The 115343-nt window shown below is 44.4% G+C and carries 113 protein-coding genes, 1 tRNA gene, 1 other RNA gene and 1 pseudogene (2 of these 116 only partly in view); 95 read left to right on the forward strand and 21 right to left on the reverse strand.

The features are described 5' to 3' along the window. Positions 1–114 carry the start of a YdcF family protein gene (locus ACQ4XT_RS09175; RefSeq protein ID WP_446853424.1) on the reverse strand. It extends 480 nt beyond the left edge of the window, so 114 of the gene's 594 nt are visible here — the first part of the coding sequence; the start codon lies at positions 112–114; its stop codon lies off the left edge, out of view. Positions 115–307: 193 nt separating this feature from the next. On the opposite strand from ACQ4XT_RS09175, the gene ACQ4XT_RS09180 reads away from it, so the two are divergent. Further along, complete coding sequence (locus ACQ4XT_RS09180; protein WP_446853425.1) at positions 308–517, forward strand: YkvS family protein; 210 nt, start codon at positions 308–310, stop codon at positions 515–517. Between the two features lie 177 nt (positions 518–694). Further along, a complete protein-coding gene (locus tag ACQ4XT_RS09185) occupies positions 695–955 on the forward strand; it encodes a hypothetical protein (RefSeq protein WP_446853426.1) in 261 nt (86 codons plus the stop codon). 37 nt (positions 956–992) lie between these two features. Here ACQ4XT_RS09185 and ACQ4XT_RS09190 read toward each other — a convergent pair whose 3' ends face one another. Beyond that, complete coding sequence (locus ACQ4XT_RS09190; RefSeq protein WP_446853427.1) at positions 993–2030, reverse strand: LCP family protein; 1038 nt, start codon at positions 2028–2030, stop codon at positions 993–995. A 229-nt stretch (positions 2031–2259) separates the two neighbouring features. On the opposite strand from ACQ4XT_RS09190, the gene ACQ4XT_RS09195 reads away from it, so the two are divergent. Continuing rightward, positions 2260–5382: a DUF8508 domain-containing protein gene (locus tag ACQ4XT_RS09195; protein ID WP_446853428.1), complete on the forward strand. Its 3123-nt coding sequence runs from the start codon at positions 2260–2262 to the stop codon at positions 5380–5382. A 35-nt stretch (positions 5383–5417) separates the two neighbouring features. Here ACQ4XT_RS09195 and ACQ4XT_RS09200 read toward each other — a convergent pair whose 3' ends face one another. Then, complete coding sequence (locus ACQ4XT_RS09200) at positions 5418–6872, reverse strand: APC family permease (protein ID WP_446853429.1); 1455 nt, start codon at positions 6870–6872, stop codon at positions 5418–5420. Positions 6873–7247: 375 nt separating this feature from the next. On the opposite strand from ACQ4XT_RS09200, the gene ACQ4XT_RS09205 reads away from it, so the two are divergent. Further along, a complete protein-coding gene (locus ACQ4XT_RS09205) occupies positions 7248–8291 on the forward strand; it encodes a glycosyltransferase family 4 protein (protein WP_226592086.1) in 1044 nt (347 codons plus the stop codon). A gap of 34 nt (positions 8292–8325) precedes the next feature. On the opposite strand, the gene ACQ4XT_RS09210 is transcribed toward ACQ4XT_RS09205, so the two are convergent. Both ACQ4XT_RS09210 and ACQ4XT_RS09215 read right to left on the reverse strand, forming a co-directional pair. Then, positions 8326–9339 carry an LCP family protein gene (locus ACQ4XT_RS09210; protein WP_446853430.1) on the reverse strand — a complete coding sequence of 338 codons (1014 nt, stop codon included), beginning with the start codon at positions 9337–9339 and terminating at the stop codon, positions 8326–8328. 16 nt (positions 9340–9355) lie between these two features. Then, the gene (locus tag ACQ4XT_RS09215; RefSeq protein ID WP_446853431.1) at positions 9356–9997 is read right to left on the reverse strand and encodes a YigZ family protein; all 642 of its coding nucleotides are present in this window, start codon (positions 9995–9997) and stop codon (positions 9356–9358) included. Between the two features lie 161 nt (positions 9998–10158). Here ACQ4XT_RS09215 and ACQ4XT_RS09220 point away from each other — a divergent pair, with 161 nt between their 5' ends. From ACQ4XT_RS09220 to ACQ4XT_RS09385, 34 genes are all read left to right on the forward strand, one after another. Beyond that, complete coding sequence (locus ACQ4XT_RS09220) at positions 10159–11298, forward strand: sensor histidine kinase (protein WP_446853432.1); 1140 nt, start codon at positions 10159–10161, stop codon at positions 11296–11298. 165 nt (positions 11299–11463) lie between these two features. Beyond that, entirely contained in the window at positions 11464–12141 is a 678-nt protein-coding gene (locus ACQ4XT_RS09225; RefSeq protein WP_446853433.1) for a response regulator, read from the forward strand. Positions 12142–12455: 314 nt separating this feature from the next. Continuing rightward, positions 12456–13301 (forward strand): fatty acid kinase binding subunit FakB, encoded by an 846-nt coding sequence (gene fakB / locus ACQ4XT_RS09230; protein WP_446853434.1) that lies wholly within the window; start codon positions 12456–12458, stop codon positions 13299–13301. A gap of 62 nt (positions 13302–13363) precedes the next feature. Further along, positions 13364–14779, forward strand: a complete 1416-nt coding sequence (locus tag ACQ4XT_RS09235; RefSeq protein WP_446853435.1) for an ATP-dependent helicase ComFA — start codon at positions 13364–13366, stop codon at positions 14777–14779. A gap of 101 nt (positions 14780–14880) precedes the next feature. Further along, positions 14881–15441: a ComF family protein gene (locus ACQ4XT_RS09240; RefSeq protein ID WP_446853436.1), complete on the forward strand. Its 561-nt coding sequence runs from the start codon at positions 14881–14883 to the stop codon at positions 15439–15441. A 76-nt stretch (positions 15442–15517) separates the two neighbouring features. Then, complete coding sequence (locus ACQ4XT_RS09245; RefSeq protein WP_446853437.1) at positions 15518–15931, forward strand: TIGR03826 family flagellar region protein; 414 nt, start codon at positions 15518–15520, stop codon at positions 15929–15931. Positions 15932–15945: 14 nt separating this feature from the next. Beyond that, positions 15946–16278 carry a flagellar biosynthesis anti-sigma factor FlgM gene (gene flgM / locus ACQ4XT_RS09250; RefSeq protein WP_446853438.1) on the forward strand — a complete coding sequence of 111 codons (333 nt, stop codon included), beginning with the start codon at positions 15946–15948 and terminating at the stop codon, positions 16276–16278. A gap of 18 nt (positions 16279–16296) precedes the next feature. Continuing rightward, positions 16297–16788 (forward strand): flagellar protein FlgN, encoded by a 492-nt coding sequence (locus tag ACQ4XT_RS09255; RefSeq protein WP_446853439.1) that lies wholly within the window; start codon positions 16297–16299, stop codon positions 16786–16788. An 18-nt stretch (positions 16789–16806) separates the two neighbouring features. Further along, positions 16807–18348: a flagellar hook-associated protein FlgK gene (flgK, locus tag ACQ4XT_RS09260; RefSeq protein WP_446853440.1), complete on the forward strand. Its 1542-nt coding sequence runs from the start codon at positions 16807–16809 to the stop codon at positions 18346–18348. 11 nt (positions 18349–18359) lie between these two features. Then, positions 18360–19241, forward strand: coding sequence for a flagellar hook-associated protein FlgL (gene flgL / locus ACQ4XT_RS09265; protein ID WP_446853441.1), 882 nt, complete (start codon positions 18360–18362; stop codon positions 19239–19241). A 77-nt stretch (positions 19242–19318) separates the two neighbouring features. After that, positions 19319–19870, forward strand: coding sequence for a DUF6470 family protein (locus ACQ4XT_RS09270; RefSeq protein WP_446853442.1), 552 nt, complete (start codon positions 19319–19321; stop codon positions 19868–19870). 2 nt (positions 19871–19872) lie between these two features. After that, positions 19873–20319 (forward strand): flagellar assembly protein FliW, encoded by a 447-nt coding sequence (gene fliW / locus ACQ4XT_RS09275; RefSeq protein ID WP_446853443.1) that lies wholly within the window; start codon positions 19873–19875, stop codon positions 20317–20319. Continuing rightward, positions 20306–20533 (forward strand): carbon storage regulator CsrA, encoded by a 228-nt coding sequence (csrA, locus tag ACQ4XT_RS09280; RefSeq protein ID WP_446853444.1) that lies wholly within the window; start codon positions 20306–20308, stop codon positions 20531–20533. The genes fliW and csrA overlap by 14 nt, the downstream gene beginning before the upstream one ends. Before the next feature lie 125 nt (positions 20534–20658). After that, positions 20659–22014, forward strand: coding sequence for a flagellin N-terminal helical domain-containing protein (locus tag ACQ4XT_RS09285; protein WP_446853445.1), 1356 nt, complete (start codon positions 20659–20661; stop codon positions 22012–22014). 209 nt (positions 22015–22223) lie between these two features. After that, the gene (locus ACQ4XT_RS09290) at positions 22224–22454 is read left to right on the forward strand and encodes a flagellin (RefSeq protein ID WP_446855639.1); all 231 of its coding nucleotides are present in this window, start codon (positions 22224–22226) and stop codon (positions 22452–22454) included. 225 nt (positions 22455–22679) lie between these two features. Beyond that, positions 22680–23048, forward strand: coding sequence for a flagellar protein FlaG (gene flaG / locus ACQ4XT_RS09295; protein WP_446853446.1), 369 nt, complete (start codon positions 22680–22682; stop codon positions 23046–23048). Positions 23049–23060: 12 nt separating this feature from the next. Then, the gene (locus tag ACQ4XT_RS09300; RefSeq protein WP_446853447.1) at positions 23061–24602 is read left to right on the forward strand and encodes a flagellar hook-associated protein 2; all 1542 of its coding nucleotides are present in this window, start codon (positions 23061–23063) and stop codon (positions 24600–24602) included. A 22-nt stretch (positions 24603–24624) separates the two neighbouring features. Further along, positions 24625–25014 (forward strand): flagellar export chaperone FliS, encoded by a 390-nt coding sequence (gene fliS, locus ACQ4XT_RS09305; protein WP_446853448.1) that lies wholly within the window; start codon positions 24625–24627, stop codon positions 25012–25014. Continuing rightward, positions 25014–25364 carry a flagellar protein FliT gene (gene fliT / locus ACQ4XT_RS09310; protein WP_446853449.1) on the forward strand — a complete coding sequence of 117 codons (351 nt, stop codon included), beginning with the start codon at positions 25014–25016 and terminating at the stop codon, positions 25362–25364. Before fliS ends, fliT begins: the two co-directional genes overlap by 1 nt. Positions 25365–25377: 13 nt before the next feature. Then, positions 25378–25761, forward strand: a complete 384-nt coding sequence (locus tag ACQ4XT_RS09315) for a DUF8042 domain-containing protein (protein WP_446853450.1) — start codon at positions 25378–25380, stop codon at positions 25759–25761. Between the two features lie 31 nt (positions 25762–25792). Continuing rightward, complete coding sequence (locus ACQ4XT_RS09320; RefSeq protein WP_446853451.1) at positions 25793–26011, forward strand: hypothetical protein; 219 nt, start codon at positions 25793–25795, stop codon at positions 26009–26011. Between the two features lie 246 nt (positions 26012–26257). Beyond that, positions 26258–26818, forward strand: a complete 561-nt coding sequence (gene hpf / locus ACQ4XT_RS09325; RefSeq protein WP_146816972.1) for a ribosome hibernation-promoting factor, HPF/YfiA family — start codon at positions 26258–26260, stop codon at positions 26816–26818. Between the two features lie 192 nt (positions 26819–27010). Continuing rightward, positions 27011–27193, forward strand: coding sequence for a hypothetical protein (locus ACQ4XT_RS09330; RefSeq protein WP_446853452.1), 183 nt, complete (start codon positions 27011–27013; stop codon positions 27191–27193). Positions 27194–27314: 121 nt separating this feature from the next. Next, positions 27315–29828 (forward strand): preprotein translocase subunit SecA, encoded by a 2514-nt coding sequence (gene secA, locus ACQ4XT_RS09335; RefSeq protein WP_446853453.1) that lies wholly within the window; start codon positions 27315–27317, stop codon positions 29826–29828. Positions 29829–29896: 68 nt separating this feature from the next. Continuing rightward, positions 29897–31001, forward strand: a protein-coding gene (gene prfB / locus ACQ4XT_RS09340; RefSeq protein ID WP_446853454.1) for a peptide chain release factor 2 whose coding sequence is annotated in 2 segments (ribosomal slippage) — positions 29897–29968 and positions 29970–31001 — 1104 coding nt in all. Because the reading frame shifts where the segments join, the coding sequence is not laid out codon by codon here. 100 nt (positions 31002–31101) lie between these two features. Continuing rightward, positions 31102–31983, forward strand: a complete 882-nt coding sequence (gene galU / locus ACQ4XT_RS09345) for a UTP--glucose-1-phosphate uridylyltransferase GalU (RefSeq protein WP_146816962.1) — start codon at positions 31102–31104, stop codon at positions 31981–31983. Between the two features lie 225 nt (positions 31984–32208). Continuing rightward, positions 32209–33048: a YitT family protein gene (locus ACQ4XT_RS09350; protein ID WP_446855641.1), complete on the forward strand. Its 840-nt coding sequence runs from the start codon at positions 32209–32211 to the stop codon at positions 33046–33048. 51 nt (positions 33049–33099) lie between these two features. Then, positions 33100–33510 carry a c-type cytochrome gene (locus ACQ4XT_RS09355; protein ID WP_446853455.1) on the forward strand — a complete coding sequence of 137 codons (411 nt, stop codon included), beginning with the start codon at positions 33100–33102 and terminating at the stop codon, positions 33508–33510. Between the two features lie 231 nt (positions 33511–33741). Next, positions 33742–34428, forward strand: a complete 687-nt coding sequence (gene ftsE / locus ACQ4XT_RS09360; protein WP_446853456.1) for a cell division ATP-binding protein FtsE — start codon at positions 33742–33744, stop codon at positions 34426–34428. A gap of 328 nt (positions 34429–34756) precedes the next feature. Next, positions 34757–36256, forward strand: coding sequence for a S41 family peptidase (locus tag ACQ4XT_RS09365; RefSeq protein WP_446853457.1), 1500 nt, complete (start codon positions 34757–34759; stop codon positions 36254–36256). 107 nt (positions 36257–36363) lie between these two features. Continuing rightward, positions 36364–37554, forward strand: coding sequence for a PDZ domain-containing protein (locus ACQ4XT_RS09370; protein ID WP_446853458.1), 1191 nt, complete (start codon positions 36364–36366; stop codon positions 37552–37554). Positions 37555–37633: 79 nt separating this feature from the next. Then, a complete protein-coding gene (locus ACQ4XT_RS09375; RefSeq protein ID WP_446853459.1) occupies positions 37634–38290 on the forward strand; it encodes an AraC family transcriptional regulator in 657 nt (218 codons plus the stop codon). 274 nt (positions 38291–38564) lie between these two features. Continuing rightward, on the forward strand, positions 38565–39404 hold the full coding sequence (locus ACQ4XT_RS09380; protein WP_146816949.1) for an ABC transporter ATP-binding protein: 840 nt from the start codon (positions 38565–38567) through the stop codon (positions 39402–39404). Positions 39405–39557: 153 nt separating this feature from the next. Then, complete coding sequence (locus ACQ4XT_RS09385; protein WP_446853460.1) at positions 39558–41630, forward strand: sensor domain-containing protein; 2073 nt, start codon at positions 39558–39560, stop codon at positions 41628–41630. Between the two features lie 31 nt (positions 41631–41661). Here the strand turns inward: ACQ4XT_RS09385 and ACQ4XT_RS09390 are convergent, their stop codons facing one another. Beyond that, positions 41662–42312 (reverse strand): haloacid dehalogenase type II, encoded by a 651-nt coding sequence (locus ACQ4XT_RS09390; protein ID WP_446853461.1) that lies wholly within the window; start codon positions 42310–42312, stop codon positions 41662–41664. Between the two features lie 77 nt (positions 42313–42389). Here ACQ4XT_RS09390 and ACQ4XT_RS09395 point away from each other — a divergent pair, with 77 nt between their 5' ends. Both ACQ4XT_RS09395 and ACQ4XT_RS09400 read left to right on the forward strand, forming a co-directional pair. Beyond that, a complete protein-coding gene (locus tag ACQ4XT_RS09395) occupies positions 42390–42950 on the forward strand; it encodes a zinc dependent phospholipase C family protein (RefSeq protein ID WP_446853462.1) in 561 nt (186 codons plus the stop codon). Between the two features lie 103 nt (positions 42951–43053). Next, positions 43054–43941, forward strand: coding sequence for a COX15/CtaA family protein (locus ACQ4XT_RS09400; RefSeq protein ID WP_446853463.1), 888 nt, complete (start codon positions 43054–43056; stop codon positions 43939–43941). A 148-nt stretch (positions 43942–44089) separates the two neighbouring features. On the opposite strand, the gene ACQ4XT_RS09405 is transcribed toward ACQ4XT_RS09400, so the two are convergent. Continuing rightward, a complete protein-coding gene (locus tag ACQ4XT_RS09405) occupies positions 44090–47293 on the reverse strand; it encodes a DEAD/DEAH box helicase (RefSeq protein ID WP_446853464.1) in 3204 nt (1067 codons plus the stop codon). A gap of 317 nt (positions 47294–47610) precedes the next feature. Between ACQ4XT_RS09405 and ACQ4XT_RS09410 the strand changes: the two genes are divergently transcribed. The 35 genes from ACQ4XT_RS09410 (at position 47611) to ACQ4XT_RS09580 (ending at position 84179) form a co-directional block, all read left to right on the forward strand. After that, complete coding sequence (locus ACQ4XT_RS09410) at positions 47611–49200, forward strand: peptide chain release factor 3 (protein ID WP_446853465.1); 1590 nt, start codon at positions 47611–47613, stop codon at positions 49198–49200. A 215-nt stretch (positions 49201–49415) separates the two neighbouring features. Further along, a complete protein-coding gene (uvrB, locus tag ACQ4XT_RS09415; RefSeq protein WP_446853466.1) occupies positions 49416–51395 on the forward strand; it encodes an excinuclease ABC subunit UvrB in 1980 nt (659 codons plus the stop codon). A gap of 7 nt (positions 51396–51402) precedes the next feature. Beyond that, the gene (gene uvrA / locus ACQ4XT_RS09420) at positions 51403–54279 is read left to right on the forward strand and encodes an excinuclease ABC subunit UvrA (protein WP_446853467.1); all 2877 of its coding nucleotides are present in this window, start codon (positions 51403–51405) and stop codon (positions 54277–54279) included. Positions 54280–54345: 66 nt separating this feature from the next. Continuing rightward, entirely contained in the window at positions 54346–54717 is a 372-nt protein-coding gene (locus tag ACQ4XT_RS09425) for a YojF family protein (RefSeq protein ID WP_446853468.1), read from the forward strand. Further along, complete coding sequence (gene bshB2, locus ACQ4XT_RS09430) at positions 54710–55366, forward strand: bacillithiol biosynthesis deacetylase BshB2 (protein ID WP_446853469.1); 657 nt, start codon at positions 54710–54712, stop codon at positions 55364–55366. Before ACQ4XT_RS09425 ends, bshB2 begins: the two co-directional genes overlap by 8 nt. A gap of 101 nt (positions 55367–55467) precedes the next feature. Next, positions 55468–56499 (forward strand): DUF4097 family beta strand repeat-containing protein, encoded by a 1032-nt coding sequence (locus ACQ4XT_RS09435; protein WP_446853470.1) that lies wholly within the window; start codon positions 55468–55470, stop codon positions 56497–56499. A gap of 34 nt (positions 56500–56533) precedes the next feature. Then, positions 56534–56887, forward strand: coding sequence for a phage holin family protein (locus ACQ4XT_RS09440; RefSeq protein ID WP_446853471.1), 354 nt, complete (start codon positions 56534–56536; stop codon positions 56885–56887). Between the two features lie 743 nt (positions 56888–57630). Next, complete coding sequence (gene hprK, locus ACQ4XT_RS09445; protein WP_226592797.1) at positions 57631–58563, forward strand: HPr(Ser) kinase/phosphatase; 933 nt, start codon at positions 57631–57633, stop codon at positions 58561–58563. Positions 58564–58578: 15 nt separating this feature from the next. Beyond that, positions 58579–59412, forward strand: coding sequence for a prolipoprotein diacylglyceryl transferase (gene lgt / locus ACQ4XT_RS09450; protein WP_446853472.1), 834 nt, complete (start codon positions 58579–58581; stop codon positions 59410–59412). Between the two features lie 13 nt (positions 59413–59425). Further along, on the forward strand, positions 59426–60382 hold the full coding sequence (locus ACQ4XT_RS09455; protein WP_446853473.1) for a nucleoside recognition domain-containing protein: 957 nt from the start codon (positions 59426–59428) through the stop codon (positions 60380–60382). Further along, positions 60357–60995, forward strand: coding sequence for a pyrophosphatase PpaX (gene ppaX / locus ACQ4XT_RS09460; protein ID WP_446853474.1), 639 nt, complete (start codon positions 60357–60359; stop codon positions 60993–60995). Before ACQ4XT_RS09455 ends, ppaX begins: the two co-directional genes overlap by 26 nt. A 4-nt stretch (positions 60996–60999) precedes the next feature. Next, positions 61000–61521 carry an acyltransferase gene (locus ACQ4XT_RS09465; RefSeq protein ID WP_446853475.1) on the forward strand — a complete coding sequence of 174 codons (522 nt, stop codon included), beginning with the start codon at positions 61000–61002 and terminating at the stop codon, positions 61519–61521. After that, positions 61518–62078, forward strand: a complete 561-nt coding sequence (locus ACQ4XT_RS09470) for a glycerol-3-phosphate responsive antiterminator (RefSeq protein ID WP_446853476.1) — start codon at positions 61518–61520, stop codon at positions 62076–62078. Before ACQ4XT_RS09465 ends, ACQ4XT_RS09470 begins: the two co-directional genes overlap by 4 nt. A 104-nt stretch (positions 62079–62182) precedes the next feature. Beyond that, positions 62183–63001 (forward strand): MIP/aquaporin family protein, encoded by an 819-nt coding sequence (locus tag ACQ4XT_RS09475; RefSeq protein WP_446853477.1) that lies wholly within the window; start codon positions 62183–62185, stop codon positions 62999–63001. After that, a complete protein-coding gene (gene glpK / locus ACQ4XT_RS09480) occupies positions 62998–64497 on the forward strand; it encodes a glycerol kinase GlpK (protein ID WP_446853478.1) in 1500 nt (499 codons plus the stop codon). The genes ACQ4XT_RS09475 and glpK overlap by 4 nt, the downstream gene beginning before the upstream one ends. Before the next feature lie 232 nt (positions 64498–64729). Next, the gene (locus ACQ4XT_RS09485; RefSeq protein ID WP_446853479.1) at positions 64730–66397 is read left to right on the forward strand and encodes a glycerol-3-phosphate dehydrogenase/oxidase; all 1668 of its coding nucleotides are present in this window, start codon (positions 64730–64732) and stop codon (positions 66395–66397) included. 111 nt (positions 66398–66508) lie between these two features. Further along, complete coding sequence (locus tag ACQ4XT_RS09490; RefSeq protein ID WP_446853480.1) at positions 66509–67327, forward strand: hypothetical protein; 819 nt, start codon at positions 66509–66511, stop codon at positions 67325–67327. A gap of 372 nt (positions 67328–67699) precedes the next feature. Next, positions 67700–68092 (forward strand): MerR family transcriptional regulator, encoded by a 393-nt coding sequence (locus ACQ4XT_RS09495; RefSeq protein WP_446853481.1) that lies wholly within the window; start codon positions 67700–67702, stop codon positions 68090–68092. Then, the gene (locus tag ACQ4XT_RS09500) at positions 68089–69606 is read left to right on the forward strand and encodes a class I adenylate-forming enzyme family protein (protein WP_446853482.1); all 1518 of its coding nucleotides are present in this window, start codon (positions 68089–68091) and stop codon (positions 69604–69606) included. The genes ACQ4XT_RS09495 and ACQ4XT_RS09500 overlap by 4 nt, the downstream gene beginning before the upstream one ends. A 12-nt stretch (positions 69607–69618) precedes the next feature. Further along, positions 69619–71280 carry an acyl-CoA dehydrogenase family protein gene (locus ACQ4XT_RS09505; protein ID WP_446853483.1) on the forward strand — a complete coding sequence of 554 codons (1662 nt, stop codon included), beginning with the start codon at positions 69619–69621 and terminating at the stop codon, positions 71278–71280. 239 nt (positions 71281–71519) lie between these two features. Continuing rightward, positions 71520–72689 (forward strand): ATP phosphoribosyltransferase regulatory subunit, encoded by a 1170-nt coding sequence (locus ACQ4XT_RS09510; protein WP_446853484.1) that lies wholly within the window; start codon positions 71520–71522, stop codon positions 72687–72689. Further along, positions 72682–73317 carry an ATP phosphoribosyltransferase gene (hisG, locus tag ACQ4XT_RS09515; RefSeq protein WP_446853485.1) on the forward strand — a complete coding sequence of 212 codons (636 nt, stop codon included), beginning with the start codon at positions 72682–72684 and terminating at the stop codon, positions 73315–73317. The genes ACQ4XT_RS09510 and hisG overlap by 8 nt, the downstream gene beginning before the upstream one ends. Then, positions 73317–74591: a histidinol dehydrogenase gene (gene hisD, locus ACQ4XT_RS09520; RefSeq protein ID WP_446853486.1), complete on the forward strand. Its 1275-nt coding sequence runs from the start codon at positions 73317–73319 to the stop codon at positions 74589–74591. Before hisG ends, hisD begins: the two co-directional genes overlap by 1 nt. Continuing rightward, positions 74588–75181 carry an imidazoleglycerol-phosphate dehydratase HisB gene (gene hisB, locus ACQ4XT_RS09525; RefSeq protein ID WP_446853487.1) on the forward strand — a complete coding sequence of 198 codons (594 nt, stop codon included), beginning with the start codon at positions 74588–74590 and terminating at the stop codon, positions 75179–75181. The genes hisD and hisB overlap by 4 nt, the downstream gene beginning before the upstream one ends. Beyond that, positions 75181–75810 carry an imidazole glycerol phosphate synthase subunit HisH gene (gene hisH, locus ACQ4XT_RS09530; protein WP_446853488.1) on the forward strand — a complete coding sequence of 210 codons (630 nt, stop codon included), beginning with the start codon at positions 75181–75183 and terminating at the stop codon, positions 75808–75810. The genes hisB and hisH overlap by 1 nt, the downstream gene beginning before the upstream one ends. A 12-nt stretch (positions 75811–75822) precedes the next feature. Continuing rightward, the gene (hisA, locus tag ACQ4XT_RS09535; RefSeq protein WP_446853489.1) at positions 75823–76554 is read left to right on the forward strand and encodes a 1-(5-phosphoribosyl)-5-[(5-phosphoribosylamino)methylideneamino]imidazole-4-carboxamide isomerase; all 732 of its coding nucleotides are present in this window, start codon (positions 75823–75825) and stop codon (positions 76552–76554) included. After that, positions 76555–77313: an imidazole glycerol phosphate synthase subunit HisF gene (hisF, locus tag ACQ4XT_RS09540; protein ID WP_446853490.1), complete on the forward strand. Its 759-nt coding sequence runs from the start codon at positions 76555–76557 to the stop codon at positions 77311–77313. Further along, complete coding sequence (gene hisIE / locus ACQ4XT_RS09545; RefSeq protein WP_446853491.1) at positions 77310–77933, forward strand: bifunctional phosphoribosyl-AMP cyclohydrolase/phosphoribosyl-ATP diphosphatase HisIE; 624 nt, start codon at positions 77310–77312, stop codon at positions 77931–77933. The genes hisF and hisIE overlap by 4 nt, the downstream gene beginning before the upstream one ends. Before the next feature lie 89 nt (positions 77934–78022). Beyond that, positions 78023–79039, forward strand: a complete 1017-nt coding sequence (locus ACQ4XT_RS09550) for a tetratricopeptide repeat protein (RefSeq protein ID WP_446853492.1) — start codon at positions 78023–78025, stop codon at positions 79037–79039. A 117-nt stretch (positions 79040–79156) separates the two neighbouring features. After that, positions 79157–80107: a thioredoxin-disulfide reductase gene (trxB, locus tag ACQ4XT_RS09555; RefSeq protein ID WP_446853493.1), complete on the forward strand. Its 951-nt coding sequence runs from the start codon at positions 79157–79159 to the stop codon at positions 80105–80107. A 371-nt stretch (positions 80108–80478) separates the two neighbouring features. Next, positions 80479–80946: an 8-oxo-dGTP diphosphatase gene (locus tag ACQ4XT_RS09560; protein WP_446853494.1), complete on the forward strand. Its 468-nt coding sequence runs from the start codon at positions 80479–80481 to the stop codon at positions 80944–80946. A gap of 16 nt (positions 80947–80962) precedes the next feature. Beyond that, positions 80963–81847, forward strand: coding sequence for an RNase adapter RapZ (rapZ, locus tag ACQ4XT_RS09565; protein ID WP_446853495.1), 885 nt, complete (start codon positions 80963–80965; stop codon positions 81845–81847). A 3-nt stretch (positions 81848–81850) separates the two neighbouring features. Next, a complete protein-coding gene (gene mgfK / locus ACQ4XT_RS09570) occupies positions 81851–82804 on the forward strand; it encodes a gluconeogenesis morphogenetic factor MgfK (RefSeq protein WP_446853496.1) in 954 nt (317 codons plus the stop codon). 33 nt (positions 82805–82837) lie between these two features. After that, positions 82838–83794: a DNA-binding protein WhiA gene (gene whiA / locus ACQ4XT_RS09575; RefSeq protein ID WP_446853497.1), complete on the forward strand. Its 957-nt coding sequence runs from the start codon at positions 82838–82840 to the stop codon at positions 83792–83794. A gap of 130 nt (positions 83795–83924) precedes the next feature. Next, positions 83925–84179 carry an HPr family phosphocarrier protein gene (locus ACQ4XT_RS09580; protein ID WP_160913262.1) on the forward strand — a complete coding sequence of 85 codons (255 nt, stop codon included), beginning with the start codon at positions 83925–83927 and terminating at the stop codon, positions 84177–84179. A 97-nt stretch (positions 84180–84276) separates the two neighbouring features. On the opposite strand, the gene clpP is transcribed toward ACQ4XT_RS09580, so the two are convergent. Continuing rightward, positions 84277–84864: an ATP-dependent Clp endopeptidase proteolytic subunit ClpP gene (clpP, locus tag ACQ4XT_RS09585; RefSeq protein WP_089651364.1), complete on the reverse strand. Its 588-nt coding sequence runs from the start codon at positions 84862–84864 to the stop codon at positions 84277–84279. 619 nt (positions 84865–85483) lie between these two features. Between clpP and ACQ4XT_RS09590 the strand changes: the two genes are divergently transcribed. From ACQ4XT_RS09590 to ACQ4XT_RS09640, 11 genes are all read left to right on the forward strand, one after another. Beyond that, positions 85484–85559, forward strand: a tRNA-Arg gene (locus ACQ4XT_RS09590). 259 nt (positions 85560–85818) lie between these two features. Beyond that, a complete protein-coding gene (locus ACQ4XT_RS09595) occupies positions 85819–86043 on the forward strand; it encodes a ubiquinone biosynthesis protein COQ4 (RefSeq protein ID WP_226591952.1) in 225 nt (74 codons plus the stop codon). Between the two features lie 97 nt (positions 86044–86140). Next, positions 86141–86362 (forward strand): glutaredoxin family protein, encoded by a 222-nt coding sequence (locus tag ACQ4XT_RS09600; protein WP_446853498.1) that lies wholly within the window; start codon positions 86141–86143, stop codon positions 86360–86362. Positions 86363–86513: 151 nt separating this feature from the next. Next, entirely contained in the window at positions 86514–87542 is a 1029-nt protein-coding gene (locus tag ACQ4XT_RS09605; protein ID WP_446853499.1) for a sugar-binding transcriptional regulator, read from the forward strand. Between the two features lie 38 nt (positions 87543–87580). Beyond that, complete coding sequence (gene gap, locus ACQ4XT_RS09610; RefSeq protein ID WP_089651368.1) at positions 87581–88588, forward strand: type I glyceraldehyde-3-phosphate dehydrogenase; 1008 nt, start codon at positions 87581–87583, stop codon at positions 88586–88588. A 179-nt stretch (positions 88589–88767) separates the two neighbouring features. Continuing rightward, positions 88768–89949: a phosphoglycerate kinase gene (locus ACQ4XT_RS09615; protein ID WP_446853500.1), complete on the forward strand. Its 1182-nt coding sequence runs from the start codon at positions 88768–88770 to the stop codon at positions 89947–89949. 19 nt (positions 89950–89968) lie between these two features. Beyond that, the gene (tpiA, locus tag ACQ4XT_RS09620; protein ID WP_446853501.1) at positions 89969–90730 is read left to right on the forward strand and encodes a triose-phosphate isomerase; all 762 of its coding nucleotides are present in this window, start codon (positions 89969–89971) and stop codon (positions 90728–90730) included. Continuing rightward, positions 90723–92261, forward strand: coding sequence for a 2,3-bisphosphoglycerate-independent phosphoglycerate mutase (gene gpmI, locus ACQ4XT_RS09625; protein WP_446853502.1), 1539 nt, complete (start codon positions 90723–90725; stop codon positions 92259–92261). The genes tpiA and gpmI overlap by 8 nt, the downstream gene beginning before the upstream one ends. A gap of 13 nt (positions 92262–92274) precedes the next feature. Then, the gene (gene eno / locus ACQ4XT_RS09630; protein WP_226591942.1) at positions 92275–93561 is read left to right on the forward strand and encodes a phosphopyruvate hydratase; all 1287 of its coding nucleotides are present in this window, start codon (positions 92275–92277) and stop codon (positions 93559–93561) included. Between the two features lie 90 nt (positions 93562–93651). Then, a complete protein-coding gene (locus tag ACQ4XT_RS09635; protein WP_446853503.1) occupies positions 93652–94233 on the forward strand; it encodes a YdcF family protein in 582 nt (193 codons plus the stop codon). A gap of 10 nt (positions 94234–94243) precedes the next feature. After that, positions 94244–94825: a nitroreductase family protein gene (locus tag ACQ4XT_RS09640; RefSeq protein ID WP_446853504.1), complete on the forward strand. Its 582-nt coding sequence runs from the start codon at positions 94244–94246 to the stop codon at positions 94823–94825. An 18-nt stretch (positions 94826–94843) separates the two neighbouring features. On the opposite strand, the gene ytzI is transcribed toward ACQ4XT_RS09640, so the two are convergent. The 6 genes from ytzI to ACQ4XT_RS09670 form a co-directional block, all read right to left on the reverse strand. Next, positions 94844–95005 carry a YtzI protein gene (gene ytzI, locus ACQ4XT_RS09645; RefSeq protein WP_146816828.1) on the reverse strand — a complete coding sequence of 54 codons (162 nt, stop codon included), beginning with the start codon at positions 95003–95005 and terminating at the stop codon, positions 94844–94846. Positions 95006–95087: 82 nt separating this feature from the next. Then, positions 95088–96806 (reverse strand): phosphoenolpyruvate--protein phosphotransferase, encoded by a 1719-nt coding sequence (gene ptsP, locus ACQ4XT_RS09650; RefSeq protein WP_446853505.1) that lies wholly within the window; start codon positions 96804–96806, stop codon positions 95088–95090. A 4-nt stretch (positions 96807–96810) separates the two neighbouring features. Beyond that, the gene (locus tag ACQ4XT_RS09655; RefSeq protein WP_226591933.1) at positions 96811–97077 is read right to left on the reverse strand and encodes a phosphocarrier protein HPr; all 267 of its coding nucleotides are present in this window, start codon (positions 97075–97077) and stop codon (positions 96811–96813) included. 54 nt (positions 97078–97131) lie between these two features. Then, positions 97132–99030: a PTS fructose transporter subunit IIABC gene (locus ACQ4XT_RS09660; protein ID WP_446853506.1), complete on the reverse strand. Its 1899-nt coding sequence runs from the start codon at positions 99028–99030 to the stop codon at positions 97132–97134. Between the two features lie 15 nt (positions 99031–99045). Continuing rightward, positions 99046–99960 carry a 1-phosphofructokinase gene (gene pfkB / locus ACQ4XT_RS09665; RefSeq protein WP_446853507.1) on the reverse strand — a complete coding sequence of 305 codons (915 nt, stop codon included), beginning with the start codon at positions 99958–99960 and terminating at the stop codon, positions 99046–99048. After that, positions 99957–100706: a DeoR/GlpR family DNA-binding transcription regulator gene (locus ACQ4XT_RS09670; protein ID WP_446853508.1), complete on the reverse strand. Its 750-nt coding sequence runs from the start codon at positions 100704–100706 to the stop codon at positions 99957–99959. The genes pfkB and ACQ4XT_RS09670 overlap by 4 nt, the downstream gene beginning before the upstream one ends. A gap of 351 nt (positions 100707–101057) precedes the next feature. Here ACQ4XT_RS09670 and secG point away from each other — a divergent pair, with 351 nt between their 5' ends. The 3 genes from secG (at position 101058) to rnr (ending at position 105212) form a co-directional block, all read left to right on the forward strand. Next, positions 101058–101291, forward strand: coding sequence for a preprotein translocase subunit SecG (gene secG, locus ACQ4XT_RS09675; protein ID WP_089651380.1), 234 nt, complete (start codon positions 101058–101060; stop codon positions 101289–101291). A gap of 848 nt (positions 101292–102139) precedes the next feature. Further along, positions 102140–102883 (forward strand): alpha/beta hydrolase, encoded by a 744-nt coding sequence (locus ACQ4XT_RS09680; protein WP_446853509.1) that lies wholly within the window; start codon positions 102140–102142, stop codon positions 102881–102883. 40 nt (positions 102884–102923) lie between these two features. Further along, positions 102924–105212 (forward strand): ribonuclease R, encoded by a 2289-nt coding sequence (rnr, locus tag ACQ4XT_RS09685; protein WP_446853510.1) that lies wholly within the window; start codon positions 102924–102926, stop codon positions 105210–105212. Positions 105213–105255: 43 nt separating this feature from the next. Here rnr and ACQ4XT_RS09690 read toward each other — a convergent pair whose 3' ends face one another. Both ACQ4XT_RS09690 and ACQ4XT_RS09695 read right to left on the reverse strand, forming a co-directional pair. Beyond that, the gene (locus ACQ4XT_RS09690; protein WP_446853511.1) at positions 105256–105675 is read right to left on the reverse strand and encodes a Thoeris anti-defense Tad2 family protein; all 420 of its coding nucleotides are present in this window, start codon (positions 105673–105675) and stop codon (positions 105256–105258) included. A gap of 94 nt (positions 105676–105769) precedes the next feature. Next, positions 105770–106636: a GNAT family N-acetyltransferase gene (locus ACQ4XT_RS09695; RefSeq protein WP_446853512.1), complete on the reverse strand. Its 867-nt coding sequence runs from the start codon at positions 106634–106636 to the stop codon at positions 105770–105772. Positions 106637–106794: 158 nt separating this feature from the next. Between ACQ4XT_RS09695 and smpB the strand changes: the two genes are divergently transcribed. The 3 genes from smpB (at position 106795) to ACQ4XT_RS09710 (ending at position 108401) form a co-directional block, all read left to right on the forward strand. After that, positions 106795–107259: an SsrA-binding protein SmpB gene (gene smpB, locus ACQ4XT_RS09700; protein WP_089651385.1), complete on the forward strand. Its 465-nt coding sequence runs from the start codon at positions 106795–106797 to the stop codon at positions 107257–107259. A gap of 97 nt (positions 107260–107356) precedes the next feature. Beyond that, positions 107357–107719: a transfer-messenger RNA gene (ssrA, locus tag ACQ4XT_RS09705) on the forward strand. 256 nt (positions 107720–107975) lie between these two features. Beyond that, on the forward strand, positions 107976–108401 hold the full coding sequence (locus ACQ4XT_RS09710) for a universal stress protein (RefSeq protein ID WP_446853513.1): 426 nt from the start codon (positions 107976–107978) through the stop codon (positions 108399–108401). A gap of 159 nt (positions 108402–108560) precedes the next feature. Here the strand turns inward: ACQ4XT_RS09710 and ACQ4XT_RS09715 are convergent, their stop codons facing one another. Then, positions 108561–109502 carry an arginine deiminase family protein gene (locus ACQ4XT_RS09715; protein ID WP_446855643.1) on the reverse strand — a complete coding sequence of 314 codons (942 nt, stop codon included), beginning with the start codon at positions 109500–109502 and terminating at the stop codon, positions 108561–108563. A 118-nt stretch (positions 109503–109620) separates the two neighbouring features. Here ACQ4XT_RS09715 and ACQ4XT_RS09720 point away from each other — a divergent pair, with 118 nt between their 5' ends. Beyond that, positions 109621–110943, forward strand: a complete 1323-nt coding sequence (locus ACQ4XT_RS09720) for an amino acid permease (RefSeq protein WP_446853514.1) — start codon at positions 109621–109623, stop codon at positions 110941–110943. Here the strand turns inward: ACQ4XT_RS09720 and ACQ4XT_RS09725 are convergent. The 3 genes from ACQ4XT_RS09725 to ACQ4XT_RS09735 all read right to left on the reverse strand — a co-directional run bounded on the left by ACQ4XT_RS09725 (position 110932) and on the right by ACQ4XT_RS09735 (position 113208). Then, on the reverse strand, positions 110932–111687 hold the full coding sequence (locus tag ACQ4XT_RS09725; protein ID WP_446853515.1) for a YqcI/YcgG family protein: 756 nt from the start codon (positions 111685–111687) through the stop codon (positions 110932–110934). The two genes, ACQ4XT_RS09720 and ACQ4XT_RS09725, sit on opposite strands and share 12 nt — an antisense overlap. Positions 111688–111749: 62 nt before the next feature. Then, the gene (locus ACQ4XT_RS09730; RefSeq protein ID WP_446853516.1) at positions 111750–112367 is read right to left on the reverse strand and encodes a LysE family translocator; all 618 of its coding nucleotides are present in this window, start codon (positions 112365–112367) and stop codon (positions 111750–111752) included. A 214-nt stretch (positions 112368–112581) separates the two neighbouring features. After that, positions 112582–113208 (reverse strand): spore coat protein, encoded by a 627-nt coding sequence (locus ACQ4XT_RS09735; RefSeq protein ID WP_446853517.1) that lies wholly within the window; start codon positions 113206–113208, stop codon positions 112582–112584. Positions 113209–113762: 554 nt separating this feature from the next. Between ACQ4XT_RS09735 and ACQ4XT_RS09740 the strand changes: the two are divergent. After that, a pseudogene (locus ACQ4XT_RS09740) lies at positions 113763–114109 on the forward strand (YpjP family protein). 29 nt (positions 114110–114138) lie between these two features. Here ACQ4XT_RS09740 and ACQ4XT_RS09745 read toward each other — a convergent pair. Beyond that, positions 114139–114510 (reverse strand): winged helix-turn-helix transcriptional regulator, encoded by a 372-nt coding sequence (locus ACQ4XT_RS09745; protein ID WP_446853518.1) that lies wholly within the window; start codon positions 114508–114510, stop codon positions 114139–114141. 152 nt (positions 114511–114662) lie between these two features. Between ACQ4XT_RS09745 and ACQ4XT_RS09750 the strand changes: the two genes are divergently transcribed. After that, positions 114663–115343 carry the 5' portion of a zinc-binding dehydrogenase gene (locus ACQ4XT_RS09750; RefSeq protein WP_446853519.1) on the forward strand. The gene runs 300 nt beyond the window's last position, so the window shows 681 of its 981 coding nt (coding positions 1–681); the start codon lies at positions 114663–114665; its stop codon lies off the right edge, out of view.

The following is a 115343-nucleotide window of genomic DNA, read 5'->3' on the forward strand; positions in this document are numbered from 1 at the left end:
AAGAAATTCTGGTCCCAGCAGAAGAGGTGTCATCACTGCTGCTGATAGGAATAGAATGAATATTAGGAAGGACGTAAGGATGATCTTTTTCGTTTTCTTTATATGAGATGCCATAAAAAACCCCCAATTTTTGTATAACTCCATAATCTTGTATATATCTCTGGAGAAATTTATTAAACCTATTATTGTTTTACTTGTATAATCTTGTCGAATTTAGTAACATATATTGTAAAAGTTTTGTTTGAATTGTTTGTTAATTTATTGTAAAGTTTATTCAAAATACGAGGAAGAGAAAGGGTAGAGAGATATGATACAACCTGATGATCGCATTGCCACTCCAGGGCAAGTCGTAACTTTTGAGAGAAATGACATCATTTTCAAAGGAAGAGTCATTCCGAGTCAATGTCAGCAATCCGTTATTGTAGATTTGACGATTATGGATAACTTAGATGAAATCGATTTCGAGTATGATCGAACGGTTGTGGCTCATACCAATTATCGTATTATAGAAGAATAGCACAAATACCCTTTCCTATAAATGGGAAGGGTATTATTTTTGGGTAATTTTTTTGGTTAAATATTCCTCTATAATTAATAATTACTAGTCCCATATGCTGTTTCGGGCATACGGATTTACAGATATATTAGTAGAAGGAAAAGAAATTGCGTACGATTGATGAGAGGGTGTAGTCATTTGCCGCAATTAACCAAACTATTATTAGAGCATAAAGAATTGACATTAAGTGCACGTTACAGTGTGCGTATCGATCGAACGATTGTGATTGAACCTTTGAGACAGTTGACGGAAGATACGTTTAGAAATGTACTGAACCAGCAGAAAAGTGTACATAAGATTGCCATTATGAACGCAGATAGTGCATCTATAGAAAAGTATGAAGGACCATTTCGATTCTGCCGGATGAATGGCATCCTCATTTTTAAACCAATGGCATGAAAAAAGGACTTCCTCTAATGGAAGTCCTTTTTTTGACTCAATTGAAAGAGTCATCATAGGTATCGTTCTCAGCTTCAGGAACGGGTAGATCTAATGATTTCTTCAACTCGCGTTTCGTTTCTTCAAGACTTTCTTCATCGGGGACAAAATAATACAATCCGTCATTCAGACGTTTATTTTCACCGTCTATTTCCGAAGTCTCAACGGAAGTACGATCGGAAGAGAAGGCTTTTCTTAAACTGAGCATCTCACCTGGGGTTAGGTTTGTGCTTACGTTTTCCCCTATGACATCTTTCATTTCGCCTACTTTAAATAGCGTGCCTGGAGATAAAGCTTCATTAATACCGGCCTTGATAAACTGTCTTTGCCTTTCATCTCTCGTATAGGATACGGCTACATCCCGCTTTCTCATCCTTACAAAGGCGAGTGCTTCCTCCCCGTCCATTTTCATTGGACCTTCTTCAAATTCGATCTTTTTATAGTAATCTATACTGCTTCGCTCCCAGAAACCTTCTTTGACATCTACCGTCACTCCACCGAGGAGGTCGACAATTTCAATGAAACCCTCAAAGTTGACGGTGGCATATTTATCAATAGGGATCTCTAACAAATCCTCAACGGTTTCTACGGTCAATTTTTCTGCACCGTATCCTGTCACTTCACCTAATGTGTAAGCCGCGTTGATTTTGTGAGAACCGGCATATTTTTGGCGTACTTTTGAAGCAGGGATATCAACGAGCGTGTCCCTCGGGATGCTCGTCATCGTCATTTTATTTGTGTCAGGATCAAGGGTTAATACAATTTGGGTATCTGCGCGACCGGCTTTTCCATCTGTGGAATAATCCTCTACGCCCATCAAAAGGATGGATATCGGATCTTCCTGGGCATCGACCGCTTCTTCTCGTAGATCTGATTTATCTCCTCGATCCAGACCTTCATAGGCAGCGGTGTACACTTGGGTCACGTAGTAAAAGCCTCCGCCAGCCATTAAGGTTATTAAAAACAATAGAGCCGCAATCAGACGTATCTTCTTCTTCTTTTTACGTCTGCGCACTCGTATGATTCTTTTCGTCAAAATAGAACACCTCAATTTCTAACCTCTCGCTTATCTATTTTACCACAGTTGGAAACATCCGATAGATACGCATCTTTTGTCGGATAATTTGTAAAACAGCTGTTATAAATAGTCGTTTTTTCACGTGTCATTGGGAACATTTACATTTTTTTACGGAAAACAAATATAAAATCTATTCTGAATTTTATATACTAGACCTGATTGATATTAAAGACAAAGGGGATGCCTTGTGAAAAAATTATTTCATTTGTTGTTAATCGTATCATTAGTTTTCAGCTATGCTGTTATACCTACTTCTTCAGCTAAAGCTGAAGGAATGGACGACCTGATTATTTCTGAATATGTGGAAGGTTCGGGTTTTAACAAAGCCTTGGAGATTTACAATGGTACCGGGGAAGAGGTTGATCTATCCGCGTACACATTGGAGTTGTATTCCAATGGTAGTGTGGAACCTTCTCGAACGGAATCTCTTACTGGGACACTGGCTTCAGGAGATGTGTATGTAGTGTCTGATAGTCAGGCTGGCGGAGAAATTCAGTCTGTTACAGACCTGACCAGCAGTGTGACAAGCTTTAATGGGGATGATGTCTTAGTTTTAAAAAATGATAATGACGTCACTGACAGCATTGGACAGGTGGGCGGTAGTGATACTTTTGGTAAAGATGTCACCCTCGTAAGGCAGTCGGAAGTGATGACTGGCGACCAGGACCCTACGGATGCCTTTCAGGTTAGTGAAGAATGGGATACGTACGCTAAAGATACATTCGATTATCTTGGAAGCTACGAAGTAACTGAGGAAGAAGAAGTCGAGTTACAGACGATAGCAGAAGCGCGTGCTATGGAGACCAGAGCAACTGTACGCGTGGAAGGAATCGCAACCGCAGCTTTTGAAGCAGGTGGACAGACGAACCTTTACATACAAGATGAAACAGCTGGCATCATCGTCCGTGCCCCCGGCCTCAATATCGAGGTGGGTGACCGTGTAGTAGCTCAAGGCGAAAACAGCGATTATTATGGAATGGCTCAAATTCAAACTTCTTCCGGACATGTGGAAGTTGTAGAAAGTTCAGCAGGAGTTCCTGATGCTCAAGAAGTCAACAGCTCTGCTTTCGCCGGCTCCGATGGAGAATCAATCGAAGGAGAGTTTGTACAGGTAAATCATGTAGAAGTCATCGACAAAAATGAATTTGGTGATTTTACTGTTCAAGATGAACAAGGGACTTTCGTGGTTCAACCTCAAAACGAAGACTTGCTAAGCGTTGGGGATACGTTTGAACAATTAAAAGGCGTGGTGGACTACAACTACGGGGAGTATAAGCTGCTTCCTCGTTCACCATCTGATTTGATTGAAAAAGTATTTGCTGTAACCGCCAATCCTGATTCAGGATCAGTCGTGCAGGGAACAGAAGTTACGTTGAATACGGCAGAACCAGACGCCACTATTCATTATACATTAGATGGCTCTGAGCCGACTGCCGAAAGTACGGAGTATGAATCACCGATTTTGATTTCGGAAGATACCGTCGTTCATGCTGTGGTTGTCCGTGCAAACGGCGAAACGAGTGAGGTCGCTTCCTTTGAATACGAAGCATTAAAAGCATTGGATGACATTGAGATCCATGATCTTCAGGGAGCCGCTCACACGTCTCCATATGAAGGACAAAACGTTGAAGGTGTTGAAGGAGTAGTTACGAAGCTTGATGGAAACAACGGGTTCTATGTTCAATCATTGAATCCTGATGAAGATCTGGCTACATCCGAAGGAATTTATGTGTATAAGCGTTCCTCTGGAGTAGAGACCGGTGATGTCGTATCTGTGAACGGAAAAGTGAACGAATGGCGTGAAGATGGTTATTCTGATGCAGCCGATCTATTAACGACACAAATCAGCGCCAGTGAGGTTACGGTTCTCTCTTCTGGTCAGTCTTTACCTGATCCTGTTGTCATTGGTGTGGACCGTGAACAACCGACAAAAGTGATTGAAGATGATGGACTGGAATCCTTCGATCCAACTCAGGATGGTCTTGATTTTTATGAAAGTCTTGAAGGGATGCTTATTGAGCTGCCAGAACCTAAGGTCACGGGCCCTGTTAAATATGATGAGCTGCCTGTTTATGTAGAAACAAGTAAGGATCAGGATTTCACAAGAGCCGGAGGTTTGTTGATTTCACCGGAAGACTATAATCCTGAACGGATGCTTGTTGACGTAGATGGATTGGATGTACAGGCGAAGACGGGAGATTATTTCGAACAATCGATTACGGGTGTTGTCAGTTATGACTACAGCAATTACAAAATCCGTGTCACTGGTGACCTTCCTGAACTTCAAGATGGGGGCACAGAGAGGCAGTCCACGAAGCGTAAAAACTGGAAGCGGAAATTGACAGTAGCTACTTATAACATGGAAAACTTCCATGCAGGTACTGATCCTGAAAAGGTCCAGCGAATTGCCGAGTCAATGGTTGAAAACTTGAATACTCCAGACGTTGTAGGGCTTGTAGAAGTTCAAGACAACACGGGTCCGACAGATGATGGAACGGTCGAAGCGGATGAGAGCTATCAAACATTGATTGATGCGATTGTAGAAGCGGGCGGTCCGGAATATGAATTCACAGACATTGCACCACTTGATAAGACAGATGGTGGGCAGCCAGGCGGAAACATCCGCGTCGGTTTCATTTATAATCCTGATCGTGTCACGTTGACAGAAAAGCCGACTGGAGATGCTACAACGGCTGTGGATGTGAATGAAGACGGATTGACGATGAACCCTGGACGCATTGATCCGACGAACGAAGCCTTTGACGATTCCAGAAAATCGCTGGCTGCCGAATTCGAGTTCAACGGTGAGAAAGTGGTTGTCGTTGCGAACCACTTCAACTCCAAGGGCGGCGATGATGGGTTGTTCGGTGCCAATCAACCGGTCGTCCTTGGAAGTGAAGTGCAGCGTTTGAAGCAAGCAGAAGTAATCAATGATTTTGTAGAAAAAGTAGAAGAACGTATGGATCATTCAAACGTTGTGGTTCTAGGTGACCTGAATGACTTCGAATTTTCAGCACCTGTTGAGACCCTGAAAGGGGACGACCTCACGAATATGATGGAAAAGCTTCCGGAAGAAGAACGGTACACGTACATCTACCAAGGAAATTCTCAAGTGCTGGATCATATCCTTGTCAGTAATCACCTGGCCAAGCGTACGAAAGTGGAAACCGTCAACATTAATGCTGACTTTTCTGAAGCGGATGGTCGTGCGAGTGACCATGATCCTGTTCTTGCACAAATTCATTTGAAAAAGTCGAAGCCTTTTCTTCCTTTTTGGTTAAAAATATACTTGTATCATAAGTATAATTAACTAAAAATTCCCCGCTATTTCCAGCGGGGAATTTTTTAAATCTCTTCTTTTTCTAATATCAGATAGTTCATTTCTTTCCGGTCAATGCTGTTGTAACGTTTGGCGTTGAAAGCGTAGAAAGCAACACCCAATACGACCCAAATCAGGAGAGCAAGATAGGACTCTTTCCCGAGTGAAGCGGGGGAGAATGGGAGTAAAAGTAAAGCCAGGAACCCTACAGCACTAATCATTCCGATCAGCGAGAATAATTTCTTCCAAGGGGCAGCCGTACGTGATGAATCGGCATTGGTTTCTTTCCAAGCGAAGAACTTGTAAGCCGTTGCCGTACAAAAGAAGTAGGCGATGGCTACACCTGTGGAAGACATATCTACTACCCATAACAAGGCTTCTCTTCCAAACCATGGAGCAATCAGACAAATCAACATTGTGAAAAGGATTCCAACGTAAGGGGTATTGTATTTCGGATGCAATCTTCTGAACAAGTCTGGTAAAATCCTTGCTCTTCCCATCGCAAACGTCAGGCGGCTTGCGGATATGTAAAATCCATTCAGCCCTGTGAAAATCCCCATACAAACAGCTACAGCTATAATCCACACGCCTGCTCTGCCAAGGTAACTTTCAATAGCGTCTCCTGTGCCCCACACGGACTGGTTCTCCGATATGTTCAATAGAAGCTCCTGCCACGGCATCGTGCTTGCGGTAATGAGGATCATCGCACTATAGGCGAGCCCTGCAGCAAGCAGAGACCATATGATCAGTCCAAATGCTTTTTTCGCTTCGAATTTAAACTCCTCAGCTGCCTGAGGAATGTTATCAAAACCGACGTAAGCAAAAGGAGCAATCGCTAAAATCGTCAGTATGGAAGCGAGCGTCGATTGATCCGGGCGGAAAGCAGGTCGAATGTTTGCTATCTGCGGCCCCTCTGCAATGATGGCTCCGATCGCTAACAGCACAATTCCTGCAATTAAAATTAAACTGAAGACGAATTGAGTCTGTCCTGAAAAACTGGCTCCGCGAATGTTTAAAATAGCAAAGGCAATCAAAGCAAGGCTTGCGATCGCGATTTGAATGATGGACACTTCATAACCAGCTACCGTATAGAGGTTACCTGTCCGGACCAAGTCAGGGAATAAAAATTTCGTAAGTAATGCCAATGCTGATGCATTCAAAGCGACGATACAGATGTAGCCAAGCGTCAAAAACCATCCAGCCACAAATGCAAATTGTCTTCCGAATCCTATATAGGCATATGCGAATTCCCCTCCGGTGACCGGGAATTTTTCAATAAGGAATCCGTAACTGACCCCAATAATCATCATAAGAATAGCCCCAAGTAAAAGGCCGATCACTACGCCTAGAGGACCGGCCTGACTGATCCAGTCTGTCGGCAGAACAAAAGCCCCCCAGCCAATCGCTGATCCGAATGCGATGGCCCATACCCAATGGGGCTTCAGTGATCGTTCTAATTTTCTTCTCTCTCTCAAATCCATGACCTCCCTTTTTGAAAAAAGATTGTAAATTTTCATATATGTGTAAAATTTTCCAATCCAATCTGTTATGATGAGATAAGCTGTAAATGCCTGATGAATTTTGCATGATTATAGCGACTCTTGTCAATTTTTTCGCCTTATCAGTGGGTGGATTTTGGAGGAATTTAGCGTTTCTTTACATAGAAATGTTTCAAAAAGTGGGGGTTTGGCTAAAGAAAAGTAAATAAATCGTTACAATCAAAACCGAATTCTTGTGATATAATTTTTCACGGTTAATATGTAGCAAAACCGATGTAACTATACAGACAAATATGGAAATTATATATCAGCTTATGACCTCTGGGAGAGGACATAATAAACCTGAGGAGGATCTTTATGGAGTACAAGGCCTTGCTATTTTGCTTGATCGCTTCGATTTTAATTACACCCCTGGTCAAGAAAATAGCCGTGAAAATTGGTGCCACCGATCAACCGAATCACCGTAAAGTTCACAAAAATGTGATGCCGCGGTTAGGTGGCTTGGCGATCTATCTGAGCTTTGCTTTAGGAATTTTATTTTTCTTTCCAGAGAGCGATTATACGTGGCCGGTATTTATAGGGGCAACAATCATTATCATTACTGGTGTCCTTGATGATCTTAAAGAGTTATCTGCCAAAGTAAAACTGGGCGGACAATTATTGGCTACCTTGGTTGTTGTTTTAGGTGGCGTTCAAATTGATTTCATCAACCTGCCTTTTGGCGGTCAGATCGAATTTGGATATTTGAGCATTCCGATTACGATATTGTGGATCGTTGGAATCACAAATGCCATTAACTTGATTGATGGCCTTGATGGATTAGCGGCAGGGGTATCAGCGATTGCGTTGCTGACAATCTCTGGTATGGCAATTACCATGGGGAACGTTTTCGTCGTCTTTGCTGGATTAATGATGCTTGGAAGTACAATCGGATTCCTTGTTTATAACTTTTACCCGGCGAAGATTTTTATGGGAGATACAGGCGCGTTATTCTTAGGTTTCATGATCAGCGTGCTTGCCCTTCTTGGTTTTAAAAATGTCACATTGTTTTCTTTCATCATTCCGGTCATTATATTGGGTGTACCTATTTCTGATACTTTGTTTGCGATTGTGAGACGAGTGATTCACCGAAAACCGTTATCAGCTCCTGATAAATCACACTTGCATCATTGCTTACTGAATTTAGGTTACAGCCATCCTGAATCTGTCCTGATGATTTATGCAGTCAGTGCCTTGTTCAGCCTGGCAGCCGTTATTTTCTCACAAGCGACGATGTATGGTGCGGTCATTGTACTTGCCATGTTGGTGTTGATGATCGAGATGATCGTTGAAATGACAGGATTAATCGGCAAAGATTACAAACCGATCTTGAATATGATTAAGGGTCCAAAAGAAAAATAAGAAAAACGGCTTCCTATTGGAGGCCGTTTTTTCTTTACATGGATTCTTCCATTTCGTCCGGTTGGCTTGTGGTAGAGGATGGATCATCAGATGCAAGAGGATTTCCTAAGCCAAGGTGATTCTTTAATTCGTTACTGGTGTTTTGTATATCTTCCTGTGCTACTTGATAATACCATCCTTTATCTGTAAATCCGCCTTCTCCTTCAAGCTGCATTTTCTCGAAAGTGAAGCCTTCTTTTTGAAGGAAGTAATCTTTGAAGGTGATGATTTCGTCAAACGTTAAGTTTGTACTCATGTTTTCACTGACCGATGACAGTATATCATCGAAATTATTTAAGCCACGGGTTGAAGCTGTTTCACGGAAAATTTGTTGAATAATCTCCATCTGTCTCTCTCCACGCGCCAAGTCACTATCGTATTTACGGGTTCTCGCTAAAGCCAGAGCTTCTTCTCCGTTCAACGTTTGTTGTCCTTCCTCAAGCTCAATGGCACCTGCGAGGTCAGAGCTGTTTTGTTCCGTAATTGGAAAAGGTACGTCATAGGTAATCCCGCCAATAGAGTCAACAATCTCTACGAAAGACTGGAAGTTCAAACGCACATAATAATCGACAGGCACGTCAAGCATCCGCTCCACCGTTTGGACTGTAGCATCAATTCCACCGAAAGCGTGGGCATGAGCGATTTTATCCTCGTAGCCGACTTCCGGGATGTACGTCAATGAATCGCGGGGGATGTTCAGCATTTTGATGGATTTATCATTGTCGTTGAAGGTGGCCAGAACGAGGGCGTCCGAGCGTGATGCATTTTCAGACCGTGCCTCACTATCATCAATTCCTACAAAAAGAACCGATGTGTGGTCTTTGGCTGGATTTACAACTTCCACACGCTTTTCTGATTTGTCTCCCCGGTCAAGTTCCTGGTGGGATTCCGATGCTGTTTCTTTCACTTGATCGGTAAGATAGACGGCATAGCCGGTGGCAGCGCCAACGCCGATTAACACGATGAAAGCCACGGACCACATGAAAATGGCAAGCTTGCTGTGTTTCATGTTGATGTGAGCTCCTTTACTCAGGTGTGACATCAAATTCCACGTAGGAAGCGTCTCCTCTTTCAATTGTGGCTTGACCACTAGTCAAGTCAGTCATCCAATGTTCGAATTCTTCTTCAAGACCGCTTTCTACATATACTATTAATTCCACATTCTCCAAGTAATTAATCGTCTCCAATGTGTAGGTTGAATTTCTTACTGCATTTTCTACTTTACCGAGCAGGTGGTATTCAATTTTCACTTTCATCTCCTGCATCAATTGGCGCTTCACAACACCCGTCGTATCAATTGCAGCTGATGTTGTTGATCCATAGGCACGAATCAGTCCTCCAGCTCCAAGCTTAACTCCCCCAAAGTAACGGGTGACGACGACAGCCGTGTCCTTAAGGCCTCTTTTTTTCAAAACTTCAAGCATCGGAACGCCAGCTGTGCCGCTCGGTTCTCCATCATCGTTCGCTTTTTGTATAAGGTCATTTTCTCCGATCATGTAGGCGGAGCAGTTGTGGGTAGCATCATGGTGCTTCTTTTTTATTTGTGCGATAAAGTCCTGGGCTTCCTCTTCGGTTTCGCAGCGTTTGACGTAGCCGATGAAGCGGGACTTCTGGATCGTCACTTCTTCTGATCCTTCTGGTTTTACGGTATAATAGCTTTCTAACATGGTCTGAAAAACCTCCTAAGGTTTTATTATATCGATGGGTAAAAAATTCGGCAAACGCTTGAATTTCCTGTTCATTATTTTACATTTTTACTGAAAAACACCCCCACAAATGGACATGGGACTTACGAATGAGTATGTGAATATTGATGGAGGGACTTATGATGAGTGTACAAAAAACTGGGGATATCGCCCTTGACCATATCATTGATGAAATGGTTGATACGGTGACCAATAGCAAGGATGAAATTTTCCAGATTGGTGAAGAATCCCGCAATGAATTTGAAAAGTTGAACAGTGAACTAGCTGACACCAAAAAGCAGGTCATCTCCCTTATTGATGAAGGGGACAAGCTTGAACAGAAAGTCCGTTTTTCAAGGGTGCGCTTATCAGAAGTCAGCAAACAGTTCCAGACGTATTCAGAAGAAGAAATCCGTAAAGTGTATGAACAAACACACGGCCTTCAAATGGAGTTATCCATGAAGCGTGAAAAGGAAAAACAGCTCCGTGAAAGAAGGGATGACCTGGAAAGACGACTCCGGAATTTAGAAGAAACCATCGGGCGTGCAGAAGCCCTTGGTGGGAAGATTTCTATCGTATTGAACTACCTCACAGAGGATTTCAAACATGTCAGTGATGCTTTAGAAGATGCTAAGGAAAAGCAGGAGTTCGGCTTACAGATCATCGAAGCTCAAGAAGAAGAGCGACGTCGGCTATCAAGAGAGATCCATGATGGTCCTGCACAAATGCTCGCAAACGTCATGCTGCGGTCGGACCTCGTTGACCGCACCTACCGTGAGCGTGGTGTGGAAGAGGCGATGCAGGAAGTGAAAAGCGTAAGAGCGCTCGTACGGTCAGCATTATACGAAGTGAGAAGGATCATTTACGATCTGCGTCCGATGGCTCTTGATGACCTTGGACTTATTCCTACACTGAAGAAGTACTTAGCGACCATCGAAGATTACAATAAAAGCATTCACATTTCTTTTGCTTCGTTCGGAAAAGAACGGCGTTTAGACACAAAATACGAAGTTGCTCTTTTCCGCCTGGTACAGGAAGCCGTCCAAAATGCGGTTAAACATGCGGATCCGAAAGAAATTAAAGTGAAAGTTGAGCTGAAGTCGAACGCTGTCATGATCGTCGTTAAGGATGATGGAAAAGGCTTCGACACGACTCAAAAGAAAGAGAAATCCTTCGGTTTGGTCGGAATGAGGGAGCGCGTCGATATGTTAGACGGCGAACTTAATATCGACTCAAGTGTAGGAGAAGGGACAATTGTCACGATTCATTTACCAATAAATTGATATTGCAACGAAAAACTATGTAAATGGACTTGAATCGTTTATAATAGGGAATAGGATTAGGGTAGATTCACATTTCTAAAAAATAGAGAAATAATAATAGAGAGATAGAGATAGGTTAGGGGAACAAAATCCCATTCTATGTATGAGAAACAGGAGGAAATGACCATGACGACCAGAATAGTCCTAATTGATGATCATAAATTATTTCGTGAAGGTGTAAAGAGAATTTTGGATTTTGAATCAAGCTTTGAAGTTGTAGCTGAAGGTGATGATGGGGATACAGCGGTTAACCTGATCGAAGAGCATATGCCGGATGTTGTCCTGATGGATATCAACATGCCGAGCATGAACGGAGTCGAAGCGACAGCTGAAATTACGAAACGTTATCCAGAAATGAAAGTGATCATTCTTTCTATTCACGATGATGAGAACTATGTAACACACGCCCTCAAGACAGGAGCGCAGGGTTACCTTCTTAAAGAAATGGACTCAGATGCCTTGATTGATGCGATTAAAGTTGTAGGTGCCGGTGGTTCTTACCTGCATCCGAAAGTCACGCACAACTTAGTGGCTGAATATCGTCGTCTGGCCGATAGCAAAGGTGGCAGTGCATATCGCACGATCGAATATCGTAAGCCATTGCACCTTCTGACACGTCGTGAATGTGAAGTGCTGCAACTGTTGGCGGACGGAAACAGCAACCGTGGTGTAGCAGAAGCTCTTTATATCAGCGAAAAGACTGTAAAGAACCACGTGAGTAACATCCTGCAGAAAATGAACGTTAACGACCGTACCCAAGCGGTAGTCACAGCAATCAAAAACGGCTGGGTCGAAGTCATCTAAATAAAATATTCTTAAAGAGTAGGGCTGTTTTTTTAAGGTGCAGAAATGTATACCTGAAAAAACAGCCCTTTTTGGTGTGTGTGGATTTGGAGTTGAACAGGGGGCGAACTGCAGTTCATTTGGAATTATTTGGTGTACCAGGTCATCCAGAATCTGGATGACCTGGTACACCAAATATAGACATGCGGACAACTGTTTTCGTATTAGTTGGTGCATTGTGGGTGGGGTTCATGTAAAATAGATAGAGAGAATATCGGAAATTATTTTACATATATTCATAGAAAAACGATAAAGAAAACAAGGAGTTGGATCGGATGAAAACAGCGGTAATCACAGACAGCACAGCTTACCTTCCGAGAAATGTACGTAAAGCCAACAACATACATATGGTTCCGTTGAACGTAATTTTTGGTCATGAATCCTATCAGGAAGAAGTAGATATCAACGCAGATGACTTTTACGATATGGTGAAAGAGGGCGGAGAACTTCCGAAAACTTCTCAGCCCTCGATCGGCATTATGACTCAGAAGCTCGAGGAGCTCTCTCAGGACTATGATGCGGTCATTTCAATTCATTTATCCAGCGGCATCAGTGGGACTTACCAAGCGATGGTTACCGCAGGCGAAATGGTCGAAGAGATCGATGTTCACGTGTTTGATTCAGAAATCAGCTGTCACATGCAGGGCTTTTATGCACTGGAAGCTGCTGAATTGGCGGACAACGGGGCAACGCCTGATCAAATCATCAGTCGACTCAATGAAATGAAAGAATCAATGAGCGCATACTTCATGGTCGATGATCTCAGCCACCTGCAAAGAGGCGGTCGATTGAATGGTGCTCAGGCCTTTGTCGGAAGTCTTCTGCAGGTGAAGCCTGTTCTTCATTTTGTGGATACTAAAATCGTACCTTTCGAAAAAATCCGTACACGGAAAAAAGCGATCAAGAAGATTGTTTCCCTTTTTGAAGAAAAGGTGCAGGAAGGCGGAACGTACAAAGCCTGCCTGATTCATGCCAATCGACCGGAAGAAGCGGCAGAGTTGAAAAAAGAACTGGAAGAAAAACATGATAACGTCGAGGTCGTCCTCAGTTACTTCGGTCCTGTTATCGGTACTCACCTCGGTGAAGGGGCTATGGGCCTTGGATGGTATCGCCAGTCCTAAATAGAAAAGAGCCTGTTTGTGAGACTCAAACAGGCTCTACTTTTCTATAGGATGGTGGTTGCATGTTCAAAACGGTTAAGAAATACCTTCGAAAAGACTTCTCCTGGATTCCTCATGAAAATCCCACTCATAACTACGCTACTCTTGCCGGAAAACTCCTTCTGCGTCACGAAATCCCTTATGAAGATGAAAAAGTAGATCAGCTCATAGCTCATTCTATTCTGAGAAAAGTAACCAGCATTGAGTCCTATCCCTGGGGCCATCGCTGCAGACGTTGCGGAAACAAGAAATCCTACCTTTTTGCGAAAATGCCCCACGCGACATGTGGTCAAACCTGTGTATATTGTCGTTCCTGCATTCAAATGGGCAGAGTGATTGAATGTGAACCGTTATATTATGGAAGTTCTGATTTTGAGTGGAACGCCCATGAACACCCCTGCCAATGGGAAGGGGAATTGACGGTACATCAACAAAAAGCGGCAGATGAACTTGTGGCACTCGTTCGAACTGGTAGTGGTGAAAAACTAGTGTGGGCGGTTTGTGGAGCTGGAAAGACAGAACTTCTTTTTCCTGCTCTTACGGAAGCACTGGAAAAGGGGAAGCGCATATGTCTTGCAACGCCTAGAACGGATGTTGTGAGAGAGCTGCTCCCTCGCTTGCAAAAGTCATTTCCTGATGTGAAGATCCAAGCTCTATACGGAGATAGTCCGGATAAAGCTGCTGATGCTCCTTTTATAATAGCGACTACTCATCAGCTCCTGCGGTTTGCGCATACCTTCGATGTCATGATCATCGATGAAGTCGATGCCTTCCCTTTTCATAACGATCCATCACTCCATTATGCCAGTGAACGAGCGGCCAAGCCCCAAGCCGCTATCATCTATTTGACGGCCACACCAAGGAAGAAGCAGAAGCGGAGGATTCGTTCCAAAGACCTTCCCGTCGTTTTCATCCCTCAACGTTTCCATGGCCATCCTCTACCCGTGCCTCAACTGAAGCTCGCTCCTACCCTTCATCGTTATTTACAAAAAGGAGAACTCCCACTAAAAATTGTTCAACAAATTGTCCATCAGCAACAGACCCCGAGGCAGCTGCTTCTTTTTCTTCCCTCGATAAAAATGGCTGAACAAATCGCTGACTACTTAAAAGAACGGAACTATGAGGTGCAATCCGTTCATGCGGAAGACAGTCAGCGGGCAGAGAAGATCCAGTCATTCAGAAAAAAAGAATACCGTGTACTCATCACAACAACGATTTTAGAACGGGGAGTGACGTTTCCTTCAGTCGATGTTTTTGTCATTGACGCAGGGCACGTTGTTTTCGATGAGGCAGCGCTCGTTCAGATCGCAGGAAGAGCGGGGAGAAGTAACGACGATCCTACCGGAGATGTCATCTTTTATCATATAGGGAAAACGGATGAAATGCTGGATGCTGTGGAGTCGATCCGCTATATGAACAAACTGGGACGGAAGCTATGAGGTGTCTCATCTGTCAGATTGAAACCATTCCTGATGTCACGTGGGGGACGTTTTGGAAGCCTCCTGTTCAGAAAAAGATATGCCAGGAGTGTGAGGAACAAATGGATAAAATAGGACCCCCTTTTTGCCCTCGATGTCATCGTCCCGGGCATGAAGGAGTGTGCCGCGACTGTGAAATATGGGAGAAAACAAACCCTGGTCTATTAGAAAGAAATGTTGCTGCTTTTCCATACATTGCGTTCAATAAAGACCTTGTGGCACGCTGGAAATATAGAGGAGACTATGCGGTGTTGGATGCTTACAAGGAACACCTGCAAAACGTGTGGTTATCTTCAGGGCTTGAAGGGAAGCTTGTTATAAGTGTCCCTCTCAGTAGCAGGCGTCTTCAAGAACGTGGATTCAACCAATCAGAAGCCATCATCCACGTGTTGGAGGAAGTACCTCTCTTTATATTTGAACGGTCGCATAGTGAGAAACAGTCGAAAAGAGGACGGAAAGACCGCATGCAATCAGAGAACCCATTTCGTCTTTCGAATCCAGTTACAGATCCTGTCGTCATTGTGGATGATATTTACACGACAGGAAGAACGGTCCGCCATATGGCTTCGTTACTGAAGGAACAAGGGTGTCCCTCTGTGTCTTCTTTTACTATTTTCCGCTGAATGGGCGATAGGACTTTTGAATCTCTCTTCTTGTGCCGATATAATAGATAAATAGAGAACATGGAGGACGATGAAGATGGGGGAATTAGCGAATTGCTCACGTTGTAACGGACTTTTCTTGAAAGGGTCGAGCACCGTTTGCCCTGAGTGTAGGAAGCAGGAAGAAAAGGACTTTCAAACGGTCTACGCCTTTTTAAGAAGAAAACAAAACCGGACAGCAACAGTAGATGAAATTGAGGCAGAGACAGGGGTTTCTGAACGGCAGATCCGTAAGTTTGTCAAAGAGAAACGCCTTCACCCTGCTCACTTTCCAAATGTGAGCTATTCATGTGAGAAGTGTGGAGCGTCCATCAGAGAAGACCGTTTATGCAAGGCCTGTAAAGAATCGATTCAGAAAGGGCTCGATGTGCAAGAACGTAATGAATCTTTGGAAGCTAGAAAAGAAGAGAAGGAACGTGAAAAAGCAAACAGGACTTATTATTCATGGTGAAATGAATCTTAAGCATGATTTATATCTTCATGAGCCTTGTCGATATAAGGAGTAATAGACAATCGGAAGGAAATGAGGTGGCAGAATTGAAAATCAACGGCCCGAATCAGACGAACTTAAATCCATATCAAAAGCAGATGAATAAACAGGCAAACCCTGGACCGAAAAAGCAAATGACCGATAAAATCGAGATTTCTGAGACCGCCAAACAGATGCAGGAATCCGGGAAGAGTGATTCTGTACGAAAAAAACTGGTTGACCAAGTGAAATCAGATGTACAGCAAGGAAATTACCAGGTGGACGCCAAGGCGACCGCTAAAAAGATGCTTGATTTTTGGTCGAAGTAATTATAGAGGAGAATCATCATGACGATCGATCCGGTCATCAATCATATGAAACAGCTTCAGCAGTTACATGAGAGTCTTTTGTCTTTGTCCAAAAATAAGACTGAGGCATTAAAAACGAACGATGTAACAGGAATTCAACAGCTGTTGATTCAAGAAAAGAAGCATGTGCAGGCGATTGAAAAAATCGAAAAACAAAGGGAGCATTCTGTGACTCAGTGGGCATCGGACAAAGGGATCCCTCCACGTGAGCGGACTGTATCCGAACTTATTGAAATTCTTGATGGAGAGGAAAAAGAGAGGCTTCAGGACGCGTACGAAGCTCTCATCCTCGTGTTAGCTGACTTGAAGCAACAGGAAAAGTTGAACACAGAACTGACACAGCAATCGCTGCAGTTCATCAACATGTCGCTCGACCTTCTTCAACCATCGATTCAGACTGTGAATTATGGAGGGAAAGAGGCAAACAACGATAGCACAGCTAAACGTTCCATCTTCGATTCAAAAGCATAAAGCAGAGGAGTAACCATCATGGGATCAACGTTTCACGGATTGGAAGTAGCGAAGCGCGGGCTTTTCACTCAACAATCCGCTTTATATACGACAGGACATAACATTGCCAATGCGAATACAGAAGGATACACAAGGCAGCGCGTCAATTTTGAACAAACAGGGCCCTATCCACCTGCTTCAAGGAACCGCCCGGAAATACCCGGACAGGTCGGAAGTGGGGTGGAAGCGGGTTCGATTGAACGGGTAAGAGTCGGGTTCCTGGATCAGCAGTATCGTGGCGAAAGCAGCAAATCCGGCTACTATGACACTCGCTCTAATGCTTTAGGAAGGTTAGAGAGTGTCATGAATGAACCTTCTGAAGATGGTCTTGCGCGAACGATGGATCGTTTTTGGCAATCTTTACAAGACTTGTCTGTTAATCCGGAAGACTCTGGTGCGCGCTCTGTCGTACGTCAACGTGGGCAAGCTGTAGCAGAAACATTCAACTACCTATCAAACACAATTCAATCGATGCAGAAAGACGTCAAAACAGAGGTTGGTGTTACAGAAAAAGAGATCAATTCATTGGCGAACCAAATCAATAACATTAATCAGCAAATCGCTGAAGTGGAACCACACGGCATGGTTCCGAACGATTTGTATGATGAACGTGATCGATTGGTCGATCAATTATCACAGCATGTGAATATTGAAGTGAAATACGAAGATACACCATCCTCCGCTGATCCACTGGCAATGGGTAAGGCGAGTATTTCGATTGTAGGTAATAATGGGCAGCCACTGGAGCCACCGGCCAAGCTTGTGGATGGAGCAGTGAATGAAGTGAACACCCTAAAAGTCAATTATGAAGAGGGGGAAGTTCACGCAAGCAGTATCCAAGTCGGGGACAGTACTTCCTATACGATAGAAGACTTTTCTTCCAAAGGTAAATTGAAAGGTTTGCTTGATTCCGGGGGATATATGGAAGGTGATGAGAAAAAAGGAAGCTATTCGCAAATGCTCTCGGATCTGGATCGGATGGCGACAGGATTTGCCCGTGAGTTCAACAATGTCCATAAACAAGGTGAATCTTTAAATAGTATCAAAAATGGGGATGAGGTTCCTAACTTTTACAATATTGATATGGAAGCAGAAGGAGTCATCGAAGGTGTAGCAGGTACCATTGGTTTGACTGATGAAATTTTAGCAGATGGTGATCATATTGCTGCAGCTGTCTCAGATCAAGCTGGGGATGGAGAAAATGCTTCGAATTTAGCGGATGTCCAAAGTGAACCGAATGCAGTTTTTGGTGAAGAAACTTCTATGGACAGCTTTTATGAATCGATGATTGGTACGATGGCTGTAGAGACACAGGAAGCGGAACGGATGTCAAGGAATGCAGGAACGCTCAAAAGCTCTGTAGATGAACAAAGGCAATCAGTCAGTTCTGTGTCATTGGATGAAGAAATGTCGAACATGATCAAGTTCCAACATGCTTATAATGCCGCAGCCAGGAATATTACCGTCGTCGATGAGATGCTTGAACGGGTCATTAATCAGATGGGCCGAGTAGGAAGGTAGGTGAATGACTAATGCGTGTAACTCAAAGTATGCTTTCGAATAATATGCTACGAAACTTGAGTGATAGTTATAGAAACATGGGGAAGTATCAGGAGCAATTATCGACAGGGAAGAAAATTTCCCGACCTTCCCAAGATCCTGTAGTAGCTATGAAAGGCATTAATTACCGCCAGCAAGTAACAGAAGTGGAGCAATTCCAGCGTAATATCGGCGAAGTCCACAACTGGATGGATAATAGTGATGCAGCTCTTGATAAAGCGACGCAGGCGATGCAGCGAGTTCGTGAACTGACCGTTCAGGCGAGCAATGATACATACGATGAAGGTCAACGTGAAAATATTGCCAAGGAAATTCGTCAGTTGAAAGAGCATATCGGATCGATCGCTAATACGAAAGTGAATGATAAATACATTTTCAATGGATCGAATACGACGGAAGCTCCTTTTGATATGGATGATTTAGAAGGTTCAGTCCCCCCATGGAATGACCCAGTCAATATCGAGGTTTCATCCGGTGTTAAGATTCAGACGAATGTTACACCTGGGAATGTGTTCAATCAGCAGCTTTTTGAAGACCTCGAGAATTTCGCTTCTGCCCTCGAAGGTGATACAACCCAGAGAGACCTTGGCGATTTTATTGAATCATTCGACGGTCATATCGGAAATATCGTCAACGAACGTGCCGACTTGGGGGCACGAATGAACCGTGTCGAGCTGATTGAGGATCGTTTGGAGTCACAAAAAGTAAGTGCGACGAAAATGATGTCCGATAACGAAGATGCAGATATTGAGAAAGTAATCACAGATTTGAAAACTCAAGAAAGTGTCCATAGAGCTGCGATGGGCGTCGGAGCCCGGATCATCCAGCCGACGTTGATGGATTTTCTAAGATAAGGCTGTCTCACTTTGAGACAGTCTTGTTTTTTGAATAAGCTTTTCATTGGAAGACACCTTCATGAGGAGGAACACGGATGAATATTCCTAAGCTTCAAATGCAGTCCACTCCAGGACGGATTGGGCTTACGATTAATAAGCCGGAACAAACGATCAAGCAGCATACAGCTGAACAGTCGATTCAACAGCCAAAAGCGGATATGAAGCTTGAACAGAAGCCCGGGAAGCTAACGATTGATCAGACAAATGCCTGGCACAACCTAGACTTAAAAAATGTAATGGTGCGAACTGAAGAGTTCGTCGGCATTGCAAAGAGCTTGTGGATGGAAGGTCTTACTCGTGTCTCTCGAGAAGGAGATGAGCTTATGCGCATTGAAAATGGTGGGAATCCCATAGCAGCCCAGGCGGAGCGGAATACAGGATTTGATTTTACCTTTCAACCTGGGGGACGTCCGACATATGAGCTCGTTCAGGTGAACTATCAACCAGGAGAAGCACAAATTGATATCCAACGGCGTGAACCGATAATTGAAAATCAGAAGCGTGACCCTGAACATCACTACCGTCCTGGTAATGTTGAAGTAAACATGGAACAAATGCCAAACTTGAAGATTGATTGGAAGGTGTAATCATGAGGATCGAAACGAAGTACTTTGGTACGATTGAGATTGAGAAGAAGGATTGTATTGAATTCCCTGCTGGACTCCCTGGGTTTGAGAGCTATCATTCTTTTGTTCTTTTACCTGTTGATGAGTTAGGTACATATTTTGCATTACAGTCTGTTGAGGAAGGAAGTTTATCGCTTATAGTCACAAACCCTTATCATTTTTATAAAGGTTATGAGTTTGATATTAATGAAGAAGACTTAGGAATTGAGCGTCCAGAAGATGTTGCGGTTTATAATGTCGTGACATTGCGGGATCCTTTTGAAAACTCTACCTTGAATTTGCAGGCGCCTATCGTTATGAACATAGCACAAGGGAAAGCGAAGCAGTTGATTTTAAATCAACCAGAATACAAAACGAAGCATCCGTTGATTAAGTTCGGGAAAGGCGGTGAATCTCATGCTCGTCCTTAATCGCAAAAAAGGAGAAACTGTTAGAGTAGGAGATGATATCACTATTACTGTTGTCGAGGTCGAAGGTGGACAAGTGAAATTGGGCATAGAAGCGCCTAAAAGTGTGGGAATTCATCGTCAGGAAGTGTATGTGGCGATTGAGAAAGAGAATGCGGAAGCGGCAAATGTATCTGGAGATTTGCTGAATCTATTAAAAAATGCAAAAAAAGATTAAAAAGATTAGGAAGTCGGTCGATATAAGTAATGTAAAACATTACATAAGTCGGCCGACTTTTTGTTTTGTAACTAGAGAATCACACAAGGATGTGTGGTTACTTACTTCAAGGAGGAATTTTTAAGATGAGAATTAATCACAATATCGCGGCACTTAATACGCACCGTCAACTAGGTCAAGCGAACAATGCAAACCAAAACTCTATGGAGAAATTATCGTCTGGTCTTCGTATTAACAACGCTTCTGATGATGCAGCGGGTTTAGCTATTTCTGAAAAAATGCGTGGTCAGATTCGTGGTTTAGATCAAGCACAACGTAATGCTCAAGATGGTATCTCCTTGATTCAAACAGCTGAAGGTGCACTAAATGAAACGCACGATATTCTTCAGCGTATGCGTGAACTTGCAACACAATCTGCGAATGACACTAATACTGAGACTGATCGTGGAGAAATCCAAAAGGAAGTTGATCAGTTGTCTGAAGAATTAACACGTATTGCGGATAACACAGAGTTTAACACTCAGAATTTACTAGATGGTTCGTTTGAAGGTAAATTTCAAATTGGAGCAAACGAGGGCCAAAATATTGAGTTATCAATAAATAAAATGAATGCTTCTGCTCTTGGGGTAGAAGGCGGAGAAGCTGGTGTGAAAACTGGTGAAATTACTAAGCAAAGTACTGCTTTAGGAACTAGTGGAGATAGTGTTGTTACCACTGACGTTAATGCTGAGTATACCGTAGAAAAATTAGATGGAGAATTCACAGCAGCAGCTGCCAATATGGATTCTTCTAGCGCGGATGTCACTGCAAATTATGCTTTAAAAGATGAGGATGGCAAATATACTGCAATTAGTGAAGATGGAAAAACGTGGCACTTCGCTGAAAGTGCAGCTGATGATGTAGAAAGTATAGATTTAAAAGGCGCTTCTAATGAATTAGCAAATGCTAAAGTAACTTTAGGTACTAATGCAGCATTAACAGATGGAACTGTAAAGGTATGGGAAGATGGTTCTAAGCAAATTAATATGAAGACATCTGATGCACGTTATGACATGGGTAGTAACTCCAATGAATTAAACGCAGGGGAGTACACTATTAGTACAGATCATACTATGAAACCTGCTAGTGCTACTTCGGTGTTACTTGATAGTAATAATAATGTTGTTGCATCGAGTACTGATGAGACAACTTACACTGATTTAGAGGGTAATAATATTTTCACTTCGGATTCAGCATACTCAAATGGGGATACGATTACTGTTTCGGGAGGTGGAGGAATTGATGTCTCCTCTCAAGCGTCAGCTGATGATGCGATAACAAAAATTAACAATGCAATTGAATCAGTATCTGCAGAACGTTCTAAACTTGGAGCATACCAAAACCGTTTAGATCATACCATCAATAATCTAGGAACGTCTTCCGAAAACCTAACTGCTGCGGAATCTCGTATCCGTGACGTAGATTATGCATTAGCTTCTTAAGCTAAGCACAGTCGTCCTAACTGGTAACGGTTAGTGATTACAATCGGGTGAATTGCTGGAAACCCCTTAGAACTTTTCTTACCACAACGTAGTTGGAAACGACAAGCGTGATGGTTGAAAAAAGAAGAGATTGGGCAATCAGCAGCCAAGCTCCTGTCTTGAAAAAGTGGAGAAGGTTCAACGACTAGGATAGACCACCGTTTAAGGTGATGAAATCCGTAGGTGCAACAATGGTCATCAGCATTGTGAATCCGAAGTGCCCGACCCCTTTTAGAAAAAAGGGTGAAGATATAGTCTGGTCATTTATGAAAATAAATGTTCGCACGATGGCGAAAGAAATGATGAACCAAACGAAACAAAGTATCCTTTCTCAAGCTTCTCAAGCTATGCTTGCAAAAGCGAATCAACAACCACAAGGAGTTCTTCAACTTCTTCGTTAATAAAGTTAAAAAGACCCTCATTTTTGAGGGTCTTTTTTATGTGCAGGTAGTGTTTCAGTAATGATCTATAGATATTAATGAAATCGTAGGTACTGTAATTATGGGATGGTTATACTAATAGTATAACCATCCCATAATTAGTGATTGGTTGTGTTAATACATTTAATTATTTTCACTTCTAACCGATATAAAAAGAAACTACATAGCGTTAGGGAGTTGTTGAAGGTGGATGTAAGCAATCGTATGACCCAATCACAACTTCTGCAGAGAAATAACTTACAACTTGGTGTCCGTTCAACTGTTCAGAAGAATGAACCAATAAGCATAGGAAAAATGAATGAAGACTATAAAGAATACTCGGCAGGTAATGAAAAAGAAAAGCTGAAACAGGCAGCAGAAGATATGAATGTGTTTTTCAAAGCTGTAAATACCTCCTTACGATTCCAGTTTCATGATAAATTAGAAGAATACTATGTAACCATCGTAGATAGTGATACAGAGGAAATAGTGAAGGAGATCCCTCCGAAAAAGCTGTTGGATATGTATGCTTCGATTGCCGAACGGCTCGGATTTATTGTTGATGAAAAAATATAAGCGGGTGATAGAATGAGTGATATGCGCATTGGTGGTCTTGCTTCGGGTATGAATACGGATCAGATTATTAAAGATCTGATGAATGCTGAGAAGCAGCCGCTTAATAAAATGGAGCAGGATCGTGAATGGCTTACATACAAAAGAGACGCTTACCGTGATGTAAATAAACAGCTTTCAGAGTTAGATACAATGGCTTTTGACATGAAACTGGAGCGTTCTTATAACTCAAAAGAGGTCAGCTCTTCAGGTGCATCTGTATCTGCGACGGCGCTGTCTAGTGCTGATGAAGGCAGCTACAAGATGGAAGTTTTAGAACTCGCAGAGGCTGCTTATAATTATAGTCAAAATGGCATTAGTAACGGTGAGTTCGATCCGGATGATTCGCTGGCTAATCAGAAAGATAATCTAATCAATGGAATAACTCTTGATGATACTTTTTCCATTACCACGTATGGTGAGGGAGGAGAAGAAACAACCGTCTCTTTCAATCTTACTGGTAATAAATCTCTTAATGACATTCTGGGAGAGATTAACGAATCTGAGCTAGGTGTCCGTGCTTTCTATGATAAAGGCGCAGATAAGGTGATGCTTGAGCGTACAGAAACGGGGAATTTTAATACAGATGAAAGTAAATTTCTCGGAGCGGAGATTGGCTTCAATGGAACGTCTGCGTCTTTCTTGGCTGATACACTCGATATTAAAAATGGTAAGAATGATGGAACAGGCTGGGTACTGAATGAAAAAGGTGGGGCGGATGCCCGTTTCACTTACAACAATTCATTCGAAATGTCTTCCCATACCAATGACTACTCCCTGAACGGTATGAATTTCTCGTTCAATGAAGTTGGTACCTCTACTGTCACCGTTTCTAACAATGTTGATGATTCCTTTGAAAAAGTGATGAAATTTGTTGAAAAATACAATGAAGTCATCGAAGATTTGAACGGGAAAACTGAGGAGAAACGGTACCGTGATTTCCAACCTTTGACTGCAGAACAGAAAAAGGATATGGAAGAGGAAGAAATTGAGCTTTGGGAAGAAAAGTCAAAAAGCGGAATGCTCAAAGGGGATTCAGTAGTCAGTGGTGTCCTGAGCAGCATGCGTCAGAACTGGTACACTCCAGTTGGGACTGATGGGGAATATAGCATGGCCTCTCAGATAGGAATTACCACTACATCCAATTACCGTGAGGGCGGAAAGCTGGAAGTCGATGAGGATCAATTGCGTCAAGCATTGAGAGACAATCCTAATTCTGTTGCCAAACTTTTTTCGGGATCAGACGCTAATCCTGGCATTGCCCGTCGCCTTGAGACTTCTATAGAAAATGCGACTAAATCCATCGAGCGAAAAGCTGGCAAGCCCACTAGTTTAGATAACAACTTCCTGTTAGGACGGCAGATTGAAAGTATTAATGATGAAATGGATTCATTTCAAGATCGTTTAAATGCTATTGAAAATCGCTACTGGCGTGAATTTGGGGCCATGGAAAAAGCTATACAAAAAATGAATTCGCAATCCGCTTTTATTATGCAAAACTTCAGCGGTGGAATGTAACGATAAAAGGAGTGCTGGCTAGATGTCTATTCAAGCCTATCAAAATAACTCAGTAGAAACAGCTTCCCCAGGGGAACTCACTTTAATGCTTTATAATGGATGTATTAAGTTTATTAGAATCGCTCGAAAAGCAATGGAGAACAATGATATTGAGAAGAAAAATACAAACATTCAAAAGTCACAAAAGATCATTCAAGAGCTTATGGTAACGATGGACCAGCAATATGCAGTGACACAGGAAATTATGCCATTGTATGATTATATGAACCGTCGCTTGGTGGAAGCGAACACGAAAAATGATGTTAAGATTTTGGATGAGGTCGAAGGACTTGTGGTAGAGTTTCGTGATACTTGGAAGCAGGTCATTTTAGAGTCGAGAAGAATGCAATTTGGTCAAGGTGGAAATGCCTGATGGGTGTATGGACTGAGTTTACCTCTATTACAGAGAAGCTGGATGAGGTTGTCCATCAACCAGTTAATGAGAAGAATCGAACAGCTGTATTAGAGGAAGTGGAGACTCTGTTAGATAAGCGGGCAGCCATGCTTGAACAATTATCAGAACCTTCTCAGGAAGAGAAGGCGATGGTGAGAGAAGTTATAAAACGTGATCTAAAGATCAATCAAAAGCTCGAGTTCCTTTTTGACAGGTTGAAGAGCGACATGCGTAATGCAAAAAAACAAAAGTCCAGCAAACAGCGCTACGTCAATCCCTATCAAAGTGTTTCGGGCTATGACGGCATGTATTTGGACCATAAAAAGTAGAATAGGTGATTCTTTGTCAGAACTTACAGCAGAACAACATGAAATGCTGGAGCGGTATGATGAGCTGTTAAGTACCATTAGTGAAGGGCTCAAATATTTAGAGGACCATATGAAAACAGAAGAGACACCAATGGCACAGCAAGTGTTTCAGGATGTGCTCCTTAGCTTGGAACAAATCAGCCGCAGCCATGATCAGATGGAGATCTTTTTTAATGGGAACGAAGATCTTCAGGATTTAGTTATTGATTTTCACGGAATCGTCAATCATCTGCAAGGGTGGTTCGAGCGTGACACTGCACAAGAAAAACATCAGTTGTTAGTGGAACATGTACTTCCTGCATTTGAAAGTTGGCGGACTCGGATGGAAGCATTCGTAAAACCCTATATTGCTCATTAGAAGAAGCATCCATGACGGATGTTTCTTTTTTATGGTAGTTTTTGAGAAATCTTCTATATCATCCCGCAGTGGATGGGTGAACTCCTGCAGCCGCAGCAAAGCGATGCTGATTATTTTAACGAAGAAAGAAAGCATACCAGCGGTTACAGAGAACGTTCTCTGTAATTACAACCAGGTTTATGTCTTTGTGGGGAAAGGGATAGTTAGAAACATGTGTACCGTCAACTGCCAGATGCTAATCCGTTGGTGAGGGCTTAGAGGAAAATAGTTGGTCGATCTACGAATAAATATTTAAGGAGCCTGTTCTACATAGGTTCCTTTTTTATCTAGTAAATTGACAAAATATCATGTAGAAAAGACCTCCATTTCTATTCAAAGGTACATCTTCCAACAATTACCGACACAAATTAGACAAAATTTTAAGAAAGTTTATGCAGGAAAGGGTGTGGGTATGATAGAATATATATCACATAAGGATGAAAGGAGGACACTTCTAATGCTACAATACAACATTCGTGGTGAAAACTTGGAAGTGACGGATTCTATTAAAGAATATGTGGAGAAAAAGGTGAGCAAGCTCGAACGCTACTTTGATACTCCGCCGTCTTCCGAGGTACACGTTAATTTAAGTGTCTATAATGATGAGCAGACAATCGAGGTCACAATTCCGATGAAGAATCTACTTCTTCGTGCTGAGGAACACAACACAGATCTATACGCTGCCATCGACCTTGTGGTAGATAAATTGGAACGACAAATTCGTAAGCATAAAACGAAAGTGAATCGTAAGTTCCGACAAGAGGGTGCTCCGAAACACGTCTTTGCCGAGCTTGAACGCGAGGCGCAGCAATATCAAACGCAAACGATTGATGATGAATTTGATGTTGAAATCGTGAAAACGAAACGATTTGACTTGAAACCGATGGATAGTGAAGAAGCGGCATTGCAGATGGATATGCTTGGTCACAACTTCTTCGTCTTTACAAACGCAAATACAGATGAAACGAACATTGTTTATAAACGTCGTGACGGCCGTTATGGTTTGATCGAAACTTGATAGCTTCATAGAGTAAACGCCTCTGCTTCGGCAGGGGCGTTTTTTTGTTTTTCCAAGTATGCGGGATGAATAAATGATCATTCGCCAGGGGAAAATCAATTTTTCATCATTCTTTAGAGTGTAAAATGGAATTTTGCGCGTTCGCTCATACTTAAAATAAGTAGTATAAAGGATAGGACAGGAGGTGATGGCATGAATGGCAAGGAATATGAGTACATTTATAAACGTTTAAATCAGCAGGAAGAAACGATCGCTCAGCTTGTGGAGATCATTGGAACGACGAATCGCCGCATTACGGATTTGGACCGCAGGCAGCTCGGCGTGGAACACCAGATGATCCGCGAACGTCCCCTCTCTTTTACTCCTTCTACATAATTCTCTCATCGGTGTCCCTGGTCCTATGTCGTTGATTGTCAGGCCGCTTCTCTTAGTGTTATGATAATAGAGGATTAAACTATTCAACCGAAGTTCGGAAATCAACAGAGGAGCGGTTGCAATGCTTGGTACTTTAAAGAAGATTTTTGGCGATGGAAATACACGTCAATTGAAGCGATTGGAAAAAATCGCAGATGACATCGAAGCGATGGAATCGCAAATCGAAAAATTGTCAGATGATGAATTAAAAAATAAGACAGAAGAATTCAAAGAACGCTATCAAAATGGCGAAGATTTAGATGATATGTTGGTCGAAGCTTTCGCGGTTGTACGTGAAGCTTCTAAACGTGTGCTTGAAATGCGCCCGTTCCGTGTCCAACTGCTGGGAGCTATAGCCCTTCATGAAGGTAACATTGCCGAGATGAAAACCGGTGAAGGTAAAACGCTGGCGTCTACGATGCCGGCATACTTGAACGCGATTACTGGAAAAGGCGTGCACATCATCACGGTTAACGATTATTTGGCGAGCCGTGACGCGACAGAGATGGGCGAACTTTTCCAATTCCTTGGACTGACCGTCGGGTTAAACTCAAACGGTATGTCGAAGGATGAAAAGCGTGAAGCGTACTTGGCGGATATTACGTATGGTACGAACAACGAGTTCGGTTTCGACTACTTGCGTGACAATATGGTGCTTTACAAAGAGCAGATGGTTCAGCGTCCGCTTCACTTCGCAATCATTGACGAGGTCGACTCGATCTTGATTGACGAAGCGCGTACACCATTGATCATCAGTGGTTCAGCATCAAAATCCGCTGATCTCTATCAGGGAGCGAACTCTTTTGTTCGTTTGCTCGCGAATGAAGAAGATTACACGTACGACGAAAAGACGAAGAACGTACAGCTTACAGAAGAAGGAATCAACAAGGCCGAGCGCTTTTTCAAAATCGAGAACTTGTTTGATCTTTCCAACGTATCCTTGATCCACCACATCAATCAGGCGCTCAAAGCGCACACGTCGATGCAGAAGGATACCGACTACGTTGTCGAGGACGGCGAAGTGGTCATTGTCGACCAATTCACCGGTCGTCTTATGAAAGGCCGCCGTTATAGTGATGGCTTACACCAGGCGATTGAAGCGAAAGAAGGGCTCGAAATTCAGAACGAGAGCCAAACGCTTGCTTCGATCACGTTCCAGAACCTTTTCCGTATGTATGAAAAGCTTTCCGGTATGACCGGTACAGCGAAGACCGAGGAAGAGGAATTCCTGAACATCTACAATATGCGTGTCATCGTCATTCCAACGAACCGTGATATCATCCGTGATGATAAGGCGGACCTTGTGTACAAGACGATGGACGGGAAGTTCAAAGCGGTTGTCGAAGATATTAAGGAACGCCATGAAAACGGACAGCCGGTGCTTGTTGGTACCGTAGCCGTTGAAACGTCCGAAATCATTTCCCGTTACTTGACGAAAGCGGGGGTTCCGCATAACGTCTTGAACGCGAAAAACCACTTTCGTGAAGCGGAAATCATCGAGAACGCTGGTCAGAAAGGCGCGGTAACGATCGCAACGAACATGGCCGGTCGTGGTACCGACATCAAGCTCGGCGATGGTGTCAGAGAAGCTGGAGGCCTTGCTGTTATTGGTACGGAACGTCACGAATCCCGCCGAATCGATAACCAGCTTCGTGGTCGTTCTGGTCGTCAAGGAGACCCGGGAATGTCCCAGTTCTACTTGGCTACAGATGACGAATTGATGCGTCGATTCGCTTCTGATAATATTCGCAGCATGATGGACCGACTTGGAATGGACGACTCTCAGCCTATCGAAAGTAAGATGATCTCCCGTGCTGTTGAATCCGCGCAGAAACGTGTGGAAGGAAACAACTTTGATGCGCGTAAGACGATTCTCTCTTATGATGATGTCCTGCGTCAGCAGCGTGAAGTCATTTACAAGCAGCGTTATGATGTGCTGACTTCCGAAAACTTACGTGAAATCATTGAACAAATGATCGAACGTACCGTTTCTAAAACGGTAGCGGCTCACACGAGTGAAGAGGAAGAAGAAAACTGGGAGCTTGATAGCCTCGTCGAATACCTGCGTGCGAACTTGCTGCATGAAGGTGATGTAACGGCAGATGACTTGAAAGGAAAAGACCCTCAGGAGATGGAGGAGCTGATCCTTGAAAAAGTAAAACAGCGTTATGATGAGAAAGAAGAAGAATTGACGCCTGAACAGATGCGTGAGTTTGAAAAAGTCATCCTGCTTCGTACGGTCGACCAGAAGTGGATGGATCACATCGATCAGATGGACCAATTGCGTCAGGGAATCCACCTGCGTGCCTACGGTCAAAACGATCCGCTTCGTGAATATAATTTCGAAGGCTTCCGTATGTTTGAAGCAATGGTTGCCAATATTGATGAAGAAGTCTCCCGTTACGTCATGAAGGCGCAGATCCGCAACAACCTGCAGCGTCAGGAAGTGGCTCAGGGAGCACAGGCTGTCTCTGGTGGCAGTGAAAGTAAAGAGCCGAAGAAGAAAACCCCTGTCGTGAAAAAGGATCATGTTCGTCGTAACGACCCATGTCCTTGCGGAAGCGGGAAGAAATATAAAAATTGTCACGGAAAATAAGAGGTTGAGGCACTCTCTTTCTAGAGGGTGTCTTCCCTTGTTTTAAGAATCATATAGGAGTGATGGATATGGATATGGCAGAAATCCGCCATGCATTGGATAATACAGCTAAGCGATTAGCGGACTTCAGGGGGTCTCTTTGACGTCGATCAAAGAAAAACCCGAATTGCAGAACTAGAAGAACAAATGACAGAGCCAGGTTTCTGGGATGACCAGAATACAGCGCAAAAAGTCATTGACGAAGTGAATGGACTGAAAGGATTGGTCCACACGCTTGAAGAGCATGAAGAAACGCATGAGAACCTGGAAGTTTCTTATGAGCTTGTTAAAGAAGAAGACGATGAAGAACTGCGTGAGGATCTTGAACAGGATGTCCAGCAGCTGAAGAAGGACCTTGACCAATTCGAATTGAATATTCTTTTGAGTGAGCCTTACGACAAGAACAACGCGATTCTTGAGCTGCACCCGGGTGCTGGTGGTACCGAGTCTCAGGACTGGGCGAGCATGCTTCTACGTATGTACACACGCTGGGCAGAGAAAAGAGGCTTTTCTGTTTCGACAATGGACTATCTTCCTGGGGATGAAGCAGGCGTGAAGAGCGTGACTCTTTTGATTAAAGGTCACAATGCGTACGGTTATTTGAAAGCAGAAAAAGGTGTGCACCGTCTTGTCCGAATTTCTCCTTTCGATTCCTCAGGCCGTCGTCACACGTCCTTCGTATCGTGTGAAGTGATGCCGGAGTTCAACGATGAGATCGAGATTGATGTTCGGACAGAAGACTTGAAGATCGATACGTATCGTTCCAGTGGTGCCGGTGGACAGCACGTCAACACGACAGACTCTGCCGTACGTATCACGCACTTGCCAACGAATACAGTCGTGACGTGTCAGTCGGAACGTTCTCAGATCAAAAACCGTGAACAAGCGATGAAAATGTTGAAGGCGAAGCTTTATCAGCTGGAGATCGAGCGCCAACAGCAGCAGCTTGATGATATCCGCGGTGAGCAAAAAGAAATCGGTTGGGGAAGCCAAATCCGTTCTTACGTATTCCACCCTTATTCCATGGTCAAAGACCATCGTACGAATGAAGAGGTCGGAAACACGCAAGGCGTCATGGATGGTGACCTTGATAAATTCATCAACTCATATCTCCGTTCCAAAATGGACGGTTAATACAGAAGACTCTCACGATGGTGAGGGTCTTTTTTTCTGTTCAGTATTCACTATTTTTGCTACTATGAAGGTATCTTACATACAAAGGGGCGAATAAAGGATGAAGGTGAAAAAAGCGATTATTCCTGCAGCTGGACTTGGCACACGTTTTTTACCCGCTACAAAAGCGATGCCGAAAGAAATGCTTCCGGTTGTCGATAAACCGACGATTCAATACATCGTGGAAGAAGCGATCCAATCCGGCATCGAGGATATTATCATCGTAACAGGAAAAGGGAAGCGTGCAATTGAGGATCATTTTGATCATGCGTTTGAACTTGAGGATAACCTTTATAAAAAAGGAAAGCTTGATCTCCTTGAAGAAGTACAGCAATCGGCTGAAGTTGACATTCATTATATTCGCCAAAAAGAACCGAAAGGACTTGGACATGCCGTCTGGTGTGCCCGCAAGTTTATCGGGGACGAACCTTTCGCCGTGCTCCTTGGGGATGATATTGTTCGTTCGGATGAGCCTTGCCTGAAACAGTTGATCGACCAATATGAAGAGACACAATCGTCAGTGATCGGTGTCAAACAAGTCCCTGAAGATGAAACCGATCGCTACGGAATCATTGCGCCTGAAAAACAAGAGGGCCGCCGCTATCAAGTGAAGCATTTTGTAGAAAAGCCGGCCGTCGGCGAAGCACCGTCGAATTTGGCGATCATCGGCCGTTATGTTTTTGCCCCGGAAATCATGGATCTGCTTGCCACTCAGGAAGAAGGTAGAGGCGGAGAGATCCAACTGACAGACGCGATTGAGCGTTTGAACCTTGATCAGCCTGTGTATGGGTATGAGTTTGAAGGCGAGCGATTCGATGTCGGCGATCAGCTCGGCTTTATCAAAACGACCCTCGCCATTGCCATGGAGCGGGAAAACATGCGGGACGATGTCCTTGCTTTGCTTGCAGAGATTATGGAAAAACAAGAATCGATGAATTCCTGAAAGAAGCGGCGGGTCTTAGACTCGCCGCTTTTTGTATAGAAGTGCAGAGGAAACGAAAACTAATAGGAATACGACGTCTTGCTCCTTTACCGTGTTAACACGTTATTCTACTCTCATTTACAGGAGAATGCCCTAGTGTTATACTCCTTACGGTTTATGGAGAACGATACATAGGGAGAGTCGAACAGCATGATGATGATGGCAAAAAAATATCGACGGGAGCCGATGCCACCGGCCCTCAGACAAACAATGGATTATGGCCTGGTGATTCTTGGATCATTTTTTGTAGCGTTAGCCTTCAATTTATTTTTATTACCGAATAACATCGCCTCTGGAGGAGTAGCAGGTGTCAGTACGATCACGAAAGGCGTGTTCGGCTGGGAGCCCGGCGTCGTCCAATGGGTGTTGAACATTCCACTGTTCATCATGGGCGTCGTCATATTAGGGAAAAACTTCGGGCTCAAGTCATTCGTCGGAACCGTGACCCTGCCGCTCTTCGTCTTGATGACGAGTGACATGGCGCCGGCAACACCGAACCCGCTGCTTGGAGCCATATTCGGTGGAATGGGCGTCGGTCTCGGCCTTGGCATTGTTTTTAGAGGACGGGCATCGACAGGCGGAATCGACTTAGCCGCTCAAGTCCTGCACAAATTCACACACTTACCCCTCGGCATCAGTGTCGCTTTACTGGATGGAATGATTGTCCTGACATCGGCGATTGTCTTCTCACTCGAAGAAGGATTGTATGCGCTGATCGGGTTATTTGCGACCAGCCGGACCATCGATTTTGTCCAAGTGGGATTGAACACTTCGAAAAACGTGATGATCATTACAGAGGACGTTGATGAAGTGCGTTCGGCTATTTTTGAACAAATCGATCGTGGGGTAACCGTATTAAGTGGCGCTGGAGGCTACACGGACCGGGAGCGCCGGGTCGTCATGTGTGTCGTCCAGCAGAATGAATTCATCAAATTGACACAAACCGTAAAGACGGTTGACCCGGGGGCATTTGTCGTCGCTATGAACGCCACCGAAGTGCTTGGAGAGGGTTTCAAAACGTCGTGACTCGGTTATAATATCTCTATATCTCATCAAAATACGAGAGGGGATACAGGAATGAAAAAACTATTATCTGCTTTATTTTTAGGGCTGATCCTCGTCTTGAGTGCCTGTGGGGGCGGCGGAGACGAAGGAACGACTGATGATGGCGCAAACGATGAAACGACAGAAGAACAAACCGGTGAAGATTCCGGCGAAGGTACAGACGAAGGGACTGCAGACAGTGGAGACGGTGAGACGGTCGACACAGCGGCTGCAGAAGAAGTGTACCAGAACAACTGTGCGAGCTGCCACGGCGGTGAACTTGGCGGAGGAATGGGACCAGCTTTGACAGAAGTAGGTACTAAGTACTCAGCTGATGAAATTGTTGATATCATTAAAAATGGTAAAGGCGGTATGCCAGCCCAAGGTCAAGTATCTGATGACGATGCGCAGCTTGTAGCAAGCTGGCTTGCGACAATGAAATAAGCTTCTAATGAAAAAGTCTGGTGACGCACCAGGCTTTTTTTGTTCCTTTTTCAATCCAATACCTAGGTCTCGATTATATTGAAGGGTGTTTCCCGATACAACCCTCCTATGAAAAACAAATGTAATAATTTCATGTCTAAATAAATCGAAAATTAATGTTATAATAAATGTGTTTGTAGACAAGAGAGAAGACAACTGACTTAACATTATGAGAGATACAGGTGATTTTACATGATTAAAATGCAAGGAGTATATAAAACATATCCGAATGGTGTCACGGCTTTGAACGGATTGGATATCCGCATCGATCAGGGAGAGTTCGTCTATGTCGTAGGACCGAGTGGTGCTGGTAAATCAACATTCACAAAGCTGATCTACAGAGAAGAAAAGCCGACGACGGGAACGGTTCTTGTGAATGATATGGACACATCGACATTGAAACAGCGCCGCATTCCGATGCTTCGCCGTCAGATTGGTGTCGTTTATCAGGACTTCCGTCTATTGCCGACGCTGACCGTTTATGAGAACGTGGCGTTTGCATTAGAAGTTATTGAAGAAAATCCACAAAACATCCGCCGCCGTGTCATGGACGTGCTTGATCAAGTTCGTTTGAAAAACAAAGCGCGTTTCCTTCCGGATGAGCTTTCTGGAGGAGAGCAGCAGCGTGTATCCATCGCCCGTGCGATTGTGAACCATCCGAAAGTACTGATCGCTGATGAGCCGACAGGTAACCTCGATCCAGAGACATCCTGGGAGATCATGCACATCCTTGAAGAGATAAATACGGCAGGGACAACCGTATTAATGGCGACCCACAGCCAGGAAATTGTCAACACGATCCGTAAGCGTGTCATCGCGATTGAAGACGGCATGGTCGTCCGTGACCAGAGCAACGGAGAATATGGATACGAAATGTAAATGCGGGAAGACTGTCTCAGTTAGGGGACGGTCTTTTTCTTTGTTTCTGATGAAGAGTGGCACCAGCTTTCCTCCGTTTGTTGCGAAGCAGTGGAAAGGCTTCTGATACCATAATGAAGTGAAGCGGTGCAGGGTGCGAATTTCTACGATTCTCGCTTCTGATCCATTTACAGGTAGATAGATAGGTGGGGATGTCCTATAATGAAATGGACATGCTATAGTCATTTCCGGCATATGTTAACTCAGAGAACAATCGTTGATTTACGTTGAAGGCGCTTTTTTGCTAATATAGAGGCAACATAGAATCCAAATTAGAAGGGTGAATGCGATGAATATAAAACCGCGCTACGTTGCGCTGTTGATGGCGCTAGCGGTCCTATTTGGAGCGGCAGGCTCGTACATAGGAATAGAATACTTCGCTGACGGCACGAACGAACAGGCACAATCCGAACAGTATGCAGATAAAGATGCGGAGAACTTTGGGAGTCTGTCCGAAGAGGAACAAAAGGCATTCATACAAAATATGTCCGGGAACACCGATTTGAAAAAGGTGGAACAGGCATTCAGCACAATCCAGGAAAATTATGTAGAAGAAGTAGATAAAAACACTCTTGTCGAAGGGGCGATTCAGGGGATGCTCGATACGCTCGAGGATCCATACAGTGTGTACATGGACCCTGAAACGATGGAGCAGTTCAACCAGACAATCGAATCCTCTTTCCAGGGAATCGGTGCGGAAGTGAGTATGGTCAATGATAAGGTGACGATTGTCGCGCCCATTAAAGGCTCACCTGCGGAAGAAGCAGGCTTGAAGCCGAACGATCAGATTTTGAAGGTGGATGGCGACAGTGTCGAAGGCCTTGACCTTTACGAAGCCGTTCTGAAGATCCGTGGGGAAAAAGGGACGGAAGTGACGCTCCAAATCGACCGTCCTGGAGTCAGTGAACCACTGAACATCGATATCACCCGTGATGATATTCCATTAGAAACGGTTTACACAGACACGAAGGAGGTCAATGGCAAAAAAGCCGGGGTTATCGAAATCACTTCTTTTTCTGAGAAGACTTCGGATGAATTCCACGAAGCTTTAGAGAAGCTTGAGAAGGATGGTATGGACGGGCTTGTCATTGATGTCCGTGGAAATCCTGGTGGTTTGTTTACAGACGTTCAGGAGATTCTGAAAGAGTTCATTCCGAAAGATAAGCCGATTGTCCAGGTGGAAGACCGTAAAGGTGAGAAAACGCGTTATTTCTCTGAAAACGAGGAGAAGAAGCCGTATCCAATCACCGTCTTGATGGACGAAGGAAGTGCCTCCGCTTCTGAAATCTTAGCTGCGACCATGCAGGAAGCAGGCGGCTATGACCTTGTCGGAACGAAGAGCTTCGGTAAAGGTACCGTTCAACAGGCGTTACCGATGGGCGATGGCAGTACAATCAAGCTGACCTTATTCAAGTGGTTGACGCCGGACGGCAACTGGATTCACGAAAAAGGGATTGAACCTACGGTGAAAGTGAAACAACCGGAATACTTTTACACGAATCCAGTGGAAGTAGAAGAATCGCTTCAATACAATGACAATGATGAAAAAGTGAAAAACATCCAAATCATGCTGAAAGGTCTCGGACATGATCCTGGCCGTACAGATGGATACTACAGCAAAGAAACAGAAGCTGCAGTCCAGGCGTTTCAGGAAGAAGCGGGTCTTGAAGCGACAGGCGTTGTTGACGAGAAGACCGGCGGCAAGCTTGAAGAAGCGATTATAAAAGAAGTCAGAGATGAGAAAAACGACAAACAAATGCAAAAAGCGGTCGAGGTCTTGTTTCAATAAGCAGGAATTTGCCGCTGGATGACGAATTATATCCGTAGTCTGCGACTGCGGATTTTTTCGTTAATAGGTTTAGACAACAGAGAGCGACACGACTTGAAAGGAGAATCATGTTGGACGTTTGGTTGATGGAATTTGCAAAAGGGATCGGGATGATGTTCTCCCTCCCATTTTTATACATAACTATAGCGATGATCTTCATCGTATCTGGGAAACGAGTGAAAGAGGAACGAGCAGCTTTCGGCACACGGATCTTTGACCGCTTCACCGAATGGAAAGGAACGTGGGGGACGGCCCTCATCAGTGGCTTTATATTATCCGTGATGGCGGTTGGGGGAGGAATGGTATTCAGTTATCCGCTGCTTCTTCTCCTATCCGGTGTTTTATTGATCGTCAGTTTGACCGGCCGTCTGAGCTGGTACTCGTCTGCTTATACGCTGGGGTTGAGTTACCTGGTCCTGCTGGTTATCCCGTATCTACCTGAATCTGTGCGTAGTCACGAATGGATGGAAGTACTCCAAGAAACGCCTCTCCACACACTTGCGGTTGTGATGGCTGTTCTTTTACTAACCGAATCGATTCTGATGCTCCGCACGACAGCTGCTCATACGTACCCTGAACGATTGAAAGGGACTCGGGGAATGTGGATCGGTCAGCATCGCTCCAGAAGGATGACGATCGTTCCGTTTCTAGCGTTGTTCCCAGGGGGGATGATTGAACCGTTTGCCACGTGGTGGCCGATGATTCCGCTTGGTGGAGAAACATACGGGATGATTCTGATTCCTTTTGTTATCGGATGGGAATGGAAAGCTCGCGGCCAGTCTCCTGTCGTCGCAGCAAAGACGATGGGGCGGCACGTTTTTCTGCTGTCGATCATCGTCCTGGGGCTTGCTGTCGGGAGCTTTTTCATAGGTGTGCTGTCCCTGGCAGCTGTGATGATCGGATTGATTGGTCGTGAATGGATCTTCGTTCTGCACCGGATGCGTGAAGAGAAAACCCCGTTCTTTTCTTCTGCCAAAAAAGGCATCCGCATTCTTGGAGTCATCCCTCGGAGTCCTGCCGATCAAATGGGGCTCACGCCTGGTGAAGTCATTGAACGAGTGAATGCGATTCCTGTACGAACAGAGAATCAATTTTATGAAGCGCTGCAAAATTCAGGAGCGTTTACGAAAATGGAAGTGCGAGATGAATGGGGAGAAAACCGCTATGTGCAGCGGGCGATGTACGAAGGCGAACACTACGAACTCGGACTTGTTTTCGTAGAACCGGCCACCCATGAAGAGTCGGTGGGCTTTTTCTAAATATATGGTATCAGAACGGTTATCTTCTCGGCTAAGGTTTTGGAAGGTAACCGTTTTACTTTTTGGAGGGGGAGAATCCATGCAGAAGCTACATATTTTGAATGGTGAAGAAATGAATAAGGCTTTTCAACGTCAGGGGCTTTTCGAAGGGGAGCACATGATTCCTTTCAATGAAGCGATGTGTGCCGGTGAAACTTGTGAAACTATCTTCTCGGAAGCATTTATAAAAACAAGGGCTGTGACGCATGGAGTTTCTGAAAATGACTACAGGCGGATCACTGTAGAAAAACTGGAGGCGGTCTTCCGTGAAGGGCGGGATCACCTTCAGTTATGGTTTGATGAAGATATGTTCTGCCAAATCAATCTCCTCACATTACTGGCATGGCTGGAGCAAATCGGCTATGAAGGGAAGGTTGAGCTATGTTTAACTACACACCAGTTCGAACCTCTCGCCTCATACCAGCTTGATGTAGCTGGTTACCATGCCATGTATAAACAAGTACTTATAAACCGGGCACATCCCTCTGAAGTTCTTCTGCCCCCGCTAAAAAAGGGCATTGAATTGTACTTGCATTATAAGAAGGTAGATAATGAACTGATAACTTTCATCAAAACTCACACTGCTTTATCGGAAGAGCAGCTTGTAGCGTTGATGATTGAAACTTTTCAAGAGTATGGACTGGGGGATGTTCAATATATGCAGATGATCAGGAGTGTAAGAGCTTCTGAGGTGTGAAGAGAAAGATCACTTCTTCGCCTTCATAGAAATTACTTACTGTAAGGGTCGCTCGTTATTCTCGGAAAGTGCTTCTACCCAAGGGAGAAGTTCTCTTTTCCTGGTGCCATGCATACACTTTTCACAGTCCAGTGATGAAAATGATTCTCAAATTCATTGACAGAGTGGAACCGAGCCCATAAACTAGAAAGTAGAGAAAATATATAGAATTCGTGATTTTTCGTGTAGCTCCAACAGCGATAGATTTCGTGAGACATAAAGGAGAGATCAGATTATGGATACCCTGTTGGCGAATAATTTAACTCTAGGCTATGGAGATTCCATCATCATAGATTCATTGGATATTACGATCCCGAAAGGCAAAGTTACTGTTCTCATCGGTGGAAACGGTTGCGGCAAGTCTACTTTGCTTCGTTCGATGGCTCGTTTATTGCGTCCAAAATCAGGAGAAGTTGTGTTGGATAGTGCGGATATTTCCAAGATGCGTACGAAAGATGTGGCGAAGAAGATGGCGATTCTTCCGCAAAGCCCGACAACTCCTGAAGGTCTCAGCGTCTATCAGCTTGTAAAGCAAGGCCGTTATCCTTATCAAGGGTTCGCCAAACGCTGGTCGGACGAAGATGAGAAGGCTGTCACGCGTGCGCTTGAAGATACGAACTTGATGGAGTTGAAAGACAGGACGGTCGATTCTCTGTCCGGCGGGCAGCGTCAACGTGCCTGGATTGCGATGACGCTGGCTCAGGATACCGATATTCTTCTATTGGATGAACCGACCACTTATTTAGATATGACGCACCAGATTGATATTCTTGATCTGCTCTTCGATTTGAATCAGGATAATGGACGTACGGTAGTCATGGTGCTTCATGATATTAACCTGGCCTGCCGTTATGCGGATCATATTATTGCAGTGAAAGATAAAACGGTCTTCGCACAAGGAAAGCCTGAAGATGTCGTCACTTGTGACATGATGCAGCACGTATTTGAAATGCTTTGTGATGTCAGAGAGGATCCTCTTTTCGGTACACCGATGTGCATCCCGCATGGAAAAGGGCGCTGTTTAATTAAACAAGCGCAGGCGGAAGCTCAGGCTCAACAAAAACAAACGGTATAACTCTTAAAAGCAATGTGCGCTGCACATTGCTTTTTTATATATTTGGAAAGGATTTCTGGCTTTTTGGTAGAAAGATACATAGAGAAGCAGGAACCAAACATGATAACATGGTATACATGTGTAAATACGATTATATGATTGAGGGGATAGTCCATGGAACGAGTGAAAGAATGGATGGATCAGGGAATCATAGCAGGGATTGCTGAACGCATTCCCCATGAACACTTGTTACATATGCTTATGGATGGAATATCCGACTATATCTTTTTTATGGAAGTCGTCGGCGAGAGACGATTTAAATATGTATATATGAATGAATCCGCCAAAAACCACTCTCCGATTAAAGGAGCGGGATGGGAAGGCAAATACATAGAGGATCTTCTGGGTGAATCACAAGCGGAAGATTTAATTGAAGCCTATCAAACGGTTGTTAAGAAAAAAGAAGCCCTCACGTACGAAGATGAAATCATCATTAATGGAACACTTTTCAGAGGGCATTCCGTGCTTACCCCGACGATGAACGAGGCGGGGGAAGTCACGCACATTGTAGCGATTACGAGGAACATTACAGAAGTGATAGAAAAAGAGCGGGACCTCAGCCGGATCAATGCGATGTACCGTTCCTTGATGAAGGATACGACCGATGCCATTTTAATTGTTGATACAGCGGGCAATATTTTAGAAGCGAATCGTGCTATAGAAGAACTGTACGGCTACACGAAAGAAGAAATGCAGACGTCTTCGTTCCCTTTTGTCCCTTCGAACCGAAGAGAAGAAGCACAGGAGCTTGTCCGTAAAGGAAAGGAAAGAGCGATTGGCCGATATGAAACCGTCCGCCAACGAAAAGACGGGACGCTTGTGGATGTTTCGGTCAGCATATCTCCGATTCAGAACGAAGACGGTGAAACGATCGGCATCAGTTCAATTGTTAGAGATATTTCGAACGATAAGGCTGCCCAGCGGAAATTGGAAGCAAGCAGGTCCCGCTATCGATCGTTGTTCAAACATAACCCGCAGCCAATCTTGACGCTTACGTTCGAGGGGCTGATTAAAAAAGCGAACACAGCGACGCTGCGTCTTTTGGAAACTGAGGAAGATGTCCTGGTGCAAACGTCGATCATCGAGTGGGTACCGGTAGAACAGAGAGGCTGGTTAAGGAAGCAGCTGTTAGAATCCTTTTTCCATAAAGGCACACGGTTTGAAACAAGTTTTTGGATGGATGGAGAAGAACGTATTCTACGAGTCTCTCTCGTTCCGATTCTTAATGAAGGTCAGAAAGAAGGAATTTACGCCATTCTTGAGGACCGGACGGAACAAGTGAGGGCTCATGAAGCTTTAAGGCAGAGTGAAGAAAAGTTCCGGCTGATCGCGGATCATTCCAACGATTTGATCTCTGTTTTCTCACCAATGGGAGAGCTGGTTTACGCATCTCCCTCCCAGGAGAAATTCTTAGGCCGCGCCCCGCATGAGATGTCTTCAGAAGAACTAATGCATCAGCTTGAGCCTGAGGATTTAACGAACCTCTCCTATGCATTTAAATGGAGTGAAAAGAGCAAAGAAGCGTTTACGGTTTCCTTGACCTTGAAAAGCCAGAATGGAGAACCTGTCTGGTTTGAATGCAGAGGAACGCCGGTGGTCAGTGAACAGAATCAGGTCAGCCATTTCGTCATCGTAGCACGAGATATATCTGAACAGAAAAATTATGAAGAGAAGCTTGAGCGTTTTGCTTTTTATGATTATTTGACAGACTTGCCGAACCGGAGGCTGTTTGAAGGCAGGGTCGAGCAGGCGATCGCAAAGGCTGAACGATCCGGTGAATCATTCGCCCTCCTTTATTTAGATGGTGATGGCTTCAAGTATATCAACGATGAATACGGTCATGAAGTTGGAGATGAATTTCTATGCCATGTCGGGAAGCGGATGAAAGAATGCATCCGGTCGGGAGATTCTGTCGGACGGATTGGTGGAGATGAATTTGCGATTCTTTTGGAAGACATCGCAGACCGTCATCAAATCTATGAAGTCTCCATGCGCGCGCTTGAGAAATTGAGAGAACCTTATTTCGTCAAAGGCGAGGAAATCTGTTCCTCTTTTTCAATTGGTGTTGCCTGTTATCCGAAAGATGGACAAACTTTGGATGACTTATTCCGATCAGCCGATAAGGCTCTTTACAAAGGAAAGCGAGACGGAAAAAATCAGGTGCGCCTATACGAGCAACCCCGGTAAAAGACGGAGCCCCCTGGGGACTCCGTCTTTTCTATTCTGGGATTTCATTCAGGTTACTGATGATGTGTGTTGGGTTGATTCCAAGTTCCGGCCACTTTTGCTGCTTCCGATTTACCCAGGCCGTATGGAAGCCGTAAGAAGCTGCGCCGGTAATGTCCCAGGGATTACTAGAAAAGAAGAGAATCTCTTCTTTTTCATATCCTAACTGCTCATGGGCGTAGCTGTAGGCATTCGGGTGAGGCTTGTAGACCTCAACGTCATCAGCGCTGAGTAAGTCAAAGTCCTCTTTCAGCTGATTATTTTCCAAAAGGGGCTCAAGCATGGAACGTGTGCCGTTTGAAAAAATGGTGAATGTCTTGTCTTGATGGTTCTGTTTTAGTGAAGGGACTTCATCGTAAGGCTGGAGTTGTTCATATTCGTGCATCAGATCTTCAACAACGTCCGGTTTCACATCCACATCACTGTAAGCAAGGGCATCTAAAAGCGCCCATCTGGTAATATCGGTGAATGGCTTGTATCCCTGGATCAACTGTCGGACGAGAAAATAGTGAACCTGACGGCTGCGCCACTCTTCGCTTACCTTAGGACCTTGATCAGGGAAAAATTGATGAATCTTTTTCATGACGCTATGAACGTCGAACAACGTTCCATACGCATCGAAAACATAGGCTTTATATGTCATAAGTTCAGACTCCTTTCCATGGATTAGGTTCCCCTTGGTGATTAGGGGTAAACAGGAAGTTAGGGGAGGGAGAAAAAATGAATACACTGCACCATGGCTACTGGACATTTTTTACAACAAGAAAACAAAGGTACACCGGTTGGTTTATTTTTGGTAGCCTTTCACCGGATATTGTGTATTATGTCATGTTCCTTTATTTAAGTGTACGAAGACAGGCTTGGCAGGTGGTGGACGATGCAGAACCGATGCGGTCTTTATTCAGTTTAGTCCATGACCTGTTTGAGCATCCTGTCGTTTTTATTCTGCGTCATGCGGGTCATTCCTTGTTTGTGTGGGGGGTCTTTTTTGTTATTGTTCTGATCTGGAAAGGAAGAGGGCTCTCCAAGTGGACCGCTTTTTCCTATGGGTGGCTTGGACATGTGGTTCTTGATATTCTTACCCACCATGATGATGCGGTTCCCATGTTTTATCCGATTAGCAGCTATACGTTTAAAAGCCCTGTTTCCTACTGGGATGATGACCATTATGCCAACGTTTTTTCTATGGTCAATACCTTGCTGATTGCGGTTTCTCTCCTTTATTTGCTCATTAGTAAAATAAGGAAGAAACGCCGTTCACAAAAAGTTCATGACTCATGACGGCGCTTTCCTTTCTCTATCATCTAAAATTCATGATATGATTTACTTAGGAAACAAACAATATTCATGACATCATGATCATAGATAGAGAAAGGGTAAGACGATGAAGAAATTTTCAATTCTAACAACGTTCGTTACGTTTCTCGCGTTAATCCTCGGAAACCTTGTCGTTGCGACAGATTCAGGGGACGCGTGTGGGACGACGTGGCCGGTCTGTAATGGGAAGATCTTTCCTGATATTACGGACTATCACGTCATTATAGAGTATTCACACCGTTTGATGGTTCCATTGCTTATCATGCTAACTGGACTCAACGCTGTTGGTGCGATCTATAAATACCGCAAAAACAAATCTGTATTCATTTTAGCTATTCTAAGTTTGGCGCTGCTTGTATTTCAGTCCATCGTAGGTGGATTGAACGTCCTTCTCGGTACACCCCCTGGGTTTACGACGTTCGACGTTACGTTCAGTCAGCTGCTGTTAATCGTTCTCGTGTTGTTGAGTTACAGTCTGCATGAGAAGAAAATCGAGCTGAACCGGACGAGCTGGGCATCGGTATCAATGAGTTACCGTGCTTTTCTGATCGGGTATATCGCCTACATTGGCCAGGTGATTCTCGGTGCATTCTTTAAACACAGCCGTGCGAGCAATGTCATGATGGACATTCCAGCGATGGAGTACTTGATCACAAGTGAATCTGTTGCGAATGCCGTGTATTCCTTACACTGGGTTGCCACCTTTGTGGTCATTGTCGCAGCGATTTGGTTCGTCATCTATGCTTCAAGGTTTAAATATCATATAGCGTTGTCCTGGGCCTATTTAATCTCCCTTCTGCTGAATGCAGTGGTAGGATTCATCATTGTCGTGACAGGCAACGTTGTTCTCGCTTCATCGATGCACATGCTGCTCTCCACGGTGACGATGGTCATCGGAGCCTCCATCCTCGGAGGATACTGGTTCAAACTGCAAAAGAAAACAATGAAAGCATAAAAAGGAAGCTGCCGAGATGGCAGCTTCTTTTTTGGATTGTGATGGAAATTTCTGTATGACCTGGTCTGGAACAAAGTTCCAGACCAGGTCATACAGAAAATACCAATTAAAATTAAAAAAAGAAAAAGAGCCGTTTGGGAACGGCTCTTTATTGAAAGAGTTGTTTGATTTCTTCTTCACTCAGGGAAGTAAGCATGGATTCTCCAGGTTGAATAATTTGGTCGACTAGGTCGCGTTTCTTTTGTTGGAGCTGATAGATACGCTCTTCTATTGTACCTTCGGATATCATCCGGATGACCTGTACGACTTTTTCCTGACCGATGCGGTGCGCACGGCCGGCGGCTTGCTCTTCGATGGCCGGGTTCCACCAGAGATCGTAGAGGATAACGGTATCCGCACCTGTGAGGTTTAGACCGGTTCCTCCAGCTTTCAAGGAGATGAAGAACGCATCTTTTTCTCCTTCATTGAAAGCTTCAACCATTTCCATTCGTTTTTCGGATTTTGTACTACCATCTAAATAGAAGGCCTGTAATCCATCCTTGGCCAGTTCATCGTGCATCTTGGTCAGCATGCTTGAGAACTGAGAAAAGATCAGCAGTCGGTGCCCGCTTTCCTTCAGCTCACGGGTCAGTTCTTTCAACTGTTCAAGCTTTCCGGACTGCCCTTCATAGTTTTCAAGGAACAATCCCGGGTGGCAGCAAATTTGCCGCAGTCTCGTAAGTCCAGCAAGAATCTCGAGCTTACCCCGCTGGATCCCTTTGGTGGCAATTGTTTCTTGGATATCGTTTTGAATCCGCTCCAAGTAGGCGAGGTAAACTTCTTTTTGTTCTCGCGTCAGCTCTGAATACTGGACAGTATCAATCTTATCCGGCAGTTCATCAAGCACTTCTGTTTTCATCCGGCGTAAAATGAACGGACGTGTCATAAGAGAGATTTTTTCCGGTTTCAATTGCAAAAACTTTTTCTTGCTCGTGAAAAATCCTGGCATGATGGTCCGGAACAGCGACCATAGTTCCTGCAGGGAATTCTCAATCGGTGTACCACTTAAGGCAAAACGATGTCTCGATTTAATCGATCGAACAGCCACAGCTGTTTTCGTCGTTTCATTTTTAATCGCTTGTGATTCATCGAGGACCATGGCGTGAAACTTTTGCTCTTCATAAGAGGTGATATCCTGTCTGAGCAATGGATACGATGTAATCCAAATATCTTTATCTGCTGCTTCGTTCAGCGCTTCCTGTCTTGCCATCGGATCCCCAGTCAAAATCTGCACCGACAATTGGGGGGCGAATTTTTCAATTTCCTTTTTCCAATTGTAGACGAGTGAGGCAGGAGCGATGATGATGGCTGGGTCTGTCATGTGCCCCTTTATCTTTTCATCTAACAAAAAGGTGATCGTTTGGATGGTTTTCCCTAACCCCATATCGTCTGCGAGCACGCCGCCTAAACCGTAGTGGCTGAGCATTTTCATCCAGCGAAAGCCGGTCAATTGGTAGGGCCGCAAGTCCGCCTGCAGACCTTCTGGAGGATCAATCTCAAAGGACTGAGGTGATTTCAGTCGATCGACAAGCTCTTGGAAAAGCTGGTTTCTTTCTGCTTCATTCGGATTCAGGGCATCTTCTACCTGCAGGCTTCGTGCTGTAGAAACTTGAAAGTGATTGTCCTGTAAATCTTTCGTGCTCAAATCCAGATCATCGACGAGCTTTTGGAAGCGATCGAAGGATTCGCTCGTTAAAGCCATGAGTGCACCATCGGATAGGCGGTAATATTTTTTCCGTTCAATGACGGCTTTAAGAGCCTCGGTCACATCGTCATCACTAATGCCATCAATAGTAAAATTGATATCCAGCCAATTACCGTCGCTCTCCAGTTCAACCGACGTCTGCAATTCAAGTGGTCGATCTTCTACAAGGGAACGGACGGAAGAAGATAGATAGACGTCACTGTGCTCTTTCAATTTAGGCAGGTAATGATAAAGGAACTGATCCAGCTTGTCCTCGTCTTCAATGTAGACCATCTCTCCATCAAACTTGAATTCGGCAAGCTCAATGATCTGCATGATTTCCTGTTCTGTTTGTCGATCCCGTCTGACAATCGTCTGATTGCTCAATGGCTGCTCCTTGAACGGATCGATCGTCAAATCACCATATTGAAATTTTACATCAATCGTGAGTGTCCACTGTTGAAAATCCAAGTAGGCCTTAGCGACGAGCGACTCCTGCACAATTTTTTCTTGTGCTGAGCGATCAAGTTGTACATCTGCGATGGTCTCAAGTTCAGGAAGAACATAGGATACAATCCCTTCCATATCATGATGGCTTACTGTGTGGCTGCCATTTGAATTGTAAGGAAGGATGGTGTAAAGCGTTTGAAGGACCTCTTCCTTCTGATGATCGACAGGATAAAAGCTGCCTTTTTTATAAAGAAGATGGTAATCCGATAGATAATCGTAATCTTTCAAATGGTTCATGTGCATATGAAAATGGCCTCGTTCTTCCGAAACGTAAAAAGAAAGGTTCGGGAACTCTTCTTCGAAACGAACAAGTCCCACGTTTTCCCCTCGCTCCATGACCTCTGCCTGCTGCTTTTCTAAAAGCGGGAGGAGTTGATCAGCAAGAGTTGGAGTAATTTTTAATACTTTCGGTTCGGCTGAATTCCACTGTTGCTCATAAAACTGCTCTTGTTCATACGCAAGCTGTAAAAGTCTTAAAATTTCCTTGTCATCAGCAGAAAAGGAGTGTTCTGCCGGATCGTATGTGAACTTTTTTGTAATTCGGTACGCCTGATCTTTACGGATATGGTCAAGCAAATCACGAATGTTTTTAATCACGTAGGGATAATTTTCACCGAGCTTCATTTCCAAACCGAGACTTTTTGAGCCGAGAATCGATTGGAGGTGAAGGTAATATTGGATTTGAAGAGGTTTCTTCAAGTCCTGGGCCCCGCGATTTTCCTGACGCTGTCTGAAAGCCTCAAACAAGCTGACTGCAAACATCCGGTCCTGGTTCGTCAAACCGGACTGTGATTTCCGCCCTTTTTCCGCCAGTTTCGGCGCCAGATCTTCTAACGTTTTTTCACGGATGGCGATCAGAACGGCAGCAATATGTTTACACGTGTAATAGGTGGAATACGCTGGACATTCACACGTGGCTTCGACATCTTCGTCCTCAAAAAAGAAAACACGGACTTCATAGTCGTGTGTACCTGCAACGACTGCCCGCCATGAACGAATCGCACTATTATGAGAAAGGCCGTACACTTTTCCACGGTCGAAATATTGCTTTCCACGTGTGTAAAAAGCCTGACCAGTAATTTTCTTTATATCGTTCGGTTGTAATAAGTAACTCTGCATAACTGGCATCCTTACTATCGTTTTTATCCCATTATAACAGGTTTGAACACCTAAAGAGAATGAGAGGAATTTAGGAAGAACTGTATGACCAGGTCATCCAGATTCTGGATGACCTGGTACACCAATATTTGGAAGGTGTTCGTTTTTGTGATTGATTTTACATGTGGGTTATGCTAACTTTCAAAGTATAATCAAAAAATTCGACGAAGGCGCTTGAGTGTGTGAGCGCTTTTTTTATGGAGTGAATCTGCCAATGTAAAACGTATATCCTACCCAGCCTAATGTATTGAAATTCTTAATAAACGGAGGATATCACGATGAGTCAAATACAAAATGAAATGAAAAAACGCCGTACGTTTGCTATTATCTCCCACCCGGACGCCGGTAAAACAACGATGACGGAGAAAATGCTATTATTCGGAAACTTGATCCGATCCGCAGGTACGGTAAAAGGGAAAAAGTCTGGTAAGTTTGCGACATCGGACTGGATGGAAATTGAGAAGCAGCGTGGAATTTCTGTTACGTCCAGTGTGATGAACTTCCCTTACAAAGATTATCAAGTAAATATTCTGGATACACCCGGACACGAAGATTTCAGTGAAGACACGTACCGCACATTGACTGCTGTTGACAGTGTTGTCATGGTCATCGATGGAACAAAAGGGATTGAGGCGCAGACGCTCAAACTGTTTAAAGTTTGTAAAATGCGCGGCATCCCGATCTTTACTTTTATTAACAAAATGGACCGTGAAGGCCGTGAGCCGCTGGAATTGATGGAAGAAATCGAAGAAACGTTGAATATCGAAACCTATCCTATGACTTGGCCGGCAGGAATGGGCAAGCGCTTCTTAGGCGTTTTCGATCGTGAAAATGAGCAGTTTGTTCAATACACAGGAAACGAGGAAGAAGAATACATTCCATACAGCGAACTTGATCAGCATCCTGAATTAACGGAAAATGCCACGTTCCAGGAATCGGAAGAAGAAATGGAAATGGTCGCTGAAGCTGGGGATACCTTCGATATGGAAAAAGTGATGCGGGGAGACCAGACGCCTGTCTTCTTCGGAAGTGCCCTTGCTCCATTCGGTGTGGAAACGTTCTTCAATTCATTCATCGATATGGCTCCTGAACCGGCGCCAAGAAAATCGACAGAAGGTATTGTTTCTCCGGATCATGAGGAGTTCTCTGGTTTTATCTTTAAAATTCAGGCGAACATGAACCCACAGCACCGCGACCGGATTGCTTTTGTAAGAATCTGCTCCGGGAAATTCGAGCGCGGGATGAACGTTACACTTTCCCGTACAGGAAAAACGTTCAAGCTGGCACAATCCCAGCAGTTTGTGGCTTCTTCCCGTGGAACCGTAGAGGAAGGATATGCCGGGGATATTATCGGAATCTATGATCCGAACGTCTACCGAATCGGAGATACGATCGTAACTGGCAAATCCAACTTCGAGTACGATGAGCTTCCGCAATTCCCACCTGAACTATTTAAGAAAGTAACGGCGAAGAACGTCATGAAATCCAAGCAGTTCCGAAAAGGTTTGGAACAGCTTGTGCAAGAGGGCGCCATTCAGTTGTTCAAACGTTATCGTTTTGAAGACTATATCATCGGAGCGGTTGGTGAGCTTCAATACGAAGTCTTTGAATACCGCATGAAGAACGAGTACAACGTAGATATCGAGTTGACTCCTCTTGGCGAACGCATCCCACGCTGGTTGAAAGAAGACCAGGTCGATGAGTCGCTGTTTGATGAGCGAAACATGCTTGCAGAAGATCGGGAAGGCAATCCGCTTGTCCTCTTTAAAAACGACTTTTCTCTACGTTGGTTCCAAGATAAAAATCCTGACATCGAGCTGATCGACCTGTTCCAAGTCAACGAATACAACCAAACGCTGAATTCCTAATAAGCCAAGCACTTTGCATCCTGCAAAGTGCTTTTTTTATTGTGGGGAATGGGATAAACTGGATGACCTGGTGTGGAATTTTATTCCACACCAGGTCATCCAGTAATTTACAGAGAATATCCAAATGCGAATGTTTGTTCGTTCGATGTTAGAATGGTAAACTGTTGTGGTAAACTAAAAAGTACGAGTATAGACAATGAACGGAGGTTTTCGTCGTGGAGGAGAAGTTTGAATTAGTTTCACAGTATTCACCTCAAGGGGATCAGCCGCGAGCGATTGAGGAGCTTGTTCAAGGGATTGAACGAGGAGATAAGCATCAAACATTGCTCGGGGCCACAGGTACAGGTAAGACATTTACGATGTCCAATGTAATTGAGCGAGTGAATAAACCGACACTGATCATCGCCCATAACAAAACGCTTGCTGGACAGTTATATAGTGAGTTCAAAGAATTTTTCCCGAACAATGCTGTCGAGTATTTTGTCAGTTACTATGACTATTATCAGCCAGAAGCTTATGTGCCATCATCAGATACGTTTATCGAAAAAGATGCGAGCATCAATGATGAGATTGATAAATTACGCCACTCGGCCACTTCTGCTCTGTTCGAGCGGAACGATGTCATCATCGTTGCTAGTGTTTCTTGTATCTATGGTCTCGGTTCTCCCGACGAATACCGCAGCCAGGTGCTTTCTATAAGAACGGGTATGGAAAAAGACCGTGATGAGTTATTGAGAAATCTTGTGGATATCCAATATGCAAGAAATGATATCGACTTTCAGCGTGGTACCTTCCGAGTCCGTGGAGATTCGGTTGAAATCATCCCCGCTTCTAGAGAGGAACATGCGATGCGGGTGGAATTTTTCGGAGATGAAATCGACCGCATTCGTGAAGTTGATGTACTGACTGGTGAAGTTATCGGTGACCGGGATCACGTTGCGATTTTCCCAGCTTCACACTTCGTTACCCGTGAAGAAAAGTTGAAAAAAGCGATTAAAAACATAGAAAAAGAGTTAGAAGTCCGTCTGAAAGAATTGCGTGATCAAGATAAATTGCTGGAAGCCCAGCGTCTTGAACAACGGACAAATTATGATCTGGAAATGATGAACGAGATGGGCTTTTGTTCTGGTATCGAGAACTATTCGAGACACCTGACATTCAGAGAAGAAGGAGCAACACCTTACACCCTGCTTGATTATTTTCCAGATGATTTCCTTATGATGATCGATGAGTCTCACGTAACACTTCCTCAAGTCAGAGGGATGTACAACGGGGACCGAGCGCGAAAACAAGTACTGGTGGACCATGGGTTCAGACTGCCATCAGCCATGGATAACCGGCCGCTCATGTTCCCTGAATTTGAAGAACATATCAATCAGATCGCTTATGTTTCTGCGACTCCAGGCCCTTATGAAATTGAACATACACCGAAAATGATTGAACAGATTATCCGACCGACAGGGCTTCTGGATCCAGAAATTGACGTCCGCCCGATCCATGGTCAAATTGATGATCTTGTAGGTGAAATCAATAAACGAAAAGATAAGAATGAACGCGTCCTCGTGACGACATTAACGAAGAAGATGTCTGAGGATCTGACCGATTACCTCAAAGACTTAGGGATTAAGGTTGCTTATTTACACTCGGAAATCAAGACACTGGAACGCATTGAAATCATACGTGACCTCAGGGTCGGTAAATACGATGTCATAGTCGGAATCAACCTGCTTCGTGAAGGACTGGACATTCCTGAGGTTTCCCTCGTGACCATCCTGGATGCGGATAAAGAAGGATTCCTGCGTTCCGACCGTTCACTCATCCAGACGATTGGTCGAGCGGCACGTAATGAAAACGGTCGAGTGATTATGTATGCGGATAAGATGACGAAATCCATGCAGTTTGCGATTGATGAAACGTACAGACGTCGTGAAAAACAAATCGCTTATAACGAAGAGCACGGCGTCACACCGAAAACGATCAAGAAGGAAGTGCGTGACGTCATTAAAGCGACGAACGTTGCCGAAGACGAAACTGGATATGATACAGGTAAGAAGCCTTCAGAAATGACGAAGAAAGAACGTATGGAAATGATTGACAACTTGGAAACCGAAATGAAACAAGCCGCACGCGACCTCGATTTCGAACGGGCAGCCGAACTGCGTGATGTGCTGTTGGAATTAAAAGCGGAGGGATGAGAACAGTATGGTCAGCAAACATATCAGTATTAGAGGAGCACGTGCTCACAATTTGAAAAATATCGATATCGACATCCCGAAAAACAAACTGGTCGTCATGACCGGCTTGTCCGGTTCGGGGAAATCTTCTTTGGCTTTCGATACGATCTATGCAGAAGGACAGAGACGCTACGTTGAATCACTAAGTGCTTATGCACGCCAGTTTTTAGGACAAATGGACAAACCCGATGTGGACTCCATTGAAGGACTGTCACCGGCAATCTCCATTGACCAGAAAACAACGAGCCGTAACCCGCGTTCAACCGTAGGTACGGTAACGGAAATCTATGACTACCTGCGGCTATTGTTCGCACGCATCGGACGTCCGACGTGTCCGAAGCATGGTGTGGAAATCAGTTCACAAACGGTTCAGCAGATGGTCGACCGCGTGATGGAATATCCGGAAAGAACGAAGCTCCAAATCCTTGCGCCCGTTGTGTCTGGTCGAAAAGGTGAACATGCTAAAGTCTTTGAGCAGCTTCAGAAAGAAGGTTATATCCGCCTTCGTGTCGACGGGGAAATGCGCGAAATTTCCGAGGAAATAAATCTCGAGAAAAATAAAAAGCACTCGATTGAGGTCGTCATCGATCGAATCGTCGTGAAAGAAGGGGTGGAAGGCCGACTTTCTGACTCTATTGAGACCGCTCTTAAACTTGGCGGCGGTCATACGATCGTTGATGTGATCGGGGAAGAAGAGCTGATGTTCAGCGAACACCACGCCTGTCCTATCTGTGGTTTTTCCGTTAGTGAATTAGAGCCAAGAATGTTCTCATTCAACAGCCCTTATGGAGCTTGTAATCGTTGTGATGGATTAGGGACACAGCTTGAAGTCGACATCGACCTTGTCATCCCGGATTGGGGCCGCTCCTTGAATGAACATGCGATTGCTGCCTGGGAACCTCAAAGTTCTCAATACTATCCGCAGCTTCTGAAAAGTGTTTCCGATCATTACGGCATAGATATGGATAAACCATTCCGTGACCTGCCGGAAGAACATAAAGAAAAAGTGCTGTATGGAAGTGGCGAGGACAAAATCTATTTCCGCTATGAAAATGACTTCGGAAAAGTAAGGGAAAACGATATTTTCTTCGAGGGCGTCATTCCAAACATTTCTCGCCGTTACCGTGAAACGAGCTCGGATTATATCCGTGAACAGATGGAAAAATACATGGCACAAAAACCGTGTCCGAAGTGTAAAGGAAATCGGCTGAATGAAGAAGCATTAGCGGTCTTGATCGATGGAAAGCACATCGGGATCACAACCGATTATTCTGTGACTGAAGCGAAGGAGTTCTTCGAGGCTCTTGAGTTGACGGAAAAAGAAGAAACGATCGCCCGGATGATTCTTAAAGAAATCTGTGAACGTCTCAGTTTCTTAGCGAACGTAGGGCTGGATTATTTAACTCTCTCACGTTCGGCCGGGACATTGTCTGGTGGTGAGGCTCAGCGAATTCGACTGGCGACTCAAATCGGTTCGGCCCTTACTGGCGTTCTATATGTCCTCGATGAACCGTCCATTGGTCTTCACCAACGGGATAATGACCGGTTAATTAACACACTGAAACGAATGCGTGATCTTGATAATACGCTGATTGTCGTCGAGCATGATGAAGATACGATGCTGGCTGCGGATTACCTGATCGACATCGGACCGGGAGCAGGAGCTCATGGTGGCGATATCGTCACTCAAGGTACACCGAAACAGGTGATGAAAAGCCGGAAATCCTTGACAGGTCAATATCTATCCGGTAAAAAGTTCATTCCTCTTCCATCAGAACGTCGGAAGGCAGATGACCGCTTCCTGAAAATTAAAGGAGCGGAAGAAAACAACCTTAAAAAAGTGGATGCAGACATTCCGCTCGGAGTGTTCACAGCCGTAACAGGCGTTTCCGGGTCCGGTAAGAGTACGCTTATTAACGAGATCCTGTATAAGTCTCTTTCGATGAAGCTGCACAATGGAAAACAAAAACCTGGGAAACATCAAACAATTGAAGGTATGGAACATCTGGATAAAGTGATTGATATCGACCAATCACCGATCGGCCGGACTCCACGCTCCAATCCGGCTACTTACACGGGCGTATTTGATGATATCCGTGATGTTTTCGCTCAAACGAATGAAGCGAAAATCAGAGGTTATAAAAAAGGCCGGTTCAGTTTCAATGTCAAGGGTGGCCGCTGTGAGGCCTGCCGCGGGGATGGAATCATTAAGATTGAAATGCACTTCCTACCTGACGTTTATGTCCCTTGTGAAGTTTGCGATGGAAAAAGATATAACCGCGAAACATTGGAAGTGAAGTACAAAGGAAAGAGCATTGCTGATGTATTAGGGATGACGATTGAAGAAGCGCTCGACTTTTTTGCGAACATCCCTAAGATTAAGCGCAAGCTTCAAACAGTCGCTGATGTGGGACTGGAGTATATTAAACTCGGTCAGCCCGCCACTACTCTTTCGGGAGGGGAAGCACAGCGTGTGAAACTCGCAAGTGAACTCCATCGACGCTCGAATGGGAAGTCCTTTTATATTTTGGATGAGCCGACAACGGGTCTGCATGTTGATGATATTTCAAGGTTATTGAAAGTTTTGCAGAGGCTTGTAGATAACGGTGATTCTGTATTGATCATTGAGCACAACCTTGATGTCATTAAAGAAGCCGACCATATTATTGACCTCGGACCAGAGGGTGGAGAAAACGGAGGTCGAATTATTGCAAGCGGCACTCCTGAGCATGTATCGGAGCAGGAGATCTCTTATACGGGGCGTTATTTGAAACCGGTACTGGAACGTGACCGGGCACGGATGGATAAGAAAATGAATGCCCGTGAAAAAGTAGGGAACAAGTAGATGTTTTGACGCTTGCCTCTAAATTGAGTATCGTTAAACAAGAATCGTTTGACGGGAGGAATACGAGTGGATGCCATTCAACAGAAAGTTGTTCAAGACAAAATTGATCAACTTGCGAATAAAGAAGTTTATGTACACTTAGAAACGACGAACGGGGCTTATGCCAGTCACTTCGATGAAAATGCCTACAACGTCGGGGCGTTTATCCGAAACGCGCAAGTCTCTTATCAACACGGAAAAATCGTCAGTACCGGAGGGTCTTACCGCGTAGGTCTGAAACTGGACCTGGGCTGGGTGTATGCTGAAGGATTGACAGATTATGAAATTGATGAAAAGAATCGACTGCTCATGGCCGGTCATGACCGTGAGGGACGTCTAATGGTTGCTCTTGAAATCAGTGAAACACCTTTTTCACATGAGGCGGATCCTGATGAGTAAAGAAAGAGTGGTTGTCATTTTCCCTCATCCGGATGATGAATCGTTCGGAGCGTCCGGAACGATTTCTAAATTCCGTGATGAAGGCGTACCGGTCACTTATCTATGCGGTACGCTCGGGGAAATGGGTCGAAACATGGGCAATCCTGTGTTCGCTAATCGCGAAACGCTCTCTTCTTTTCGAAAAAAGGAGCTGGCTGAAGCGGCGAAACAGTTGGATATAGACGTTGAAATGCTTGGTTACAGGGATAAAACATTAGAGTTTGAACCCCGTCATCAAGTGGCTGAGCACCTGAAGGAACGTATCGAATCATTAGGAGCTACCATTATCATTACTCATTACCCTGGGTATGCTGTTCATCCGGATCATGATGCACTCGCTGCCGCAGTGGTTGAGGCTGTGGAAAACATGCCTGAGAAGAACCGTCCTCAAGTATGGATGCACGCCATATCCAATCAATCGGAACACGATCTTGGAAAGCCGGAGATCATTACGGATGTACGTCCTTACTGGGAAAGGAAACTGGCAGCTATCAAGGCCCACCTCTCCCAGGCTGACGGGATGATGAGTCTGATTGAAAATCATGACCAGGCTTCTGAACAATTAGAACGGCTGAAAACAGAACGTTTTTATATGTACAAATTTCAATGAACCCTTACACCTGAGAAATGAACCTCGTTTTCTCAGGTGTTTTTTAGTTTTTGAACCCTTTCGATAGGGAAAAACGTAAGAGATGAAAAGGAGCTGATTTTATGAATGAAGAACGTATGAAAATTCTACAAATGATTGAAAAAGGCACGATCTCTGCAGAAGAAGGAGCGAAACTATTAGAAGCTGTAGAAGAACCTTCTTCAAAAAACTCAAAGCAACGCGAGAAGTCTAAATACGGGCTGAGAAACTTCCTGGATGACGCGATGGAAAAGATTAAAAATGCAGATTTCGATTTTTCTTTTGGAGAATACGTTGAATTCAGTGATGAAACGGTTCTTCCTAACGAGGAGTTTCATGATGCCGACCTTTCTATATCCAACGGCTCTCTAAAAGTCCATACTTGGGACCAGGAGAATGTGAAAACTTCCTATCAGGTCAAAGTCTATCAAGTGGAAACGGAAGAAGAGGCGCGGAAAAGGTTTCATGATGAAACGCAAGTCGAGATTAAAAATGGTCTTCTACGCATCGCCAGTCCATCTAAAAAGATAAAAATGAATGTAGATTTATACATTCCAAATAAGAAATACGAATTCATCAAATCACAACTAACGAATGGAAATCTAAACATGGAGAATATCAAAAGTGATCATTTCCAGATGAAAACATCAAATGGAGCGGTTAAAGCGAAGCAGCTTTCTGGCGAGACGTGTAAAATGCAGACAGGTAACGGCGCGATTCACTTGCAGGAGAGTACTTTCGAAGAGTGTGAAACAGATACGATCAATGGTGCCATTACACTTTCAGGGGATATTGGAAAGACGGATGCTTCTTCGGTCAGCAGCAGTATAACGGTTGACTATAGCGGATCCAAAGCACACACAGGTTTTTATAAGACAACGACTGGAAAAATACAAGTATCTCTTCCGACGGAAAAGAAAGTCGATGGCGTACTGAGAACGAAATTCGGTCCAATTCAATGTGAATTGGATAATTACAAAATTTTGAAAGACCGAAATGATGTCGCCAACAAAATGTTGGAATTCGAAGCGTACGAACAATTCGAAGATGCATACCATATAGAAGCAGAGACGAAGACGGGTTCAGTGACCGTACAACCTCCTGTCCGCCTCTGAGAAGAGAATGATTCACGAAAGGCAGGGTGAAATTATGAAGAATTGGTTGATCCATATTGTCGTCAATACCATCGCCATCATTGCGGTCGGAGCACTCTTTGATTCTGTAATCATTGACGGTGTTGGAGGCGCATTGCTGGCGGCATTCATTTTATCGATCCTCAATGCGATCGTAAGGCCGGTCTTAGTGATTCTTACTTTACCGATTACGATTCTATCGCTCGGTTTATTCCTATTCATCATCAACGCCATTACCTTGTGGCTGACGGATGCTTTCCTGGGAAGCACGTTTGAGATCGATGGATTCGGCATGACCATCATCGCCGCCATTATCATATCTCTGATCAACCTTGTGTTAAACAGCTTAATCAAGGATATGAAAAATTAACCCCGTACCGTATGAGTTTTCTCATACGGTATTTTTATTGAAATCCTTACCTCACTAACGCTCCCTTTACTTGAAGACTCAGTTTCGAGATGCTTTCGGGTTTCGTTTGCCATAATGGGAGTTAGGGGTGGCTGGGAAGCTACTCGCTTTCCTGTGGGGGAGTGGCGAGCTTCCTCGGGCTAAAGCCCTGTGGGATCTCGCCTATCTCCTTTCTCCCACGGGAGTCTCGCAGCTTCCCAACCACCCCATCTCATGTAAGGAAAACGAATCCCTGTACCCAGAAGCAGGGCTCCCACTAGTCCAGCCTAAGTAGGCATAAAGTGCTCTGTATCAAGCATTTACATTCTAAATGCCCACCGGGAAGAGTTGATATCATCCACTTGCCTCAACCATACAAGCTTATTTTTCCAGGAGTGGTTTCGAGAATCATCCTTGGTGAAGGGGCGGAGGGGAATGGCGAGACTCCTGCGGGAAAAGAGTGCTAGGTGAGACCCCGCAAGGCGTCAACCTGAGGAGGCTCACCGCGCTCCCGCGGAAAGCGAGCTATTCCCCGCAGCCCCACCCACTCAATAAAAGTCTCGAAACTGAGTCTTCCACAAACCTGCCAGTTAGTATAATAAGTAAGCTCTGGTAGGGCGATTGGCTCATGGGAAATACTGCTAAAAAACCTCCCTATCCAAGATTTATTGAAAACATGCTACAATAGGGGACAGTGATTGATGAAAGAGGAGGTTGATGGACAAATGAGCAAGGTCCGTACACAAGATTTGTTAGAACAATTTGCGCTTGAACTCGTTGCCGGTGCTGACGGCGTCCACCGTGAAATACATATGAGTGATATTTCTCGTCCTGGAGTAGAAATGACAGGGTATTTCAAATTTTATCCGAAAGATCGTCTGCAGCTGCTCGGCAAGACAGAACTCTCTTACTTTAATGAACTGACAAAAGATCAGAGGAGAGAGCGGGCAGAAAAACTTTGTACAGATGTGACACCTGGAATCGTTATTACCCGGGGAATGGATATTCCTGATGAGCTTAGTGAAGCCGCGAATGAGGCGGGCGTTCCACTGATGTTGTCCCCATATAAGACGACAAGAGTGATTAGTCGCCTGACGAATTATCTGGAATCCAAGTTTGCTCCGTTTACGGCCATTCATGGTGTACTAGTCGACATTTACGGTATCGGTGTGTTGATCACTGGTCAAAGTGGTGTTGGTAAAAGTGAGACCGCTTTGGAACTAGTCAAGCGCGGTCACCGTCTTGTGGCTGATGATAGTGTTGAAATTCGACAGGAGGATTATGACACATTAATCGGAAACAGCCCGCCACTGATTGAGCACCTTCTGGAAATTCGTGGACTAGGCATTATCAATGTGATGACATTGTTCGGTGCGGGAGCTGTTCGAAGCTATAAACGGATCACGCTCGTCATCAACCTTGAATTGTGGGATAAGAACAAAGCATACGACCGTCTTGGTTTAGAAGAAGAAACGATGAAGATCATGGATGTTCAAGTTCCGAAAGCCACGATTCCTGTTCGTCCTGGTCGTAACCTTGCCGTTATTATAGAAGTTGCTGCTATGAACTTCCGTTTGAAGCGCATGGGCGTCAATGCGGCTGAAGAGTTTTCAGAGCGTTTGACGAAAGTCATTGATCAAGATCAAACGCAGGAGTAAAGGAGGAGATCGCTAATGATGTGTACACCTGAACCGTTGAATCCGGTCTTCCTCCAATTAGGTCCGCTTTCCATTTACTGGTATGGATTGATTATTGCCACAGGAGCTTTTTTAGGATTATGGATTGCAACGCGAGAGACCGAACGTCTCGGTTTGAAAAAAGACTACATGGTCGATATCGTCGTATTTGCGATTCCGGCAGCCATCGTGTGTGCCAGGATTTATTATGTCATTTTTGAATGGGATCGTTATGCTGGTGGACCATGGTGGAAAGTTTTTGCCGTGTGGGAAGGCGGAATCGCCATTCACGGTGCATTGATTGGCTCAGTGCTGACCGCCTATATTTATACGAAAATTAAAGGTTTGTCCTTTTGGATGATGGCAGATATCGCTGCGCCGAGTATTATTCTTGGTCAGGCGGTTGGACGCTGGGGAAACTTTATGAACCAGGAAGCCCACGGCGGTCCGGTATCCGAATCTTTTTATAATAACTTTATGCAGTATTTGCCTGGGTTCATCAATCAGCAAATGTGCATTGATGGTACGGTTTATCACCCGACCTTCTTATATGAATCGGTGTGGAACATCATCGGATTTATTTTGCTTTTGGTGTTGCGTCATAAGTTTAACCCTCGCCGAGGAGAAGTGTTCTTAAGCTATGTCATTTGGTATTCTGTCGGCCGTTTCTTTGTAGAAGGAATGAGGACAGACAGCCTTTATCTATTTGGTGAGATTCGTACGGCGCAATTTATATCGATCGTGCTTGTCATTGGAGCGGTTATAGCGATCATTTACCGCAGAAAGAATGGCATGGCAAATAAATATTATAACGGAAAGAAAGTAAAATAAGGGAGCAGGTAGCATGAAGGGGATTCTAAAAAGAGGGAGTAAAAAAGGATTGGAGTTGACGTGGACGCTCGGGAAAGTCATTTTTCCTGTAACGTTAATTGTTACGATCCTTCAATACACACCGGTTCTTCCCTGGGTTATGGAGAAGCTGGAACCTTTGATGGGGTGGATCGGACTATCCGGTGAAGCGGCTGTTCCTCTTGTTATTGGTAACTTTTTGAACCTTTATGCAGGGATTGCGGCCATCATTTCTTTCGATTTCACGGTAAAAGAAGTGTTCATTCTTGCCGTGATGCTTTCCTTTTCCCATAATTTACTGATTGAATCGACCGTGGCTAAAAGGGTAGGCGTGAGCTGGTGGTTTGTAGCCGGGGTTCGATTAAGTCTCGCATTGGTTTCAGCTGCGCTTATCAATGTTTTTTGGAAAGGCGGAGGCGAAACAGCTAAATATGGCTTTGCCCCTGAGAATTCAGCTGATCCGAATGGATGGGCAGAAATCATTTTTCAGGGAGTGCAGACCGCATTTATGGGCATCGTGCAGCTTGCCTTGATTGTCATCCCTTTAATGATTTTCATGCAGTATCTACGTGAAAAAGGATGGCTTGACCGTTTTTCAGGCTGGGTCGCTCCTGCAACAAGGTTACTTGGAATGGAACGCAACACATCCATGACCCTTGTTGCCGGGTTGACGATCGGGCTCGCTTATGGTGCAGGCTTGATGATTCAGGCCGTGGAAGAGGATGGCGTTTCAAGGAAAGATATGTATCTAGCCATTCTATTTCTCGTGTCCTGTCACGCGGTCGTTGAGGATACACTGATCTTCATCCCGCTCGGTATTCCCGTTTGGCCCCTGCTCTTGATCCGTCTATTAACCGCCATTGTGTTAACGGCAGCTGTCGGCTTCGTTTGGAACAGACTACAACAGAAAAGAAAGGATCCTTCCAATGAGCATACGTACCATTCTCTTTGATTTAGATGGAACGTTGATCGATACAAACGAATTGATCATCGCTTCCTTTACGCATACGATTGAACAATATTCTGATCGCACCTATGAGCGTGAAGAGATCCTCGACTTTATCGGGCCCCCTTTAAGGGAAAGCCTGCACAAGGTGAACCCTGACAAAGTTGAAGAAATGGTTGAAACTTACCGTAAACATAACATTGAAAATCATAACCGCTACGTAAAAGCCTATGAAGGCGTGGTAGAAACGATTGAAACGCTGAAGGGCCAAGGTTATAAATTGGGCATTGTAACGACCAAGATGCGGAACACCGTTCACATGGGGCTTGAACTGACGAATTTGGATGGACTATTTGAAACAGTCGTCACTCTGGATGATGTCACAAATGCGAAGCCGCACCCGGAGCCGATTGTAAAGGCTTTGAACCAATTGGATTCGCAAGCTTCGGAAGCGATGATGGTCGGAGACAACACGCATGATATTGAAGCAGGGCAGAATGCTGGAACGAAAACGGCCGGGGTTGCCTGGACGGTTAAAGGAAGAAAAGTACTCGACGACTTGAACCCTGACTACATGCTTGATAATATGCGTGACCTATTAAAAATTACAGGAGGATGACTGTATGAGGAAAACGGAACGCTATCCGGTCAAAGGAGCCAATTCGCTTTGGCACATTTATAAGACGGTCCCGTTTTTCAAAGTGGTCAAAAACTTCATTGTGATTCAAATGGCCCGGTACACCCCTTTTCTTTCAATGAAGAATTGGTTGTACCGGACTTTTCTCCATATGAAGGTCGGAGATCAAACAGCTTTTGCCTTGATGGTGATGGTAGATATCATGTTTCCCGAAAAAATCAAGGTCGGGCGGAATTCGGTCATTGGATATAATACAACGATTCTCGCTCATGAATATTTGATTGAAGAGTACCGTTTAGGGAATGTTGTGATTGGGAATGAAGTTTTGATTGGTGCGAACACGACGATTCTTCCAGGGGTTACGATTGGTGACCGTGCCGTTGTTTCTGCTGGTACGCTTGTGCACAAAGATGTTCCTGCAGGAGCCTTCGTGGGAGGAAACCCGATGCAGCTCATTTATACGAAAGCGCAGATGGAAGAACGGAGAAAGAACGGGGGAGAAGAATGACTTTGACTCAGTCGGTTCTGCCTGCAGTGAAAAAAATCAAAGAATTTGAAGCTTTGTTAGAGAGTGAGACGGAATACATCATCCTCTTGGAGAGCCGGTTAGGTCTTTTAAGGAAACTTGTCAAAATTGGACAAAAAGCTGGCAAAAAAGTTTTTGTCCATGTAGACTTGATTCAAGGTTTGAAAGCGGATGATTATGGGATGGAATACATAGGGCAGGAAGTGAAGCCGGATGGTGTCATTTCCACGAGAGCTCATGTCATTCAGCAAGCCAAAAAGTATCACCTAGTTTCTGTGCAGCGGTTGTTTTTAATTGACAGCCAGGCGATTGAACATAATGTGAAGATCATCCGTAAAACAGAGCCTGACTTTGTTGAAGTTTTACCAGGGGTTTTACCGGGAATGATAAAAGAGATCAAGGAGCACATCGGCATTCCTGTCATTGCGGGAGGCTTGATTCGTTCAAAGGAAGAAGTGGATCAAGCGCTGGCCTCAGGTGCTTCTGCAGTCTCTACTTCACGTTCCGAATTATGGCGTTTTAACAGCGAGAATACATAAACACCTTCCGTGAAGAGGCTGACGATCCACACAATGATTAGATCATACTAATGTTGTGTGGTTTTTTGTACGTCAATCGTGGTACACAGAAAGGAGATCACATCATGACTGAATTCATGGGTGAGCTGATTGGCACCATGATCCTCATCATTTTCGGGGGAGGCGTTATCGCAGGTGCAAATTTAAAAGCAACAAAAGCAGAAGGGAACTGGGTGTTGATTACCATTGCCTGGGGACTTGCTGTAGCCATGGGTGTTTACGCCGTTGGGAGAGTGACAGGGGCTCATATCAATCCTGCCGTTACACTAGGACTTGCAACGGTGGGGGATTTTCCCTGGAGCAAAGTCCCTATGTATATTACCGCGCAGATGGCCGGAGCATTTCTGGGAGCTGTCATCGTCTTCTTTCACTACCTTCCTCATTGGAAGGATACAGAAGATCAATTGGCGATCAAGTCGATTTTTTGTACAGACCCTGCCATCCGCAGCCCGATTTCAAACCTTGTAAGTGAGATCATTGGAACATTTGTATTAGTCATGGGGATTTTGTTTATCGGCGCTAACGATTTTACACAAGGGTTGAACCCTCTCATTGTTGGTTTGCTGATTGTAGCAATCGGGATGTCGCTCGGTGCCACAACAGGGTATGCAATCAACCCAGCCCGTGATTTGGGTCCTCGACTGGCTCATGCTCTCTTACCGATTCCAGGAAAAGGAGGATCGGATTGGGGATACTCCTGGATCCCTGTTCTCGGTCCGATCATCGGTGGTGTATATGGCGGGTTGTTTTATCAGGCCATATTCCAAGCCAATGCGAACGGCTGGTTCTGGGGCGGCACCATTATCATTTTACTTATTTTACTTTCCTCCATGCGTGTGGAGCTGAAAAAAGTGCATCAATCTGAAAAAGGAGTGGAATCATGAAGCAGTACATTTTATCAATCGATCAGGGTACAACAAGTTCACGAGCGATTTTGTTCAATTATGAAGGACAGATCGTAGAAACCGCTCAAAAAGAATTCGAGCAGCATTTTCCTAAGCCGGGCTGGGTAGAACATGACGCTAACGAAATTTGGACATCTGTTCTTGCATGTATTGCGGATGTTCTAAGAAAATCAGATATTGAAGCGAGTCAGGTCGCAGGCATTGGAATTACGAACCAACGTGAAACCACTGTCGTTTGGGACAAAAACACGGGCAAACCGATCTATAAAGCGATCGTATGGCAGTCCCGTCAAACACAAAGCATCTGTAATGAATTGAAAGAGCAAGGGTTGGAAGATACATTCAGAGATAAAACAGGTCTCCTGCTTGACCCATACTTTGCAGGAACTAAGGTGAAATGGATTTTAGACAATGTGGACGGGGCAAAAGAAAAAGCAGAAAACGGCGACCTCATGTTCGGAACGATTGATACGTGGCTCGTCTACAAGCTTTCCGGCCAGAAAACACATGTAACCGACTATTCCAACGCTTCCCGGACATTGATGTATAACATCCATGACCTGAAGTGGGATGATGAACTGCTTGATATCTTAGATGTACCGAAAAGCATGCTGCCAGAGGTGAAGCCTTCCTCTGAAGTTTATGCAAATACGGTAGATTATCACTTTTTCGGAAAAGAAGTCCCAATCGCCGGAATCGCCGGAGATCAGCAGGCCGCTCTTTTCGGACAAGCTTGTTTTGAAAAAGGAATGGGTAAAAACACATACGGAACTGGTGGTTTCATGTTATTGAATACCGGCGAAGAAGCAGTCAAATCCGAGAATGGTCTGTTGACAACACTTGCCTGGGGTATTGATGGAAAAGTCGAATACGCTCTGGAAGGAAGCATTTTCGTATCAGGTTCAGCCATTCAATGGCTGCGTGACGGTTTGAATATGGTTGAATCTTCTCCGCAGAGTGAGGAAATCGCTGGACAGGTGAAGTCGACGGACGGCGTTTACGTTGTTCCTGCATTCGTTGGTCTTGGCACGCCTTATTGGGATAGCGAAGCTCGTGGAGCTGTCTTTGGTCTGACGCGTGGAACGACTAAAGCTCACTTCGTACGCGCAACGCTTGAATCCCTTGCATACCAGACGAAAGATGTGGTGGATGCGATGGTCGAAGATTCCGGCATCGAAGTGAAAAAACTTCGAGTCGATGGAGGTGCCGTCAAAAACAACCTCTTGATGCAGTTCCAAAGTGACTTGCTCGATGTGACCGTTGAGCGTCCAGAGGTCAATGAAACAACGGCTCTTGGTGCGGCTTATCTAGCCGGTCTTGCTGTAGGTTTCTGGGAAGATCGAAAAGAAATCGCAAACCAATGGAAAGTGGAAAGAGAGTTTGAGCCTAGTATGAATGAGGAGAAAAGTAAGAAACTATACAAAGGCTGGCAAAAAGCTGTGGAAGCAACAAGGGTGTTCAAGCAAGAAGAATAATTCCTTGAAAACATCTCCCTCTCTGATATAATAGTAGTACAAGTTAATGACAACGGTCGGAGATACGGAGAGACCACGAAGCTTTATGCGATCCGCATAAGAGTTTTCGTGGTCTCTTTTTTTATGACAAGAATGAGCACTCAATAAGTAATCCCACACATATTCTTTGCTGGAAAAGGGAATACCCGTATCAGACCATGAATTAGAAGACAACGGAAGAAGGAGAGATAGCATGCAAACATTTTCTAGTTACGAAAGACAAAATCAGTTCAACCGTTTAACTCAGGAAGAGTGGGATGTCCTCGTCATAGGCGGTGGAATCACAGGTTCTGGAATCGCTCTCGATGCTGCGAGCCGTGGCATGAAAACAGCGGTTGTGGAAATGCAGGATTATGCAGCAGGTACGTCCAGCCGTTCCACAAAATTGGTGCACGGCGGATTAAGATATTTGAAACAGTTCGAAGTGAAAATGGTCGCTGAAGTAGGGAAAGAGCGAGAAATCGTTTATGAAAATGGTCCCCACGTAACGACACCGGAATGGATGTTGCTCCCATTCCATGAAGGCGGAAATTTCGGGCCGTTCTCTACAAATGTCGGTCTTCGTGTATATGACTACCTTGCAGGAGTGAAAAAAGCGGAGCGTCGAACGATGATGAGCGCAGAGGAAGCCCTAGAACGTGAACCGCTAGTGAAAAAAGAAGGCTTGAAAGGCGCAGGGTATTATGTAGAATACAAAACAGATGACGCGCGTCTAACGCTAGAAGTGATGAAGAAAGCCGTAGAATATGGAGCATGTTCAACCAACTACGCGAGGGTCGTGGATTTCATTTATGATGACAATGGCTCCATGGTTGGCGCGAAAGTGGAAGATACCGTTTCAGGGGAACAGTATCATGTCAAAGCGAAAAAAATCATCAACGCAGGTGGACCGTGGGTTGATGAATTGCGTGAAATCGACGGTTCTAAAAAAGGGAAAACGCTGCAGTTGACGAAAGGCGTCCACCTTGTCTTCGATCAATCCGTCTTTCCTTTAAGACAAGCGATTTATTTCGACAGCCCGGACGGTCGCATGATATTCGCTATCCCACGTGATGGCAAAACTTATGTGGGTACGACCGATACGACCTATGATCAGGAAATTGCTCATCCGACAATGACAGAAGACGATCGTGATTATATTCTGGACGCGATGAAGACGATGTTCCCAACGGTCGATGTCACCGCTGACGATGTAGAATCAAGTTGGGCAGGACTGCGTCCCCTTATCCATGAAGAAGGGAAAGATCCATCTGAGATTTCTCGTAAAGATGAAATCTTTGTTTCAGACTCCGGCCTGATCTCCATGGCTGGTGGAAAACTTACTGGATATCGCAAAATGGCACAAACGGCCGTTGACCTCGTTCGTGATCAGTTGATGGAAGAGTATGGCATTCGTTATTCTGACTCCGAAACGAAAACCATGCCAATTTCCGGTGGGGATGTTGGAGGTTCCAAAGGCTTCAAGAAATACAAAGAAGAGCGGATTCAAATCGGTGAATCTCTAGGAATAACGAAAGAAGATGCCGACAAATTGATTCAGCTGTACGGTTCAAATGTCGACAAAGTGTTCAACAACTTCAAGGATCGTAAAGAAGAAGCCGCACAAGAAGGGGTGGATCCAGTCGTTTTTGCTCAGCTCGTATATGCCCTGGAAGAAGAAATGACGTACAAACCTGTGGATTTCTTTGTACGCCGAACCGCCGCTCTATTCTTCAACATTCAGTGGGTACGTGATCATAAAACATCTGTCATCAATTATATGGCGAAAGCCCTCAATTATAGTGAGCAGCAAAAACAAGAGTACACAGAACAGCTCGATCAACTTTTAGAAGAAGCTGTCACACCAATTGAATACGTATAAATCAAAAAGACTTCTCCCTTTACGGAGGAGTCTTTTTCTTACATATTCTTGAAACTTTCATCGTTCTCATTCGTACTTATGGTATAGCTTCTTTTTTTAGGAGGATTTAAGATGTCGCTTGTTCAGAACATGATTTATCAAGATGCGCGAAGACAATTATGGACCGGAACACTTCTCTCATTCATATCTATCGTTTTTATCCTTGGGATGGTCACATTAAATCCCAGCAGTTTTATTATTTCTGTCGTTTACGCAGCAATTTTTGCCATCACAGGAGCTGGGCTTATAAAAGGAGGTTACGCCGATCTTCAAAAAACCAAAACCGTTTTGGATTTTGAACCGGACCTCACAAAGGATTCAATAGAAAGAGTACCAGCACGGATGTACATGGGGCAAAAAGCGCTTAAAACCTTCCAAGCAGGAATATTTGATATGGACGGTGAAAGTTACGGAGAAATTCAAGAAAATATCCAGTGGAAACATAAAGTGCTAGCCATGTTTACAGCTCTGTTTTCCTACGACCAGTTCAGACCAGCGGTGTACACTTTTAAAAATAAGCGTGGTCAATCACTCTATCAGATTGAAAAGAAGGGCGGCTTTCAGTGGAGAGGATATATTCAGCACATAGAAGGATCTTACGTCGCTTATACGAAGCAAACGAAAAATAAAACGACAGGGCAGCGCATCACCCGATATATAGAAGCGGACCAATGCCGCTGGAGTGCAGAAGGCGACGATTTCATCGGACATTTCAAAATCAAGGACCATGAAGGAAAGGTATGGGCAGTCATTAAAAGGGGGGCCATTCCTCGTGAAGCGGCTGAGCGTTTCGAAAAAATGCCCGGCTACTTAGTCGAATGGAACATCCGCGACAACATCCCCGCCTCTCTCTTAGCTTTCCTATTCCTCCTCCAATCCAAAGAAAGATAGTCACTTGCCTTATTAAAGAATATGACAGGTTTGTGGAAGATTCAGTTTCGATCCTTTTATTGAGTGGATGGGGGCTGCGGGAAACTGTGAGACTCCTATGGGACGTGTGGGACAGGTGAGACCCTGGAAGGCGTAGCCTGAGGAGGCTCACCGCCCGCCCCATGGAAAGCGAACCGTTTCCCGGAGCCCCTAGAATCACACGAACATCTCGAAACTGAGTCTTCCACAAACGGGAGCTATATTTTATGAAAGCACCTTCTGAGGAAGGTGCTTTTTCTATTGGGAATTTCCATATTTTTATAGTTGAACTTTACGTTAACGTTAATGGTATAGTGAAATTGTTAGAATTTTCATTTAATGAGAGGGGATCGAATGACAGGACGTTTATCCATACAAGAAGTGGCTGAAAAATTCGATGTGACTCAGCGGACCATCCGATACTATGAAGAATTGGGACTGATCAGACCTTCCCGCAGCTCAGGTGGGCACCGCTCTTTTTCTCCGAAGGATCTTACACGTCTCGGGCTTGTTTTTCGTGGGAAAAAGTATGGCTTCCAGCTTGATGAAATCAAAGAAATGATCCATCTTTTCGACCAGGACCCCTCAGGCGTCCGTCAGCTTGAACGGACGCTTGCTTATGGCAGAGGAAAAATGCAGGAGGTGGACGACCGGATCCGGGAATTGGAACAGTTAAAAGCGGAAATGGGTCAGTGGCTCGACAAATTCGAGGAAGAATTAAAGGAACGGAGAGGAGATCCTGTATGAATCTTTCTGAGTTATTAGCTTATCAGTCTCGCAAATATCCAGGAAAAGAAGGGATTGTTACACCCGAAGAACGGCTGACTTATCAGGAGTGGAACAGTCAGGTGAATCAGCTTGCCAGAGGTTTGATGAGGTTAGGGGTTCAGGCTGGAGATAAGGTGATCATCCATATGCCGAACACAAAAGAGTTCGTCATCAGTTACTTTGCCATTCACCGGCTCGGGGCCATTGTTGTTCCAATTAATGCCCGGCTGGTATTGAATGAAATTACTTATTTATATGATCATAGTGATGCTGTCGCTTTGCTCACCCATGACCTGCTCATCGATCAGGTGAAAGGGCTTGCTGATGAGAGGGTGGGTACCTTTATAAAAACCGGAGATGTCGACGGAGCCTGGCACTCGTTTTCAGACATCCTTTCAAAAGAAGAACCGCTTGAAATGGTCAACGATGCGCATGAAGATGAAGAAGCTTCGATTTTATATACATCAGGGACCACCGGGCAGCCAAAAGGGGTTGTCTTTACTCACAAAAACATTTTGACGGTCTCTTCGATGATGGCTGTGGAACTGGAAATGAAACCATCCAGCCGTATGCTTCATATGATGCCATTCAGTCATTCCGCACCATTGCACCTCTTCTTAGCAGGGGGCACGTTCGTCGGTGCTACCCACATCATTGCTCCTACTTTCACTCCCGATTTATTATTAGAACTTGCTTCGACTGAACGGGCGTCACACTTTTTCGGAGCACCTGTCGCTTATTTAATGACCGCTAAGCATCCAAAAGTAAAAGAAACGGATTTGAGCTGGGTGAAATATTGGACCTACGGAGGGGCACCTCTGTCTAAAAAGGAAGTCCAGTTTGTGCGAGAGCAGTTTGAAACGGACAGCCTCTGCTGTTTATATGGTCTGACGGAAGCAGGTCCAAGCGGGACACTGCTGCTTCCACAGGAGCATGATGAAAAAGCCGGCAGTGTAGGAAAGCGTGCGGCGCTTCATTGTGAAGTTCGTATTGTTGATGAAAATGGGCAGGAGATAGGAAACGGTCAAGTAGGAGAAATTGCTCTTAAAGGTGAAGGGATTATGAAAGGCTACTATAAAGATGAAGAAAAAACCGCTGCCACCTTCCGTGATGGATGGCTGCTTACTGGAGATATGGGCGAGAAGGATGAAGACGGCTACCTGTGGGTCATAGACCGGAAAAAGGATTTGATCATATCGGGTGGTGTGAACATTTATCCCCGTGAAGTAGAGGAACTTTTGCTCCAGCACCCACATATTGAAGATGTAGCTGTCGTAGGCGTTCCGCATCCAGATTGGGGCGAAACCGTCAAAGCGCATATCGTTCAAACCGGGCAAATGAAAGATATGGAAAACGAATGCCGCCGCTTTTTGCAGGAGCACCTGGCGGATTATAAGATCCCGAAGCTCTATGAGGAAATGGAAGATCTCCCAAGGAACGCGACGGGGAAATTGCTGAAGCATCGTTTGCGTGAACAGGCGCGTCAAGTCTAGGGGGGGAGTAAAATGAATTTTTACGAAAGAGATGAGAATCTCCAGGATCTTCTGAAAGAGGCGTGGGACGAGCCTTTTTTCCAATGGGCAGATGATCGACTCCGATTCTTCGGTGAGAAGTGTGCTGAGGAGATCGATGAACGGGCGGTTCACACCGATCGTGAGGGTCAGCCAAAGTTGATCAAATACGACAAGATGGGTCATGACATATCAGAGGTATGGTTAAACGAAGGGTATAAAAAAACAATAAAAGAAACGTATGGCGAAGGAATCGTCGGTTATCTTCATAAGGACATCCCTGAGCTTGGACAAAAAGGCGACTACTTGTATTCGTATGCGCAAGGCTATCTTCTCTCACAGGCAGAGCCTGGTTTTTACTGCCCGGTGACGTTGACGATGGCCACTGCCTATTTGATCGACCATTATGCAGATGAACCATTGAAAGAAAAATATTTGCCGCATGTGTTATCGACGGGAGATGTGGAACTGTATGAAGGCGCGACTTTTCTAACGGAGCGACAGGGCGGTTCAGATGTGGGCGCCAATGAAGTGAAAGCCATTAAAGAAGGCGACCATTACAGAATCCATGGTGAAAAGTATTTTGCCAGTAATGCAGGCGCTTGTGGCGTGGCGATGGTTCTTGCCCGTACAGAAGGCGCACCACCAGGGACGAGAGGTCTTAGCTTGTTTCTCATTCCCTGGAGGAACGAGGACGGGTCCTTGAATGGTATTCAAATCCGCCGCCTGAAAGATAAACTCGGCGTTCGTGCTGTTCCATCGGCTGAGGTCGAATTTACCGGGGCAGTAGCCTATTTGGTGGGAGAAGCGGAACGAGGGTTCTATTACATGATGGAAGCCTTGAATCTTTCCCGTGTTTGTAATGCGGTCGCTTCTATTGGAATTATGCGTCGTTCTTTAACAGAAGCCCGGGATTACGCTGAAAAAAGAAATGCGTTCGGCCACTCGTTGATCGAATATCCGATGGTGAAAGATACGCTCGTTTCCATGACAGTGAAGCAGGAAGTGGAAACGAGAGCAGTTTTCGACTTGATCCAAGCGTTTGATAATGTCGCGCGTATGCCGGAAGAAACGAGGATAGAAGAACATATCCTCAACCGCATCCGGATAGCGATAATGAAAAAGGAAACAGCCGAACAGGCCGTCGATTTCACACATGAAGCGATCGAAATGCATGGAGGAAATGGTTATATTGAAGACTTTGTTACACCCCGTCTCTTGCGTGATGCTCAAGTGTTGACGGTATGGGAGGGGACAGCAAACATTCTCGGCCTTGAAGTCCTGAAACTTTTCAACAAATATCAAGGGCATGAGTTGTTTGTCCAACATATTCAAGAGCGTTTGGACAAAGTTCACAATAAAGGGAAAGAGTTCACACTCGTGAAAGAGACGCTCCAGAATTTCATTCCTTATGTAGACGAAGTTTTAAAACAGGAGGCTGACGTGCAAACCTATTACAGCAAATCTCTGGCTGAAAAAATGGCCGTGCTTTTTGAAGCCGTCATTGCTCTTGAGATGATAGAAAAAGGGGCAAGGTTTGAAAAGGTTGGCAAACTGTTCATCCACCAACAGATGCAGACAGAGGCACCGAGTGCAGAACCACTGGCTCTTCGTTACGCTGATGAAATCCTCCACTTGTATAAAGCTTTAACCTGACCAAACGGGCGCACATTTGTGCGTCTGTTTTTTTTTATAGTTGCTGTAACAAGTTAGCGACCCTAATCTAAAAAACACGTCTTCTCCTCCAAGTCCGTATTTATGAAACGGTTTCTGCTATGATAAGAAGGGGAACAAAGCTAATGAGTTTCTTCATTGACGCCCTATCTTTATCGTGTTAGCATATTAGCAAGCTAAAGGATTTGAGGAAAGGATGAATTCCATTGGTTAAACGCCTGATGTTTGAAAAACCACTGGGAATGCGGGATACGCTTCCCTTTTTTTATAATCAAAAATCAAAAGCACGCCAGCAATTATCGAATGCGATTCTTTCGTTCGGATATTCGTTTATGGATACGCCGATCATGGAATATCACGAAACGGTAGGAAAAGTAAGTGCGACGCTCGACCAGCAATTGTTCAAGCTACTGGACCAGCAAGGCCACACGCTTGTATTAAGACCGGACATGACCGCACCAATCGCCAGAGTGGCTGCTTCTCAGCTCAAAGACGCTGAGTTTCCGCTTCGTCTCGCTTATGAAGGGCCGGTATTCCGTGCCCAGCAGACCGAAGGAGGGAAGCCGGCTCAGTTTGAACAGGTGGGAACGGAATTGATTGGTGACCATTCCTCTTATGGAGATGCGGAAGTTATCGCTCTGCTTGTCGAATCTTTGAAACAAACCGGACTCGATGATTTTGTCATCACGGTTGGCCACATTGGCTATGTGAAAGCCTTTTTCACAGATTTACTCGGAGATGATGAGGATACGATTGAATATCTTCTAAATTACTTATATCGAAAAAATTACGTCGGTTACAGGGAAGCGGTGAAAGAGCTCTCTGTTCCAAATGATAAAAAAGATGCGCTCCTTCAGCTGCTCGCACTGAAAGGCGGCGAAGAAATCTTTGAAAGCAGTCGTTCGCTTGCGCGGAATCAAGCGTGCATGCAGGCTGTGAATGAATTGAAGCAATTGTACCGCCTGCTGCAGCAGTATGAGGTGGAAAAGTATATTCACTTTGATTTGAACTTGATCAGCCATATGGACTATTACACCGGGATTTTGTTCGAAGGTTATGCGCCGAATCTAGGTGCGCTTCTTTGTAACGGAGGGCGCTATGATACGTTACTGCCTTCTTTCCAGCTGAGTGCATCAGCGACTGGTTTTGCCGTCCATCTGGAACGTCTGGTAGAAGCCTTGAATGAACAGGAATCGGATGATGGTCGCATCGGTGTGATCGTCGACGATGATAGTTACGGAAAAGGATTGAAAGAAGCGAAACGCTACCGTGAGGAAGGGCAGGCGGTTCTTTTACAACATGTGGACCAAATCCCGGACTTGGCAGCATTCAAAGCAGAATTATCAGAAACGATTGATTTGACCAAAGGCGGAGGTGAGCGTGATGAGTAAGCCGTTGACCATTGCTATGCCGAAGGGCCGTATTTACGAAGAAGCGGCGGAACTGATGAACAGAGCGGGGTATGAGCTTGAAGCGGACATGGATGAGTCTAGAAAGTTAATCCTGGAGTTTCCTGAACAGAACATTCGTGTCATGATGGCCAAACCGATGGATGTTGTCACTTATGTAGAATATGGAGCGGCGGATATCGGGATCGCCGGCAAAGACGTCCTGCTTGAACAGGATCGAGATGTGTACGAAGTGCTTGATTTAAAAATAAGCCCCTGCTATGTAGCCGTTGCTGGATTACCTGATCAACCGCTGAGCCGGATTGCGCCGAAGATCGCTACGAAGTATCCGAAAGTCGCCTCTGACTATTTCCGCGAGCAGGGCGAACAGATTGAAATTATTCCATTGAATGGATCGATTGAGCTTGCGCCGTTGATTGGGTTGGCAGATCGAATCGTTGATATCGTGTCGACAGGCCGTACGTTAAAGGAGAACGGCCTGGTCGAGTATGAGAAGATTACAGAAATTACTTCGCGTTTGATCGTAAACCCGGTCAGTTACCGGTTGAAGAGTACAGAGATTGAGGAAATGGTTAGCAAACTAAGTGAAGTGATGGAAGGGGAGCGCTGATGAAGTTCATGAATAAGGCCGACTTAAAGTCATTGAAGCGTTCCGTCGACCAAGGAACAGAGGAACAGCGAAAATCTGTTCAGGAGATTATTTCGCAGGTGAAGACCCGGGGTGATGAGGCGGTCAAAGAGTACACAGAGCGTTTTGACAAAGCCACTATGGAATCATTCAAAGTGTCAAAAGAAGAGTTCGAACAAGCATATGCCTCTCTGGATGGGGAGTTCGTCCAAATCTTACAGGAGGCTGCGGACAACATCCGTGCTTTCCACGAAAAGCAAAAAAGCTCATCTTGGTTTGATAGCTCAGAAGACGGCACTCTCTTAGGACAGAAAATCACACCGATTGATGCCGCAGGGGTGTACGTGCCGGGCGGAACGGCTGCCTATCCTTCTTCTGTCTTTATGAATGTGATTCCCGCACAAGTAGCCGGCGTGGAGCGGATCGTGATGGTGACCCCTCCCGGACAGGATGGAAAAGTACCAGATGGTGTCCTTCTTGCAGCGCAGATTCTTGGCGTGGAAGATGTGTTCAAAGTAGGCGGCGCACAGGCGATCGCTGCTCTGGCTTATGGCACAGAAACGGTTCCTTCCGTTGATAAAATTACAGGGCCCGGAAATGTCTTTGTCGCTCTTGCAAAGCGTGAAGTTTTTGGAGATGTCGATATCGATATGATTGCCGGCCCAAGTGAGATTGCCGTTCTTGCTGATGAAACCGCGCGTGCCGAAGAAATCGCTGCCGACCTCCTTTCTCAAGCGGAACACGATGCCCGTTCTTCAAGTGTCCTTGTGACAACGAGTGAGACGCTTGCGAAGGCTGTGGAGAAAGAAGTGCAGGTACAGCTGGATTCTCTGCCTCGTGCTGATATCGCAAGAAAGAGCGTGGAAGACTATGGAATGATCGTCCTTTGCGAGACATGGGCAGAAGCGGTCGACACCATCAATGAAATAGCACCCGAACACCTGGAAATTGTGACGGAAGATCCTTTTCAGGAACTGGGGAAAATCAAGCATGCGGGAGCGATTTTCCTAGGACCGTACAGCAGTGAGCCTGTCGGGGACTATTTTGCAGGACCCAATCATGTACTGCCAACGAATGGGACGGCGCGTTTTTCCAGTCCTCTCAATGTCGATGACTTTGTGAAAAAATCGAGCGTCATTTCATACAGCAGACAGGCTCTTGAAACGAACGTCGACAAAATTGCCCGGTTCGCCCGGTTGGAAGGGTTGGAAGCCCACGCACGCGCAGTAGAGACACGTAAGGAGCGATGGAAATGACAGAAACGAGAGCAGCTAGAATTGAACGAAAAACGAGAGAAACAGATATTCAGCTTGAACTTGGAATTGATGGAGGTGGAAAAGCGGACTTGGACGTTCAAGTTCCTTTTCTTTCTCACATGCTGGAATTGTTCACAAAACACGGCCTCTTTGATTTAACGGTTGTCGGTCGAGGCGATGTGGAAGTGGATGATCATCACTTAACGGAAGATGTCGGGATTTGTCTTGGACAGGCGTTACGAGAAGCGGTCGGCGATAAATACGGCATGAAGCGTTACGGGTCGATGACTCTGCCAATGGACGAGACGCTTGTCACGGTAGCCGTAGATTTGAGTGACCGTCCGCACCTGGAGTGGCGCGCTGAGCTTCCCAAAGATCGTGTCGGTACCTTTGATACCGAAAATGTTCACGAATTTTTCTGGAAACTTGCTGTAGAAGCTCGGATGAACTTACATATCGTCTTGCATCATGGGCATAACACCCATCACATCATTGAGGCGATGTTCAAAGCCTTTGCACGTGCTTTGGATGAAGCGACTCAAATCGATCCACGTGTCAAAGGAGTTCCGAGTACGAAAGGAAGTTTATAATGATAGGCATCATCGATTATGGAATGGGAAATTTATTCAGTGTTTCAAAAGCGCTTGAACGACTTGGCGTGGACTATAAAATCGGGGACCGGCCACAGGCATTGGGAGGCTGTGATGGCTACATCCTTCCAGGGGTGGGCGCGTTCCCGGATGCGATGAAAGCACTGCAAGAACATGGATTCATAGATTTTATAAAAGATAAAGTGGCTGAAGGTACACCGGTCTATGGCATATGTCTAGGGATGCAGCTATTATTCGAGAGCAGTGAAGAAGGTGGACTTACAGACGGGTTAGGGTTGTTCCCTGGTACCATTTCCCGCTTCCCGGGGATTGATGAACAAGGACGTTCGTACAAAGTTCCTCATATGGGATGGAACCAGCTTGAGATTCATCAGCCGGATGAACCTCTGATGACAGACGTAAACGAAGATCACGTCTATTTCGTCCACTCTTTTGTCGTGAAGACGAATGATCCCTCTATCCTTTATGCGACTTCTGACTATCACATGGAAGTTCCAGCAATCATTGGAAAAGGAAACCTTGTAGCCAGCCAGTTCCACCCGGAAAAAAGTGGAGCAGCCGGCATGCAGTTATTAGAGAATTTTTGTAAAGTAATGTGCAAACAGTGAGGAGTTTTAGCGATGAGCTTTACGATCTATCCAGCAATTGATATGCGCGACGGAAAATGTGTGCGTCTTGAACAAGGGGATTTTGAAAAAGAAACCGTCTATGGGGAGAATCCTTTTGAGGTGGCAAAGGAGTTTGCTGAAGCAGGAGCTTCATGGATTCATATGGTCGACCTTGATGGAGCGAAGCAAGGTTCCAAGCAAAATGCGGAGCATGTGTTGCGAGTAGCAAAGGAATTGAACTGCCGCGTACAGATTGGCGGCGGTATCCGATCGGAAGAAGATGTTCGTTTTTACTTGGACGCGGGTGTGGATCGTGTCATCATCGGTTCTCTCGCTGTCCGCGATGTGGAGGCAACTAAACAGCTTCTTTCAAACTATGGAGAACGAATGGCGATTGGACTGGATGCGCGTGACGGTTTTGTTTCGACAGCCGGATGGCTGGAACAATCCGAAGTGAAGGCTGTGGATTTAGGAAAGGACCTGGCAGACGCGGGAGCGAAAACATTCATTTATACGGATATCGCAAAAGACGGTATGCTTTCAGGTCCGAATACGAAGGAAATCGTACGCTTGGCAGAAGAAACGGGAGTGGATGTCATTGCATCTGGCGGCATTAAAGGTCTGGATGACCTTGTCGAGCTGAAAGAATATAAGGATCGGAATGTTGTGGGTTCGATTGTCGGAAAAGCTTTATACACGAACCAATTCACTTTACAAGAAGCACTTGCTGTGGAGGTGGACTGAATGCTCTCCAAACGAATCATTCCCTGCCTGGATGTAAAAGAAGGCCGTGTGGTGAAAGGGATCCAGTTCGTTGACATCCGGGATGCCGGCGATCCTGTTGAACTTGCAAAGGTGTACGACGAACAAGGAGCGGATGAGCTTGTGTTCCTCGATATCTCCGCCAGTCACGAAGGAAAGAAAACGATGATTGATGTTGTCCGATCCGTAGCTTCAGAGCTTGCCATTCCTTTTACAGTCGGAGGCGGCATAAGGACACTGGAAGACATTAAAGAAACCCTGCGAAATGGAGCAGATAAAGTATCCCTAAACTCATCCGCTGTGAAAAGACCGGCTTTGATCACAGAAGGTGCGGATTTCTTCGGAAGTCAGTGCATCGTTGTGGCGATTGATGCGAGATATGATGAAGAGGCAGCAAACTGGCGAGTTTATACGCATGGGGGCCGGACACCGACCGATTGGCTCGTGACGGATTGGGCGAAAGAAGCGGTCCAGCTTGGAGCAGGAGAAATTCTGCTTACGTCCATGAATAAGGATGGAGAAAAATCCGGTTTTGACCTGCCTTTATTGAAAGTCGTACAGGAAGTGGTGAGTGTTCCTGTTATTGCTTCCGGCGGGGCAGGGACCAGTGAACATTTTTATGACGTTTTTAGTGAAGTTGAAGCAGATGCCGCGCTTGCCGCTTCCATTTTTCACTATAAAGAAACGTCTGTGCAAAACGTGAAAGCATATTTAAAGGAAAAAGGAGTGCCTGTCCGATGAATTTAGATGACATTCAATTCGATGAACAAGGTCTCGTTCCAGCGATCGTGCAGGATGCCAAATCAAAAGCTGTCCTGACTTTAGCCTATATGAACGAAGAATCTTTGAAAAAAACGTTGGAGATCGGTGAAACCGTATTTTACAGCCGCTCCCGTCAAGAGTTGTGGCACAAAGGGGAGACATCCGGGAACACGCAGGAAGTAAAAAGCATTCATTACGATTGTGACCAGGATGCCTTGCTTGTTCAAGTGGTACCCTCTGGGCCAGCCTGCCATAAAGGGGAATATAGTTGTTTTTCTGAAGAACTGACAGATTCAGAAACTAAGGTAAAAGAAAACCGCTATCAAATTCTGGATGAGCTTCAAACCGTACTGGCTGAACGAAAAGCAACTCTTCCTGAAGGATCATACACATCCACACTGTTTCAGGAAGGGGTCGACCGGATTGCGAAGAAGATCGGAGAGGAAGCAGGGGAAGTCATCATCGCTGCGAAAAATGATGATCCAGAAGAAATTGCTTTGGAATCCGCGGATCTTTTATTCCATCTCTTATTAATCCTGACTGATCGTCAAGTTCCACTGGATGATGTATTGGATGTTTTGGAAAAACGTCATTCCTAAATGGATTACATTTTTCTCCTATTTCTCTGTGAGCATTTATGTTATACTGCATAATTAGTGAGATTTGAAACGGAAATAGGGGGACAGTCATGACGACAACACTTAAAGGAACTACAGCACAACAGGATACGAATATTATCCCATTTGTACCTACTGGGTCATTTTATTTTTCCCATGGGATTCAGGCTTTTCAAAAGCGTCGTTTCAGTGCTGCTGTCAAGTGGCTGAAAAAGGCGATTGAAGCTTCTCCCGAGGAACCATTATATCCATGCCAACTTTCTGTCGTTTATACGGAAGTTGGCTCTTATCATGCCGCAAATCAGGTACTGACCGAGGTATTAGCTGAACACGGCAGAGAATACGTCGATTGTTACTATCTGATGGCGAATAATTACGCACACCTCGGTCTTCTTAATGATGCCAAAAAATATGTCGACACCTATTTAGAGCAACCAGGAGACGGCGAATTTGAAGAAGCAGCGAAGCAATTGAGAGATATGCTGGATTCATTAGAGGAAGAAGATGAAGACGATGATTGGGCATTTGAGGATGAAGATGAGCTCATCATTTATCAGGAAACAGCCTTTTATCACTTAGAGCACGAGGAGTGGGAGGAAGCCTTAAGTGTTCTCGATGAAATGATGGAGTTATTCCCGGAATTCAAAATCGCCAAACATCGGTACGCGTACGCGTTGTTCATGAACGGGGATCGTGACGAAGCGATTCAGCTCGAAAAAGAGACCCTGGACAACGAACCGTCGAACCTCCACTGTGACGTGAATTTGGCTACTTTTTATTTGAAGCAGGGGATGAAGGAAGAAGCTTCTTTCCACATTGAACGGCTCCGCAATGTATTTCCTATGCATGAACAGCAGAAACTAGTCGTAGCTGAAACTCTTGCAAGGGCCGGTTATTATCAGGAAGCGGTTGAACGGTTCAGGTCGCTTCGTGATAAGCAGGTCACACGCCGGAGAATTTACTACAAGTGGTACAGCATCTCCGTTTATCATACGGGCAATCCATCTAAAGCGTTGCAGCTATGGGAAGAGGGATGCAAGCAGTTCCCTAAGATGGGGAATGAAGGCGGCCCCTGGGAGCAGGAATAGGTAAAGATGCATTTCTCTCTTCTGTAAGCACATTAATGGACGGTTTTCGTATGATTTACTATGATATGTACAGGAATTGCAACTCAGATTATTTGGATTCATAAGGAGTGAAGATTGATGAGTGAAGATCGCATTTATGATGTCATTATTGCCGGGGCAGGCCCTGCTGGCATGACAGCAGCTGTTTACACCTCCCGTGCTAACCTGGATACGCTGATGATTGAGCGCGGCATTCCAGGTGGTCAAATGGCGAACACGGAAGACGTTGAAAACTATCCGGGCTTTGAAAGCATTCTTGGACCAGACCTTTCCAATAAAATGTTCGACCACGCGAAAAAATTCGGTGCAGAATATGCCTATGGAGATATTAAAGAAGTCGTAGATGGCAAGGAATACAAGACAGTCAAAGCCGGTAACAAAGAATACAAAGCACGCGCTGTCATCATAACGACAGGTGCTCAATATAAAGAACTTGGTGTGCAGGGTGAAAAAGAACTTGGCGGCCGTGGTGTTTCTTACTGCGCAGTATGTGATGGAGCATTCTTCCGAGATAAAGAACTCGTCGTTGTAGGCGGTGGAGATTCTGCAGTCGAAGAAGGTGTCTATCTTACACGCTTTGCAAGCAAAGTAACGATTGTTCACCGTCGTGACGAATTACGCGCACAAAAGATTCTTCAAGACCGCGCTTTTGATAACGATAAAATCGACTTCATCTGGGATACTGTCGTCAAATCCATCAACGAAAAAGATGGAAAAGTAGGAAGCGTTACGCTTCACAATAAAAAAACCGATGAAGTGTACGACTTTGATACCAACGGTACGTTCATTTATATCGGAATGATTCCATTGTCCACACCGTTCGAAAGCCTGGGCATCACGAATGAACAAGGGTATATCGAAACAGATGAAAACATGGAAACGAGAGTACCAGGCGTATTTGCTGCCGGGGACATCCGTGAAAAAGAATTGCGTCAAATTGTAACAGCAACTGGTGATGGAAGTATCGCCGCACAATCTGTTCAGCACTATATTGAAAATCTTTTAGAGGAATTGAAGGTCGTCAATTAAAAAAGAAACAGCATTTTAACTCCGGTGTAACACCTATGAAATATTTTCCTGTTACGATGGAAATGATTAATTGACCCCCTTTTAATAGATTAATCTCTATGAGGCACAGGTGCTCGTCATCTGTGTCTTTTTTTGTTTTATACATGAAATTTGTTGAATTTAGGCCTTTTAACAAGTAGGTACTCTTTTAAGATTTCAGCGAAGGTTTCGTTCCATTCAGTCTCAACGCAAGCAACGAAATCATTATCCAAATAAGTTTAAAGGAAATAGTTTTCAATCCAGGCTGTGGAACATAATATTGTAGCAACCTGTGAATTCATTGTATAATGGGTGGAGATGCCCTCTAGAAAGAAAATGAGGTGACCATAACGATGCAGCGTGTAGCGAATTGTATTTTGAAAGTTGATGATTCCGTATTGATGTTAAAAAAACCACGCAGAGGCTGGTATGTAGCTCCTGGCGGCAAGATGGAAGCCGGAGAGAATATTAAAGATTCCGTTGTCCGTGAATTTAAAGAAGAAACGGGACTTTCCATTGAAAATCCAGAGCTTCGTGGTTCATTTACATTTGTCATGCGGGAAGATGGGAAAACCGCTCAAGAATGGATGATGTTTACTTTTTACAGTACGAGCTATTCCGGGGATTTGCTTGATGAAAGTGAAGAAGGTGAACTGGAATGGGTTCCGGTTGAAGAAGTTCTTCAAAAGCCGATGGCAGAGGGAGATCGGAGGATTTTCAAGCACATCTTAAGTAGTGAAGAGCAAGTATATGGAACATTTGTATATACGACGGACTTCCGCTTGATTGATGAAGATTTGGATCCGTCACGACCTGACTAATGGGGAGCGATGAAAGATGCCAGTAAATGCCAACGAAACTCAGTTAGTAATCATCACAGGAATGTCAGGAGCAGGGAAAACCGTAGCTGTTCAAAGCTTTGAAGATCTCGGTTTTTTTTGTGTCGATAACTTACCACCGGCCCTGCTTCCAAAGTTTCTTGAACTGATGAAAGATTCCAGCAACAACATTCAAAATGTGGCTCTAGTGATGGATTTACGTGGACGGGAATTCTTCGATGCCCTCTTTGATTCTCTTGACCGTCTAGGAAAAGAGGAATGGCTGCAAGAACATATTCTTTTCCTTGATTCAGAAGATCAAGCGCTTGTTTCCCGCTATAAAGAAACACGCAGGTCCCATCCCCTTGCTAAAGAAGGGCTGCCACTTGAAGGTATACGCAAAGAGAGAAAAATGCTGGATGAGCTGAGAGGCCGTTCGCAAACGATCATTGATACAACATCATTGAAACCGAAAGAACTCCGGGAGCGGATTATTGAAAAGTACCGTCAAAAGGAACAACAGGTGTTTTCCATTCAGATGGTATCCTTCGGTTTTAAATACGGCGTACCCATTGATGCCGACTTAATGTTTGATGTCCGTTTCCTGCCGAACCCGCATTATGTTGAACATATGCGCCCGTTGACAGGGTTGAACACAGAAGTATCCTCCTATGTTTTTAAATGGACAGATACACAGAAGTTCCTTGAAAAGCTGAAAGACTTGCTGCAATTCATGCTGCCTCAATACAAACGTGAAGGAAAAAGTCAGCTTGTTGTTGCTGTCGGCTGTACAGGCGGTCAACATCGCTCTGTAGCACTTGCTGAGCACTTATCGGAATATTTCTCTACCGACTTCGTGACCCATGTCACTCACAGAGACATTGATAAAAGAAAGGGTTTGTAACGGATGGATCATAAGACCAAGCCGCGTGTCGTCGTTGTAGGTGGCGGGACCGGAATGCCTGTGCTTTTGCGCGGGTTGAAAAATTTACCGATCGACCTGTCAGCCATTGTTACAGTGGCTGATGACGGTGGGAGCTCCGGCCGCTTACGTAATGAGATGGCCATTCCCGCTCCAGGGGATATCAGGAATGTTGTCGCTGCCTTATCGGATGCTGAACCTATGCTCCTTGAGCTTTTTCAACACCGGTTTGCAGCGGGTAACGGCCTGTCCGGTCATTCCATGGGAAATCTCCTGCTAGCTGCGATGGCATCCATGACGGGAGATTTTTATAAAGGGATCAAAGAAATCTCCAGAGTCCTGAACGTGCGTGGTCATATTTATCCGATTGCCAATCATTCAATGAACCTCCATGCAGAAATGGAGGATGGGACGGTTGTGACCGGTGAGTCTAGTATTCCTAAGCAGAACAAGAAAATAAAAAGGGTGTACGTAAGCCCTACACCGGTTCAGCCTTTGCCGGAAGCCGTAGAAGCAATCAAATCCGCAGATTTGATTGTCATCTCACCTGGAAGTCTTTATACAAGTATATTACCGAATATCATTATTCCTGAAATCGGTCAGGCATTGAAAGAAACGAAAGCGATGGTCACTTATATATGCAACGTGATGACGCAGCAGGGGGAAACTTCTGGTTACACGGCTGCTGATCATATACAGGCATTATTTGATCATATCGGAGAAGATGTGTTACAGTCAGTGATTGTGCATAATCAACCGATTGATCAAGGGGTAAGGGCTGCATATGCGGAAGAAAATGCCGAGCCCGTTGTTTATGATATTGAAAGAATTAAGTCCATGGGATTGAAAGTCATAGAAGAAGATATCATCGACCATAGCAAGCCTATGCTACGTCATGACACAGATAAATTAGCAAAGTTACTGCACTCCATGCTTTAGGTGTTGCGTGGTAGGTAGAAGGGGGTGTACATCATGTCATTTGCATCAGAGATCAAAAAAGAATTAACCAATGTAGAAGCAGATACTTGCTGTATGGAATCGGAGCTAGCTGCCCTTGTTCGCATGAACGGCACCTTTTCCCTTTCCAACCGTGAATATATTCTGGATGTACAAACAGAGAATGCAGCGATTGCGAGAAGGATCTACACGTTAATCAAAAAGCTTTATCCCTACCCGGTTGAACTCCTTGTCCGGAAAAAAATGAGGTTAAAAAAGAACAATGTTTATATTGTCAGGATGACGGAGAAAGCGAAAGTCGTCCTTGAAGATCTTGAAATCCTGAAAGGTCCTCTATCCATTAATCCAGACATCCCTCAAAAGTATTTGAACGATACATGTTGTAAAAGGGCTTATTTACGAGGAGCATTTCTTGCGGGTGGTTCAGTCAATAACCCGGAAACTTCTTCCTATCATCTTGAAATTCATTCTTCTGATGAGGAACACAACGAGGCGTTGTGTAAGCTTATGAATAGTTTCGGGTTGCACGCAAGGACACTCAGTCGGAAAAAAGGATACATTACCTACTTGAAAGAAGCGGATAAAATCACGGAGCTCATTAGTAATATAGGAGCACACCAGGCGCTTTTCAAGTTTGAAGATGTGAGGATCGTCCGCGATATGAGGAACTCCGTCAATCGTCTCGTCAATTGTGAGACTGCGAATTTGAATAAGACGATCGGTGCCGCTTTCCGTCAAGTAGAGAACATAAAATTCATTAAACGGACAGTAGGTTTAGAGGCCCTGCCGGATAAATTGCAGGAGATTGCATCTTTAAGGCTGCAGCACCAGGAAGTTTCTTTAAAAGAGCTTGGTGAGTATGTTTCTGGTGGATCGATCAGTAAATCAGGAATCAACCACCGCCTGCGTAAAATCGACGAGTTTGCCGAAAAAGTTAGAAAAGGTGAAGTCACAGAAAACACAAGAAACTAATGTTTCCTTAACAAATTCATGCTATAATGAAATACAATTATAAACGCTTTCTACAAGAGAGCGTTCTTTTTTCTAAGTATTGAATCCGCTTACAAAGAAGTTGAAATATAGAATGAGAGGAGAATGACAGGTGATTGAAAGGACGATAACGATTGAGCTCGAAACAGGTTTACAGGCAAGGCCAGCAGCACAATTCGTACAAGAGGCGAACAAGTTCACCGCAGATGTTTTTATTGAAAAAGGTGAGAAACGTGTAAATGCCAAAAGCATTATGGGGTTAATGAGCCTTGCTGTCGGGACCGATGAAGAAATCAAATTGATTGCAGATGGCTCTGATGAGGAAGAAGCAGTTCAGGTTCTTACCGACTTTGTGAAAAATGAGTAATAGATGTTTATGTGAAAAAATGAACGTTCTCCAATGAGGGAACGTTTTCATATTTCACAAAAAAATCCGCTGTGTAATCACAGCGGATTTTGTGTCTTTATTGTTCGTTTTTCTCCATTACTTTATCAATCAAGCCGTAGTCAACAGCTTCGTGGGCAGACATGAAGTTATCACGATCCGTGTCGCGTTCGATGACTTCCATTGGTTGTCCAGTACGCTCAGCAAGGATCTTGTTCAGCTTCTCGCGCATCTTAATGATACGCTTCGCGTGAATTTCGATATCTGAAGCCTGACCTTGTGTGCCTCCAAGTGGTTGGTGAATCATAACTTCACTGTTTGGTAGTGCATAACGTTTACCTGGTTCACCGGCGTTCAGCAGGAATGCACCCATAGATGCAGCCATACCTGTGCAGATTGTGGATACGTTCGGCTTGATGAACTGCATCGTATCATAAATCGCCATACCTGCCGTGATTGAACCACCAGGGGAGTTGATGTATAGGGAAATGTCTTTTTCCGGGTCGTCAGCCGCAAGGAAAAGCAACTGCGCAACAACAGAGTTTGAGATGTTATCATCGATCGGGCTTCCCAGCATGATGATCCGGTCTTTAAGTAAGCGGGAGTAAATATCATAAGCACGTTCTCCGCGGTTTGTTTGTTCAATAACTGTAGGGACTAAATTCATTTGAAATTCCTCCTTAACATCAAATTAATAATGATGGAATACATTCATCATACCTATAAGGTCAATAAAGGTCAAACAAAAACAATCGACCTTTTATCCTTTATTTCAGCAAGGTTTGTTATGCCTTTTGAGTATGAAAAAAGGTTATTCTTATTCGTTCTATGTGATGTGTTCCAATTCCTTCTACCATCATACCCTAAATTTACCTATATAAACGTCCAAACCTATAATTAAGCTACATGGCAAGGGGGACATTTTTATGAGATGTTTTGGGGTTTGTTACTGAATTGAGCGCCTGGGGTGGTTGGGAATCTACACGTCTAGCTCCATCGCCCAGACACTCGTGTCTACCAAGGCGATTCCGCATTTGAACACTTTCCTGTGGGGGAGGGTCGAACTTCCACGGGCTACGTCCTGCGGGATGTTGCTATCTCCTTCTCCCGCGGGATTCTCACAGCTTCCCACCCGCCCCATGGAAAGCGAACCTTTTCCCGTAGCCCCTAAGCTCTTATAAAATCTTCGAAACAGATCCTTCACAAGGGAGCTTTTCTGGAAGATCATAAAAATGGGTTGCGTTTTTTGGTGATTCTCCTTATAATATTAAATGCATGTCGCTTTTGCGCCCGTAGCTCAGTTGGATAGAGCGGTAGATTCCGGTTCTACGTCAGTCGGGGGTTCGAATCCTCTCGGGCGCGCTGAATAAAAAGACCTTCCTTGAATGTAAGGAAGGCCTTTTTTTTACAAAAATATCATTATATTAATATACTAATCCTTTGTGATTTATGGTGGTTACAAGAGTGTTATTTAAATATTAATTAAACAGATATCACACAGGAATTATACGAACGTTTATTTGGTTTTATTATCGTCATGTAGGTTCTTTTTGCCTTATTTGTGTGTTATGATTGAATAAATAAAGTCAGACTTTTCGCTTTATTTAGAAGAGGGGTATTTATGACAAACCTAATCCGTTACAAAATGTTGTCGACCGAAGAGGTTTCTGAAGACAGGCGGATTCACTTGTTCGATATGCAGGAACAGCAAAAGTTATCCTTCAACTATAAGTCATTGAAGCGAACACCTGAAAATTATGTAGGTGAAGAATTAGCTCATTTCTTGGATAAGCGTAAGTTGAAAATCGATAATGGTTTTTATGATAAAAAAGGACATGCTTCCTGAAGCGTGTCTTTTTTTGTGTGAGAAGCTCTGGAGGAGGATGGATATTGGAGTGTATCCTTTGGTATGATGAAGGTGAAAAGTTCAGGAGGGCTTGTGCATGTCTGAAGTCGTATTATATGTAAAAGAAAACTGTGGATTATGTGAAGAAATCAAAGGCCTATTATCACTGTTCGATGTCAAAGTAGTCATGGTGGATATTGAGAAAGATCCAGAACTATTAGAGAAGTATTTGCTTGAGGTACCGGTGTTAAAGATCGGTGCGGAAGAGTTGGATTATCGTGAAATTGATTACATAGAACTAATGAAGCGTTTACAATGAAAAACGTATGGGTTTTCGCTTGCACGTGGACAACCCCACTGTTAATATAAAGTTGAAATAGGATATTTTTTTGCTCCGAGCGGGACATAATATGACTAGCTGGGACGTAATACATCCCGGTTGGTACCATTTCAAAGAAGGAGCTTTTTCCATGAGAGCGTTCATCGACTTACAAAAAAAATTATTCCCGGATGTCCTGGACGTTATACAGCGCCGTTATCAGCTGTTGTATTACATCCAGATCATGCAGCCTGTAGGCCGAAGAGCGTTAGCTGAAAGCGTTGAGCTGGCTGAACGTACGGTCCGAAGCGAAGTGGACTTTCTGAATAAACAAGGAGCTGTAGAGATTACCTCAAGAGGCATGCACTTAAGTTATGAAGGGCAGAACATTCTTGAGCAGTTAGCTGAGTTTATTAAAGAGGTCTCTGGGATTAAGGTTTTAGAACAACAATTAAAGGATAAATTAAATTTAGACCATGTCGTTGTTGTTCCTGGTGATAGTGATGAGCTTAATTGGGTAAAACAAGAGATGGGAAAAGCATGTGTCCAGTATTTGAAAGAACATATGTCGCCTGACCAGGTGATAGCCATTACAGGCGGAACAACGATGGCATCCGTCGCGCAAGTGATGACGCCGCTGTCTGGAGCTGATCAGTGCTTATACGTACCTGCACGTGGAGGCTTAGGTGAAAGAGTTGAAAACCAGGCCAACACAATCTGTGCGGAAATGGCGAAAAAAGCAAGGGGTGACTATCGTCTTTTATATGTACCCGATCCCCTCAGTGAGGAATCCTATCAGACGATAAAAGAAGAGCCTTCGATAAAAGAAGTGCTGGATATCATCCGGAACGCTGAAATCGTCATCCACGGAGTAGGCGATGCGCTTACGATGGCAGAACGAAGAAAGACTTCCCCTGAGCAGTTGGAATTAATCAAACAGCATAACGCAGTAGGCGAAGCTTTTGGTTACTATTTCAACGTAGAGGGTCAGATCGTTCACAAAGTTCGTACGGTCGGTCTTCAGTTAGAAGATCTAAAGCGTGCGAAACATGTCATTGCTGTTGCCGGGGGGCGTTCGAAAGCACAAGCCATCTCATCTTATTTCCAACCGGGCCAGAGTAATGTCCTGATCACTGATGAAGGGGCAGCCCAAGAGTTAATAAGGGATTTATCCCTTTAAATAAATATGATTTCAATCATCCTAAGGAGGAATTTTGCATGACAGTAAGAATTGGTATTAACGGATTTGGACGTATTGGACGTAATGTTTTCCGTGCTGCTTTGAACAACAATGAAGTAGAGGTAGTAGCGGTTAACGACTTGACAGATGCAAACATGCTTGCACACTTGCTTCAGTACGATACTGTACACGGTAAGCTTGAGCAAGAAGTGACAACAAACGGTGACAACCTGATTGTCGGCGGAAAAGAAGTCAAAGTACTTTCTGAAAAAGATCCAGCTCAACTTGGTTGGGGAGATCTTGGTGTAGATATCGTGATCGAATCTACAGGTCGCTTCACTCAGCGTGACGATGCGAAGAAACACTTGGATGCAGGTGCTAAGAAAGTCGTTATCTCTGCTCCAGCGAAGCAGGAAGACCTTACAGTCGTTATGGGTGTAAACGAAGATCAGTATGACAAAGATTCTCACCACGTCATCTCTAACGCTTCTTGCACAACGAACTGCCTTGCTCCATACGCAAAAGTTCTTGACGAGAAATTCGGTCTTAAGCGCGGTATGATGACAACTGTTCACTCTTACACGAACGACCAGCAGATCCTTGATCTTCCACACAAAGATTACCGTCGTGCTCGTGCAGCTGCTGAGAACATCATCCCAACAACAACTGGTGCTGCACAAGCCGTTGCAAAAGTTCTTCCACACCTTGATGGCAAGCTTAGCGGTATGGCGATGCGTGTACCAACATCCAACGTTTCCATCGTAGACTTGGTTGCTGAACTTGATAAAGACGTAACAGCTGAAGAAGTGAACGAAGCTCTTCGCGCAGAAGCTGAAGGTAACCTTAAAGGAATCCTTGGCTACAGTGACGAGCCACTTGTTTCCACGGACTACAATGGCAACACTCACTCTTCTATCATTGATGGTCTTTCTACACTAATCCTTGAAAACAACATGGTTAAAATTGTTTCTTGGTATGACAACGAAACTGGTTACTCCAACCGTTGTGTAGACTTGGCTGTATACCTTAAAAACCAAGGCTTGTAATATCTGAGCCGTTTTAGAAAATACTATGAAAAAGCTGGAAAGGAGGAGGTCTCAGGTCCTCCTCCTTTATCCATGTTTTTTCGCATCCTGCTTATCGGCGTTTCTGCACAATGAAACTGTGGAAACGTACATAAGGGCAGGCGTTGAACCTGACCACAAACCAAGGAGGTTGTCATTCTATGAATAAGAAAACAATCCGCGATGTTGAAGTGCAAGGAAAAACGGTCTTTTGCCGTGTGGACTTCAACGTACCGATGAGTGAGGGAGAAGTCACAGACGACACTCGAATCAAAGCTGCCCTCCCTACAATCAAGCACCTGACTGGAAACGGTGCGAAAGTCATTCTTGCCAGTCACCTTGGACGCCCTAAAGGGGAAGTTGTCGAAGACCTTCGTCTTGATCCTGTAGCCAATCGTCTGAGCGATGTTCTTGGACAAACCGTTACAAAAACGGATGAAGTACACGGGGCTGAAGTAGACAAAGCCATTTCTCAAATGAAAAATGGTGATGTTCTTCTGATTGAAAACGTGCGCTTCCATCCTGGTGAAGAGAAGAATGATGCGGAATTGGCCAAGGCTTTTGCAGACATGGCTGACCTCTATGTAAATGATGCATTCGGTGCTGCTCACCGTGCCCATGCTTCTACAGCGGGTGTTGCGGAGCATATCCCAGCCGTTGCTGGTTTCCTGATGGAGAAAGAAATCAATGTTCTAGGTAAGGCTCTATCTAACCCTGAGCGTCCATTCACAGCCATCATTGGTGGGGCGAAAGTAAAAGATAAAATCGGTGTCATTGACAACTTGATCGATAAAGTAGATAACTTGATTATCGGTGGAGGTCTTGCTTACACATTCGTAAAAGCGCTAGGTCATGAAATCGGTAAATCGCTGCTCGAAGAAGATAAAATCGATCTAGCTAAAGAATATATGAAGAAAGCAGAAGAAAAGGGCGTCAACTTCCTTATGCCTGAAGATGTCGTCGTTGCTGATGATTTCTCTGATTCTGCGAACAAGGAAGAAGTCGGAATCGACAGCATCCCATCTGATTGGGAAGCTCTTGATATCGGTCCGAAAACGAGAGAAAAATATGCGAAAGTCATTAAAGAATCCAAATTGGTTATCTGGAACGGACCTATGGGCGTCTTTGAAATCGAATCTTTTGCTAACGGTACAAAAGCTGTAGCGAATGCTCTTTCCGAAACAGATGGCTACACGGTCATCGGTGGAGGCGACTCTGCAGCAGCCGTTGAGAAATTCGGATACGCAAATGACATGGACCACGTCTCCACAGGTGGCGGTGCTTCCTTGGAATTCATGGAAGGTAAAGATCTTCCTGGTGTATCCTTGTTGAACGATAAATAAAAAGGAGAGGTGAAACCATATGCGTAAAAAAGTAATCGCTGGTAACTGGAAAATGAATAAGAACCACCGTGAAGCGGAAGATTTTATTCAAACAGCTAAAAATGAAGTACCTTCCTCTGAGCAGGTAGAATCTGTTGTTTGTGCTCCATTTCCTTTTCTGCAAAAACTTGTAGAGGAAACAGAAGGTACAAGCCTTAAAATCGGTGCTCAAAACATGCACTTTGAGGAAAACGGTGCGTTCACTGGTGAAGTAAGCCCGGTCATGCTGAAAGAACTTGGCGTTTCTTACGTCGTACTTGGTCACTCCGAGCGTCGTGAAATCTTCAAGGAAACGGATGAAGAGGTAAACAAAAAAGTTCATGCTGCATTCAATCATGGCTTAACACCAATTATTTGTGTAGGGGAATCTCTAGAACAGCGTGAAGCAAATGAAACGATGGACGTTGTTGAGACACAAGTGAAAAAAGCATTAGACGGTCTGACAAATGATCAATGTGCAGAAACAATCATTGCTTATGAGCCAATCTGGGCGATTGGTACAGGTCGTACTGCGACATCTGAACAAGCGAATGAAGTTTGTACACACATCCGTAAAGTCGTCAGTGATTATGTAAGTGCAGATGCAGCAGAAGCTGTACGAATCCAATACGGCGGCAGCGTGAAGCCTGCAAACGTTGATGAACTACTATCCCAGTCCGACATTGATGGTGCTCTAGTAGGAGGAGCCAGCCTTGAAGCTGATTCTTTCCTAAAACTAGTGGAGGCAGGTAAGAATGAGTAACAAAAACCTGGCTGCCTTAATCATCCTTGATGGCTACGCTCTTCGTGATGAAGAGAAGGGGAATGCTGTCAAACAAGCGAACACGCCGAACTTTGATCGTTACTGGAACCAATTTCCGCATTCTCAATTAACGGCATGCGGGGAAGCTGTCGGACTGCCAGAAGGTCAAATGGGCAACTCTGAAGTTGGACACTTGAACATCGGCGCAGGACGTGTCGTCTATCAAAGTCTGACAAGAATTAACCTTTCCATTCGTGAAGGGGATTTCTTTGAGAATGAAGTGCTGCTTAACGCGGTTCGTGAAGCGAAAACAAAAGATAAAGCTCTTCATATTTTCGGCCTGTTATCTGATGGGGGTATTCATAGTCATATCGACCATATGATCGCTACCTTGAAGCTGGCGAAAGAAGAAGGACTTGAGAAAGTTTTCATCCATGCTTTCCTAGATGGCCGTGATGTAGGTCAGCAATCGGCTAAGACTTATATCAAACAGACACAGGAAGCGATTGAAGAAGTGGGCGTTGGTCAAATCGCTACACTTTCCGGTCGTTACTACGCGATGGACCGTGACAATCGCTGGGAGCGTGTCAAGAAAGCTTATGATGCCATTGCCTACGGTGAGGGTCCGACGTACAAGGATCCAATCAAAGCCATCGACGATTCTTATGAGCAGAAAGTGTACGATGAGTTCGTGGAGCCTGTTGTTCTAACGGATGAGGACAACAACCCGATCGGAAAAGTGGAAGATGAAGAGAGTATCATTTTCTTCAATTTCCGCCCAGACCGTGCCATCCAGCTTTCTCGTACATTTGCAAATGACGATTTTGATGGTTATGATCGTGGGGAAAACGCACCGAAAAATCTTCACTTTGTTGGAATGACGCAATACAGTGATCAGGTCAGAAGTAAGATTGCTTTCCCTCCGAATGACTTGAAAAATACAGTCGGGGAAGTCCTTGCTGACAATGACATGAAGCAATTGCGGATCGCTGAGACAGAAAAGTATCCACACGTGACGTTTTTCATGAGCGGCGGCCGCGAAAAAGAATTCGAAGGGGAAGAGCGCATCCTCATCGATTCTCCGAAAGTAGCGACGTATGATCAGAAACCAGAAATGAGTGCTTATGAAGTCACAGATGCTCTTCTTGAGGCACTGGATGCTGAAAAGCACAACGCCATCATTCTAAACTTTGCCAATCCTGATATGGTTGGACACTCAGGGATGCTTGAGCCGACCATTAAAGCGATTGAAGCAGTGGACGAATGCTTAGGCAAAATCGTAGATAAGATCCACGAAAAAGGTGGACATGTGATCATTACGGCTGACCATGGTAACTCTGATGAGGTGACGACCTTGGATGGAGACGCTATGACAGCTCATACAACAAACCCTGTGCCCGTCATTGTGACGAAGGATGGGGCGGAACTCCGTGATGGAGGAATTCTTGGTGATCTTTCACCAACATTGCTGGAACTCTTGAACGTAGAACAACCTGAAGAAATGACAGGAAAATCACTAATTAAAAAATAAGGGAGAGATATTCATGCCTTACATTACTGACGTATATGCACGTGAAGTCCTTGACTCTCGTGGTAATCCAACTGTAGAAGTAGAAGTTTACACAGAATCCGGAGCTTTCGGTACAGCACTTGTTCCAAGCGGTGCTTCTACTGGTGAATACGAAGCGGTAGAACTTCGCGATGGTGACAAAGAACGTTACCTTGGCAAAGGCGTACAAAACGCTGTAGATAACGTAAACGAAAAGATTGCTCCAAACCTTCTAGGTATGGACGTAACACAGCAGGTCATCATCGACCAAATGATGAGAGAGCTAGACGGTACAGAAAACAAAGGTAACCTTGGTGCGAACGCTATCCTTGGCGTATCCATGGCTGTTGCACATGCGGCTGCAGACGTTGTAGGTCTTCCACTTTACAAGTATCTTGGAGGCTTCACAGCAGCTACGCTTCCAACACCAATGATGAACATTGTAAACGGTGGAGAGCACGCGGATAACAACGTAGATATCCAGGAATTCATGATCATGCCTGTTGGCGCGCCGACATTCAAAGAAGCGCTTCGTATGGGTGCTGAAATTTTCCACGCTCTTAAGAAAGTACTTGGCGGCAAAGGCTACAACACGGCTGTAGGTGACGAAGGCGGATTCGCTCCGGACCTTGGTTCAAACGAAGAAGCTCTATCTACAATCATCGAAGCGATCGAAGCGGCTGGTTACAAGCCAGGCGAAGAAGTACAGCTTGCGATGGACGTTGCCTCTTCTGAGATTTATGAAGATGGCAAGTACAATCTGAAAGGTGAAGGTGTGGTACGTACGTCTGAAGAAATGGTTGATTGGTATGAAGAGCTTGTGAACAAGTATCCAATCGTTTCCATTGAAGATGGTCTTGATGAAAACGACTGGGAAGGTACAAAACTTCTTACAGACCGTATCGGAGACCGCGTACAGCTTGTCGGTGACGATTTGTTCGTAACAAATACTGAGAAGCTAAGCCGTGCGATTGAAGAAGGCGTTGGCAACTCCATCCTAATCAAAGTGAACCAAATCGGTACACTTACTGAAACATTCGAAGCAATCGAAATGGCGAAGCGCGCTGGTTACACAGCTGTCATCTCTCACCGTTCTGGTGAAACAGAAGACGCGACAATTGCAGACATCGCTGTTGCGACAAATGCGGGTCAAATCAAAACAGGTGCTCCATCCCGTACCGACCGCGTAGCGAAGTACAACCAGCTTCTTCGTATCGAAGACCAGCTGCTTGGAACTGCAACATATGCAGGTAAGAAAGCATTCTACAACTTGAATAAATAAGTTTTAAAATGAGCCTCTCTGATGATTCAGGGAGGCTTTTTTCTATGATATGATGGAACATATATTCAGGGAGTAGGAGAACCAGAAGATATGAAAAGATTCATTCAAATCATTTTATTATTGATGATAGCTTATGCATTATACACCGGATATTCCGTGTGGACCTATGGCGATGAAAAAGTATCGGAAGCCGATGCAGCCATCGTACTCGGCGCTGCGCAATGGAATGGAAAGCCAAGCCCTGTCTTTGAGGGGCGGTTGAAGCAGGGAATTAAATTATATAAAGAAGGACATGTCGAATATTTGATTCTTACGGGTGGTAAAAGTGAGCAGGCCGCTTCCTCTGAAGCAGAAGTAGGAAGAGACTATGCGATGGAACATGGAGTAAAAGAAGAAGATATTCTGTTTGAGGATCGATCACTCATCACCGAAGATAATTTGAGTAATGCGAAAGAAGTCAGTCATGAAAAAGGGATTCGTTCCTTTCTAATTGTCAGTGATCAATTTCATTTAAAAAGAGCTGTGGCTATGGCCAAGCATCTGGATATGAAGGTGGAAGGTGTTCCGACTGAGTATTCGGCCTATAAAAGTATGGAAACGAAAGTACCATTTTTCTTACGTGAATGGGGCTATTGGATGGGACAGCCTGTGACAAAGTTGATCATGTTGTGAGGTGTACGAGATGGAGTTGTTGGAAGCAATACAAAGCCGCCGCTCGATTCATGAGTATAAAGAGGAGAAAGTGGATCGTGGAGTGTTGGAACGCATCTTTGCTGAGTCTTCATGGGCGCCTAACCATCGGATGAAAGAACCGTGGCAGATTCGTTTATATCAGGATAAAGGAAAAGAAGCGTATGCCGATGCAGTAATGGAAAGTTATCGAAGGCAAGGCTTCTTTAAAGGGTATGACGTAAACAAAACCCTTCGACTGGAGGAAGGAATCCGCGATTTCTTATTGAATATTCCTCACCATGCCCTGATTTACATGGAAAAAGACGAAGATATTCGGAAATATGAAGAAGATTATGCGGCTGTTTGTGCCTATATACAAAATGTGCAGCTACTAGCGTGGGAAGCGGGAGTTGGCGTACTTTGGACGACGAGTCCCTATTTACATGATGATCAATTTTCTGAAGCTGTCGAACTCGACAGCCGACGTTTCAAGTTGGTTTCTGTGTTGCAGATGGGCTACCCAAAACGAATCCCGAAGCCGAAAGTACGTACACCTATCCAACAGAAACTTGAGATATGCGATGGAAATTAAAAAAAGCTGACGCGATCTTTAAGCGTCAGCTTTTTTGTGTTCATCTTTATGGCGTTTGTCGTCTGGTAATGGGTCAACGGTGTGTTTGTAATCGTAGCCTTTAGAGACAGCCATGCCGAACATAGCGGCAATCCCCAAAACAATCGCGATACATACGATCATGATCACAGTAAATGTCATGGAAACACATCTCTTTCTCGTTTGAAACTAGAGCCGAATTAGATCGGCACACACCTATTGTCCCACACTCATCAAACAAATACTACTTCGTTTGTGTTTTTTCTTTGACAAAAGCGACAACTTCTTCTGCCGTACCCATAGAAAGGATTTCTTCTTTGTAAGAAGTCCATTCCTTTCTGGATAGATCTCTGATCTGCGTACGGGCAGGAAGGATGGATGTCGCACTCATGCTGAATTCATCCAAACCAAGTCCAAGTAGAAGAGGAATGGCAATCTCATCTCCAGCCATTTCTCCACACATGCCAGCCCATTTGCCTTCTGCATGTGCTGCTTCAATCACGTTGTTAACCAGGTTAAGAATCGCCGGGTTGTACGGCTGATACAAGTACGACACGCGCTCGTTCATACGGTCTGCTGCCATTGTATATTGAATCAGGTCATTGGTACCGATACTGAAGAAATCGACTTCTTTAGCGAACTGACGGGCAATTACTGCTGTTGCAGGAATTTCAACCATCATTCCGACTTCGATTTCCTCAGACACATCCTGACCTTCTTCTTTGAGGTTTGCACGCTCTTCGTCGAGGATGGCTTTAGCTTGACGGAATTCTTCAAGCGTAGCGATCATTGGGAACATGATTTTCAAGTTTCCGTGGACGCTTGCACGCAGTAATGCACGAAGCTGAACGCGGAAAATATCGTCGCGCTCCAGGCAAAGACGAATCGCACGGTAACCAAGGAATGGGTTCATTTCTTCAGGGAGATCCAAGTAGTCAAGTTCCTTGTCTCCACCAATATCCAGAGTACGTACGACGACAGGCTTGTCTCCCATTTGCTTCAGCACAGAAGAGTAAGCATCAAACTGCTCTTCCTCAGTCGGGAGCTGGTTTTTGCCCATATAAAGGAACTCTGTACGGTAAAGGCCAACACCTTCGCCGCCGTTGTTCAAGACACCTTCAACGTCGTCAGGAGTTCCGATATTCGCTACAAGCTCTACGTGGTCACCTTCAGAAGTGACAGTCGCTTCATCTTTAAGTTTCGCCCACTCTTGTTTTTGTTTCTCGAAGTCATCCTGCTTTTGCTTGTATTCAGCAATTTGATCTTCACTCGGATCAATGATGACGTCACCATTGATTCCATCAACGATGATCATGGTATCCTTCCCAGCCTGGGAAGTGATATTTTTGGTTCCGACAACGGCAGGAATCTCAAGAGAACGAGCCATGATAGCAGAGTGAGACGTACGGCCTCCGATATCTGTCGTGAACCCTTTTACGTATTGTTTGTTCAATTGAGCGGTATCAGAAGGTGTTAGATCGTCTGCGACGATGACGACTTCTTCGTTGATTAGTGCAGGATCCGGGAATGTCACTCCAAGAAGGTGAGCCATTACACGTTTTGTTACGTCCTGGATGTCTGCCGCACGTTCACGCATGTATTCATTGTCCATGCCTTTGAACATGTCGATGAACATGTTTGCCGTCTCAGAAAGAGCGGCCTCTGCGTTCACGTTTTCGCTCTTGATCTTATCTTCGATCGGTTGGATCAATTCTGGATCGCTTAAGACGAGTAGGTGAGCAGAAAAGATTTCCGCGTGTTCGTCACCTAAAGATTTTCTTGTATGTTCTTTAATTTTTTCAAGCTCTGACTTTGATGTTTCCAGAGCCTCATGTAGGCGTTTGACTTCTTGTTCCGGCTGCTCGATTTCTTTCTTATCGAAAGAAAGGTCCGGAGCTTCCAAGCGGTAAACCTTTGCAATCGCAATCCCGCTTGAAGCTGCAATACCTTGAAGCTGTGTCATGCTGTTATTCCCCCAAGCCTTCGTTCTTCATAGTTGTTTCCAAATGGTCGATCGCTTCTTGTTCGTCACTGCCTTCTGCTGTGATTTTCACATCAGCGTCTGCAGGGATCCCAAGACTCATGATTCCCATGATGGATTTAAGATTAACGGATTTTTCTTTGTAATGTAGGTTAATATCAGACTCGTACTTTCCTGCATTTTGTACAAGTACTGTTGCTGGACGTGCGTGAACACCGTCGGACGATGTAATTTTAAAAGTTTTCTCTACCATTATAATTCCTCCTTAAACATGCTATTGTTTATGACTTACCCTAACTTTATTATTTTAAGCCTTTTGGAGGTCTTTTTTCAAGAATCCTACAACAATTGCTGCAAGAATTGTACCGGCAATGATTGCCACTAGATAAAGGACGATTTGCATGAATCCACCTTCTACGAGCGGCGTAACGATAATACCGCCGTGCGGGGCGCGTAGACCGATTCCGAATAACATCGTCAGCATACCTGTCAAAGCACTACCTGCAACCATAGAAGGAATCACACGGGCCGGGTCAGCTGCTGCGAATGGAATGGCTCCTTCTGTGATGAAGAAAGCTCCAAGTGGATAAGCGGCTTTCCCAGTTTCGCGCTCTTGTTTCGTGAATTTATTTTTGAAAATAGTTGTGGCTAAGCCCATTGCAAGAGGGGGAACCATGCCGCCAGCCATTGCAGCTGCTATAAATGTATAGTTCCCTGCATCAAGAGCTGCAATACCGAATGTGTAGGCAGCTTTGTTTATTGGACCACCCATATCTACAGCCATCATGCCACCGACAATCAGTCCGAGGAGAGCAAGGTTTGATCCACTCATGTTTTCAAGAAATCCAAATAACGCTGTATAAACGCTTGTCAGTGCTGGGTTAATCAGTAACATAATCATACCAGTGGCGAAGATTGTAATGACAGGATAGAAGAGCACGGTCTTCATACCATCTAATATAGCTGGTAAACCTTCCAGCCATTTTTTAACGAGTAACGTCAAATAACCGGCTAAGAAACCTGCAATCAAACCACCAAGGAAACCAGAACCGTTCGATGCATTTTCATTGGCCGTTTGTGTGATAGCAATCAATCCACCAACCATTCCCGGCGCAAAGCCTGGGCGATCCGCAATACTGGAAGCAATAAATCCGGCAAGGACTGGGACGAGGAGGAAGAAAGCATTTCCGCCACCTATGATATTAAGCATTTCTGCGAAGCGGTTGTACTCCTCGTGTGTTGGATCCGCAGAATTGATACCCCAGAAGAAGGAAAGCGCAATTAAAATACCTCCACCAACGACGAAAGGCAGCATGTTTGATACACCATTCATCAGATGTTTGTAAAAACCTGTGCGCTGTCCTTTATCCTGAGAATCTTCTTTTTTCTCGCCGGTGCCTTGATAGACAGGCGCATCCTTTTTGGTCGCTTTTTCGATCAATTCTTTCGGTTCATGTATCGCTTTAGCGACAGGTACTTCAATGACCGGCTTCCCTTGGAAAGGTTCCATTTCCACTTTTGTATCTGCAGCAACGATAATGGCATCTGCCTCGTCAATGTCTTCACTTGTCAGCCGGTTTTTGACTCCGCTTGAGCCATTGGTTTGAACTTTGATGTTCACACCCATCTCTTTCGCTGTCGCTTTTAGTTTATCTGCTGCCATATACGTATGGGCAATTCCTGTAGGACACGCAGTAACCGCCAGAATCTTACCTGTATTTTGTTCTTCCGTTTCTTCTTCATCGTCTTCTTCCGCTTCTTTAGCATTGATCGCTTCAATCACGTCAGCTTCTGTCTTTGCTTCTTCCAACTGCTGACGGAATTTGTTATCCATTAAAAAGGAAGAAAGGCGGGACAGTGTTTCCAAGTGAGTGTTGTTAGCGCCTTCAGAAGCTGCAATCATGAAGAATAGGTTTGTCGGCTGTCCATCCAGGGATTCATAATCTAATCCATCCTGTGATCTTCCGAAAGCGATGGCAGGATCCTTTACAGCAGAAGTTTTTGCGTGCGGGATGGCGATTCCTTCGCCAATCCCTGTGGTACTTTGTTGTTCACGTGCCTCAATGGCTTGCTTGAAATCATCACGATCATTAAGCTTACCGGCATGATCCAGTTGACCGACAAGCTCATCGATCGCCTCTGGCTTGGAAGAGGCAGACATATTCAATACGATGGTTTCTTTCGTCAGTAAATCTGTAATTTTCATGGTGGTTCACTCCCCTTAATTAATATTGGAAACATGGATATCTGACAATAATCGTTCTACATCATCTTTTTGACAAAGATCATCCTGAAAAGCAGTGGCACTTCCTGAAGCTACACCATAACGGAAAGCTTGTTGGATTGATTCCTCTTTTTCCAGTGCTGCTAGAAAACCGGAGACAACGGAATCTCCTGCTCCAACTGAGTTTTTCACATGACCTTTAGGGACATTAGCGAACATTTCGTGGTTTCGGCCTACATACACAGCGCCTTTACCGCCCATCGATACAATCACGTGCTCAACACCTTGGTCAATCAACTTCCTTCCATACTGAGCCGCCTTTTCCTTTGTATCAATATCAACATTGAAAAGCTCACCCAATTCATGATGGTTCGGCTTCAATAGGAAGAGGGGGTGGCCAAGGATTTGCTCCAATGCCTTCCCTGATGTATCGGCCACGACTTTCACTCCATTTTCAGCACAGATCGAAGCCATGGTTATATAAAAATCGGAAGGCAGGGAAGAAGGAAGACTTCCGGCAAGAACGAGAGTGTCTCTATTGGAAAGGTCCCTCACTTGGTCTAAGAGCTTTTCCTGTAAAGGGGCTGTTATTTCCGCTCCAGGGCCGTTGATTTCTGTTTCCTTGTTACTTTTCAGTTTCACGTTCACTCTTGTCGTTTGAGATGTTTGAATAAAAGCGTGATCAATGGTCTCCTGGTCGAGAAACTGTTGAACAAAGGCACCGGTAAAGCCGCCGATATACCCGAGCGCTTTAGTTTTGACACCAAGACGGTTCATGACACGGGAAACGTTGATGCCTTTCCCTCCGGGGTAATAGAAAGTTTCTTTTGCACGATTCAAAGCCCCGGCCTCAAAATCTTCGACGTTCATAATGTAGTCAATGGAAGGGTTTAAAGTACATGTATAAATCATGTTGTCACAACCTTTATATTCGTTTTCTTACGATAGTCTTCAATAGATGTTTCATTGTAGTTTGTAATGATTTCTGCTTCCGATAGATCAGAGAATTTCATGAAAGAAACCTTTTCAAATTTGGAGTGATCGACAAGTACGTAACGATTCTTCGATAAGTTCAATGTCATTTGTTTGATTGCAGCTTCTTCGGGATCCGGTGTTGTGTATCCATCATCTATTGTGACTCCGTTTGCACCCATGAAGCACTGATCAAAGCGGTATTGCTGTAAATTTTGAATTGCACCGGCACCGACGACTGCTCCTGTCTGGTGTTTGACCAGTCCACCTAGGACGTAGGTTTTAATATGGTGAGTGTTTAAGGCATCCAGATGACTTAATCCATTCGTTACAACGATGATATTTTTCTCTTTAAGGAAAGGAATCATCTCATAAGTCGTTGATCCAGCATCGATGAAAATGCAATCCCCACCTTGTACGAGAGAAGCTGCGAATTGAGCGATTGCCTGCTTTTCGCTGTGGAACTTCGAGATTTTTTCACCCATGGTTGGTTCTTCACTTGCTGAGCTTGAAAGCGATGCCCCCCCATGGACGCGTCTTAAGAGACCTTGTTCCTCCAGTTGGTCCAGATCGCGGCGGATTGTCGATTCTGAGGCCCCTGTCACTTCGACTAAACGTTTGATTTTTGATGTATGATCGTTTTTGACAGTTTTTAGTATGAGTTGTTGGCGTTCTGGTGTAAGCATGTTCCTACACTCCTTGCTTGTCATCTATATTCATAATAAAAGAAAACCCTTACAAAAATCAACCATAAACTATCAAAAACAATCAAATTCAATCATAAATATTCACTAAAGGGAAGAATAAAGAGGGGATGCCTGCTTCGAAAGCTCCTGGAGACGTGCATTTTCCGAGCATCCAATGACATTAAGGACTTACGAATTCTCTCATTTAATGTGTTCAAAACATTCTATCTTTAAGATCTCCCATCATGTGAGTCATCCCCTTTTTGAATAAAGAATTAGCTTGCTGAGGAAAGGCTTTTATGCTACATTTAAACTAGTTATCTGTACGTTTTTAGGAGGTGTGGGCACATCATGGAAACACTTGCGATTACTTTACTAACCATCAATACGATTGCAATGATCGTCCTTGTACTATTGCAATCCGGAAAAAGTGCCGGTCTTTCAGGAGCGATTTCTGGCGGAGCGGAGCAACTATTTGGGAAGCAGAAAGCACGGGGAATTGACGCAGTGTTGCACAAAGCAACGGTAGTAACAGGCGTTCTTTTCTTTGTATTAGCTTTCTTAACTGCATATATCCTCGGTTAATTAAAAAAACTGCGCTTCATAAAACGAAGCGCAGTTTTTTTATGCCCACTTCCTCAGAACCCGATCCTGCACAATAGCTCCCTTTACTTGAAGACTCAGTTTCGAGACTTTTGTTGAGTGGATGGGGCTGCGGGGAATAACTCGCTTTCCGCGGGAGCGCGGTGAGCCTCCTCGGACTGCGTCCTGTGGGGTCTCACCCTGCACTTTTTCCTCTTCGATATCCGGTTCCGGCGCCTAGCGGCTAGTGAGACTTCCCTCGCTTCTGTACGATAAGTCAACATCGAATCCCTCCGTTCTTCGTGTTTCCTTTATCTCCGCCAGCTCCGTCCAGTCCATACGCCGCTGATCAAGGCGCCTGCACACTTAAGATAGGAGTCTCGCCACTCCCCTCCGCCCACTTTTCGTAAGACATTCTCGAAACTACCTTCCAGTAATAAGAGCTTTTGTAGTTAAGAATCCTATACCGATGCAGATTAAGCAGGATTTCACAACACTACTATGCAGGTTACTATAAGAGGGATTTCGAGAACCTCATATGGCAAAGGGGCGGAGGGAAACGGTGAGACTCCTGTGGGAAGTGCGTGGTAGATGAGACCCCGCAGAGCGTTAGCTCGAGGAGGCTCATCACTCGCCCACGGAAAGCGAACCTTTTCCCGGAGCCCCTAAATCCACACAAACATCTCGAAATCGAGTCTTCCACAATCCTGCCATTTAGCTGAATAACAGGGGGAAACGCTTGTTCAGGTTCAAAATGTGCCAGGGGAACTTAATTTTGGTAAAATAGAATACATTGCACTTTAGAATGAAATCTTAAAAACAGGACATAGATGAAGTAAGGAGAGAATGACATGAAAATTAAACAACCTCAGCCATTTACGTTTGAGGAAGGAGAACGTGCGGTATTATTACTACATGGATTTACTGGCCATTCTGCCGATGTGCGGATGCTTGGCCGGTTTTTACAAAAGCACGGCTATACCTCTCATGCTCCGATTTATGCCGGGCATGGAAAAGAGCTTGAAGCATTGATCGAAGCAAGACCCGAGGACTGGTGGGCGGATGTTCAGAATGCCTTGAATCATCTTCGTGAACTCGGCTATAAGAAAATTGCCGTCGCAGGTTTGTCCCTTGGAGGTGTCCTTGGCTTAAAGCTTGCTTATTCGGAGCCTATTAAAGGAATCATTACGATGTGTTCGCCGATGTTTTTTGATAATGAGAAACAACTGACCCAAGGGTTTGAATTTAAAGCTAGACAGTATAAACAATTAGAAGGAAAAGATAAAGAAACCATTGATCGCGAAGTACAGGAACTGCTTAGTGAATCAGAAGAGATGTTTAAGCAGTTGGGTGGATTCATTACGGAAGTCCATAATGAAGTGGATCAAATTTACACGCCCACTTTTGTTGTACAAGCAGAAAATGATGAAATGATTAACACAGAAAGTGCAAACTATATCTATGAACAAGTAGAAACCGATCAAAAAGATATTAAATGGTACAAAAACTCTGGCCATGTGATCACGATGGATAAGGAAAAAGAGCAGTTGCACGAAGACGTTCTCGCTTTCCTTGAGTCACTGGACTGGTCATGATCCCAGAGTGTTGTCCTTCATTTAAAAGGAGGTATGTCAATTGAGTATAGAATTGAAACAGCAAATTTTAGACTTTTTCAAAGAAACAGCATCAAAACCACTATCTGTACAAGAGCTTGAAGACACGTTGGAACTTGGGAGTTCTGATGAATTCAAGGACCTCATGAAGGCATTGAATGAGCTTGAGGAAGAGGGAGAGCTTGTCCGGACGCGTAAAAACCGCTTTGGTCTTCCGGAAAAAATGAACCTGATTCGCGGGCGGATTCAAATGCATGCAAAAGGGTTCGCTTTTCTGATCCCTGATGAGGAGGATAAGGATGATGTGTACATTCATCATTCCGACCTTCATTCAGCCATGAACAATGATAAAGTCCTCGTTCGTATTGAGAAACGGAAAGAGGATGGGACGCGGCCGGAAGGTACGGTCATCCGTATCTTGGAAAGGGCCACGACACGTGTCGTCGGAACATACGAATCCAGCCGCAATTTCGGCTTTGTTATTGCCGATGATAAGCGGATCCCAAATGATATCTTTATTCCGAAGAGCCAGAATAATGGGGCGATTGATGGACATAAAGTCATTGTTAATATCACGAAGTTCCCTGAGGATCGGATGAGTGCTGAAGGGGAAATCGTAGAAATCCTTGGTCACAAAAATGATCCGGGCATTGATATCATCTCCATCATTTATAAACATGGCATTAAAGTGGACTTTCCTGAGGAAGTATTGCAGCAAGCGGCAGACACACCGGATGAAATTCACCCGGACGAAATCAAGAACCGCCGCGATCTGCGTGATGAAATGATCGTGACAATCGATGGGGCAGACGCTAAGGACCTTGATGATGCCGTCATGGTCAAAAAGCTTGATAACGGAAACTATAAGCTTGGCGTTTCCATTGCAGACGTCACTTATTATGTGAAAGAGGGCTCTCCTATTGATCAGGAAGCGAGAGAACGTGCGACGAGTGTGTACTTAGTGGATCGTGTGATTCCAATGATTCCGCACCGTTTATCCAACGGGATCTGCTCCTTGAATCCGCAAGTCGATCGTCTGACTTTGACTTGTGAAATGGAAATCAACCGACAAGGGGAAGTCGTCAATCACGAAATTTTCCAAAGTGTTATTAAGACCAATGAACGAATGACCTATAAAGATGTGAACAGCATTCTACAGGACGAGGATCCTGAATTGATTAAAAAATATGAAGAGCTTGTGCCGATGTTCAGAGATATGGAGAAGCTCGCAAGTATCCTGAGAGGGAAAAGAATGGGGCGCGGCGCCATTGACTTTGATTTTAAAGAAGCTGGTGTTGTTGTTGACGAAGAAGGTAAAGCGGTCGACGTCCGCTTGCGTGAACGGTCTGTCGCAGAACGTTTGATTGAAGAATTCATGTTGGCTGCGAACGAAACCGTAGCGGAGCATTTCCACTGGATGGATGTTCCGTTCATTCACCGTATTCACCAGGATCCGGATGAAGATAAGCTTCAGAACTTTTTTGAGTTTGTTGCCAATATGGGATATTCGGTCAAAGGAACGGCTGATAATGTTCACCCACAGGCTTTGCAGAAGGTGTTAGAAGAAGTGAAGGGCACACAGGAGGATATGATCATTTCAAAGTTGATGCTGCGTTCCATGCAGCAGGCGAAGTATGATCCGCAAGGTCTTGGTCACTTCGGGCTTGCAACAGACTTCTACACACACTTCACGTCTCCAATACGACGATATCCCGACTTGATTGTCCACCGTCTGATCCGTACGTATTTGGTTGAAGAAAAGTTGGATTATAAGACGCGGAAACACTGGAAAGATCAAATGCCTGAAATCGCCCGCCATTCTTCTGAAATGGAGCGAGCTGCAGTTGATGCCGAACGGGAAACCGATGATCTGAAAAAGGCTGAATTCATGCAGGATAAAATCGGTGAAGAATATGAAGGTGTGATCAGCTCAGTGACCAGCTTCGGAATGTTCGTTGAACTTCCGAACACGGTTGAAGGACTGGTTCACGTGAGTACATTGACTGACGATTATTATCACTATCATGAAAAACAGTATGCCATGATTGGTGAACGTACAGGGAATGTTTACCGTATCGGTGATGAAGTAACCATCAAGGTGACGAACGTCAATATTGAAGAGCGGGTCGTGGATTTTGAAATTGATGGGATGAAACCGAGAAAAGAGCGGAAACGTCCAGAGCGTCCGAAACAGATCAAATCCAAAGGTCCGGATCGGAAAAAAGATAAAAAGAAAAACAAACAAAAAGGAAACAAACCTTTTTATAGAAACAAAGGCGTCCCTAAAAAAGGAAGCAAAAAGAAAAAATAAAAAAAAACGCGCGAATGATTTCGCGCGTTTTTTTAGTGATGTCTTATGCACTAATTGTATTTTGAACAGTGGCTACATCCTGCTCATTCAAATAGCGTGCGGAATTGGCAAGATCCAGATTTACGAAACGGGACCACTGAGACAATTCATCAGCTTCCACGAGGTGATTGTTCATGATGCTGCCTTCGTTTTCAGAGCAAATGTGATAAGAAACAAAAAGTTTCCCCTGCATCAATTCACGATCGTGAGAGACAGAAACAATCGTCCATTGATCTTTATCTGTTTGTTCCCAATCAGAAGCGAGAGCATCATCTGTGGTTAAAGAGTAAAAAGTAGGTTCATTATGATCAAAGAAAACAATCTTTCCTTTTTCATCTTTTACAATATATCCGGAATTCTTCCATGTATGACGTTCCAAAGCATGACCTTCATCTAGTAGCTGTACGGCTTGCATAAAGTTCATAGTCTTTAATCCTTTCTTGCGTTAAAATTTTTCCTTTAGAGGATTCTAAATACTATGAAGGAGCTTGTCAATATATGCAGAAGATTTCTTATAATTATGCCTTTTTCCAAGTGCCGTAGAGGATCCATGGTTCCTGAACATCATAGGGGGAGAGTTCAGGTATGTTCTTGAATCCCTGGTCGGAAAAATCAATCCAGCACCCCACATTATCCGGGTTGTTGTTCCAATGATGGAGGACCGTTTCAAAAAAGCCGGGTTGATCATAATGATCGTCCCAGAAGTATTTGACATGAGAATAATCGTATTTCTTTGTATCATTCTTTAAGATGACGAACCGACTTTGATCAGGATTCTCAAAAAAGGAGCATGCCTGTAAATAATCATCGGTGAAAAGCGCCTCATCAAAAGGGAAGGGATAGTAGCATTCGTATGGAAATGTTCCTAAGGCGTTTTCTTTCAAACCTGTCAGCAGGTCACGCTTCCTTTCTAATCCATCGACAGGCTCCCATACAGGACCCTGGGTATGTCCTGATAATAAATCAGGGCGTTTTAAAGTCAGGTAGTGAAGGATTGGCCCTTGATCGATCCCGAGTTTTTCAAGGACACGTCTTGCAGGTAAATTTCCAAGGTGTGTGTTCGCGCCGATCCACCTCACTCTTGGGTCTTTTTTCAATTGATCAACCACAGGTTTGAGCAGTTCCGTAGCGTTTCCTTTCTTATGAAAACGCCGATCACTTCTCAGACGGCCGAGCATAGCGAATTTATCCTGACCGAATAAGCTGTAGCCGCCAACTGCAAGCATTTGGCCATTTTGAAAAAGACCGAAGAGTTCATGACTGTCAGAAGTGATGAGTCGATCAAAAATCCGAACCACATAGTCGTCTTCAATCCCTGTATCCAATTCTTTGAGGGTCGGATAGTCTTCAATCGTTAAGGGTTTTACATTCATGACTTGTTCCATGGGTTGTATCTCCTTTATCAAGCATGTGCAACTTTATATTCTCACACGCTGACAGAAAAAGTCTATTCAGAAAGATTAGACTTCATCCCGCCTGATATCAATTGGAAATGCTTATGAGTTTTGGTACAATGAAGGGACGCAACAGAGGAGGAAAAGGTATGCCAAGAGGACATGGAAAAACATTAGCTCAAAATAAAAAAGCCCGTCACGATTTCGCCATAGAAGAAACGTTCGAAGCAGGAATCGTCTTACAGGGGACAGAAATCAAATCGATCCGTAATGGACGTTTGAACTTGAAAGACAGCTTTGCCCGCATCAATAAAGGGGAAGTGTATTTGCACAACATGCACATTTCTCCATATGAGCAGGGGAATATCTACAACCATGAACCAACAAGGGCACGTAAGCTGTTGCTGCACCGAAAAGAAATCAATCAGCTGATCGGTCAAACCCAGCAAAAAGGTTATTCTTTAGTACCATTGAAAGTGTATATTAAAAATGGTGTGGCTAAAGTGCTTGTTGGAGTTGGTCGAGGCAAGAAGAAATATGATAAACGAGAAGATTTGAAACGTAAACAGCAGAAGCGTGAGATCGACCGTGCCATCAAGGACAGCCTTCGCTAACGCCTACCCCTTGAAAAATAATATATTTCTGCTATAATAATATTTGTCGTCAACACGACATGGATCAACAGCTTGACTGTTATCCCTTAATCCTAACGGGGACGTTACGGATTCGACGGGGATAGGTCGAGCTCGGGTTGCGAGTCGAGCGACGCCTCGTAAAACCGTCATTTGCCTAAATATAACTGGCGAATCTAACGAAAACCTAGCTGTAGCTGCGTAAGTAGTCTATAGCTGATCCTTCCTGGCATCGCCCATGTGCTAGATGAAGGGTCTCAAACTAAAGTGGGCTACGCGTTTTTCCACCGCCTGAGGAAAAACGAAGAGAACAATCAGGCTAGCTCCTCGGAAGCCTGTTGGTAGGCTGAAGAGGCAGTGAAATATAATATATCAACTACGCCCGTAGAAGCCCGAGTGCCGATATCTCCGGACGTGGGTTCGACTCCCACCGTCTCCACCAATACATACATTGGTGGTTTTTTTATGCCTGAAATCAGGTGTCCTTCATGTATCTCCTGATTTCAATACAAAAGTTAAGAGATAATTTTTGTATATAAGCCGGAATAAATTTGATAAAATACACATAAGGAAACCTTTTGCACAGAATGAAAGAAGAGCAGGTGTTTAAGCGTTTCTTTATGAAAAAAATGAAAGCGTTTCCTTAGGTTTTGATAAGCTTTACTATTAATAAATACTTCTCTGAAGGGGCGGTTCTAATGTCGCAAAAAATTTTGGTGCCGATTGATGGATCAGATTTTTCAATAAGAGCTTTGCAACATGCAATGGAAATAGCAAAAGCATTGGGGGCAGAAATTCTACTCTTAAATGTACAATATAATTACAATACCCCTAATATTAACCGGTTTGTAAGCAGAGAAGAAGTACGTAAATACCAACAGGAAAACGCAAAAGAAGTGATTGAACACGCATTAAAAGTCATTGGAAATTCAGAAGTAACCATACACACAAAAGTCAGAATTGGTTCACCCGACTTCGAAATTGCTAAGGAAGCGCGAGAATTGAATGCTTATAGTATCGTAATGGGGTCCCGTGGCTTAGGTGCTATTAGAAGTAAAATTCTAGGGAGTGTTAGTTTCAACGTGTTACATGAAGCCTCCTGTCCGGTAACAATGGTAAAGTAATTAAAAATTTCATGCTGAAATCAATTTCTTTCATGTACGCAAAATAAAATAACGAGAAAAAGTAGACCTGGCCACCTAACATTCAGGTACCCAGGTCTACTTTTTTCTCGTTATGTTCATATGGCGTCCTATCTATTTTCATTTGGTTCAGCACGCTGCTTATCCTCGTTCTATTGGTAAAGTCATACATCGGATTCCGCCGCCACCAGCTTCCAATTCGTCCACATTCACTTCGATCAGCCGTTTCTTTTTCAGGCGTTCGTGATGGAAGATTTTTTTGTGGGCTTTTGAGCTGATTAACAACGTATCAGGGTCGAGGTTTAAAAAGTTGATATCCGCTACCGTATGCTTTACTTCATCTGTCCAAATGATTTCATAACCGTGTCGTTTAAGAAATTCATGCATCATGACATATGACGACCCTGTGCTGGTTAAAACTTCGACAGGGAAATAGCGCATATAACTTTTGGCTAAGGCTATTCCTGCTCCTGCAATGTTAAAATTCATGTCTAAATGCATGGTGTCTCCCCGACGAGGCAGGTCGATGATACCAACCTCAGAAAAGCCGAGCGGGATGATCTTCTCTTTTAACGCTTTCGCGCTCTCGTAACTTGACCGCATTCCTACATTGATGAAGGCGGCATCCTTGTTTAGAACAAATACATCGCCATTCTCAAGTGCATTAGCCATGTCATTTTCATGGATCGAATATTGTTCGTCGTCAAACCACTGTTCGAAAATTTTGTGGGCATGAAAATACTCTGGTCTTCTCATAGTGGTCCCCGCTTCACCTGGGATTACTTTATTACCGAAGACACAGGCAAGGTCTCTTACAAAAACGCGATTGATCAACTGTTCATGGAAAGCATTCTCTTCTTTCTTGAGGTAAGTGGAATAGTCGACAACCTGGACTCCCTCTTTACTCATAGCCTCGACCATCTGGTTAAAACAGTGCTTCATTTTATCGCTATCCGCTGTTTTTTCCCAACGGATATCTGTTGCGGTTTGTTGATCAGGGACATGGAGAACGGAAGGTGTACAAACCACCACACTTTTAAGTTCATCGTATTCATTCCAGCAATTAGGGTTCCAGTTCATCATGAATGCCACGCTCCTTCTTTATCTCTTGATACTTTCTCCTCATCTACATAAAACATTCTTCGTTTCACACATAATCCTGGCGAATCCTTTCAAACTAAATGCAGAAGGAGGGGTGATCATGGCCGAAGTACATAAAGAAGGGAAACTATCATGGTGGCAGCTGTCGTTCATCGGGATTGGATGTATTATTGGTACCGGATTTTTTCTAGGGTCCAGTATTGCCATTGAAAAAGCCGGCCCAGCGGTATTGCTAGCCTATTTAATCGCAGGGATTGGGACGTATATTGTTTTCCGTTCCTTAGCCGCCATGACAGCGAATCATCCGGAAAAGGGATCGTTTCGCACTTATGCTAAACAAGCCTTTGGTCCATGGGCTGGGTTCAGTAATGGCTGGGTTTACTGGTCTTCAGAAATGTTGATTATGGGGAGTCAATTAACGGCCCTCGCCATCTTTGCACAGTTCTGGTTTGAAAAAATTCCTCTTTGGGTGTTGGCTTGTGTCTTTGCCGTCCTTGGTCTCGTAGTGATATGGCTTGGAGTCAAACAAGTAGAGCGAATGGAGAATGTTTGCGGGCTAATAAAAATATCTGCAATCATCATGTTCATTCTTATAGCGATCCTTGCTGTGACTGGAAACATAGGGGGAGGAGAACCGAAAGCTATGACAAGCCCCCTGTCTTCCATTTTTGATGGGGAGTGGTCCGGGCTGTGGATCGCCCTGCTTTATGCGTTTTATGCGTTTGGAGGGATCGAAGTCATGGGGTTGATGGCCAATGAATTGAAAGACCCTAAGGATGCACCAAAGTCCGGGACGATGATGCTTTTCGTGCTCACTAGTGTCTACGTGGTCGCCTTTTACTTTGTCCTTAAACTCACTTCATGGAAGAACATATCCACAGAGGAAAGTCCTTTTCTGACAGCCTTGACGGAATATTCTCTCCCCTGGGTGCCGCATGTATTCAACAGTGTCTTAATCATCGCTGGATTTTCAACAATGGTAGCATCTCTATATGCTGTCACAACCATGCTGATGGCCTTGAGTGAAGAAGGGGATGCACCTGGCATATTCGCTGAAAAGGAGGAAGGGAAAGTATCGAAGCCTGCCTTTCTTCTAACCATTTTGGTTGTCATTCTCTCGATTATCCTTGCTGTGCTGCTTCCTGATCGGATTTTTGAATATGTAACAACGGCAGCAGGATTGATGCTTTTGTACAACTGGGTTTTCATCCTCCTGTCTTACAAGAAGTTGATGGTGAAAGGGAAAAAGGGAACGGTGCTCGTGCTCATTGGGATCGGTCTGATCATTATAGCTGTAACAGGCACGTGGATTGATTCCATGACTCGGGTCGGTTTTTTTGTAAGCTTAGCGTTTCTGGTCCTGATTGGCTTTGCAACATGGGTGAAGCAAAAGAAAACACCCCATTCAGACTCAGGGGCGTAAAGTTTTCCATTTGTTTTTCAATGCCATGAAGGGACATTTGGATAAGGTTGATTCGTCATCTTTCAAGAAGTATTGTTTCCACTCATGGTTATCTTTTTGTCCATACCATTTTAAAGCGGGGTGGGTCGGTATACCATCGTAATCCTCTAATCGCTTACGAATCACCTTTTTGATTCTTCTTCCAAAGGGAGTCGAATCGTTGATTTCATCAAATACCCAGCGAGGCTGAAAAGCAAGCAGCATACAGGGGAAGCTTCGACTGTTCCTGATTTCATGGGCAGGGGTCGCACAAAATGCGAAGTAAGGTTCACCATTGAAACAAAACTCCCACGCAGGGTCCTCAGGGTTCTTTGGTATGTCTTCCGGCCAAGGGGATGGATCTTTCGTGTGTGCGATGTTCAGTAAAGTCCAAAAAACCTCTTCATATTCGTCCATCGTCGTTTGTTCATCCAGAAGTGTTCGTGTATCACAGAAGATCACGAGGGATGCGTAGTTCCCTGTGGATCTCGATATTTCACCATATTCCTTTAATAATTCAGCTAAATGATCTGTACTTGCATCTTTACGTGGATCTCCGACAAACCCGAAACGCAACATGTTCTTCATAAAACCTTGTATTCCAGGTACACAAGGATAAGGGTTCTCCCGCTGAATCATCATGTTCGAGAATTGCTGATAAGCCGTAAGCTGCCAAAGGTCGAGGTCATTCGCCTGGTTCTCTATTTCTTCTTTGGTGTACAACATAAATAATCTCCCTCCTAGGATACATCCATATCCTATTGGAGAGAGCAGGTATAGGTGACTGTCTACCCAACAAACATCTTGACTGCTTGAAACGCAAAATAAACACCGAAACCAATCAGCAATAGTCCAGAAAGTATGGAAACCCCTCTTAATAACTTTTCTGTCATCCACCTTCTAGCACCTGATGCTGCTCCAGCCATCGTAAAATCCCATAACATGATCCCTATAAAGATGCCCCCACTGTAAATAAGTAGTTGAGTGTGTTCATATTGAGAAGAAATCTGGGCGAGAATGGAACCGTAAATACCAATCCAGAAAAGAATGTTCAATGGGTTTGATAACGCCATCAAAAATCCTGTTTTAAAGGATTTCATTTTTGTCGATGAATAGGACCGATTCGTTTCTTCCGTATGAGAGGCCGTCATGCTCTCAATACCAGTATAAATCAATACAAAAGCTCCAAAAGACCAAAGGAATGTTTTTACAAGAGGAAGCTCTACGTATTGAGCCAGTCCAAAGTAGATCATCAGCATGAACAAGGCATCCGCGCACATCGCTCCCACACCGACAAGCCAGGCATGCCAAAAGCCATATCGAATCCCCTTGTCCAACTGGGCAGCGTTGATGGGGCCGATCGGAGCGGATAATGATAAGCCGAGTAGAATATAACTGAATAGCAAGGTGAAGGACCTCCTTTATAGATGCTTGTCCCTATACTATATTAAAACAAGGCTTTTGGTATTAATAAAATTACAATTCAACAGTATTCATAAAATCCACCCTTATGAATGATGGCACTTTTTATCCGTCACAACGTCATTCAGACAAATGTAGTTTTAACATGAAAGCATTAAATAAAAAGGACGCCTGTGGAAAAACAGGCGTCCTTTTTATTTAATGTGGCATGTTGCCTTGTGGTGCGGTTGTATAGCTTTGCAACATCTGGTTCATATCTTGTTGCTGCAATTGTGGAACTTGGTAGTACCCGTGTTTGTTCTGATAAAGGAAAATCTCATAACTCATCTCGATGAAGTTCGGGACACTATCTGCAATCACACGACGCAGGACTGGGTTCGTCATTTCAAGCGCTGTCATAGACAATAGAGTTGCAAGCGTCTTTGTTTGTCCCAGCATATAGGCAGAAAGTCCTTTATCTGCAAGTTCATTGACCGATTTGTTCGGTTTTTTGGGCTGGCCAGGTTTGATTCCGTAAACGACTTCGTTGCTTTGCTGCATTTTATATTGTTGTGTATCTTGAGCTGGATCTTGACCTGTGCTGAAACTCTGGACAATCGTGTTGTACATTTGGGTCACAAACGCATGTTGACGCTGCTGGATGCTTTGAAGTTCTGGGTCCTGGATATGCTGAGCATACATTTGGTATTGATCAAGCATATTGATTAAGCTTGCAATGACTTCATGAGCATCAAATAACTCATGACCACCGTGGTTTGGATTCATCATGGTTGGTGGCATTTGTTGTCCCTGCGATTTTTGGTTTTGGCCTTGATTTGGATTCATATCTTTTCCTCCTCCTTTTTCATCTTTTAAGTTTTCCTTATTTTCTTGTTTCATGTACAGGGAAAGAAACCCACATAATAAACTTAAGGAAAAGGAGACAGGTTGAGGAATGGGTTTGGATATCGCTATGTGTATTTGAAACCGTATGGATGCCTTCGAAGCCCCAAATAGTATGTATGACTATTCACCAAAAGCTATAACAATGATGAACTGGAAACGGTTTCTTTTTACTTATGGACAACTTCGGAGAAAATGGTAAAATGAAGTCATCCTGAAGTAGAGGGAGACTTTCTGAAATGAAGCCGCTAATGAGAAAAGTATTTGTTGTACTTATATCTGTCATGACTCTGGGCCTTTACGTACCACCAATGCAGATCGATACCGATGCAGCTGATAAAAAAGAGCTGTCGGCCGATCGTCATGTTCAAGAATCACCTCATGCTACAAAGACAGAAGAACTTGAAATCACACCTCCATCATCTGTAGAGCCTTTGACCACTGATGACTGGATTGAAACCATAACAGAGCAAGCCAAAACACAAACCCTTACAAAAATGGGACCGCGAATCATTGAAAAAGTAGATGAAGACATGACCACAACGATTTTACCGAAGATTGAAGAGGTGATGGAAGAGATTCTTACATCTGCTGATGAAAACGAAGTTCCTTATTATGAAATTACCGAGATCCGTCCCCAGGATACGGTGAAAGAATTTTTAATATCCATAACAAACATACAGATGAAGAAGTCGCTCGTTTTCATGTCCGCAGGGATAAGCGGCCTGGTGAAGGGTACTGGTTTAACTTCCATTACCATTTGCAAGAGGACAACTTCATGAAACACCATGAACTTGGCGAGATTTACTGGGAAAAAAACACGCCTCCGAAATGGATGTCTTAAAAAAGAAAGCGACCTCAACAGGTCGCTTTTTATTTTTGCATAAAATCCCGACCTGTCCAACAGCTGTTCATCTGAATCCCTTCTTTATCCGCATACTCATCCCCCCATTGACACATTCCATAAAGAACTGGTTGCAGCTTGCGGCCGAATTCAGTGGTAGAATACACCACCCTGGGAGGAACTTCTTCATAAACTGTCCGTTCTACAAGTCCATGTTCCTCAAGCTCTCTCAATTGTTGTGTTAACATTTTTTTGGTGATCTCAGGAATGGTTCTCCTCAATTCATTGAATCTTTTGTCCCCTTCATTCAAATGCCAGAGCAATAAAACTTTCCATTTCCCTCCAATTAAATCGATGACTAAATTGATCGCGCACTGGTATTCAGATTGCAGTTCTTTCATCGTGTTTCCCTCATTTCTAACCATTGTTTAGGTTACCCTTTAGTAACTCAGTTACTGAAAAGTGCCTTCTTGTTTCTTCTTGAACCTCTCGTTAGTATATAGTATATCGTTTCAAATGTTGATGGAAACTGTTTAAAGAGGAGTTGAAAACGATGAAAGCCCTACTTTTACATGATAAGAATCAATGGAAGGGAATGAAGGTGGAGGAAGTAGAAAAGCCTCATCCTCAAAAAGGGGAAGTTCTTATTGAGGTTCATGCGGCTGGGTTGAATCCTGTCGACTATAAAACCGCAACGAATGGGAACCCGAATTGGACGTATCCTCATATCCTCGGTCTGGATGCTGCGGGTACAATTGCTGAGATTGGAGAAGGTGTGACGGAGTGGAAGAAGGGCGATCGAGTGGTCTACCATGGTGATTTGCTAAAGAAAGGGGCTTATGCGCAATATGCTGTAACAACAGCTCATACGATCTCTCGAATTCCAGATGAAATCAGCTTTGAAGAGGCGGCTGCCATACCCACAGCTGGTTACACCGCTTACCAGGCGATCCACCGTAAGCTTCCGTTGGATCAAGTGGAAACCATTTTGATTCACGCAGGAGCAGGAGGTGTCGGAGGTTTCGGTATACAACTTGCAAAAGCGGCAGGGAAGACGGTTATTACCACAGCTTCTTCCCATAATCACGATCACGTCCGCCAGTTAGGCGCAGAATTCGTTATTGATTACCGTGAGGAAGATGTTCACCAAAAAGTTAAAGAAATCACCGAAGGTAAAGGTGTCGATGCAGTCGTTGACGCAGTAAGCCGTGACAATGCTAGCGCATCATTGGAC

This window comes from Halobacillus sp. 12SKB, assembly GCF_052941655.1.

What these genes read in the sequence shown, in the direction of transcription:
- ACQ4XT_RS09550 (WP_446853492.1), top strand. Translation starts at nt 78,023, where the DNA reads ATGACGACAACACTTAAAGGAACTACAGCACAACAGGATACGAATATT.
- ACQ4XT_RS09235 (WP_446853435.1), top strand. Translation starts at nt 13,364, where the DNA reads ATGTTCAAAACGGTTAAGAAATACCTTCGAAAAGACTTCTCCTGGATT.
- tpiA (WP_446853501.1), top strand. Translation starts at nt 89,969, where the DNA reads ATGCGTAAAAAAGTAATCGCTGGTAACTGGAAAATGAATAAGAACCAC.
- ACQ4XT_RS09200 (WP_446853429.1), bottom strand. Translation starts at nt 6,872, where the DNA reads ATGGATTTGAGAGAGAGAAGAAAATTAGAACGATCACTGAAGCCCCAT.
- gap (WP_089651368.1), top strand. Translation starts at nt 87,581, where the DNA reads ATGACAGTAAGAATTGGTATTAACGGATTTGGACGTATTGGACGTAAT.
- hisIE (WP_446853491.1), top strand. Translation starts at nt 77,310, where the DNA reads ATGAATTTAGATGACATTCAATTCGATGAACAAGGTCTCGTTCCAGCG.
- ACQ4XT_RS09385 (WP_446853460.1), top strand. Translation starts at nt 39,558, where the DNA reads ATGGAACGAGTGAAAGAATGGATGGATCAGGGAATCATAGCAGGGATT.
- ACQ4XT_RS09725 (WP_446853515.1), bottom strand. Translation starts at nt 111,687, where the DNA reads ATGTTGTACACCAAAGAAGAAATAGAGAACCAGGCGAATGACCTCGAC.
- ACQ4XT_RS09490 (WP_446853480.1), top strand. Translation starts at nt 66,509, where the DNA reads ATGTCGCTTGTTCAGAACATGATTTATCAAGATGCGCGAAGACAATTA.
- glpK (WP_446853478.1), top strand. Translation starts at nt 62,998, where the DNA reads ATGAAGCAGTACATTTTATCAATCGATCAGGGTACAACAAGTTCACGA.
- ACQ4XT_RS09255 (WP_446853439.1), top strand. Translation starts at nt 16,297, where the DNA reads ATGACGATCGATCCGGTCATCAATCATATGAAACAGCTTCAGCAGTTA.
- ACQ4XT_RS09215 (WP_446853431.1), bottom strand. Translation starts at nt 9,997, where the DNA reads ATGTTAGAAAGCTATTATACCGTAAAACCAGAAGGATCAGAAGAAGTG.
- pfkB (WP_446853507.1), bottom strand. Translation starts at nt 99,960, where the DNA reads ATGATTTATACATGTACTTTAAACCCTTCCATTGACTACATTATGAAC.
- ACQ4XT_RS09320 (WP_446853451.1), top strand. Translation starts at nt 25,793, where the DNA reads ATGGTAGTTTTTGAGAAATCTTCTATATCATCCCGCAGTGGATGGGTG.
- flgL (WP_446853441.1), top strand. Translation starts at nt 18,360, where the DNA reads ATGCGTGTAACTCAAAGTATGCTTTCGAATAATATGCTACGAAACTTG.
- ACQ4XT_RS09370 (WP_446853458.1), top strand. Translation starts at nt 36,364, where the DNA reads ATGTTGGACGTTTGGTTGATGGAATTTGCAAAAGGGATCGGGATGATG.
- ftsE (WP_446853456.1), top strand. Translation starts at nt 33,742, where the DNA reads ATGATTAAAATGCAAGGAGTATATAAAACATATCCGAATGGTGTCACG.
- ACQ4XT_RS09690 (WP_446853511.1), bottom strand. Translation starts at nt 105,675, where the DNA reads ATGAACTTTATGCAAGCCGTACAGCTACTAGATGAAGGTCATGCTTTG.
- bshB2 (WP_446853469.1), top strand. Translation starts at nt 54,710, where the DNA reads ATGAGTAAAGAAAGAGTGGTTGTCATTTTCCCTCATCCGGATGATGAA.
- ACQ4XT_RS09395 (WP_446853462.1), top strand. Translation starts at nt 42,390, where the DNA reads ATGAATACACTGCACCATGGCTACTGGACATTTTTTACAACAAGAAAA.
- hisG (WP_446853485.1), top strand. Translation starts at nt 72,682, where the DNA reads ATGAGTAAGCCGTTGACCATTGCTATGCCGAAGGGCCGTATTTACGAA.
- ACQ4XT_RS09510 (WP_446853484.1), top strand. Translation starts at nt 71,520, where the DNA reads ATGTTTGAAAAACCACTGGGAATGCGGGATACGCTTCCCTTTTTTTAT.
- ACQ4XT_RS09495 (WP_446853481.1), top strand. Translation starts at nt 67,700, where the DNA reads ATGACAGGACGTTTATCCATACAAGAAGTGGCTGAAAAATTCGATGTG.
- hisD (WP_446853486.1), top strand. Translation starts at nt 73,317, where the DNA reads ATGAAGTTCATGAATAAGGCCGACTTAAAGTCATTGAAGCGTTCCGTC.
- fliS (WP_446853448.1), top strand. Translation starts at nt 24,625, where the DNA reads ATGTCTATTCAAGCCTATCAAAATAACTCAGTAGAAACAGCTTCCCCA.
- ACQ4XT_RS09330 (WP_446853452.1), top strand. Translation starts at nt 27,011, where the DNA reads ATGAATGGCAAGGAATATGAGTACATTTATAAACGTTTAAATCAGCAG.
- ACQ4XT_RS09500 (WP_446853482.1), top strand. Translation starts at nt 68,089, where the DNA reads ATGAATCTTTCTGAGTTATTAGCTTATCAGTCTCGCAAATATCCAGGA.
- ACQ4XT_RS09245 (WP_446853437.1), top strand. Translation starts at nt 15,518, where the DNA reads ATGGGGGAATTAGCGAATTGCTCACGTTGTAACGGACTTTTCTTGAAA.
- flgK (WP_446853440.1), top strand. Translation starts at nt 16,807, where the DNA reads ATGGGATCAACGTTTCACGGATTGGAAGTAGCGAAGCGCGGGCTTTTC.
- ptsP (WP_446853505.1), bottom strand. Translation starts at nt 96,806, where the DNA reads ATGACACAGCTTCAAGGTATTGCAGCTTCAAGCGGGATTGCGATTGCA.
- ACQ4XT_RS09405 (WP_446853464.1), bottom strand. Translation starts at nt 47,293, where the DNA reads ATGCAGAGTTACTTATTACAACCGAACGATATAAAGAAAATTACTGGT.
- ACQ4XT_RS09715 (WP_446855643.1), bottom strand. Translation starts at nt 109,502, where the DNA reads ATGATGAACTGGAACCCTAATTGCTGGAATGAATACGATGAACTTAAA.
- ppaX (WP_446853474.1), top strand. Translation starts at nt 60,357, where the DNA reads ATGAGCATACGTACCATTCTCTTTGATTTAGATGGAACGTTGATCGAT.
- fliT (WP_446853449.1), top strand. Translation starts at nt 25,014, where the DNA reads ATGGGTGTATGGACTGAGTTTACCTCTATTACAGAGAAGCTGGATGAG.
- ACQ4XT_RS09240 (WP_446853436.1), top strand. Translation starts at nt 14,881, where the DNA reads ATGGATAAAATAGGACCCCCTTTTTGCCCTCGATGTCATCGTCCCGGG.
- ACQ4XT_RS09210 (WP_446853430.1), bottom strand. Translation starts at nt 9,339, where the DNA reads ATGAAACACAGCAAGCTTGCCATTTTCATGTGGTCCGTGGCTTTCATC.
- ACQ4XT_RS09720 (WP_446853514.1), top strand. Translation starts at nt 109,621, where the DNA reads ATGGCCGAAGTACATAAAGAAGGGAAACTATCATGGTGGCAGCTGTCG.
- hpf (WP_146816972.1), top strand. Translation starts at nt 26,258, where the DNA reads ATGCTACAATACAACATTCGTGGTGAAAACTTGGAAGTGACGGATTCT.
- secA (WP_446853453.1), top strand. Translation starts at nt 27,315, where the DNA reads ATGCTTGGTACTTTAAAGAAGATTTTTGGCGATGGAAATACACGTCAA.
- smpB (WP_089651385.1), top strand. Translation starts at nt 106,795, where the DNA reads ATGCCAAGAGGACATGGAAAAACATTAGCTCAAAATAAAAAAGCCCGT.
- ACQ4XT_RS09350 (WP_446855641.1), top strand. Translation starts at nt 32,209, where the DNA reads ATGCCACCGGCCCTCAGACAAACAATGGATTATGGCCTGGTGATTCTT.
- flgM (WP_446853438.1), top strand. Translation starts at nt 15,946, where the DNA reads ATGATTTATATCTTCATGAGCCTTGTCGATATAAGGAGTAATAGACAA.
- ACQ4XT_RS09635 (WP_446853503.1), top strand. Translation starts at nt 93,652, where the DNA reads ATGAAAAGATTCATTCAAATCATTTTATTATTGATGATAGCTTATGCA.
- ACQ4XT_RS09710 (WP_446853513.1), top strand. Translation starts at nt 107,976, where the DNA reads ATGTCGCAAAAAATTTTGGTGCCGATTGATGGATCAGATTTTTCAATA.
- ACQ4XT_RS09365 (WP_446853457.1), top strand. Translation starts at nt 34,757, where the DNA reads ATGAATATAAAACCGCGCTACGTTGCGCTGTTGATGGCGCTAGCGGTC.
- eno (WP_226591942.1), top strand. Translation starts at nt 92,275, where the DNA reads ATGCCTTACATTACTGACGTATATGCACGTGAAGTCCTTGACTCTCGT.
- ACQ4XT_RS09440 (WP_446853471.1), top strand. Translation starts at nt 56,534, where the DNA reads ATGAAGAATTGGTTGATCCATATTGTCGTCAATACCATCGCCATCATT.
- ACQ4XT_RS09470 (WP_446853476.1), top strand. Translation starts at nt 61,518, where the DNA reads ATGACTTTGACTCAGTCGGTTCTGCCTGCAGTGAAAAAAATCAAAGAA.
- ACQ4XT_RS09390 (WP_446853461.1), bottom strand. Translation starts at nt 42,312, where the DNA reads ATGACATATAAAGCCTATGTTTTCGATGCGTATGGAACGTTGTTCGAC.
- hprK (WP_226592797.1), top strand. Translation starts at nt 57,631, where the DNA reads ATGAGCAAGGTCCGTACACAAGATTTGTTAGAACAATTTGCGCTTGAA.
- ACQ4XT_RS09670 (WP_446853508.1), bottom strand. Translation starts at nt 100,706, where the DNA reads ATGCTTACACCAGAACGCCAACAACTCATACTAAAAACTGTCAAAAAC.
- ACQ4XT_RS09455 (WP_446853473.1), top strand. Translation starts at nt 59,426, where the DNA reads ATGAAGGGGATTCTAAAAAGAGGGAGTAAAAAAGGATTGGAGTTGACG.
- hisF (WP_446853490.1), top strand. Translation starts at nt 76,555, where the DNA reads ATGCTCTCCAAACGAATCATTCCCTGCCTGGATGTAAAAGAAGGCCGT.
- ACQ4XT_RS09220 (WP_446853432.1), top strand. Translation starts at nt 10,159, where the DNA reads ATGAGTGTACAAAAAACTGGGGATATCGCCCTTGACCATATCATTGAT.
- ytzI (WP_146816828.1), bottom strand. Translation starts at nt 95,005, where the DNA reads ATGACATTTACTGTGATCATGATCGTATGTATCGCGATTGTTTTGGGG.
- ACQ4XT_RS09615 (WP_446853500.1), top strand. Translation starts at nt 88,768, where the DNA reads ATGAATAAGAAAACAATCCGCGATGTTGAAGTGCAAGGAAAAACGGTC.
- ACQ4XT_RS09475 (WP_446853477.1), top strand. Translation starts at nt 62,183, where the DNA reads ATGACTGAATTCATGGGTGAGCTGATTGGCACCATGATCCTCATCATT.
- gpmI (WP_446853502.1), top strand. Translation starts at nt 90,723, where the DNA reads ATGAGTAACAAAAACCTGGCTGCCTTAATCATCCTTGATGGCTACGCT.
- ACQ4XT_RS09465 (WP_446853475.1), top strand. Translation starts at nt 61,000, where the DNA reads ATGAGGAAAACGGAACGCTATCCGGTCAAAGGAGCCAATTCGCTTTGG.
- secG (WP_089651380.1), top strand. Translation starts at nt 101,058, where the DNA reads ATGGAAACACTTGCGATTACTTTACTAACCATCAATACGATTGCAATG.
- trxB (WP_446853493.1), top strand. Translation starts at nt 79,157, where the DNA reads ATGAGTGAAGATCGCATTTATGATGTCATTATTGCCGGGGCAGGCCCT.
- lgt (WP_446853472.1), top strand. Translation starts at nt 58,579, where the DNA reads ATGATGTGTACACCTGAACCGTTGAATCCGGTCTTCCTCCAATTAGGT.
- mgfK (WP_446853496.1), top strand. Translation starts at nt 81,851, where the DNA reads ATGGATCATAAGACCAAGCCGCGTGTCGTCGTTGTAGGTGGCGGGACC.
- hisA (WP_446853489.1), top strand. Translation starts at nt 75,823, where the DNA reads ATGAGCTTTACGATCTATCCAGCAATTGATATGCGCGACGGAAAATGT.
- ACQ4XT_RS09595 (WP_226591952.1), top strand. Translation starts at nt 85,819, where the DNA reads ATGACAAACCTAATCCGTTACAAAATGTTGTCGACCGAAGAGGTTTCT.
- ACQ4XT_RS09735 (WP_446853517.1), bottom strand. Translation starts at nt 113,208, where the DNA reads ATGAATCCAAATCAAGGCCAAAACCAAAAATCGCAGGGACAACAAATG.
- ACQ4XT_RS09640 (WP_446853504.1), top strand. Translation starts at nt 94,244, where the DNA reads ATGGAGTTGTTGGAAGCAATACAAAGCCGCCGCTCGATTCATGAGTAT.
- ACQ4XT_RS09285 (WP_446853445.1), top strand. Translation starts at nt 20,659, where the DNA reads ATGAGAATTAATCACAATATCGCGGCACTTAATACGCACCGTCAACTA.
- csrA (WP_446853444.1), top strand. Translation starts at nt 20,306, where the DNA reads ATGCTCGTCCTTAATCGCAAAAAAGGAGAAACTGTTAGAGTAGGAGAT.
- ACQ4XT_RS09600 (WP_446853498.1), top strand. Translation starts at nt 86,141, where the DNA reads ATGTCTGAAGTCGTATTATATGTAAAAGAAAACTGTGGATTATGTGAA.
- ACQ4XT_RS09380 (WP_146816949.1), top strand. Translation starts at nt 38,565, where the DNA reads ATGGATACCCTGTTGGCGAATAATTTAACTCTAGGCTATGGAGATTCC.
- ACQ4XT_RS09410 (WP_446853465.1), top strand. Translation starts at nt 47,611, where the DNA reads ATGAGTCAAATACAAAATGAAATGAAAAAACGCCGTACGTTTGCTATT.
- ACQ4XT_RS09655 (WP_226591933.1), bottom strand. Translation starts at nt 97,077, where the DNA reads ATGGTAGAGAAAACTTTTAAAATTACATCGTCCGACGGTGTTCACGCA.
- ACQ4XT_RS09205 (WP_226592086.1), top strand. Translation starts at nt 7,248, where the DNA reads ATGGAGTACAAGGCCTTGCTATTTTGCTTGATCGCTTCGATTTTAATT.
- ACQ4XT_RS09505 (WP_446853483.1), top strand. Translation starts at nt 69,619, where the DNA reads ATGAATTTTTACGAAAGAGATGAGAATCTCCAGGATCTTCTGAAAGAG.
- whiA (WP_446853497.1), top strand. Translation starts at nt 82,838, where the DNA reads ATGTCATTTGCATCAGAGATCAAAAAAGAATTAACCAATGTAGAAGCA.
- ACQ4XT_RS09660 (WP_446853506.1), bottom strand. Translation starts at nt 99,030, where the DNA reads ATGAAAATTACAGATTTACTGACGAAAGAAACCATCGTATTGAATATG.
- ACQ4XT_RS09290 (WP_446855639.1), top strand. Translation starts at nt 22,224, where the DNA reads ATGAAATCCGTAGGTGCAACAATGGTCATCAGCATTGTGAATCCGAAG.
- ACQ4XT_RS09680 (WP_446853509.1), top strand. Translation starts at nt 102,140, where the DNA reads ATGAAAATTAAACAACCTCAGCCATTTACGTTTGAGGAAGGAGAACGT.
- ACQ4XT_RS09300 (WP_446853447.1), top strand. Translation starts at nt 23,061, where the DNA reads ATGAGTGATATGCGCATTGGTGGTCTTGCTTCGGGTATGAATACGGAT.
- ACQ4XT_RS09435 (WP_446853470.1), top strand. Translation starts at nt 55,468, where the DNA reads ATGAATGAAGAACGTATGAAAATTCTACAAATGATTGAAAAAGGCACG.
- ACQ4XT_RS09560 (WP_446853494.1), top strand. Translation starts at nt 80,479, where the DNA reads ATGCAGCGTGTAGCGAATTGTATTTTGAAAGTTGATGATTCCGTATTG.
- uvrA (WP_446853467.1), top strand. Translation starts at nt 51,403, where the DNA reads ATGGTCAGCAAACATATCAGTATTAGAGGAGCACGTGCTCACAATTTG.
- ACQ4XT_RS09605 (WP_446853499.1), top strand. Translation starts at nt 86,514, where the DNA reads ATGAGAGCGTTCATCGACTTACAAAAAAAATTATTCCCGGATGTCCTG.
- clpP (WP_089651364.1), bottom strand. Translation starts at nt 84,864, where the DNA reads ATGAATTTAGTCCCTACAGTTATTGAACAAACAAACCGCGGAGAACGT.
- ACQ4XT_RS09745 (WP_446853518.1), bottom strand. Translation starts at nt 114,510, where the DNA reads ATGAAAGAACTGCAATCTGAATACCAGTGCGCGATCAATTTAGTCATC.
- rapZ (WP_446853495.1), top strand. Translation starts at nt 80,963, where the DNA reads ATGCCAGTAAATGCCAACGAAACTCAGTTAGTAATCATCACAGGAATG.
- fakB (WP_446853434.1), top strand. Translation starts at nt 12,456, where the DNA reads ATGAAAACAGCGGTAATCACAGACAGCACAGCTTACCTTCCGAGAAAT.
- ACQ4XT_RS09355 (WP_446853455.1), top strand. Translation starts at nt 33,100, where the DNA reads ATGAAAAAACTATTATCTGCTTTATTTTTAGGGCTGATCCTCGTCTTG.
- ACQ4XT_RS09695 (WP_446853512.1), bottom strand. Translation starts at nt 106,636, where the DNA reads ATGGAACAAGTCATGAATGTAAAACCCTTAACGATTGAAGACTATCCG.
- ACQ4XT_RS09485 (WP_446853479.1), top strand. Translation starts at nt 64,730, where the DNA reads ATGCAAACATTTTCTAGTTACGAAAGACAAAATCAGTTCAACCGTTTA.
- ACQ4XT_RS09400 (WP_446853463.1), top strand. Translation starts at nt 43,054, where the DNA reads ATGAAGAAATTTTCAATTCTAACAACGTTCGTTACGTTTCTCGCGTTA.
- ACQ4XT_RS09180 (WP_446853425.1), top strand. Translation starts at nt 308, where the DNA reads ATGATACAACCTGATGATCGCATTGCCACTCCAGGGCAAGTCGTAACT.
- ACQ4XT_RS09225 (WP_446853433.1), top strand. Translation starts at nt 11,464, where the DNA reads ATGACGACCAGAATAGTCCTAATTGATGATCATAAATTATTTCGTGAA.
- fliW (WP_446853443.1), top strand. Translation starts at nt 19,873, where the DNA reads ATGAGGATCGAAACGAAGTACTTTGGTACGATTGAGATTGAGAAGAAG.
- hisH (WP_446853488.1), top strand. Translation starts at nt 75,181, where the DNA reads ATGATAGGCATCATCGATTATGGAATGGGAAATTTATTCAGTGTTTCA.
- galU (WP_146816962.1), top strand. Translation starts at nt 31,102, where the DNA reads ATGAAGGTGAAAAAAGCGATTATTCCTGCAGCTGGACTTGGCACACGT.
- ACQ4XT_RS09270 (WP_446853442.1), top strand. Translation starts at nt 19,319, where the DNA reads ATGAATATTCCTAAGCTTCAAATGCAGTCCACTCCAGGACGGATTGGG.
- hisB (WP_446853487.1), top strand. Translation starts at nt 74,588, where the DNA reads ATGACAGAAACGAGAGCAGCTAGAATTGAACGAAAAACGAGAGAAACA.
- ACQ4XT_RS09375 (WP_446853459.1), top strand. Translation starts at nt 37,634, where the DNA reads ATGCAGAAGCTACATATTTTGAATGGTGAAGAAATGAATAAGGCTTTT.